Source organism: Ferrimonas sp. SCSIO 43195, assembly GCF_023716685.1.
Taxonomy (GTDB): domain Bacteria; phylum Pseudomonadota; class Gammaproteobacteria; order Enterobacterales; family Shewanellaceae; genus Ferrimonas; species Ferrimonas kyonanensis.
In genome coordinates, this window is record NZ_CP072679.1 from 3955582 (window position 1) to 4070924 (window position 115343).

General features: G+C 59.3%; 107 protein-coding genes, 3 tRNA genes and 1 riboswitch (2 of these 111 only partly in view). Of the genes, 65 read left to right on the top strand and 45 right to left on the bottom strand.

Annotation, left to right across the window (positions count from 1 at the left end):
• Positions 1 to 46, top strand: the 3' end of a protein-coding gene (locus tag J8Z22_RS18200) for a CNNM domain-containing protein (RefSeq protein ID WP_028114557.1). 1013 nt of this gene lie to the left of the window's left edge; only the last 46 of its 1059 coding nucleotides appear in the window; its start codon lies off the left edge, out of view; its stop codon occupies positions 44 to 46.
• Positions 47 to 106: 60 nt separating this feature from the next.
• Here the strand turns inward: J8Z22_RS18200 and ndk are convergent, their stop codons facing one another.
• The 14 genes from ndk to trmJ all read right to left on the bottom strand — a co-directional run bounded on the left by ndk (position 107) and on the right by trmJ (position 10360).
• Positions 107 to 538, bottom strand: coding sequence for a nucleoside-diphosphate kinase (gene ndk, locus J8Z22_RS18205; protein ID WP_028114556.1), 432 nt, complete (start codon positions 536 to 538; stop codon positions 107 to 109).
• A 111-nt stretch (positions 539 to 649) separates the two neighbouring features.
• Positions 650 to 1081 carry a hypothetical protein gene (locus tag J8Z22_RS18210; protein WP_156897117.1) on the bottom strand — a complete coding sequence of 144 codons (432 nt, stop codon included), beginning with the start codon at positions 1079 to 1081 and terminating at the stop codon, positions 650 to 652.
• A gap of 348 nt (positions 1082 to 1429) precedes the next feature.
• On the bottom strand, positions 1430 to 2539 hold the full coding sequence (hypB, locus tag J8Z22_RS18215) for a hydrogenase nickel incorporation protein HypB (RefSeq protein ID WP_252007396.1): 1110 nt from the start codon (positions 2537 to 2539) through the stop codon (positions 1430 to 1432).
• A 2-nt stretch (positions 2540 to 2541) separates the two neighbouring features.
• Positions 2542 to 2883, bottom strand: coding sequence for a hydrogenase maturation nickel metallochaperone HypA (hypA, locus tag J8Z22_RS18220; protein ID WP_028114554.1), 342 nt, complete (start codon positions 2881 to 2883; stop codon positions 2542 to 2544).
• Positions 2884 to 3091: 208 nt separating this feature from the next.
• Positions 3092 to 3292, bottom strand: coding sequence for a Fe-S cluster assembly protein IscX (gene iscX / locus J8Z22_RS18225; RefSeq protein WP_028114553.1), 201 nt, complete (start codon positions 3290 to 3292; stop codon positions 3092 to 3094).
• A gap of 29 nt (positions 3293 to 3321) precedes the next feature.
• Positions 3322 to 3660, bottom strand: coding sequence for an ISC system 2Fe-2S type ferredoxin (fdx, locus tag J8Z22_RS18230; protein ID WP_028114552.1), 339 nt, complete (start codon positions 3658 to 3660; stop codon positions 3322 to 3324).
• An 8-nt stretch (positions 3661 to 3668) separates the two neighbouring features.
• Positions 3669 to 5519, bottom strand: a complete 1851-nt coding sequence (gene hscA, locus J8Z22_RS18235; RefSeq protein ID WP_252007398.1) for a Fe-S protein assembly chaperone HscA — start codon at positions 5517 to 5519, stop codon at positions 3669 to 3671.
• An 18-nt stretch (positions 5520 to 5537) separates the two neighbouring features.
• Positions 5538 to 6053 (bottom strand): co-chaperone HscB, encoded by a 516-nt coding sequence (gene hscB, locus J8Z22_RS18240; protein ID WP_028114550.1) that lies wholly within the window; start codon positions 6051 to 6053, stop codon positions 5538 to 5540.
• A 63-nt stretch (positions 6054 to 6116) separates the two neighbouring features.
• Positions 6117 to 6440: an iron-sulfur cluster assembly protein IscA gene (gene iscA / locus J8Z22_RS18245; RefSeq protein ID WP_028114549.1), complete on the bottom strand. Its 324-nt coding sequence runs from the start codon at positions 6438 to 6440 to the stop codon at positions 6117 to 6119.
• A 14-nt stretch (positions 6441 to 6454) separates the two neighbouring features.
• Entirely contained in the window at positions 6455 to 6838 is a 384-nt protein-coding gene (gene iscU, locus J8Z22_RS18250; RefSeq protein WP_028114548.1) for a Fe-S cluster assembly scaffold IscU, read from the bottom strand.
• Between the two features lie 63 nt (positions 6839 to 6901).
• A complete protein-coding gene (locus J8Z22_RS18255; protein ID WP_028114547.1) occupies positions 6902 to 8116 on the bottom strand; it encodes an IscS subfamily cysteine desulfurase in 1215 nt (404 codons plus the stop codon).
• Between the two features lie 76 nt (positions 8117 to 8192).
• Positions 8193 to 8651 carry a Fe-S cluster assembly transcriptional regulator IscR gene (iscR, locus tag J8Z22_RS18260; RefSeq protein WP_028114546.1) on the bottom strand — a complete coding sequence of 153 codons (459 nt, stop codon included), beginning with the start codon at positions 8649 to 8651 and terminating at the stop codon, positions 8193 to 8195.
• 153 nt (positions 8652 to 8804) lie between these two features.
• Positions 8805 to 9620, bottom strand: coding sequence for a serine O-acetyltransferase (gene cysE / locus J8Z22_RS18265; protein ID WP_028114545.1), 816 nt, complete (start codon positions 9618 to 9620; stop codon positions 8805 to 8807).
• 8 nt (positions 9621 to 9628) lie between these two features.
• Positions 9629 to 10360: a tRNA (cytosine(32)/uridine(32)-2'-O)-methyltransferase TrmJ gene (gene trmJ, locus J8Z22_RS18270; protein WP_252007399.1), complete on the bottom strand. Its 732-nt coding sequence runs from the start codon at positions 10358 to 10360 to the stop codon at positions 9629 to 9631.
• Positions 10361 to 10519: 159 nt separating this feature from the next.
• On the opposite strand from trmJ, the gene suhB reads away from it, so the two are divergent.
• The 4 genes from suhB (at position 10520) to arsJ (ending at position 14233) form a co-directional block, all read left to right on the top strand.
• Positions 10520 to 11323, top strand: a complete 804-nt coding sequence (gene suhB / locus J8Z22_RS18275) for an inositol-1-monophosphatase (RefSeq protein ID WP_028114543.1) — start codon at positions 10520 to 10522, stop codon at positions 11321 to 11323.
• 342 nt (positions 11324 to 11665) lie between these two features.
• Positions 11666 to 12010 carry a metalloregulator ArsR/SmtB family transcription factor gene (locus J8Z22_RS18280; RefSeq protein ID WP_084144549.1) on the top strand — a complete coding sequence of 115 codons (345 nt, stop codon included), beginning with the start codon at positions 11666 to 11668 and terminating at the stop codon, positions 12008 to 12010.
• A 16-nt stretch (positions 12011 to 12026) separates the two neighbouring features.
• Entirely contained in the window at positions 12027 to 13031 is a 1005-nt protein-coding gene (locus tag J8Z22_RS18285; RefSeq protein WP_252007400.1) for an ArsJ-associated glyceraldehyde-3-phosphate dehydrogenase, read from the top strand.
• Positions 13031 to 14233, top strand: a complete 1203-nt coding sequence (arsJ, locus tag J8Z22_RS18290) for an organoarsenical effux MFS transporter ArsJ (RefSeq protein WP_028114540.1) — start codon at positions 13031 to 13033, stop codon at positions 14231 to 14233. Before J8Z22_RS18285 ends, arsJ begins: the two co-directional genes overlap by 1 nt.
• Before the next feature lie 11 nt (positions 14234 to 14244).
• On the opposite strand, the gene J8Z22_RS18295 is transcribed toward arsJ, so the two are convergent.
• Positions 14245 to 15015, bottom strand: a complete 771-nt coding sequence (locus J8Z22_RS18295) for a hypothetical protein (protein ID WP_252007401.1) — start codon at positions 15013 to 15015, stop codon at positions 14245 to 14247.
• A gap of 169 nt (positions 15016 to 15184) precedes the next feature.
• On the opposite strand from J8Z22_RS18295, the gene J8Z22_RS18300 reads away from it, so the two are divergent.
• Positions 15185 to 15595, top strand: coding sequence for a phosphate-starvation-inducible protein PsiE (locus J8Z22_RS18300; RefSeq protein WP_028114538.1), 411 nt, complete (start codon positions 15185 to 15187; stop codon positions 15593 to 15595).
• A gap of 45 nt (positions 15596 to 15640) precedes the next feature.
• On the opposite strand, the gene J8Z22_RS18305 is transcribed toward J8Z22_RS18300, so the two are convergent.
• Positions 15641 to 15883: a YecH family metal-binding protein gene (locus tag J8Z22_RS18305; protein WP_028114537.1), complete on the bottom strand. Its 243-nt coding sequence runs from the start codon at positions 15881 to 15883 to the stop codon at positions 15641 to 15643.
• Positions 15884 to 15993: 110 nt separating this feature from the next.
• Here J8Z22_RS18305 and J8Z22_RS18310 point away from each other — a divergent pair, with 110 nt between their 5' ends.
• The 5 genes from J8Z22_RS18310 (at position 15994) to rluA (ending at position 21218) form a co-directional block, all read left to right on the top strand.
• Positions 15994 to 17673, top strand: a complete 1680-nt coding sequence (locus J8Z22_RS18310) for a sensor histidine kinase (protein WP_028114536.1) — start codon at positions 15994 to 15996, stop codon at positions 17671 to 17673.
• Positions 17666 to 18379: a two-component system response regulator BtsR gene (gene btsR / locus J8Z22_RS18315; RefSeq protein ID WP_028114535.1), complete on the top strand. Its 714-nt coding sequence runs from the start codon at positions 17666 to 17668 to the stop codon at positions 18377 to 18379. The genes J8Z22_RS18310 and btsR overlap by 8 nt, the downstream gene beginning before the upstream one ends.
• A gap of 90 nt (positions 18380 to 18469) precedes the next feature.
• Positions 18470 to 18763 carry an integration host factor subunit alpha gene (locus J8Z22_RS18320; protein ID WP_028114534.1) on the top strand — a complete coding sequence of 98 codons (294 nt, stop codon included), beginning with the start codon at positions 18470 to 18472 and terminating at the stop codon, positions 18761 to 18763.
• Positions 18764 to 18959: 196 nt separating this feature from the next.
• Positions 18960 to 20408, top strand: a complete 1449-nt coding sequence (locus J8Z22_RS18325) for a carbon starvation protein A (protein WP_252007402.1) — start codon at positions 18960 to 18962, stop codon at positions 20406 to 20408.
• Positions 20409 to 20558: 150 nt separating this feature from the next.
• On the top strand, positions 20559 to 21218 hold the full coding sequence (gene rluA, locus J8Z22_RS18330) for a bifunctional tRNA pseudouridine(32) synthase/23S rRNA pseudouridine(746) synthase RluA (protein WP_252007403.1): 660 nt from the start codon (positions 20559 to 20561) through the stop codon (positions 21216 to 21218).
• Positions 21219 to 21220: 2 nt separating this feature from the next.
• Here the strand turns inward: rluA and asnA are convergent, their stop codons facing one another.
• On the bottom strand, positions 21221 to 22198 hold the full coding sequence (asnA, locus tag J8Z22_RS18335; RefSeq protein ID WP_028114531.1) for an aspartate--ammonia ligase: 978 nt from the start codon (positions 22196 to 22198) through the stop codon (positions 21221 to 21223).
• A gap of 154 nt (positions 22199 to 22352) precedes the next feature.
• Between asnA and asnC the strand changes: the two genes are divergently transcribed.
• Together asnC and J8Z22_RS22165 are read left to right on the top strand one after the other, a co-directional pair.
• Positions 22353 to 22814 (top strand): transcriptional regulator AsnC, encoded by a 462-nt coding sequence (gene asnC, locus J8Z22_RS18340; RefSeq protein ID WP_028114530.1) that lies wholly within the window; start codon positions 22353 to 22355, stop codon positions 22812 to 22814.
• Positions 22815 to 22990: 176 nt separating this feature from the next.
• Positions 22991 to 26923 (top strand): S8 family serine peptidase, encoded by a 3933-nt coding sequence (locus J8Z22_RS22165; RefSeq protein WP_305881805.1) that lies wholly within the window; start codon positions 22991 to 22993, stop codon positions 26921 to 26923.
• Positions 26924 to 27004: 81 nt separating this feature from the next.
• Here the strand turns inward: J8Z22_RS22165 and lysC are convergent, their stop codons facing one another.
• The gene (gene lysC, locus J8Z22_RS18355; RefSeq protein WP_252007404.1) at positions 27005 to 28375 is read right to left on the bottom strand and encodes a lysine-sensitive aspartokinase 3; all 1371 of its coding nucleotides are present in this window, start codon (positions 28373 to 28375) and stop codon (positions 27005 to 27007) included.
• A gap of 57 nt (positions 28376 to 28432) precedes the next feature.
• Positions 28433 to 28609, bottom strand: a riboswitch (Lysine riboswitch).
• 635 nt (positions 28610 to 29244) lie between these two features.
• Here lysC and arcA point away from each other — a divergent pair.
• Positions 29245 to 29964, top strand: a complete 720-nt coding sequence (arcA, locus tag J8Z22_RS18360) for a two-component system response regulator ArcA (RefSeq protein ID WP_028114527.1) — start codon at positions 29245 to 29247, stop codon at positions 29962 to 29964.
• A gap of 53 nt (positions 29965 to 30017) precedes the next feature.
• Here arcA and J8Z22_RS18365 read toward each other — a convergent pair whose 3' ends face one another.
• Positions 30018 to 30380, bottom strand: coding sequence for an Hpt domain-containing protein (locus J8Z22_RS18365; RefSeq protein ID WP_028114526.1), 363 nt, complete (start codon positions 30378 to 30380; stop codon positions 30018 to 30020).
• A 269-nt stretch (positions 30381 to 30649) separates the two neighbouring features.
• Here J8Z22_RS18365 and J8Z22_RS18370 point away from each other — a divergent pair, with 269 nt between their 5' ends.
• A complete protein-coding gene (locus tag J8Z22_RS18370; RefSeq protein ID WP_252007405.1) occupies positions 30650 to 33862 on the top strand; it encodes an SPOR domain-containing protein in 3213 nt (1070 codons plus the stop codon).
• 274 nt (positions 33863 to 34136) lie between these two features.
• Entirely contained in the window at positions 34137 to 35063 is a 927-nt protein-coding gene (gene folE2 / locus J8Z22_RS18375) for a GTP cyclohydrolase FolE2 (RefSeq protein ID WP_028114524.1), read from the top strand.
• A gap of 62 nt (positions 35064 to 35125) precedes the next feature.
• Here the strand turns inward: folE2 and J8Z22_RS18380 are convergent, their stop codons facing one another.
• Positions 35126 to 36031, bottom strand: a complete 906-nt coding sequence (locus J8Z22_RS18380; protein WP_252007406.1) for a TIGR01212 family radical SAM protein — start codon at positions 36029 to 36031, stop codon at positions 35126 to 35128.
• A gap of 413 nt (positions 36032 to 36444) precedes the next feature.
• Here J8Z22_RS18380 and gltB point away from each other — a divergent pair, with 413 nt between their 5' ends.
• The 6 genes from gltB to J8Z22_RS18410 all read left to right on the top strand — a co-directional run bounded on the left by gltB (position 36445) and on the right by J8Z22_RS18410 (position 45393).
• Positions 36445 to 40896, top strand: coding sequence for a glutamate synthase large subunit (gene gltB, locus J8Z22_RS18385; protein ID WP_028114522.1), 4452 nt, complete (start codon positions 36445 to 36447; stop codon positions 40894 to 40896).
• Between the two features lie 9 nt (positions 40897 to 40905).
• Positions 40906 to 42324 (top strand): FAD-dependent oxidoreductase, encoded by a 1419-nt coding sequence (locus J8Z22_RS18390; RefSeq protein WP_252007407.1) that lies wholly within the window; start codon positions 40906 to 40908, stop codon positions 42322 to 42324.
• A 97-nt stretch (positions 42325 to 42421) separates the two neighbouring features.
• Entirely contained in the window at positions 42422 to 43120 is a 699-nt protein-coding gene (gene mtnN / locus J8Z22_RS18395; protein ID WP_028114520.1) for a 5'-methylthioadenosine/S-adenosylhomocysteine nucleosidase, read from the top strand.
• Positions 43120 to 44082, top strand: coding sequence for a cobalamin biosynthesis protein (locus tag J8Z22_RS18400; RefSeq protein WP_252007409.1), 963 nt, complete (start codon positions 43120 to 43122; stop codon positions 44080 to 44082). The genes mtnN and J8Z22_RS18400 overlap by 1 nt, the downstream gene beginning before the upstream one ends.
• A 138-nt stretch (positions 44083 to 44220) precedes the next feature.
• Entirely contained in the window at positions 44221 to 44850 is a 630-nt protein-coding gene (locus tag J8Z22_RS18405) for a trimeric intracellular cation channel family protein (protein ID WP_028114518.1), read from the top strand.
• 21 nt (positions 44851 to 44871) lie between these two features.
• Positions 44872 to 45393 carry a nuclear transport factor 2 family protein gene (locus J8Z22_RS18410; protein WP_252007411.1) on the top strand — a complete coding sequence of 174 codons (522 nt, stop codon included), beginning with the start codon at positions 44872 to 44874 and terminating at the stop codon, positions 45391 to 45393.
• 1 nt (position 45394) lies between these two features.
• On the opposite strand, the gene J8Z22_RS18415 is transcribed toward J8Z22_RS18410, so the two are convergent.
• Together J8Z22_RS18415 and tyrS are read right to left on the bottom strand one after the other, a co-directional pair.
• A complete protein-coding gene (locus J8Z22_RS18415; RefSeq protein WP_252007413.1) occupies positions 45395 to 45781 on the bottom strand; it encodes a hypothetical protein in 387 nt (128 codons plus the stop codon).
• A gap of 104 nt (positions 45782 to 45885) precedes the next feature.
• Entirely contained in the window at positions 45886 to 47073 is a 1188-nt protein-coding gene (tyrS, locus tag J8Z22_RS18420) for a tyrosine--tRNA ligase (RefSeq protein ID WP_028114515.1), read from the bottom strand.
• A 210-nt stretch (positions 47074 to 47283) separates the two neighbouring features.
• On the opposite strand from tyrS, the gene J8Z22_RS18425 reads away from it, so the two are divergent.
• The 5 genes from J8Z22_RS18425 (at position 47284) to J8Z22_RS18445 (ending at position 53690) form a co-directional block, all read left to right on the top strand.
• The gene (locus J8Z22_RS18425) at positions 47284 to 48543 is read left to right on the top strand and encodes a peptidoglycan DD-metalloendopeptidase family protein (protein ID WP_245595626.1); all 1260 of its coding nucleotides are present in this window, start codon (positions 47284 to 47286) and stop codon (positions 48541 to 48543) included.
• Entirely contained in the window at positions 48540 to 49640 is a 1101-nt protein-coding gene (locus tag J8Z22_RS18430) for an anhydro-N-acetylmuramic acid kinase (RefSeq protein WP_252007423.1), read from the top strand. Before J8Z22_RS18425 ends, J8Z22_RS18430 begins: the two co-directional genes overlap by 4 nt.
• A gap of 43 nt (positions 49641 to 49683) precedes the next feature.
• Positions 49684 to 50082 (top strand): hypothetical protein, encoded by a 399-nt coding sequence (locus J8Z22_RS18435; protein WP_252007425.1) that lies wholly within the window; start codon positions 49684 to 49686, stop codon positions 50080 to 50082.
• A gap of 275 nt (positions 50083 to 50357) precedes the next feature.
• Positions 50358 to 50621, top strand: a complete 264-nt coding sequence (locus J8Z22_RS18440; protein ID WP_028114511.1) for a hypothetical protein — start codon at positions 50358 to 50360, stop codon at positions 50619 to 50621.
• A gap of 15 nt (positions 50622 to 50636) precedes the next feature.
• Positions 50637 to 53690, top strand: a complete 3054-nt coding sequence (locus J8Z22_RS18445; protein ID WP_252007436.1) for an immune inhibitor A domain-containing protein — start codon at positions 50637 to 50639, stop codon at positions 53688 to 53690.
• A 160-nt stretch (positions 53691 to 53850) separates the two neighbouring features.
• On the opposite strand, the gene J8Z22_RS18450 is transcribed toward J8Z22_RS18445, so the two are convergent.
• From J8Z22_RS18450 to J8Z22_RS18465, 4 genes are all read right to left on the bottom strand, one after another.
• On the bottom strand, positions 53851 to 56979 hold the full coding sequence (locus J8Z22_RS18450; protein WP_252007438.1) for an efflux RND transporter permease subunit: 3129 nt from the start codon (positions 56977 to 56979) through the stop codon (positions 53851 to 53853).
• Positions 56976 to 58082, bottom strand: coding sequence for an efflux RND transporter periplasmic adaptor subunit (locus J8Z22_RS18455; RefSeq protein ID WP_252007440.1), 1107 nt, complete (start codon positions 58080 to 58082; stop codon positions 56976 to 56978). Before J8Z22_RS18455 ends, J8Z22_RS18450 begins: the two co-directional genes overlap by 4 nt.
• A 130-nt stretch (positions 58083 to 58212) precedes the next feature.
• Complete coding sequence (gene erpA, locus J8Z22_RS18460; protein WP_028114507.1) at positions 58213 to 58563, bottom strand: iron-sulfur cluster insertion protein ErpA; 351 nt, start codon at positions 58561 to 58563, stop codon at positions 58213 to 58215.
• 54 nt (positions 58564 to 58617) lie between these two features.
• Positions 58618 to 59382: a DUF6776 family protein gene (locus J8Z22_RS18465; protein WP_252007442.1), complete on the bottom strand. Its 765-nt coding sequence runs from the start codon at positions 59380 to 59382 to the stop codon at positions 58618 to 58620.
• 56 nt (positions 59383 to 59438) lie between these two features.
• Between J8Z22_RS18465 and J8Z22_RS18470 the strand changes: the two genes are divergently transcribed.
• Together J8Z22_RS18470 and hemL are read left to right on the top strand one after the other, a co-directional pair.
• Positions 59439 to 61103 (top strand): chloride channel protein, encoded by a 1665-nt coding sequence (locus J8Z22_RS18470; RefSeq protein ID WP_035416289.1) that lies wholly within the window; start codon positions 59439 to 59441, stop codon positions 61101 to 61103.
• Positions 61104 to 61334: 231 nt separating this feature from the next.
• Positions 61335 to 62621 carry a glutamate-1-semialdehyde 2,1-aminomutase gene (gene hemL, locus J8Z22_RS18475; RefSeq protein ID WP_028114504.1) on the top strand — a complete coding sequence of 429 codons (1287 nt, stop codon included), beginning with the start codon at positions 61335 to 61337 and terminating at the stop codon, positions 62619 to 62621.
• A 73-nt stretch (positions 62622 to 62694) separates the two neighbouring features.
• On the opposite strand, the gene dbpA is transcribed toward hemL, so the two are convergent.
• On the bottom strand, positions 62695 to 64074 hold the full coding sequence (gene dbpA / locus J8Z22_RS18480; protein WP_252007444.1) for an ATP-dependent RNA helicase DbpA: 1380 nt from the start codon (positions 64072 to 64074) through the stop codon (positions 62695 to 62697).
• Positions 64075 to 64443: 369 nt separating this feature from the next.
• On the opposite strand from dbpA, the gene pyrB reads away from it, so the two are divergent.
• From pyrB to J8Z22_RS18495, 3 genes are all read left to right on the top strand, one after another.
• Positions 64444 to 65367 (top strand): aspartate carbamoyltransferase, encoded by a 924-nt coding sequence (gene pyrB / locus J8Z22_RS18485; protein ID WP_252007446.1) that lies wholly within the window; start codon positions 64444 to 64446, stop codon positions 65365 to 65367.
• A gap of 2 nt (positions 65368 to 65369) precedes the next feature.
• On the top strand, positions 65370 to 65831 hold the full coding sequence (gene pyrI / locus J8Z22_RS18490) for an aspartate carbamoyltransferase regulatory subunit (protein WP_028114501.1): 462 nt from the start codon (positions 65370 to 65372) through the stop codon (positions 65829 to 65831).
• A gap of 291 nt (positions 65832 to 66122) precedes the next feature.
• Positions 66123 to 66500 carry a hypothetical protein gene (locus tag J8Z22_RS18495; protein ID WP_028114500.1) on the top strand — a complete coding sequence of 126 codons (378 nt, stop codon included), beginning with the start codon at positions 66123 to 66125 and terminating at the stop codon, positions 66498 to 66500.
• A 331-nt stretch (positions 66501 to 66831) separates the two neighbouring features.
• Here J8Z22_RS18495 and J8Z22_RS18500 read toward each other — a convergent pair whose 3' ends face one another.
• The 4 genes from J8Z22_RS18500 to J8Z22_RS18515 all read right to left on the bottom strand — a co-directional run bounded on the left by J8Z22_RS18500 (position 66832) and on the right by J8Z22_RS18515 (position 70817).
• Positions 66832 to 68439: a polysaccharide deacetylase family protein gene (locus tag J8Z22_RS18500; RefSeq protein WP_252007448.1), complete on the bottom strand. Its 1608-nt coding sequence runs from the start codon at positions 68437 to 68439 to the stop codon at positions 66832 to 66834.
• Between the two features lie 178 nt (positions 68440 to 68617).
• Positions 68618 to 69430 carry a DUF2797 domain-containing protein gene (locus J8Z22_RS18505; RefSeq protein ID WP_028114498.1) on the bottom strand — a complete coding sequence of 271 codons (813 nt, stop codon included), beginning with the start codon at positions 69428 to 69430 and terminating at the stop codon, positions 68618 to 68620.
• A 110-nt stretch (positions 69431 to 69540) separates the two neighbouring features.
• Positions 69541 to 69816, bottom strand: coding sequence for a YihD family protein (locus J8Z22_RS18510; RefSeq protein WP_028114497.1), 276 nt, complete (start codon positions 69814 to 69816; stop codon positions 69541 to 69543).
• A 131-nt stretch (positions 69817 to 69947) separates the two neighbouring features.
• Positions 69948 to 70817 (bottom strand): LysR substrate-binding domain-containing protein, encoded by an 870-nt coding sequence (locus J8Z22_RS18515; RefSeq protein WP_252007451.1) that lies wholly within the window; start codon positions 70815 to 70817, stop codon positions 69948 to 69950.
• A 245-nt stretch (positions 70818 to 71062) separates the two neighbouring features.
• On the opposite strand from J8Z22_RS18515, the gene J8Z22_RS18520 reads away from it, so the two are divergent.
• From J8Z22_RS18520 to rsmS, 10 genes are all read left to right on the top strand, one after another.
• A complete protein-coding gene (locus J8Z22_RS18520; RefSeq protein WP_028114495.1) occupies positions 71063 to 72193 on the top strand; it encodes an S-(hydroxymethyl)glutathione dehydrogenase/class III alcohol dehydrogenase in 1131 nt (376 codons plus the stop codon).
• 48 nt (positions 72194 to 72241) lie between these two features.
• Positions 72242 to 73081: an S-formylglutathione hydrolase gene (gene fghA / locus J8Z22_RS18525; RefSeq protein ID WP_252007453.1), complete on the top strand. Its 840-nt coding sequence runs from the start codon at positions 72242 to 72244 to the stop codon at positions 73079 to 73081.
• A 121-nt stretch (positions 73082 to 73202) separates the two neighbouring features.
• A complete protein-coding gene (locus J8Z22_RS18530) occupies positions 73203 to 73607 on the top strand; it encodes a thiol-disulfide oxidoreductase DCC family protein (RefSeq protein ID WP_252007456.1) in 405 nt (134 codons plus the stop codon).
• Positions 73577 to 74329 carry an SDR family NAD(P)-dependent oxidoreductase gene (locus tag J8Z22_RS18535; RefSeq protein WP_252007459.1) on the top strand — a complete coding sequence of 251 codons (753 nt, stop codon included), beginning with the start codon at positions 73577 to 73579 and terminating at the stop codon, positions 74327 to 74329. The genes J8Z22_RS18530 and J8Z22_RS18535 overlap by 31 nt, the downstream gene beginning before the upstream one ends.
• 142 nt (positions 74330 to 74471) lie before the next feature.
• A complete protein-coding gene (locus tag J8Z22_RS18540; protein ID WP_252007461.1) occupies positions 74472 to 75341 on the top strand; it encodes a mannosyl-3-phosphoglycerate phosphatase in 870 nt (289 codons plus the stop codon).
• Complete coding sequence (locus J8Z22_RS18545) at positions 75314 to 76552, top strand: glycosyl transferase (protein ID WP_028114491.1); 1239 nt, start codon at positions 75314 to 75316, stop codon at positions 76550 to 76552. Before J8Z22_RS18540 ends, J8Z22_RS18545 begins: the two co-directional genes overlap by 28 nt.
• A complete protein-coding gene (locus tag J8Z22_RS18550) occupies positions 76539 to 78254 on the top strand; it encodes an alpha-amylase family glycosyl hydrolase (RefSeq protein WP_252007463.1) in 1716 nt (571 codons plus the stop codon). The genes J8Z22_RS18545 and J8Z22_RS18550 overlap by 14 nt, the downstream gene beginning before the upstream one ends.
• 167 nt (positions 78255 to 78421) lie before the next feature.
• Complete coding sequence (locus J8Z22_RS18555) at positions 78422 to 79720, top strand: hypothetical protein (RefSeq protein WP_252007465.1); 1299 nt, start codon at positions 78422 to 78424, stop codon at positions 79718 to 79720.
• Between the two features lie 163 nt (positions 79721 to 79883).
• Positions 79884 to 80270, top strand: a complete 387-nt coding sequence (locus J8Z22_RS18560) for a hypothetical protein (RefSeq protein WP_252007468.1) — start codon at positions 79884 to 79886, stop codon at positions 80268 to 80270.
• A 217-nt stretch (positions 80271 to 80487) separates the two neighbouring features.
• Positions 80488 to 80637: a pleiotropic regulatory protein RsmS gene (gene rsmS, locus J8Z22_RS18565; RefSeq protein ID WP_252007471.1), complete on the top strand. Its 150-nt coding sequence runs from the start codon at positions 80488 to 80490 to the stop codon at positions 80635 to 80637.
• On the opposite strand, the gene mrcB is transcribed toward rsmS, so the two are convergent.
• Both mrcB and hrpB read right to left on the bottom strand, forming a co-directional pair.
• Entirely contained in the window at positions 80634 to 83033 is a 2400-nt protein-coding gene (mrcB, locus tag J8Z22_RS18570; protein WP_252007474.1) for a penicillin-binding protein 1B, read from the bottom strand. The genes rsmS and mrcB overlap by 4 nt on opposite strands.
• A complete protein-coding gene (hrpB, locus tag J8Z22_RS18575; RefSeq protein WP_028114485.1) occupies positions 83034 to 85496 on the bottom strand; it encodes an ATP-dependent helicase HrpB in 2463 nt (820 codons plus the stop codon).
• Positions 85497 to 85631: 135 nt separating this feature from the next.
• On the opposite strand from hrpB, the gene thpR reads away from it, so the two are divergent.
• A complete protein-coding gene (gene thpR, locus J8Z22_RS18580) occupies positions 85632 to 86144 on the top strand; it encodes an RNA 2',3'-cyclic phosphodiesterase (RefSeq protein ID WP_252007477.1) in 513 nt (170 codons plus the stop codon).
• A 136-nt stretch (positions 86145 to 86280) separates the two neighbouring features.
• Positions 86281 to 87156 (top strand): GGDEF domain-containing protein, encoded by an 876-nt coding sequence (locus J8Z22_RS18585; protein WP_028114484.1) that lies wholly within the window; start codon positions 86281 to 86283, stop codon positions 87154 to 87156.
• A 56-nt stretch (positions 87157 to 87212) separates the two neighbouring features.
• Here J8Z22_RS18585 and pepB read toward each other — a convergent pair whose 3' ends face one another.
• A complete protein-coding gene (gene pepB / locus J8Z22_RS18590) occupies positions 87213 to 88484 on the bottom strand; it encodes an aminopeptidase PepB (RefSeq protein ID WP_252007480.1) in 1272 nt (423 codons plus the stop codon).
• Positions 88485 to 88579: 95 nt separating this feature from the next.
• Between pepB and J8Z22_RS18595 the strand changes: the two genes are divergently transcribed.
• The 9 genes from J8Z22_RS18595 (at position 88580) to panD (ending at position 95899) form a co-directional block, all read left to right on the top strand.
• The gene (locus J8Z22_RS18595; protein WP_028114482.1) at positions 88580 to 89224 is read left to right on the top strand and encodes an NAD(P)H-binding protein; all 645 of its coding nucleotides are present in this window, start codon (positions 88580 to 88582) and stop codon (positions 89222 to 89224) included.
• Between the two features lie 25 nt (positions 89225 to 89249).
• On the top strand, positions 89250 to 89960 hold the full coding sequence (sfsA, locus tag J8Z22_RS18600) for a DNA/RNA nuclease SfsA (protein WP_252007483.1): 711 nt from the start codon (positions 89250 to 89252) through the stop codon (positions 89958 to 89960).
• Positions 89961 to 90120: 160 nt separating this feature from the next.
• On the top strand, positions 90121 to 90567 hold the full coding sequence (gene dksA, locus J8Z22_RS18605) for an RNA polymerase-binding protein DksA (protein WP_028114480.1): 447 nt from the start codon (positions 90121 to 90123) through the stop codon (positions 90565 to 90567).
• A 120-nt stretch (positions 90568 to 90687) separates the two neighbouring features.
• Positions 90688 to 91575, top strand: a complete 888-nt coding sequence (gene gluQRS / locus J8Z22_RS18610; RefSeq protein WP_252007485.1) for a tRNA glutamyl-Q(34) synthetase GluQRS — start codon at positions 90688 to 90690, stop codon at positions 91573 to 91575.
• Positions 91576 to 91848: 273 nt separating this feature from the next.
• Positions 91849 to 93084, top strand: a complete 1236-nt coding sequence (pcnB, locus tag J8Z22_RS18615; RefSeq protein WP_252007487.1) for a polynucleotide adenylyltransferase PcnB — start codon at positions 91849 to 91851, stop codon at positions 93082 to 93084.
• Complete coding sequence (gene folK, locus J8Z22_RS18620; RefSeq protein ID WP_252007489.1) at positions 93084 to 93602, top strand: 2-amino-4-hydroxy-6-hydroxymethyldihydropteridine diphosphokinase; 519 nt, start codon at positions 93084 to 93086, stop codon at positions 93600 to 93602. Before pcnB ends, folK begins: the two co-directional genes overlap by 1 nt.
• 78 nt (positions 93603 to 93680) lie before the next feature.
• Positions 93681 to 94475 (top strand): 3-methyl-2-oxobutanoate hydroxymethyltransferase, encoded by a 795-nt coding sequence (gene panB, locus J8Z22_RS18625; protein WP_028114476.1) that lies wholly within the window; start codon positions 93681 to 93683, stop codon positions 94473 to 94475.
• Positions 94476 to 94486: 11 nt separating this feature from the next.
• Positions 94487 to 95338 (top strand): pantoate--beta-alanine ligase, encoded by an 852-nt coding sequence (panC, locus tag J8Z22_RS18630; RefSeq protein WP_028114475.1) that lies wholly within the window; start codon positions 94487 to 94489, stop codon positions 95336 to 95338.
• A gap of 180 nt (positions 95339 to 95518) precedes the next feature.
• On the top strand, positions 95519 to 95899 hold the full coding sequence (panD, locus tag J8Z22_RS18635; RefSeq protein WP_028111008.1) for an aspartate 1-decarboxylase: 381 nt from the start codon (positions 95519 to 95521) through the stop codon (positions 95897 to 95899).
• Positions 95900 to 96209: 310 nt separating this feature from the next.
• On the opposite strand, the gene J8Z22_RS18640 is transcribed toward panD, so the two are convergent.
• The 6 genes from J8Z22_RS18640 to mpl form a co-directional block, all read right to left on the bottom strand.
• Positions 96210 to 96929, bottom strand: coding sequence for a tRNA (guanosine(46)-N(7))-methyltransferase TrmB (locus tag J8Z22_RS18640; RefSeq protein WP_051252890.1), 720 nt, complete (start codon positions 96927 to 96929; stop codon positions 96210 to 96212).
• A gap of 55 nt (positions 96930 to 96984) precedes the next feature.
• Positions 96985 to 97755 (bottom strand): ABC transporter permease, encoded by a 771-nt coding sequence (locus J8Z22_RS18645; protein ID WP_028114474.1) that lies wholly within the window; start codon positions 97753 to 97755, stop codon positions 96985 to 96987.
• Positions 97752 to 98690, bottom strand: a complete 939-nt coding sequence (locus J8Z22_RS18650; protein ID WP_028114473.1) for an ABC transporter ATP-binding protein — start codon at positions 98688 to 98690, stop codon at positions 97752 to 97754. Before J8Z22_RS18650 ends, J8Z22_RS18645 begins: the two co-directional genes overlap by 4 nt.
• A gap of 150 nt (positions 98691 to 98840) precedes the next feature.
• Positions 98841 to 99377 carry a hypoxanthine phosphoribosyltransferase gene (gene hpt, locus J8Z22_RS18655; protein WP_028114472.1) on the bottom strand — a complete coding sequence of 179 codons (537 nt, stop codon included), beginning with the start codon at positions 99375 to 99377 and terminating at the stop codon, positions 98841 to 98843.
• Between the two features lie 17 nt (positions 99378 to 99394).
• Positions 99395 to 100021 (bottom strand): flavin prenyltransferase UbiX, encoded by a 627-nt coding sequence (locus tag J8Z22_RS18660; RefSeq protein ID WP_028114471.1) that lies wholly within the window; start codon positions 100019 to 100021, stop codon positions 99395 to 99397.
• Positions 100018 to 101373 carry a UDP-N-acetylmuramate:L-alanyl-gamma-D-glutamyl-meso-diaminopimelate ligase gene (gene mpl, locus J8Z22_RS18665; protein WP_252007492.1) on the bottom strand — a complete coding sequence of 452 codons (1356 nt, stop codon included), beginning with the start codon at positions 101371 to 101373 and terminating at the stop codon, positions 100018 to 100020. Before mpl ends, J8Z22_RS18660 begins: the two co-directional genes overlap by 4 nt.
• Before the next feature lie 225 nt (positions 101374 to 101598).
• Between mpl and J8Z22_RS18670 the strand changes: the two genes are divergently transcribed.
• The 3 genes from J8Z22_RS18670 (at position 101599) to J8Z22_RS18680 (ending at position 103668) form a co-directional block, all read left to right on the top strand.
• On the top strand, positions 101599 to 102930 hold the full coding sequence (locus tag J8Z22_RS18670; protein ID WP_028114469.1) for a Na+/H+ antiporter NhaC family protein: 1332 nt from the start codon (positions 101599 to 101601) through the stop codon (positions 102928 to 102930).
• A 75-nt stretch (positions 102931 to 103005) separates the two neighbouring features.
• Positions 103006 to 103335 (top strand): hypothetical protein, encoded by a 330-nt coding sequence (locus tag J8Z22_RS18675; protein ID WP_252007493.1) that lies wholly within the window; start codon positions 103006 to 103008, stop codon positions 103333 to 103335.
• A gap of 72 nt (positions 103336 to 103407) precedes the next feature.
• Positions 103408 to 103668: a hypothetical protein gene (locus J8Z22_RS18680; RefSeq protein ID WP_028114467.1), complete on the top strand. Its 261-nt coding sequence runs from the start codon at positions 103408 to 103410 to the stop codon at positions 103666 to 103668.
• A 50-nt stretch (positions 103669 to 103718) separates the two neighbouring features.
• On the opposite strand, the gene J8Z22_RS18685 is transcribed toward J8Z22_RS18680, so the two are convergent.
• Entirely contained in the window at positions 103719 to 105908 is a 2190-nt protein-coding gene (locus J8Z22_RS18685; RefSeq protein ID WP_252007494.1) for a S9 family peptidase, read from the bottom strand.
• Between the two features lie 95 nt (positions 105909 to 106003).
• Positions 106004 to 106303 (bottom strand): polymer-forming cytoskeletal protein, encoded by a 300-nt coding sequence (locus J8Z22_RS18690; protein ID WP_245595625.1) that lies wholly within the window; start codon positions 106301 to 106303, stop codon positions 106004 to 106006.
• A gap of 375 nt (positions 106304 to 106678) precedes the next feature.
• Here J8Z22_RS18690 and J8Z22_RS18695 point away from each other — a divergent pair, with 375 nt between their 5' ends.
• Complete coding sequence (locus tag J8Z22_RS18695) at positions 106679 to 107647, top strand: class 1 fructose-bisphosphatase (protein WP_252007498.1); 969 nt, start codon at positions 106679 to 106681, stop codon at positions 107645 to 107647.
• A gap of 32 nt (positions 107648 to 107679) precedes the next feature.
• Positions 107680 to 108210, top strand: coding sequence for an inorganic diphosphatase (ppa, locus tag J8Z22_RS18700; RefSeq protein ID WP_028114463.1), 531 nt, complete (start codon positions 107680 to 107682; stop codon positions 108208 to 108210).
• Between the two features lie 55 nt (positions 108211 to 108265).
• On the opposite strand, the gene J8Z22_RS18705 is transcribed toward ppa, so the two are convergent.
• Complete coding sequence (locus J8Z22_RS18705) at positions 108266 to 109405, bottom strand: lipopolysaccharide assembly protein LapB (protein ID WP_252007501.1); 1140 nt, start codon at positions 109403 to 109405, stop codon at positions 108266 to 108268.
• 208 nt (positions 109406 to 109613) lie between these two features.
• Here J8Z22_RS18705 and J8Z22_RS18710 point away from each other — a divergent pair, with 208 nt between their 5' ends.
• Entirely contained in the window at positions 109614 to 110753 is a 1140-nt protein-coding gene (locus tag J8Z22_RS18710) for an MFS transporter (protein WP_252010496.1), read from the top strand.
• A 30-nt stretch (positions 110754 to 110783) separates the two neighbouring features.
• The gene (locus J8Z22_RS18715) at positions 110784 to 111605 is read left to right on the top strand and encodes a TIGR03899 family protein (protein ID WP_028114460.1); all 822 of its coding nucleotides are present in this window, start codon (positions 110784 to 110786) and stop codon (positions 111603 to 111605) included.
• Here J8Z22_RS18715 and cobA read toward each other — a convergent pair.
• Positions 111567 to 112370, bottom strand: coding sequence for a uroporphyrinogen-III C-methyltransferase (gene cobA, locus J8Z22_RS18720; RefSeq protein ID WP_252007514.1), 804 nt, complete (start codon positions 112368 to 112370; stop codon positions 111567 to 111569). The two genes, J8Z22_RS18715 and cobA, sit on opposite strands and share 39 nt — an antisense overlap.
• Positions 112371 to 112614: 244 nt before the next feature.
• Here cobA and J8Z22_RS18725 point away from each other — a divergent pair.
• From J8Z22_RS18725 to J8Z22_RS18745, 5 genes are all read left to right on the top strand, one after another.
• Positions 112615 to 112691: transfer RNA gene (locus tag J8Z22_RS18725), tRNA-Pro, on the top strand.
• 109 nt (positions 112692 to 112800) lie between these two features.
• Positions 112801 to 112877 (top strand) — tRNA-Pro (locus J8Z22_RS18730).
• 27 nt (positions 112878 to 112904) lie between these two features.
• Positions 112905 to 112981: transfer RNA gene (locus J8Z22_RS18735), tRNA-Pro, on the top strand.
• Positions 112982 to 113265: 284 nt separating this feature from the next.
• Positions 113266 to 113775, top strand: a complete 510-nt coding sequence (locus tag J8Z22_RS18740) for a GNAT family N-acetyltransferase (RefSeq protein ID WP_252007517.1) — start codon at positions 113266 to 113268, stop codon at positions 113773 to 113775.
• A 140-nt stretch (positions 113776 to 113915) separates the two neighbouring features.
• Positions 113916 to 114464: a hypothetical protein gene (locus J8Z22_RS18745; protein WP_252007520.1), complete on the top strand. Its 549-nt coding sequence runs from the start codon at positions 113916 to 113918 to the stop codon at positions 114462 to 114464.
• Between the two features lie 36 nt (positions 114465 to 114500).
• Here the strand turns inward: J8Z22_RS18745 and J8Z22_RS18750 are convergent, their stop codons facing one another.
• Positions 114501 to 115343, bottom strand: the 3' portion of a protein-coding gene (locus J8Z22_RS18750) for a methyl-accepting chemotaxis protein (protein WP_252007537.1). It continues 1017 nt past the right edge of the window; the window shows 843 of its 1860 coding nt (coding positions 1018-1860); the start codon falls outside the window, past its right edge — the gene reads right to left on this strand; the stop codon is at positions 114501 to 114503.

The following is a 115343-nucleotide window of genomic DNA, read 5'->3' on the forward strand; positions in this document are numbered from 1 at the left end:
GAAGAAGCGCGGCATCGAACTGAGTGACAACGACTCTGAGGAGTAGGGGTCACCGAAACAAAAAAAGCGCCCCGAGGGCGCTTTTTTTTATTCTGCGAGCAACCGCTTAACGGGTGCGTGGGCAGATCTCTTCCTGAGTGAAGAAGTACGCGATTTCACGCTCGGCAGACGCAACCGCGTCGGAGCCGTGAACGGCGTTTTCATCAATGGAATTCGCGAAGTCGCTACGCAGAGTACCGCGAGCCGCTTCGGCAGGGTTGGTGGCACCCATGATTTCACGGTTGGCCAGAACGGCGTTTTCGCCTTCCAGGCACTGAACCATGATAGGACCGGAAGTCATGAACTCAACCAGTGCGCCAAAGAAAGGACGCTCTTTGTGCTCGGCGTAGAAACCCTCGGCCTGCTCCTGGCTCAGGTGAACCATTTTAGAAGCGATGATCTTCAGACCGGCGCTTTCGAAACGGCTGTAGATGGCACCGATCAGGTTTTTGGCAACGGCATCGGGCTTAACGATGGAAAAAGTGCGTTCAATCGCCATTTTTCTCTCCATATTTAGGGTTGTTATATAATTTGGCGCGGATTATATGCTAACCCGCGCCAAAAATCCCGACTTAAATCACACCAAGGCCCAAATTCAGCCTTGCGAAGATCACGTTTTACACAGGTATTTGACCCCGATCCACAGCCGATGGTCATCGCAGCAACGGCGCATGCGAGTGACAAAGCCTAAGCCATTGCCGATCTCCATCGCCTCGTGCAGCGCTTCGGCGGAGTCCTGCTGTTGCTGAGGAATCGCCAGCAGCAAGCGGCCACATTTGGCCAGCAGACGCCAGCTGAATTGAATCTCGCGCGCCATGTCACTGCCAGACTCGGTGGTGGCACCCAGCCACACGACCGCCTGATAATCGACGCTGCGCACCGCCGGTCCGCGCACCAACACCTGTACCGACGGCAGATCGGCGTACTGTTGTTTCAACATGGCGGACTTCATGACGTGATCGGTCAGGATGTCGATCTCACCCGGTTCGCCGACCTGCTGTGCCAGCATGCGAACGAAGACTTCATCACATGGGGAGATCACCAGCACTCGTTCACCTCGTTTGAGTGCCAGCTTGCGTAGAATAAATTTGTATTTCCACTCAGGAAACGCATCATCCGAAACTGCTGGATGAGAAACTAGAGAGGGAGTTTTGCGGACTTCTTGTTGCATTGTTATTTTCCGCCCCGAATTATTGGTTTAGTGTCGCTCGGTTTGACCTTGTTCAGCGATTAGACAACATACTGCTTTAGTGGTTAAAAAAACAACCCCTTTTTGCCGTCATTGTGACATAGCGACCGATTGTTTTCTGAACTGTATTTTTCTCCGAAAAGAGCTGCAGGTGGGGTAAAAATGAGAGAGCCGACCCACTTTCGCGGATCGGCTGCGAGTTTATTTACGCTGTGACTGTAACCAGTCTATCCACTCCGGCACCCCTTCACCTGTGGTAGCCGACACGCAGATCACCTCGATGTCCGGGTTCACTTTACGGGCATTGTCGATGCATAACTGCACATCGAATTTCAGGTGCGGCAGCAGGTCCACCTTGTTCACCAACATCAACGAAGACGCCGCAAACATGTCTGGGTACTTCAGTGGTTTGTCTTCCCCTTCGGTCACCGACAGAATGGCAATCTTGTGGCGCTCGCCCAGATCAAAACCGGCCGGGCACACCAGGTTGCCCACGTTCTCAATGAAGATCAGATCCCCCCCATCCAGCTCTAACCGCTCGCAGGCGCTGGCAATCATGGCCGCATCCAGGTGGCAGCCCTTACCGGTGTTCACCTGAATGGCACGGACCCCGGTTTCACGGATGCGATCGGCGTCATTGGCGGTTTCCTGATCGCCTTCGATGACCACCACCTTGTCGGCAGCCAGGCGGCGACAGGTTTCGGTCAGCAAGGTCGTCTTACCTGAGCCCGGGCTGGACACCAGGTTCACGACCAACTGCTTGTTCATGGCGAACTTGAGGCGGTTCTCCTGGGCAATGGCGTCGTTCTTGCCGAGGATGTCCTGTTCAATCTGTACCATGCGCGACTGGCTCATGCCCGGAGCATGGGCATGGGCCGGGCCCTGACCATAATGGAGGTTGTCGCCTTGGCGCTGAGGCGAAAACTGGGTAGGAGCCGCAGTTGCGGTCGCCACCGGGGCCGGCGTGCTGACCTGTGGCTGTGGCAGTGCATCGGCGCTGACATGGTAGTGGTAATGGTGCACCACATCGCCCTGGTGGTGATAGTGGTGATGTACCTGGGTGATGCGTTCCTGAGCGTCATGGCCGTGGTCATGTGAATGACCGTGACTGTGGCCATGTTGATGGGCATGACCATGGGAATGACCATGCTCGTGATCATGGGAGTGGCCGTGAGAATGACCATGCTCATGAGAATGATCATGGGAATGGCCGTGAGAATGACCATGCTCATGGGGGTGGTCATGATCGTGGTGATGATGGCCCCCTTCAATTTTAACGTTGCCTTCCGCGCATCCGCATACTGTGCACATACTTACTCTACCTCTAAGGATTTGACCCGCATTTGTGTTCCGTCCACCACCTGCAATGAGAAGCCTCCGCATCTCGGGCAGGGGTCACCGCGCTTCTGCAACGGCACCTGAACAGAGCAATCGAAACAATACGCCAACCCGGGAACCGGTTCTATGGTCAGCGCACAGCCCTCGGCCAGGGTGTCCCGAGTAATGACATCAAAACTGAATCGCAGCGACTCCAGCTCCACACCAGCCAGTTCGCCTACTGCCAGGCACACTTCGGTAACCCGTGAAAAATTCTGTTTCTTGGCTTCATTTTCCAGAATCTGAACGATCCCTTCCGCCAGTGACATCTCGTGCATAGTCCGTTTCCATTGTGCCCGCTTCGGGCGGGTGACGCCTAAGGTGATTCTGCCGTTTCCGGCCGGTCTGGCCATCTTACTCAGGAAGGGGGAGTCGAAACTTTGTTCTCTATCATAAAAATTAAAAAAAGGTCATAACCGCTCGCGCCACGGCGTTCAGGCACAAAAAAGCGGAGCCCGTGGCTCCGCTTTTTCTGGCGTCGACGGCTTACTCCGCCTCGTCGATCCAGGCTTGCTGAATCGCTTCCAGAATCTTCTCATTGCAGTGATCCGGGTCATCGCTAAAGCCGTCCAGCTCCAGCACCCACTGACGCAGCTCGGTAAACCTCAGCTGAGTCGGGTCCACATCCGGCCGTGCGTCACACAGCTCGATGGCGATGTCCTGAACGTCGATCCACTTCAATTCCATCAGAGTCACTCCTTGTTCACAGAGACGGATCAGTGATTTTCGCTGACCTGGTTGATGGTATAACGAGGAATGTCGACCACCAAATCCTCGTCTTCCACCTTAGCCTGGCAGGAAAGACGAGATTCCGGCTCCAGCCCCCAGGCTTTATCCAGCATATCGTCTTCCAGCTCGTCGCTCTCCTCCAGTGAATCGAAGCCCTCGCGAACCACGACATGGCAGGTGGTGCAGGCGCAGGACTTCTCACAGGCATGCTCAATCTCGATGCCGTTACGAAGCGCCACGTCCAGAATGGTTTCACCACTCTCGGCCTGGGCTTCCAGCCCCTGGGGGCAATGCTCTTCACTGGGTAGAAAAATAATCTTTGGCATAGTAAACCTTATACGTTATCAACCGATTGCCCCGACAGCGCGCGACGGATCGACAGATCCATGCGGCGGGCAGCAAATTCGGCACTGGCCTTATCCAGGGCATCGATGGCGTCTTTAATCGACTGGCCATCGGTTCCTTCACATAACTGTTGCAACTGTTCCATCCGCGTCTCCAGCGCCTGCTGGTCCGGCTGACGCAGCAACTCGGCACCGTCTGCTGCCAGGGCGGCACTCAGGCTTTCGATAACCCGCTGGGCTTCGATGCGCTGCTCGGTCAGCATCCGCAGTTCGATGTCTTCTTTGGCGTGGGTCATCGACTCGGTCAGCATGCGGGTAATCTCGCCTTCGCTGAGACCAAACGACGGCTTCACCTGAATCGAGGTCTGGACACCGGAGGTTTTCTCCTGCGCCGTCACCGACAACAGGCCATCGGCATCGACCTGGAAGGTCACCCGAATCACCGCCGTGCCCGCCGCCATCGGTGGAATCCCCTGCAGCACAAACCGCGCCAGAGAGCGGCAATCCGCCACCATCTCCCGCTCGCCCTGCACCACGTGAATCGCCATCGCCGACTGACCGTCTTTAAAGGTGGTGAACTCCTGCGCCCGCGCCACAGGAATGGTGGTATTACGGGGAATCACTTTTTCAGTCAGCCCGCCCATGGTCTCCAACCCCAGAGACAGCGGCGCCACGTCCAACAGCAGCATGTCGGAATCGGGCTTATTGCCCACCAGGATGTCGGCCTGAATCGAAGCACCGATGGCCACCACCCGGTCCGGGTCGATGCTGGTCAGTGGCGGACGCTCAAAGAACTCGCCCACCAGATCGCGCACCATCGGCACTCGGGTAGAACCGCCGACCATCACCACCTCCAGCACCTCGTCACGCTCGAGGCCGGCATCACGCAGGCTGCGGCGACACGCCATCAGGGTTCGCTTCACCAACGGCGCAATCAGGTCGTTAAATTGAGTCCGGCTTACCTCACCCTGCCAATCACCCACGGAGGCCGTTACCACCGCGGCATCGGTCAGGGCTTCTTTAACCCGACAGGCCTCGCTTTGCAGCTGTCGACGCAGACTGGCGTCGGCATCGACGATGCCGGCCCGCTCACTCAGGTGGTCCGCCAGCAGGTGGTCGAAATCATCGCCGCCCAGGGCCGAGTCGCCACCGGTGGCCAGCACCTCAAACACGCCCTGGTTCAGCCTGAGAATCGAGATGTCGAAAGTGCCGCCACCGAGGTCATACACCGCGATCACCCCCTCCTGGCCGGAATCCAGGCCATAAGCAATGGCGGCGGCAGTAGGTTCATTCAGCAGTCGGAGTACCTTGATGCCCACCAGTTCGGCGGCGTCCTTGGTGCCCTGACGCTGGGCGTCATCAAAATAAGCCGGTACGGTAATCACCGCCCCCTGCAGGGCACCACCAAGGGTGGCTTCGGCCCGGGCAATCAGCGGCTTGAGCACTTCCGAGGACACCTGAACCGGATTGACGCGGCCGCCACGGGTGACAAACAGCGGCAACTGGTTGTCGGACGCCTCCAACTGGTATGGCAGGCTGGGGTAGCGGCTCTGCACGTCCTCCAGCGACCGCCCCATAAAGCGTTTCACCGACACGATGGTGTTATGAGGATCGGCACTGGCCTGCTCAAACGCCTCGGCCCCCACCTCGACGCCCTCGTCCAGGTAGCGAACCACCGACGGCATACCATGACGCCCGGCGTCGTCGGCCAGGGTTTGGGCTTGGCCGCTGCGCACGGCCGCCACCAGTGAATTGGTGGTCCCTAAATCTATGCCCACCGCCAGCTTGTGTTGGTGGGGAGCGGCCATCTGGCCTGGTTCAGCAATTTGAAGTAACGCCATAAGTTTTGATGTGGAGCGCTAGGCCAACAACCGGTCTTCCAGTTGCGCCAGCTCCTCCTCCAGCTTTTTCATGAATTTTAGTTTCCGCACCGAATCGGCAGCGTCCTGCCATTGCCGAGCCTGCAGTTGATCGATCATCAACTGCATCATGGTACGGGTCTGGCGAGTCAACTCATCAGCAAAATCCATTGCCGCCGCTTCCACATCTGAAGCGGTCTCAATCTCTTCCAGCGATTCCCGCAGCATCATCTGCTGCATCAGGAAGCCGGTGTCCTTAATGGTCTGAGTCTCACCCTGAAGTGCCACGCCATTGAGCGACAGCAGATACTGTGCTCGCGCAACGGGTTGTTTCAGGGTTTGGAAGGCGTCGTTGATTTCGGCGGCCTTTTGCACCGCAAGCAACTTGTCGCGCTCGGAGGCATCGGCAAAATTATCGGGGTGAACGGCGCGCTGCAGCTCTCGATAACGGCCGCTTAAGGCAGTAACGTCCACCTGGAACGCTACCGGAAGGTCGAACAACTCGAAGTAGTTCATCAATATCCCTTATACCCACAAGGCACCGCGGCGATCCCATCGCCAGCGGTGCCCCGATGGATATCAAACAGTAAAGCTCTCTCCGCAGCCACATTCGCCCTGGGCATTGGGGTTATTGAATTTGAAGCCTTCGTTCAGCCCCTCTTTGACGAAGTCCAGTTCGACACCATCGAGGTGAATCAGGCTCTTGGCATCAATAATGACGTTGACGCCCTTATCCTCAAACACTTCGTCATCGGGATTGAGATCATCAACAAACTCAATGACGTAAGCCAGACCGGAGCAACCCGAGGTTTTCAGTCCCAACCTCAGCCCAATACCACGGCCGCGATTGGTCAGAAACTGCTTCACCCGTTCGGCCGCAGCCTCGGTCATAGAGATGGCCATATCGACTCCTGCTACTACTTGTCTTGCTTGCTGTTGTAATCGGCGATGGCCGCTTTAATCGCGTCCTCGGCCAGAATCGAACAGTGGATTTTCACCGGTGGCAACGCCAGCTCTTCAGCGATTTCGGTGTTTTTAATGGCCGCCGCTTCGTCCAGCGTCTTGCCTTTCACCCACTCGGTGATCAGCGAGCTGGAGGCGATGGCACTGCCGCACCCGTAGGTCTTGAACTTGGCGTCTTCGATCACACCTTCGTCATCGATTTTCAGCTGCAGCTTCATTACGTCGCCACACGCCGGGGCACCAACCATGCCGGTTGCCACGCTGGGATCGTTCTTGTCAAAAGCACCAACGTTGCGGGGGTTTTCGTAGTGTTCGATAACCTTTTCACTGTATGCCATGATTACGCTCCAATTTCCAAATCTTGTCGAAGTGGGGCCACCAAGGGGCGACCCTCATTATTATTAATGGGCAGCCCATTCCACCTGGGACAGGTCAACGCCGTCTTTGAACATGTCCCACAGCGGTGACATTTCGCGCAGCTTCTCGATCGCGCCGCGAATCTTGCCGATGGCGTGGTCAATCTCCTCCTCGGTAGTAAAACGACCGATGGAGAAACGGATGGAGCTGTGTGCCAACTCATCACTCATGCCCAAGGCACGCAGCACGTAGCTGGGTTCCAGGCTGGCAGAGGTACAGGCCGAACCAGACGATACCGCCAGGTCGCTGAGCGCCATCATCAGGGATTCACCTTCAACGTAGTTGAAGCTGATGTTGAGGTTGGACACCAGGCGCTGTTCCTGATCGCCGTTGATGTACACCTCTTCGATGTCTTTAATGCCGTCGAGCAGACGGTCACGCAGCGCACGCAAGCGCTCCGATTCGGCGCCCATCTCCTCTTTGGCGATGCGACAGGCTTCACCCAGCCCCACCAATTGATGGGTTGCCAGGGTGCCGGAACGCATACCGCGCTCATGACCACCGCCGTGCATCTGCGCCTCGAGGCGAACCCGCGGCTTACGACGCACATACAGGGCGCCAATGCCCTTAGGGCCGTACATCTTGTGGGCGGAGATGGAGATCAGATCCACCTTCATCGCCTTAACGTCGATGGGCAGCTTACCGGCGCTCTGAGCCGCATCCACGTGCAACAGAATGCCCTTGCTGCGACACAGCTCGCCAATGGCGGCGATGTCATGAATGACGCCAATTTCGTTGTTCACGTGCATGATGGAGACCAGGGTGGTGTCATCACGCATGGCCGCTTCGAATCGCTCCAGCGGAATGATGCCGTTGCTGTCCGGATCCAGATAGGTCACTTCAAACCCTTCGCGCTCCAGCTGACGGCAGGTATCCAGCACCGCTTTGTGCTCGGTTTTGCTGGTGATGATGTGCTTGCCTTTTTTCTGATAAAAGTGGGCAACGCCCTTGATGGCAAGGTTATCGGATTCGGTAGCACCGGAAGTAAATACGATTTCGCGAGGATCGGCATTAAGCAGATCCGCCACCTGGTTACGGGCCACGTCTACCGCTTCTTCGGCCTGCCAGCCAAATTTGTGTGAGCGAGACGCTGGGTTGCCGTACATCCCTTCGGTGGTGAGATACTGAACCATCTTCTCAGCGACACGAGGGTCAACAGGGGTGGTTGCAGAGTAATCAAAATAGATCGGAAGTTTCATTACCTTCTCCGACTTGAGCCGACCAAAACATGGTGCCGGCGGTTAGTTACAACATGGCGAAAATCGCCAAAAACCGTTATTGAGCGTGTGCTTTGGCTTGTTGTTGCTCTTGACGTACGGATACCACCTTTACGTCATGATTTGACATCAAGTCAGCCAGGCTGATGCCATTTAAAAATCCGGCAATGCGGTCGCTGAGGTCGCCCCACAATGAGTGAGTCAGACAACGGGCACCGCTTTGGCAATTGCTCAGGCCATTGCAGCGAGTGGCGTCCACGGACTCATCCACGGCATGCACCACCATGCCAACGGCAATGTCGGCGGCATCCTGACCGAGGAGGTAGCCACCGCCCGGGCCCCGGACACTGCTGACCAGACCATTTTTGCGAAGTTTTGCAAACAGCTGCTCCAGGTACGACAATGAAATACCTTGTCGTTCCGAGATGTCTGCCAATGGCACCGGCCCCTCGGAGGAGTGCAGCGCCACATCTAAAATGGCAGTGACCGCGTAGCGGCCTTTGGATGTTAATCTCATAGCCCGTCCCTTAATTGCAACACCACCACTATACCATATACCCGAGTAATTTACTCAAGTATTATTTTGGTGCAGCTAACCGGGTATTTCGATTAACAAAATGGAATACCCCAGCAGGTAGCTGGGGCATTTAACCTTATTCAGCACTGGGATTCAAATACCTGGATCAAATCTTTCGTGCTCTTTACGGCGACTGTCGGCCGCTTCCTGCTCCGCATCGACGAAGGCAGTCACATTCAACTCGGGCAACTGGCTGATTTCAACACTGCAGCCCTGCTCCTTAAGCGCTTGACATATCTCGCTCATACGGGCGTCGATAAGGTGCATGTGATCGAGCATGGAGCCAATGGCACTGGCCACTGGGTCCGGATTATCAGGCGAAACCGCGTAGGCATCGAAGCCGTATTTTTTTGCCAAATGTGTGCGCCGGTGCTCTTTTTCGCGCTCCGCCTTGCTGATCACGGTACGAGCGGGGATGCCGGTAACGGTGTTGCCCGGCTCCACCGGCTTGACCACCACCGAGTTGGATCCGACGCGAGCGCCTTCGCCGATCTCCAGCGGCCCGAGAATCTTGGCGCCGGCCCCCACCACCACATTGTTGTGCAGCGTCGGGTGACGTTTACCGGCATTCCAACTGGTGCCCCCCAGAGTCACCCCGTGGTACAGGGTCACGTCATCGCCAATCTCGGCAGTTTCACCGATCACCACCCCCATGCCGTGGTCGATGAAAAAGCGACGGCCAATGCGGGCACCCGGGTGAATCTCCACCCCGGTGGCCCAACGGGAAAACGTCGACAACAACCGTGCCGACAACCGCCAGTTACGACACCAGAGCTTATGGGAGATTCGATGCAGCCAGATCGCCTGCATGCCAGGGTAGTTGGTCAGGATCTCAAAGGCACTGTTGGCCGCCGGATCGCGGTGATAGATAGAGGCGATGTCCTCTTTCAGCCGTGCTCGTATTCCCATCTGCTGCATTACTCTTTCTCGGTTGTCTTGCGGGTCTTATCTATAGATGTGAGGATGCCGCGCAGAATATTCAACTCCTGCGCCTCGGGTCGGCATCGATTAAACAAACGCCGGAGTTTGGCCATTACCTGCCCGGGATGATTGGCCTTGATAAAGCCGGTACCACTCAGAGTAGACTCCAGGTGGCGATAGAACCCCTCCAACTGCTCCCCATTCGGATACTCCAGCGGCTCTTGCTGGGGGGCCTCGGCCAGGCTCAGGTGCTTCATTCGAATCTCGTAGCACACCAACTGCACCGCCTGCGCCAGGTTCAGACTGCTGTATTCCGGATTGGCAGGAATGCAGACATGAAAATGACACAGCTGCAACTCTTCATTGGACAGGCCGTGATTTTCCCGGCCAAACACCAATGCCACCGGGCCGGTCTGCGCTTCCACCGCCAACTTCTCCCCCGCCTGACGCGCATCCAGCAACGGCCAATCCAGCCCTCGACGGCGGGCCGAGGTGCCGATCACCAGGCTACAGTCGGCAGTCGCCTGCTCCAGGGTGTCGACAGTGGTCAAGTTTTGCAGCACGTCGGTGGCGCCAGCAGCCAGGGCTACCGATTTGCCATCGGGCTCCACCCGGGGCGCCACCAGCACCAACTGAGACAACCCCATGGTCTTCATGGCCCGCGCAGTCGAGCCGATATTGCCCGGGTGGGAGGTGCCCACCAGAACGATGCGGATATTTTCGAGCATCCGATTGATAACTTAGATAAACAAAACAGACGAATATGCTAACACAGGGGACTGAGCAGCCTTAGAACGAATTCCTGCTTTTATATACATTTCAACTCTGGTAAAATCCGCGCCCCAAACCATACTGGTTTCCGTTCTTTTACATCCAGGGGTATCGATATGCATCCGATGCTAAACATCGCCGTACGCGCAGCGCGTGCCGGCGGCAAGGTCATTGCTCACGCGTTTGCCGAGCAAGACAAGATTGAAGCAGAAATGAAAGGCGACAACGATTTCGTGACCAACGTAGATCGTGACGCAGAAGCAGCCATCATCGCCACCATTCATAAGTCCTACCCACACCACACCGTCATCGGTGAAGAGTGCGGTACGGTTCGTGGTGATCATGATGAGTTTCAATGGATTATCGACCCGCTGGATGGCACCACCAATTTCGTCAAAGGCATTCCGCACTTTGCCGTATCCATCGCCCTGCAGATCAAAGGCCGCATCGAGCATGCCGTGGTCTTCGATCCAATCCGCAATGAGTTGTTCAGCGCCTCCCGTGGCGCCGGTGCCCAGCTAAACGGCTACCGCATTCGCACCACGGCCGCCCGCAGCCTGCGTGGCACCGTGATCGAAACCGGCTTCCCGTTTAAGGCTCGCCAGCACACCGAAAGCTACATGAACATCTTTGCCGACGTCTTTGCCGAAGTCGCCGACCTGCGTCGCGCCGGCTCTGCCGCCCTGGATCTGGCTTACGTCGCCGCCGGTCGTGCCGATGGCTTCTTCGAGATTGGCCTCAAGCCCTGGGACATCGCCGCGGGTGATCTGCTGGTTAAAGAGGCCGGTGGCCTGGTCAGTGACTTCACCGGTGGCCACAGCTACATGAAGAGTGGCAACATCGTTGCCGGCGCTCCTAAGGTCACTGCCGGCCTGCTGAGCGCCATGCGCCCTCACCTGAATGAGGCGCTGAAGCGCTAATACGGGTTCGGAACCAGAAAAATGGGAGCTTCGGCTCCTATTTTTTTACCTTTCTGACGCCAATTGACGACTGCATTTTCACATTTATTGTTTTTTTATTCACTTATATCAGTAACTTATAATAAAAGCTTCCAATTCCAATCTGAGGCATAACCCACAAAGATGAAAATTAACTGCATAGATGAGAACGAATTACATCCACTCGGTATTGTGATTTCGATTCGGCCATGGCAGTAATGGCAGGTCAATGTTCATCTATGACATTTTTATCACAATGTAAGATTCACTATTGCATTATCATTCAACCCAGTTAATATACGCATATCCAGATATGAGGTCCCCGTGAACCCACACCAATTTTTTAAACTGCTGAGCGATGAAACCCGCTTGCGCTGCGTACTGCTTCTTGCCCGCCAGGGTGAGTTGTGCGTTTGTGAGCTGGTTGCCGCGACGGAGGAGAGCCAACCCAAGATCTCCCGCCATTTGGCGACCCTGCGCAGCCATGGGCTGCTGAAAGACCGTCGTCAGGGGCAGTGGGTGTTCTATTCCGTCAGCCAGGATCATCCCGGCTGGCTCAGGAATATCGTTGAGGCACTGGGAAACTCAAACTGTCTGGCCGAAACTTATCAAGCCGACGTACAACGACTTGAACAGATGAGTGAACGACCGGAGCGATGCTGCTCCTAAGCAACATAGAGAGGCGATGATGATCCGAATTGGCATAAACGGGTTTGGCCGCATGGGCCGACTGACACTGCGTACCGCACTGCAACGCCAGATGCCGGTCCAGATAGTGCACGTCAATGATCCGGCTGCCGATGCCGCCACCATGGCACATCTGCTGGAGTTTGACTCGGTGCACGGCCACTGGGACGCCGACATCCAGGCCACGGATCACAGCATCACCGCTCAGGGTCAAACCTTTGGCTACAGCAGCCAGCGCGACATCGACGACGTCGACTGGTCCGGCTGTGATCTGGTGATCGAAGCCAGCGGTAAATTTAAGACTCGGGATCAGCTGGATCGTTATCTGGCCCAAGGAGTGAAGCGGGTGGTGGTTACCGCTCCGGTGAAAGACGCCTCGGTATTGAATGTGGTGGTTGGGGTCAACGACCAACTGTTCGATCCACAGGCGCACCCCATTGTCACCGCCGCCTCCTGCACCACCAACTGCCTGGCACCGGTGGTCAAGGTGATTCATCAGCAATTGGGCATCGAGCGTGGCAGCATCACCACCATCCATGACATCACCAACACCCAATCGATACTGGACCAGCCGCATCAGGATCTGCGCCGGGCCAGAGCCAGCGGCCAGAGCCTGATTCCCACCACGACCGGCTCCGCCAAGGCGATCACGCAAATCTTCCCGGAGCTGACCGGAAAGCTGAATGGCCATGCCATTCGAGTTCCTCTGGCCAATGCCTCCATCACCGACTGTGTGTTTGAAGTGGCCCGGGACACCGACGCCGACGAGGTCAATGCCCTGCTCAAGCAAGCCGCCGACGGCGAACTGGCCGGGGTACTGGGCTTTGAAACCCGGCCACTGGTCTCCGTCGATTACAAGACCGATGCCCGCTCCAGCATCGTCGATGCCCCCTCCACCATGGTGGTCGACAAGCGCATGGTGAAGATCTATGCCTGGTACGACAACGAATGGGGTTACGTCAACCGCACCATCGAGCTGGCGGTTAAAGTAGGCCAGGCCTGATGTCTGCCGCTCTGCGGCAGTACCTGCTGATCACCGCCAACTACTGGGCCTTTACCCTCACCGACGGTGCCCTGAGAATGCTGGTGGTGTTGTACTTCTATCAGTTGGGCTACAGCGGTTTCGCCCTGGCATCGCTGTTTCTGTTCTACGAAATCTTTGGCATCGTCACCAACCTGGCAGGCGGCTACCTGGGCGCCCGCCTGGGGCTGAACCGTACCATGCAAATCGGCATGGTACTTCAGGTCGGCGCCCTGGGCATGCTGGCGCTGCCCGAGCCACAGCTGAGCCTGCTGTGGGTCATGGCGGCTCAGGGCCTGTCGGGTATTGCCAAAGACCTCAACAAGATGAGCGCCAAGAGTGGCGTCAAGATTCTGCTGCCCCAGCAGCAGCAAGGCCGGCTGTACCACTATGTGGCCCTGCTGACCGGTTCAAAAAACGCCCTCAAGGGGGTCGGCTTCTTTTTAGGCGGAATGCTGCTGTCACTATTGGGGTTTCAGCACGCGGTGCTGGCCATGGCCGCGGCACTGCTGCTGGTGATGTGCCTCACTCAGATGGGTCTGACTCAGGAGCTGGGCAAGAGCAACGCCAAACCCAAATTCAGCCAGCTGTTTGCCAACAGCCGCGGCATCAATGTGCTGTCCGCTGCGCGGTTGTTCCTGTTTGGCGCCCGCGACGTCTGGTTTGTCATCGCCCTGCCGGTATTTATGGCGGCGGAGCTGGACTGGAGTCAACGTCAGATAGGCGCCTTTATGGCGGTATGGATCATCGGCTACGGCCTGATTCAGGGGCTGGCTCCGAAGCTCACCGGCCGCCCCAGCGGCGCCCGCGGCCCTTGCCTGAGCTGGTTGGCACCGCTGGCGCTGTCGCCGTTGCTGATCGTCTGGGGTCTGAGTCAACACTGGCCTGTGGCCGAGACCGTGGTCGCCGGACTGCTGCTGTTTGGGGCCCTGTTTGCCATCAACAGCTCGCTGCACTCCTACCTGATTCTGGCCCTGAGCCGTGAAGAGGGCGTGTCTCTGGATGTGGGCTTCTATTACATGGCCAACGCCAGCGGTCGTCTGTTAGGAACCCTGCTGTCCGGCGCCCTGTATCAGTTAGGCGGACTGACGCCTTGCTTGCTGGTATCCAGCCTGATGCTGGCCCTGACCTGGCTCATCAGCCTGATGTTGCCACGCACCCTGCCCGGCGGCCAGCACGCCTGACCGCCGTCGCCTCAGCGACGGCGTTGCCATTTCAGATACAACCACAGGTAGGCGGTGGCGGCGGCGAAAGACACCAGGGTGCCCCAGCCCACCCCCAATGCCGGGTAGCTCACCGACACACTCAATCCGTATACGATCAAACTGCCCACCCCAAACGGGTAGTGCTTGGCCAGCACCATCACTGGGCGATTGCCGTACGCCAACTGCAGCAGCAACATCAATGGGAACAGGGTCACCGGGAACGCCGCCATGACGCCTGCCAGACTCTGAGGCAACCAGTGCGCTAAGGCGGTAATGCAAATGACGATCGCCGCCGCCAGCAACGCCCGGCCCCAGACCATCATCGGTCCCGGCTTGACCGCCACAAACTCCGGTTCGGCCACGTCACGGGTGGCGCGGATCGACAGCAAAGCCACCGCCGTGGCCACCAGGGCACCGGCGGCCCCCAGCGCCGGCAGGCTCTGAGCCAGTAGCGCCAGGGCTACCAAGGCCAGCACCGCCACCCACATCGGCCGCCAACTTTGTGGCTCGCAGCCTCTGGCGGTCAGGGTATACACCAGACAGTAGCCGGTGGTCGCCGCCAGCCCCAACAAGCCGTACAGGGCCGCGTCGGCCGCATAGCCGGCGCCGTGTTCGATGCCATAAAAAAACAACACAATCGCGGTGCCCAACGGGTAACCGGACAGCACCCCGGCCAGCTTAGGGCCGGTGCGTTCGGCGATCCACGCCAACCCCACCACAGCCACCACGGCGGCGATTATTTTTGCTATTAATAACATCATCTTAACGTCTACTTCTTAATGAACGCATGGGCAGGAAAGCCGCTTAGCATAGCAGCATAGAGGATGATGCCAAACCCCAGTTGTGAAACAGATCACATTGATTAGCATGGAGATTTATTTATGGAAGGATACACTGTAGGGAACGCACTTATTCCGGGACCGCCCCACCATGCATCAGCTTTATAAACGCTTCGGCCTGCCCACCATCAGCCTGCTTGAACACGCCATCCTGATGATCATCACCATCGCCACCCTGGTGGCCATCGGTCAGGAGATCGTCACCATGATCGCCAACCGTCATGTGGCCCTGGCGGATCTGCTGCTGCTGTTCATCTACCTGGAAGTCCTGGCCATGGTGGCCGGCTACGCCGCCGAAGGGCAACTGCCGGTACGCATGCCAATCTACATCGCCATCGTCGCCCTGGCTCGCTACCTGATTCTGGACATGAAAGCGATGGACGACTGGCGAGTGCTGACGGTGTCGGCATCGGCGCTGATGCTGGCCGCCACCGTGGTGGTGATTAAGTTTGGCCAGACCTACTTCAGCGGAGAAAACAACGAGTCCCGGGCTCCCAAATAGCAAAAAGGAGGCTAGCGCCTCCTTTTTTTGTTGCTGCAGCCCGCCTTAGTGGCTGCACATGTTGCCGCGATTCAGGGCGTAACCCTCACCTTCGGTGGCGATTTTTTCCATCTTTACAAAGAAAGTCAGAATCTGTTCAATACTCTGATCCGACAGGCGGCAAGTATGAAAACGAGCCTCGGCACCGAACTGACTGACGGCCAGATCTTCAATCTGAGGCAGGGTTAACGGCTTGTCCTGTTCGCCAATAAGGTTGAGAAGTTCGTGTGCGTGGATAGACTCGGTCATGTGGGTTCTCCTAAAACTGAAGATTCATATTATATACACCTTTGGTGAATGAACTTTGATCTACCCCCAATTTCGATGCAATTGAGACAAGCATGATTTCACTGGAAGCGCTGGAACTGATCCTCAACCTGACGCAGCAGATGTCGCTGTATCTGGTGATCGCCTACATCTTCACCAAAACCCCGGTGTTCCGCCCTCTGGTGACCCTGTCCCACCGGCTGCCGCACCGACTGATGCTGTACGTGGTGTTCAGTTGCTTCTGCATTCTCGGCACCTACTTCGGCGAGCAAACCAATGGTGCCATCGCCAACACTCGGGCCATGGGGGCGGTACTGGCCGGGCTGCTCGGTGGACCACTGACCGGCTTCGCCGTGGGCCTGACCGGCGGGCTGCACCGATACAGCCTCGGCGGCTTTACCGACGTGGCCTGCGCCATCTCCACCACCTGTGAGGGCCTGTCTGCCGGACTGGTGCATGCCTACCTGATTCGACGCGGCCGAATGAGCCAACTGTTCCGTCCCGGCCTGGTGGCCATGGTGGCCTTCTGGGCAGAAGTGATGCAGATGCTGATCATCCTGATGGTGGCGCGGCCGTTGCCCGAGGCCTGGGCGCTGGTGAAGATCATCGCCCCACCGATGTTATTGGTGAACACCGTCGGGGCCGCCATGTTCATGAGCATGCTCAGAGATCAGCGCGCCATGGTCGAAAAGATGTCATCGGCCTTCTCCACCAAGGCGCTGAAGATCGCCGAGCGCACCGTCGGCATCCTCAGCCAGGGATTTAACCCCTCCAGCACCAAGCAGGTGGCCCGCATCATCTACGAAGAGACCCAGGTTGGGGCCGTGGCCATCACCGATCGCCACAAGTTGCTGGCCTTCATCGGCATCGGCTCCGATCACCACCTGCCGGACACCCCCATCTCCTCCTCCATTACCGAGGAGGCGATTCGACACAACCAGGTGATGTTTGCCGATGGCCTGGAGCTGAAATACACCTGCTCGTTGTCCCCTAACTGCCCCCTGGGGTCCAGTCTGGTGATTCCGCTGCGGGGAGAAAATGAGGTCATCGGCACCATTAAGCTGTACGAGGCCAAGAATAAGCTGTTTCTCAACATCAACCGCACCCTGGGAGAAGGGATCGCCAAACTGCTGTCCAACCAGATTCTGCACGGCCGCTATCAGCACCAGAGCAACCTGCTGACCCAGGCGGAACTGAAACTGTTGCAGGCCCAGGTCAATCCCCACTTCCTGTTTAACGCCCTCAATACCGTGGCCGCCGTGACCCGCAGCGACGCCAACCGGGCCCGAGAGCTGATTCAGAATCTGGCCACCTTCCTGCGTGGCAACCTCAAACGCGGTACCGGTGAGGTCAGCCTCAGCGACGAATTGCAACACATCGACGCCTACCTGGAGATTGAGCAGGCCCGCTTTGGCGATCGCCTCAGTGTGACCCGTGACATCGACCAGCAGGCCCTGCACCTGAAGCTGCCCACCTTTACTCTGCAGCCGCTGGTGGAAAATGCGGTCAAGCACGGCGTTGCCCACCTGTTTGAGCCGGGCCGAATCCGCCTCAGTGCCCGCATTGACCAGCAGCAGTTGCTGCTGACGGTCGAGGACAACGCCGGCGCCTACCAGCCCAAACCCGAAGGCGATGGCCTGGGCATGAGCCTGGTGGATAAACGCATCAAGGCCCAATATGGCCGCCCCTTTGGCATCAGTGTCGAATGCCAGCCTCAGCAATTCACCAGGGTGACCGTCACCCTGCCAGCCGTGGACGCACTCAATGATTAAGACCCTGTTGATTGACGACGAGCCCCTGGCCCGGGAAGAGCTTGCCAGCCTGCTGGCCCCGTTTGACGACATCGTCATCGCCGCCCAGTGCAGCAACGCCATCGAAGGCATTGCCGCCATTCATAAGCACAAGCCGGACCTGGTGTTTCTGGACATCGCCATGCCACGCATCACCGGCATGGAGATGCTAGCGATGTTGGACCCGGACACTCAGCCCAAGGTGGTGTTCGTCACCGCCTACGACGAGTATGCCGTGAAGGCATTTGAAAATAACGCCTTTGACTACCTGCTCAAACCCATTGAAGTGCCACGACTGGCCACCTGCATCGACCGAATCCGTAAGGCTCACGCCCCCCAGGATCTCAGTGCCATCACCCCTCAGGCGCTGTCTCTGGTGCCCTGTTATTCGGGCAATGTCCTGAAAGTGCTTAAGGTGGATGACGTGGAATATGCCTACTCGGATCTCGGTGGCGTGCACGTGGCCACCGATGCCGAGGTGATCCACACCCAGCTGACCCTCAAGGTGCTGGAAAGCCGAACCCCGCTGCTGCGCTGCCATCGCCAATATCTGATCAACCCCGCCGCCATCGCCGAGATCGAGGTGCAGGATGGCGGTAATGCGGAAATCATCACCCGCGGCGGTCAAACCCTGCCGGTGAGCCGCCGTTACCTGAAAGCACTGAAACAGACCCTGGGATTTTATTAATTGTGATTTATTAAGCACCTTTGCGATCCAGTCACTACACTTATCTTACTTTTACGATGATAAAACTGACTGGCAACTGAGGTGTCTGGTATGTCCCTAACCAAATCCGAGCTGACACAGAATTTGATCACCACGTTAAACCTGTCCACCAACGACGCCAAGAATCTGGTCGACGCCTTTTTCGAAGAGATTCGCCACTCGCTGGAAAACGGGGTAGAAGTGAAACTCAGTGGCTTCGGGGTGTTTCATCTGAGAGACAAAAGTCCGCGTCCGGGCCGTAACCCCAAAACCGGAGAAGAGCACGAAATCTCCGGCCGACGGGTGGTCACCTTCGCCGCCGGTGGCAAACTCAAGGGACGAGTCGCCACCCTCAAACCAGAGTAATCCCCAGGGCCGCTTCCCGGGACGGATCTGGCCCTTGAACTCGATCACAGTTTCATTACAACTCGGCAAAGCCGATTTCCGGTCAGCGGCGATATCGACCGCTTACCTGCTCAGATGACCGCTGACCCAATCCAATCACATTCGAGAAACCCAATTCATTAAAATGGTCCCACACTCATTAGAGGGGATGATTGAGATGACTTGGTTCTTACTTGCAGTAGGCCTGCTATTCGGCGGCTACTTTATCTACGGGGCGTTTGTGGAAAAGGTGTTTGGCATTAACACCGCTCGCAAAACCCCTGCACTGACCCAAACCGACGGCGTCGACTATGTACCGATGTCGGAAAAGAAGGTTTACCTGATTCAACTGCTGAACATCGCCGGTGTCGGCCCGATCTTCGGCCCGATCCTCGGTGCCATGTACGGCCCCGCCGCCATGGTGTGGATCGTCATCGGCTGTGTGTTTGCCGGCGCGGTCCACGACTATTTCTCCGGCATGTTGTCGGTCCGCAACGGTGGTGCCTCGGTGCCCAACCTGGCCGGCCGCTACCTGGGTAAGAACGCCAAGCACTTCATGAACATCTTCGCCATCATTCTGCTGGTGTTGGTGGGTGTGGTGTTCGTATCTGCCCCAGCCGGCCTGATCGTGAAGCTCAGCGGCTGGGACAAGACCATGCTGCTGGCCATCATCTTCGGTTACTACCTGATCGCCACCCTGGTTCCGGTGGACAAGATCATCGGTCGACTCTACCCGCTGTTCGGTGCCCTGCTGGTGTTCATGTCTGTGGGCCTGACCGTGGCACTGATGTTCTCTTCCGAGCACAGCATGCTGCCCGGCGTTACCGCCACCGACATGCTGACCAACCTGAACCCTGCCGACAAGCCGCTGTGGCCTGCGCTGTTCATTACCATCGCCTGTGGCGCCATCTCCGGCTTCCACGCCACTCAGTCACCGCTGATGGCCCGCTGCATGGAAAATGAAAAGAACGGCCGCTTCGTGTTCTACGGTGCCATGATTGGCGAAGGCGTTATCGCCCTGATCTGGTGTGCTCTGGCCCTGTCGTTCTTCAACGGCGTCGAAGGCCTGCAAGCGGCCCTGGCCGACGGCGGTCCATCCAACGTGGTGTTTGAAGCCTCTACCGGTCTGTTGGGTGCCCTGGGTGGCGTGCTGGCTATCCTGGGTGTGGTGGTCCTGCCTATCACCTCCGGCGACACCGCCTTCCGCTCTGCCCGTCTGATTCTGGCCGAGTTCTTCAAGCTGCCTCAGGCACAACTGCCTAAGCGACTGATGATTGCCATTCCTCTGTTCGCCATTGGTGCCATCCTGACTCAGGTGGACTTCGGTGTTATCTGGCGCTACTTCGGCTTTGCCAACCAGACCACTGCGGTGATGATGCTGTGGACCGCGGCCGCCTACCTGGCCCGTGCCGACCGTCTGCACTGGATCTGCACCATTCCGGCCACCTTTATGACCACCGTGGTGATCACCTTTATCCTCAACAACGCCACCCTGGGATTCGGCCTGTCCATGACCGTCTCCACGGCGGCCGGCGTGGTTGCTGCCCTGGTCATTGCCGCCCTGGTGGTCAATGTCATTGGCAAGAAGCCGCTGCCTGCGGACATCGAAACTCTGGAATCCGCGTAATCACCAGCGGATAACCTATCGACATCAGGGCCCTACGGGGCCCTTTTTTGATCCCGCCCCAGTCGCCACTGGCATCCCGGCGCCATCCCCCTTGCCTGACGATGCACAACTGGGTATGGTGAGCGCCCGCAAAGGCAACGAGCACCGACGATGGCTGTACTGGACTACCACCCCCCAACCGATCCCTTCCTTGTCATCCTGCATCAGGATCACGACATTGTGGTGGTCGACAAGCCCAGTGGCCTGCTGTCTGTGCCGGGCCGCGATCCGGCCCACAAAGACAGCGTCTACACCCGGGTGCTGAGCCGCTTCGCCGACGCCCATGTGGTGCATCGACTGGATATGGCCACCTCAGGGGTGATGGTACTGGCGCTGAACAAGGCGGCGGAGCGGGAGCTTAACCGTCAATTTCGCGAGCGAGAGACCGGCAAAACCTATTACGCCCGTGTCTGGGGTCATCCCGATGAGGAGTGCGGTGAAGTGGATCTGCCACTGATCTGTGACTGGCCGAACCGGCCGATGCAGAAGGTGTGTCATGAACAAGGTAAGCCGTCACAGACCCGCTACCGGGTACTGAGTCGCGACCATGACAGCAGCCTGATGGAGCTGACCCCCATTACCGGTCGTTCCCATCAACTGCGGGTGCACATGCTGGCCCTGGGCCACGTGATTGTCGGCGACGGCCTCTATGCCCAAGGCCCGGCCCTGGCGGCGGCGGAGCGACTGCTGCTGCACGCCCACAGCCTGAGCTTTCAGCACCCGGTCACCGGCGCCACCATGACGGTTGAAGCGCCGATGCCCTTTGCCTGAGGTTACAGGTGGCTTGGGCACTCCTGCTGCCAAACCCCACACTGTACCTGGCCGATGTGGCTCAGGCCCAACATGAACATCGTCAGTCGAGACTGACCAATGCCGCCGCCGATGGTTTGTGGCAGCTCACCGCCCAGCAACTGCTGGTGCCAGGGCTGCTGCAGTTGCTGCGACTGGCCGGCCATCTGCATCTGACGGGTCAGCGCCTCGGCATCGACCCGAATCCCCATTGACGACAGCTCAAACGCGTCCTCCAAAATCGGGTTCCATACCAGAATGTCGCCGTTCAGGCCCTGACCAAACTCCGACAGCGTCGACCAGTCGTCGTAGTCCGGCGCCCGGCAATCGTGGGGCTGGCCGTCACCGAGATCACCACCGATCCCCATCAGGAACACCGCGCCGTGTTCACGACAGATTTGCTTCTCACGCTCTTTGGCAGACAGGTCCGGGTAGGCTTCACGCAGTGCCTCGGAATGGATAAAGGTGATGGATTCCGGCAGCGACGCCGGCAGGTCGTAACGCGCCGCAACCGCCTGTTCGGTGGCTTTGAGGGCGGCGTAGATCAACTCGACCCGCCGCTGCAGCCCCACCGCACTGCGCTCATCCGCTGACAACACCTGCTCCCAGTCCCACTGATCCACATACACCGAGTGTTTCGGCCCCAGGGTGTCTTCGTCCGGACGCAGCGCCTTCATCTGCGCCAGTACCCCTTCACCGGCATCGAAGCCAAACCGGCCCAGCATGGCACGCTTCCACTTCGCCAGCGAATGCACCACCTCAAACGAGCGCTCCGGCAATGCCTTAACCCGCACTTGTACCGCCTTTTCATGGCCGGACAGGCCGTCCTGAAGGCCACTGCCCACCTCGGACAGCAGCGGCGCCTGCACCTCCAGCAGATTGAGGCGTTGGCACAGCTCCTGGCTAAAGGTGTCTTTCACAAACCGAATCTGTTGCTGTGCTTCAATAAAACCGCGCTTCATTTGATAATTCCTCAATCCAAAATCGTTCTGGTAGAGGATTTTTCAATAAAACCGACCAACAATTCAATATTCACCAACAAATAAAGCTGATACCATTTTGATTCGACAATTTTATTGCCGATTTCTGGCGAATCATCAATGAGGCGACCATAAAGTGACCGAAGACTACCGAATCGATAATCTGGATAAAACCATCCTCACCGCCCTGCAGGCCGATGCCCGTACCCCCTACGCCGAACTGGCCAAACGCAACGGCGTCAGTCCGGGCACCGTCCATGTGCGCATCGAAAAAATGAAGCAGGCGGGCATCATCACCTCCGCCCAGGTAATGGTCGACCCAAAAAAACTCGGCTACCAGGTATGCTGCTTTATCGGCATCAACCTCAAAACCGCCGGAGACTACCCGGACGTACTGAAGCAGCTTCAAGCCTTGCCGGAAGTGGTTGAGGCCTACTACACCACTGGCCACTACAGCATCTTCACCAAAATTCTCACCCGCAATATCGATGCCCTGCACCATCTGCTGGTTCATCAAATTCAGTCCATCGAGCAAATTCAGTCAACTGAAACGCTGTTATCCCTGCAACAACCGATACATCGCCAGATAAATCCATGAAAGAAAGCATTATTCACCAGCTTTGCCGGGGCGGGAAGATGAATACCCCTCACTCTGCGGTGGCGGTTAAGTTAATGTCGTGTTAAAACGTCGTGACGTCACTGGTACAGTGGCTAGAACAAACTGCAGGAAGCAGTCGCAGTTTGAACAACAGCGTAATTCAGGGATTAAGAATAATGAAAACACGTATCGCCCTAGCGGTGAGCAGCTTGCTGATGGCAAGCCCGGCTCTTACCGCGGCTGACTTGTCAGCCAAAGGCATTCAACTCGAGACTCAAGGTACCCAATATCAGGCCCCCGCAGTGCGTGAATACAACCAGGACACCACTCCCCGGTTCCTGGTGAAACTGCAAGATGCGCCCATCGCAGCCTATCAGGGCGGTGTCAAAGGATTTGCCTCCACTCAGGCAGCCCGCACTGCCGACAACAAACTGAATTTTGCCAGCAGCCAGGTGCAGAGCTACGCCAGCCACCTGAAGCAGCAACGCCAGAGCTTTGCCAACCGTGCCGCCGGCATCGGGGCTAAGGTCGAAACCCAATTTGATACTCTGTTCAACGGCGTCAGCGTTGCCGGTAAAGGCCTGACCAAAGAGCAGCTGCAGGCCTTACCCGGCGTCGCAGCGGTGTATGAACACGCCCTGTATCATGTGCAGATGGACGCCTCTCGTCCTCTGATCCACGTGCCGGAAGCCTGGGAACTGGTGGGTGGCATGGCCGAAGCCGGTAAAGGCATCAAGGTCGCCATCATCGATTCCGGTATCCGTCCCGAGCACCCGATGTTCTCCGGAGAAGGCTTTACTGCCCCTGACAGCGCCACGCTGCCGGACGACGATTACTGTGCCAGCGTCGACGAGAGCTTCTGTAACAACAAGCTGATCGTCGCCCGTTACTCCACGCCAACCTTTGCGGTTGCCCCGGATGAGCACCTGAGCCCGCTGGGTTACGGCGGTCACGGTACCCACGTTGCCGGTACTGCGGTAGGTAACTCCATCATGGCCACCTACAACGGCATTGAGAGCGAAATCTCAGGTGTGGCGCCAGGTGCCTACCTGATGTCCTACAAAGCCCTGTACGCTCCGGCCGACGACATCCATGGCGGCTCCGGCTCCAACATCATGTTGCTGGAAGCACTGGAGATGGCCGTGAAAGACGGCGCCGACGTCATCAACAACTCCTGGGGCGGCAGCGCCGGTGCCGATCCGGCCTTCAGCCCTTACGTTGACGCCTTTACCAACGCCGAAGCCGCTGGCGTGGTGATCGCCACCTCCGCCGGTAACTCCGGTTCTGGTGCCCAAACTGTCGGTTGCCCAGGCTGTATTGAAGCCGGTATTACCGTCGCCAACACCACTCACGGACGCTTCTTCGCCAAACCGGTTGCCATTGGCAGCCTCAGCGATTTGGTGGCCATCGAAGGCACCGGCCAGGCTCGCCTGGAAGATCTGGACGCGGACCTGACCGCGCCTGCCGCCGCCGCCATGGACGTCGACGCCGACAACTTTGAAGGGTGCGCACCGTTCGCCGCCGACAGCTTCAAAGGCAAAATCGCCGTCATCAGCCGTGGCGCGTGCGCCTTTGCCGACAAAGCCACCAACGCCGCCGATGCCGGTGCCACCGGTATGGTGGTCTACAACAACCGAGCCGGTCAGCCCATCACCATGTCCATGGACAGTGGCACCATCCCTTCGGTGATGATTGATCAGGCCGACGGCGCCAAGGTACTGGCCGAGATCACCGCCGCCGGCGAGGCCGGTGTCGATTTGACCATCGGTATGACTACCTCTGCGCTGACCAACATGATGTACGCCGACAACGTGGCTGCCACCTCTTCTCGGGGTCCAAACGGTGATGCCAGCTTCCTGAAGCCGGATCTGGCCGCCCCAGGCACCGACATCCTGTCCGCCTGGTCCAAAGACGACCCAGGCAGCGACGGCGCCACCTTTGCCGCCATCAGTGGCACCTCCATGGCCAGCCCACACGTTGCCGGCGCCGCCGCGCTGATGAAGCAGGCGCACCCGGAATGGTCTGCCATCGACATCAAGACGGCCCTGACCTCCTCCACCGAGGACAGCGGTCTGAAGAAAGAGGACGCCGACACGCCGGCAGATGCCTTTGATGTGGGCGCCGGTCGAATGGAAGTGGCCGATGCCATCTCCGCCACGGTGACCTTCGACAAAGCCTCACTGGTAAGCCCGGCTTGCCTGAAAGAGTGCAGCTTCGAGCTGACCGTCAATGATAAGCGCGATGCCTCTGACACCTCTGAAAAGAGCTACGCCTTCACCGGCATGCTGGAAGGGGCCGACATCAGCTTCGACCAGGACAGCCTGTCTCTGGCCGGTGGCGCCTCTGGCAAAGTGATGATCACCGTCGACAGCATGATGCTGGCCTCGGACGACTGGCACTTTGGTCAGGTTCAGGTCAATGGCGACCAGGCCCACTTGCCGTTGGTGGTGTATGCCAACAGCGCCAGTGGAAACAACATCGCCGTCGCAGCCACCTCCACCACCGTGGACCAGGCCGTAGAAGTGAGCACTCACTACGAGAACCAGGGCTTTGACGCCGATGACTTTGTCACCGTCCGTGCCTCGATCCCGGCTGGCACCAAGATGGTCGCCGGTTCCGCCAAGGTTGACACCAACGAAGCCACTCAAACCGGTTTCGACGTCAACGAAGACAATGGTACCGTTGCCTGGACCGGTCGTCTCAAGGAAAGCAGCGCCGAACTGAATCACACCACTGGCAGCTTTGGCTATGGCCTGAAAGCCAATGGCGTGGCTCCAGGTTGTGATAACGACGGCTGTGATGAAGTGGCCATCAGCCTGAACCTGGCGGCCGTCGGCCTGCCTGGCTTCAAGTACCTGGGCCAGGAGTACACCTCCATCACCATGTCCGACAACGGTATGGCCATTGCCGGCGGTGGTTCCACCAGCGGCACCTGGAACAACCGTGAACTGCCGGACAGCGCTCAGCCTAACAACATCCTGGCGCCATTCTGGACCGACATGGATCTGAACGATGGCACCGTCGGCGACAGCGGTGGCGGTAACATGTACTTCAGCATTGTCGGTGACGGCACCAACGACTGGCTGGTACTGGAGTGGGCCGACGCTCAGGTCTATAACGACAACTCCGGCAACAGCTATACCTTCCAGATCTGGCTGCAGCTGGGTGACACCGAAGGCGTGCACTTCGAGTACGCCAAGGTGGACGCTCTGCCTGCAAACCTGACTGTGGGTATCGAGGACATCTCCGGCTCCAAGGGCGTAACCCTGTACCACAACGGTACTGGTGACGCCGTCGCCGCCGGTGACCTGATTGAAGTATTCGGCAACCCTGCCGGTTCCGTTGACTTCGCCTTTGACCTGATGGTCACCGACCCGGATGCGGCGATGGACGACGCCATTACTGTCGACGAAGACAGCAGCGTTGACTTCAGCGTGACCGACAACGACAGCATCAGCAGCACTAAGGTACTGAATCTGACCGCCAGTGCCGGTGGCCTGGTTCAGGAAGCGATCCACCAGTTCCAGGTGGCCAGCTCCTCTGACCTTAAAGCGACGGTGACTGAACAGCCTGAGAACGGCACGGTCACCATGAAGGAAGACGGCAGCTTCAGCTACGCGCCGAACGCCGACTTTGTCGGTGCCGACAGCTTCAGCTACAGCCTGATGGATGGTGATACTGCTTCTGGCGAAGCGTCAGTAGCCATCACCGTCGAAAACGTTAACGATGCGCCGACCATTACCGCCTCGAATACCGTCAGCGGTGCAGAAGGCTCAGCCTTCAGCGTGGCCCTGTCCGAGTTCGCTACCGACATCGATGGCGATACCCTGACCTGGACCGTCACCCAGACCGGTGGTACCGACGTCGAGTTCACCGTTACCGGCCAGGTGCTGTCCATGACCCTGCCAGCCGATGCCTCCGGCAGCGCGCTGACCTTCGCCATCGCCGCCAGCGATGCTGAAGAGACCACCGACAACGCCCAGTTGACGGTTAACATCACCGACGCTCCTGTAGTGAGCACCGGTGGGTCTTCCGACTCCAGTAGCCTGGGCTTCCTGGCTCTGGCCCTGTCCGGTCTGGCCTTCGCCCGTCGCCGCAAGGCGGCCTAAGGCCCACGCCTGACCTGAAAAAGGGGAGCCTGATGGCTCCCCTTTCTTTTGCCGTGAACCGTCGTGGCGGTTCCGCTTCCCTTATTCCGTCAATAACTGCCGATGCAGACGCTGCACAATACTCTCCGCCTCATCGCCATCCACCAGAAAGCAGAGGTTGTGGGCACTGGCGCCCTGGCAGAACATCCGCACATTGCTGTCTTGCATCGCTTCCAGCACTCGAATGCCAATGCCTGAGGTCTTGGCGATGTGGTTGCCAATCACCGCCACCAACGCCAGATCCTGCTCCACTTCGACCCGGCACAGCGGCGCCAACTCGTCCAGCAACGCCTGCGACACCAACGCCCGGCCGCTGGAATCGGACCCGGTTTGATCCAACGTCAAGGCCACCGATACCTCAGAGGTGGTGATCAAGTCCACCGAGATACGATGACGGGCCAGCACCGCAAACAGCTCGGCCAAGAACCCCTGAGCGTGCAACATATTGAGGCTGTGGGCGGTCAACAGCGTCTGCCGCCTTCTCAGGCTCAATGCTCGAAACACCGGCTGCGAGCCGCACTCAGATCGAATCCAGGTGCCACCTTTCTGTGGCGCATAGGTGCTGCCGACGAACACCTGGCAGCCGCCGCGAACCGCCGGCAGGATGGTTGCCGGGTGGAGGATTTTAGAACCAAAGGTGGCCATCTCCGCCGCCTCATTGAAGCTCAACTCGGCAATGGGATGGGCGTCGGCGACCACCCGCGGATCACAGCTGTAGATGCCATCGACGTCGGTCCAGATCGCCAGCACCCGCGCCCGCAACGATTGCGCCAGCAGCGCCGCGCTGTAGTCGGATCCGCCCCGGCCCAGGGTGGTGACCCGCCCCTGTTGGTCGGCACCGATAAAGCCCTGGGTCACCACCACCTGAGTGGCAAGCTGCGGCAACAGGTGCTGTTCGCACAGGCTTTCCAACTGCGCCAATTGCGGCGACGCCCGGCCAAAATGGTCGTCAGTCCGCATCACCTGGCAGGCATCGAAGTTTACCGCCGCAATGCCACGCTGATTCAACAATTCGGTCAACAACAGGGTCGAGCAGCGCTCCCCCAGCGACAGCAACTGATCCGCCAGCGCCGGCTCACCGTCACCGGCGGCGATGCGACCGCTGAGGCTGGCCATCAACGCCAGCAGGGCATCCAGTTCGGCCGCCACCTGGCTGCGATTTTCAAGCCGGTCCAACATGGCGTATTCAATGGCGGCGATGTCGTGCAGCAGCGCCTGGCGGCGCGCCAGATCAGTCTGGCCTGCCGATAACTCCACCAACCGGTTGGTGACACCGGCGGCGGCGCTGACCACCACCAGCCTGACCTTGGGGTCCGCCTCAATGATGTCGACGCAGCGATTGATGGCCTCAAAGTTGGCCACGGAGGTGCCGCCAAACTTGGCGACCGTAAGAGATGTGTTTTGATTATTCATGACTTCGAACCTTCAATTGCGTTCGAAGAGTCTGGTACGACAACACGCGGGGCGTCAGCGACCAGAAGCTCTCCACCATAGTGTCAGGTGACAGCCATGGGGATTCAGCCCCATTGACCGAGGAGCTGGCGATCGAACGCATCCCTCCTCTCGGCGCAACTCCCCCTGATTCCGGGTCGTTGAGGTTCGATCCTCTCGCCGGAACTGCCTGGGTCGCGCTCCTCTTCTGGCCCCGAGAATCAACCGGTCAGTAAAAAAAATGACCAATCTGATGCATAAGGGGTGCGAATACTAAACCTTAGTGTCGATTTGTTGTCAAACCATTGAGTTTTTTTCGAGCTGTACGGGTTATGAACAGATAGCCCATCAGTATGGACCCAAGTAACCACCGCCCCGCAAATCGGGATGAACCTGAATCCTGTACCAAAACCACGCTTCTGATGCCTGAACCAATCGGGGCCGGAGTGCCAAGGCCGATGTCAGGTCACAGGCTAGAAAAAAGTAAGGGGTTGGTATAAATCTCAGTTATTCCGTTAACAGGGTAAAATTCGTCTATTATTACAGACACCTTTCGGCGAGAAGCTTACAGGTTGAAACAAAAACCACCCGTGAAATTCACAAAATGTGACCCAATCGACAGAAATCGGATTCTGTTAACATTTGCGGCTAACATTTAATCCTTTTTACGGTATTTTTAGGGCTTCTAACGAAACAGTACGAATCCTACTTCGTCCTGGCACCCCCAATGCTAGCGCATCGGGCTTACATACGCCGAAAAGGAATTTGCATAGGCATTATGTCTGGGTTATGGGGCTCTGCCCCTAGTCAGGCGGTTGGTTTGAAATGGCGAGCGCTTTAGGTAGCTGATCATGCAAAATCCACATATCCTTATCGTCGAGGACGAAGCCGTCACTCGAAACACCCTGAAAAGCATCTTTGAAGCTGAAGGGTACCTGGTCTCTGAAGCCGTTGATGGCGACGAGATGCACGATGTTCTCAAGGCTCACAAAGTGAACCTGGTGATCATGGACATCAACCTGCCAGGTAAAAATGGCCTGTTGCTGGCCCGCGAACTTCGCGAAAACAACAACATTGCACTCATGTTCCTCACCGGACGTGACAACGAAGTGGACAAGATCCTGGGCTTGGAAATTGGCGCGGATGATTACATCACCAAACCATTCAACCCTCGTGAACTGACCATTCGTGCCCGTAACCTGTTGAATCGAATTGTCAGCACCAATAAGCAATCCGATGAGAAGCCTCAGGTTGAGCACTATCTGTTTAACGGATGGTCTCTGGAGATCAACAGCCGTTCGCTGGTTAGCCCAAGTGGCGAACCGTTCAAGCTGCCTCGCAGTGAGTTCCGCGCGATGCTGCACTTTGTTGAGAACCCGGGTAAAATTTTGTCCCGTGCCGATTTGCTGATGAAGATGACGGGCCGTGAGCTGAAGCCTCATGACCGGACTGTCGACGTAACCATTCGTCGCATCCGCAAGCACTTCGAAAGCCACCCGGAGACTCCGGAAATCATCGCCACCATTCACGGCGAAGGTTACCGCTTCTGTGGTCAGCTGGACGGTCTGTAAGACGTTCGGCCCACAAAAAAAGCCGCTGATGCGGCTTTTTTTGTGGCTTCGGCTCAGGCCCGAGCGCTGAGGTATGCCTTCAAATTGGCAATGTCTTCCTCAAGATGGCTCTCAATCTCCTGATACCATTGACCGTGCTCAGCCTGCCATTGTGGCTCATCACCACACTGCAACTGTTGCGACAACATCTGAATCCGTTTTAATCCCACCGAGCCAGCCGCACCTTTCAGCTTGTGCGCTTCACTGCATAACAGAGGCTTGTCACTGCACTGCATAGCCGCGGCCATGGTCTGCAGGTACTCCGGTGCCATCTGCTCAAACATCACCACACTTTTAAGCAACGTTGCTGCCCCAATGGCACTGCAATAGGCATCCAGGGTTTGTAGATCCAACGAAGCGGTATTTGCACTCGTCATGCTCAGACTCCATTACTGACTACTATTTTGCCAATGCAGGTTATCACAGGTTATTGGTTTGTTCAGACAAAAATGTCTATTCCTCATGCCAGATGTGGCGAAAAAATGCTATTATCTACGCCCATTTATAGCCAGTCGTTGTGATTTCAATGCGAGTTGTTACCCTAGCCTTATCAGGGTTACTGAGTTGTTGTGTTTTCAGTGCCAATTCATCTGAAATTGTTTTACCTAAACAACAGCTTAAACCTTTCACTCTGAACGCTCAGGGTGTGCAGTTAACGGATCAACTTGCCGTCTATCAGTATCAGCAAAAACTACTGCTGCCGCTGCAGGGACTGGCCACGTCTTTGGGCATCGACGTTCAGGTCGATCCCCATGCCTTAATCGCATCCGGTTGGATTCAGGGAGAAAATGCCAACCTGATGCTGGACCTGAATAAAGATCAGGCGCGCAGAGGCTTTAATCAAATTGCCGTTGACCCAGCCATGATCTGGGGACGGGACAATGTGGATATTTACCTTGAGCCGCAGTTCATTCAAAAATTGCTGCCAATCAACCTAAACATCCACACTTTGGGTCAAAAGGTGAACGTCAGCGCCAGCGTACCTCTGCCGGCGGTGCAGCAATCCGTGACCCTGAATCAGGTCACCAATGATCCCGAGGATCGCCGCGAGATCACCGCCACCAGCTTCGACCCGATTCACCCCCATGATTACCAGCCCTACAACAAGCCAGTGGTCTACCTGCAGGGAGACGCCGCCATTGCCGGCGAGGACTACCTGACCGAAGACTACCACCTCAACATGCTGGCCACCGGTGACCTGGGCTACCACAGCTATGAATTCAGCTACGACCGCAGCCAGGGCCAGGACGACAACTACCGTCTGCGGTTGTCGCGGGACTATGGCGATCTCGACGAACGCCTGCCGTTCCAGTTGGGTGGCTATCAGGTGGGAGACGTCAGCTACTACGGCGACAACCTGGTCAACGGCCGCATCGAGGGCCAGGGGGTGGTGTTCGGCAACCAGAGCGACATCAACTCCGACCGTTTCGGCCGTACCGTTATCGAAGGCAACGCCCCGGCGGGCTGGAAGGTGCACCTGTACCGCAACGGCGCCCTGGTGCGCATCGCCAGTGCCAGCGACGACAACCGCTACCGTTTCCGGGATATTCCGGTGGTGGAAGGCTCCAACCTGTTCGAGATCCACCTGTTTGGCCCCAACGGCGAATACATGGTGCGCCGCAAAACCGTTCAAAGCGGTGGCCTGAGACTGGGTCAGGGGCAGCTGGGCTACTCCGGCTTCTACATCGACCAGACCAGCAACCTGTTTACCCACAAAGATCAGGATGAACTGGCGGACCTGGACCTGCGCCGGGCCTACAGCGGCCGGGCCCAGTACGGCTTGACGGATCAGATCACCATCGGCGCCAGCTACAGTCAGCAAACGGTGCAGAACTGGGGCCGACTGGAAGATCGCACCTACTATGGCGCCGACGTCACCGCCTACTGGTGGGACAGCACCTGGTTTGTGGAGGTCTCCTCGCAACAGGACGCCGGTAACGCCTTCTCACTTGGCTGGCAGAAACTGATCGGTACCGACCACAGCCTGCGCATCACCCATGAGAATTACCAGGATTACCAGTCCAGCCGTACCGACGATCTGCTGCCGGGCCTGTTCGACGACAACGGCAAAACCTCCAGCACCCGGGCCGAGATCGAAGGCAGCTTCCATCAGGCCGGCGGTTGGCAGTATCAGTTGGGCGCGGCCTACCGCACTCTGGACAACGGTGACGACTCCACCCTGCTGGACTCGCGGTTGTCAACTCAGTTGGGCAACGTCGCCCTGACCAACTACCTGGCCTACGACACCTCCTTCAAAGACAGCAGTCAGCGAATGCTGGGGCGGCTGATGTTTGACACCCCGATGCTGGACTGGAACGTCTCTGGCTACATGGACTACCAAACCGGCGAGGGGATCGGCGATCTCACCACCCTGCTGCGTTGGCGCCCGTGGCGTGGGGTCAACAACCAGACCGAGCTGTTCTACCGGGATCCCCTCGACAGCAAGAGCCGCTTTGGGCTGGGTCATCAGGTCTCCCTGACTTATGACTGGTTCACCCTTGGCCTTCGAGGCAATGTGGATACCCGTGGCGACTGGCAGGTCAGTGCCACCAGCGCCATCGCCCTCAACTATCAAGACTCCCGCATGCGCGGCAGCGACTACCGGCCACAACTGGCCGACATCAATGTGCGCCTGTTTGTCGACAGCAACAACAACGGTCGCTTCGACGCCAGCGATCAGCCGATTCGCGGCGTCACCCTGCTGACCTCCCCCAGCGTCCCGCACCAGGCCAGTAATGATACCGGTGAAGTGCGCCTGACCCAGGTGGCCTCCAACACCCTGTACCGCATCGCCCTGGGTCCGGAAACCCTGCCGGAGCAGATGGTGCTGCGGGACGGCCCGGTGGAAGTGATGCCCATGACCGGTAAGCACGTCACCGTGGATCTGCCCCTGGTGGCGCTGACAGACATCAAAGGACAGGTGGTCAAAGACCACGATGGCCAGCCTCTGGCCGGCGTTCATATGGTCCTCAAGGATCTGCACCAACAGCCGCTGGCCAACCTGACCACCGGCCCACAAGGCGAGTTTCAGTTCAACGCCATGAAGCCCGGCTACTACCTGTTGCAGCCGGACGTCGGCCAGTTGGGAAGCCTCGGCGCCCTGGCGGAAGAGCCGGTGTTCCCGGTCGCCATCTCCGGCAAGAAGATCCGTTTTCAGCAGCAGGATCTGCGCATCAAGTATCAGGAGCAGCCAGCGGTGGTGGACGTCACCAGTCAGGTGGCCGCCCCTCAAGCAACCCCGACCCGAAAACTCGACAGCCTGCCGGCTCTGGAGCAAGGGGTGATGCGGATGGAGTCTCAGGATTACACCATCCAACTGGCCGCCAACCGCAACAAGTTTGATTTGAATGCGCTGCGAGCCCGTTACCCGGACCAGTCCCTGGAGCAAGTTACGGTATTGCGCGACGGCCGCCCCATGCACCTGCTGATCGCCGGCCAGTTCCCCAGCCAACGCTCGGCCCAATATGGCCTGCGTGACGTGCCCAAGGAGTTTGCCAATGACCTGCCTCTGGTGAAGCCGGTAGGCGGTCTTCAGTACCAGCACCGGGCCTATCTGGAGTGGGACAAAAAGCGTAAACCGCAACCGGACCGCGGCGATGATCGCAACTCTGACTGGCTCAGTCAGCAAAATCCGGCCCACTTTACCTGGCAACTGGCCGCCACCAAGGACAAGGCCAATGCCGAAAAAGTCATTGCTCACTTGAAATTGGGCACCGACGCCCACATTCATCTGCACAAGGGATGGTATCAGGTGCTGTGGGGCAGCTTTGCCGACAAACCACAGGCCCAACGGGCGTTAGGCGCATTGCCAAAGGCCCCACAAAACCCATGGTTGCGCAGCGTCGCCTCGGTGCGATAGATTCTGTTCCTTCCTGATTAGAGCCCGGCGGTCGCCGGGCGCTAATGGCGCCTGTGGGCGCATCGTTCCATAACCGGTATCAATGACGGTGGCTTTATAAGCAAACGTCATGGCCCTGCTCGTCACCCAGTGTCGTCTTCGCCGCACAATACCGCATTTTCGTTTGCCGTAATCGAGTTTGACGGCAAAGTTTTTGACGGCGAAATCGCCGCCACATGTTACAATCGCTGCCCTTAAGCAGTTAAGGGTTAGATAATTGACGGAGTCTGTGTCCATGGCGACAACAATGCCCGATGTTGCTAGCAGTGCCAAAGCCCAGATCGGGGGAACTCTGGACTGGGTCGGAATGAGCAACATTGAATTACCACTGACAGTGACAGCCGATGACGGTCAGTCACGGGCGGTAACCGCAAAGGTAGAAGCCTTTGTGAACCTTCCCAATCCCCAGGCCAAGGGGATTCACATGTCGCGCCTGTATCTGGCACTGGATCAGCTGTCCCTGAACGGCGAGCTGAACCTGGCCAGCATGAAAGCCTTGCTGGATAACTTTATCTCCAGCCACGAGGCCCTGTCAGACCGCGCTCGAATTAAGATCAGTTTCGATTACCACCTGCGTCGCCCTTCATTGCTGTCTGACAACAGCGGTTGGCGTGCGTACCCGGTGACTCTGGTCGGCAGCCTCAACCAGGGCGCGTTGACCCTGGAGATGAATGTGGATGTGTCCTACTCCTCCACCTGCCCCTGCTCCGCCGCGCTGGCACGGCAGCTGATCCAAGAGTCGTTCAACCGTGACTTCGGGGATAAGCAGAGCCTGTCCGCCGAGGAGATTCACCAGTGGCTGGGCACCACCCAGGGTGTGGTGGCGACGCCGCACAGCCAACGCAGCGTTGCCGAGGTCTGGGTAAAACTGGACAACGAACTGACCGAGTTGCCCATCGTGAAACTGGTCGACCGCATCGAATCGGCCCTGGCCACCCCGGTCCAGGCTGCCGTGAAGCGAGAAGACGAGCAGGAGTTTGCCCGTCTCAACGGACAGAACCTGATGTTCGTCGAAGACGCCGCCCGTCGTTTGAAGATGGCGCTGAACGATACCAGTGACTTCTTCGATTTCTGGTTGCGAGTCAACCACCTGGAAAGTCTGCACGCCCACGATGCGGTGTCGGTGACTTGCAAAGGGGTCGAAAACGGCTACCAGCCGTAACGGCGCACGCGCATTAAAAAGGCCGGGCAAATGCCCGGCCTTTTTTGTGTATTGGCATCGGATTACGCCAACGCCGACCCCTGGCCACCATCGCGCTTCAGGCGTTCGATGATGCCATTCAGCGCCAGCCACTTGTCGCCACACCACGAAGGTGCAATCAACTCGGGCGGTTTGGCGTAGGCACTGACCCGATGAAACACCACCTCTTTCGGGGTGCGTCGAATCATCGCGGCGGCGGTATCCATGTAGGTGTCGGCGTCCATCAGCGACAGCCGCCCAGCCTGGTATTGCTTAGCCATGATGCTGTTCTGCACCACATGCAGCGGGTGCAGCTTGATGCCGTCCACCCCAAGGGCCAATACCTGGTCCAGGGTCTCGAACGCCTGCTCCGGCCCTTCACCAGGCAACCCCATGATCAGATGGGTGCACACTTTCAATCCCAGATTGCGAGCCCGCAGCACCGTATCCCGGTACTCGGCAAAGCCATGGCCACGGTTGATCCGTTTCAGAGTTTCATCATTGGCCGACTGCAGCCCCAGCTCCAGCCAGACTTCCATTCCCTGCTGTTGGTACTCCAGCAACAGCGACAGCACCTCGTCGGGTACGCAGTCCGGTCGGGTTCCCACACACAGGCCGATGATGTCGGAGACGTTCACCGCCTCCTGATAGCGCTGCTTAAGCACTCGGTACTCGTCGTAGGTGGAGGTGTAAGCCTGAAAATAGGCCATGTAGCGCTTCTCCACTCCCCGGTGCAGTTTGCCCTGCGCCAACTGCTCCGCCACGCTTTTATGACTGCCAAATTCGCGACTGAACGAAGAGACATTACAAAAGGTGCAGCCCCCTCGCCCCAGAGAGCCATCCCGGTTCGGGCAGGTAAAGCTGGCATCGATAGTCAGTTTGTGGATCTTCTGACCGTATCGGGCCTTCATGTAGTTGCCCAACGTATGAACGTATTGGTCCAGTCCCATGCGGACTCCCGGTGACGAAAAAACGCGCCATTTTACTGGAGTCGCCGCCGCCGAGGTGAGAACTGGATCACAGCCCGATTCATTATTCCGAATGATTATTCACTTATAAGTGAACGAGCTTTCGGGCCGGGATCACAAAACACGCTAAAAAATGCAGTAGTTAAAACCGAACCACTCTGTTAGAGAACCGACAATCACCCCAAGCTCACACTAATTCGATTAACAAAACAGAATGTTTCACATTTCAGAACAAAATATGCAGTCGATACAGGTTGTGAATGATTCCATTCTCGAGCAACTTAGACCGTGATGGGGCCGATTGACCTTTGCACTAACCCTAGGTACTTTGAGTAGTTCGCCTGCATAATTATGTGAAGTACGCAAAGAAGTTTGCACGAAGCGGAGGAGAGGGAATGTCGTTGTACCAGCCGAATTTTGAGCGCGAAAATTGTGGCTTCGGGCTCATCGCCCATATGGATGGCGAGCCCAGCCACCGCATTGTCCGTACGGCCATTCAGGCCCTGGACCGGCTTAAGCACCGGGGTGCCGTTGGCGCCGACGGCAAAACCGGGGACGGATGCGGCCTGTTAATGAAGAAGCCGGATGGTTTCTTCCGCCACCTGGCCGAGGAGCAGGGTTGGCGCTTATCCAATAAGTATGCCGTGGGCATGCTGATGATGAGCAAGGATCCGGTCCGCACCCAACACAGCCGTGCCATCATCGAGCAGGAACTGGCCAGGGAGACCCTGTCGGTCCTCGGCTGGCGAGACGTTCCGGTGAATGAATCCGTGCTTGGCAGCATTGCCGCTGGCACCGTGCCCGCCTTCCAGCAGATCTTCATCAATGCCCCGGCCGGCTGGCGCTCACGGGATCTGGAGCGGCGCCTGTACATGGCCCGCCGCCGCATCGAAAAGCAGCTCAGTGACGACCCCGATTTTTACATCGCCAGCCTCTCTGGCCAGGTGGTGGTCTACAAGGGACTGATGTTGCCGGTGGATCTGCCCAACGTCTTCCCGGATCTGGCGGATCTGCGCATGCAGAGTGCCATCTGTCTGTTCCACCAGCGCTTCTCTACCAATACCCAACCCCGTTGGCAGCTGGCTCAGCCGTTCCGCTTCCTGGCCCACAACGGCGAGATCAACACCATCGCCGGTAACCGCCAATGGGCCCGCGCTCGCGCCTATAAATTCTCGTCGCCGTTGCTGCCGGATCTTCACGATGCGGCGCCGTTTGTCAACGAAACCGGCTCCGACTCCTCCAGCCTCGACAACATGTTGGAGGTGCTGCTGGCTGGCGGCATGGACATCAAGCGCGCCATGCGGCTGCTGATCCCGCCAGCGTGGCAGTCCAACCCGGAGATGGACGACGAGTTGAAGGCGTTTTATGACTTCAACTCCATGCACATGGAGCCCTGGGACGGCCCCGCCGGCGTGGTGCTGACCAACGGCCGCCATGCCGCCTGCGCCGTCGACCGCAACGGCCTGCGTCCGTCTCGTTATGTGATCACCAAGGACCGAATTCTGACTCTGGCCTCGGAAGTGGGGATCTGGGACTACCAGCCCGACGAAGTGGTGGAAAAGGGCCGGGTAGGCCCGGGCGAGCTGCTGGTGCTGGACACCTTCAGCGGCAGCCTGATGCGTTCGTTTGAGATCGATCAGGACCTGAAGCAACGCCATCCCTATGGCGAGTGGATGAAAGTGAACTCCAAGCGACTGATCCCGCCAGAGAAGCTGGGGGCCGACGCCCTTGGCTGCGGCGATCTGTCCGCCCAACAGCTGAGCCAGTATCAGAAGCAGTTCAACCTCTCCCGCGAGGAGCTGCAACAGATTCTGTGGCCGCTGGCCGCCGGTGCTCAGGAAGCCATCGGCTCCATGGGGGATGACACCCCAATTGCGGTGCTGTCCCAGCAGGCACGCCACATCTGCGACTACTTCCGCCAGCAGTTTGCCCAGGTGACCAACCCGGCCATCGATCCGTTGCGGGAAAAGCACGTCATGAGCCTGGCCACCTGCATCGGCAAAGAGCAGAACCTGTTCAATGAAACCACCGGCCACGCCAACCGGGTGATGTTCGACTCACCGGTGCTGCTGTACTCCGACTTCTCTCAGTTGATGGCATTGGATAACGACCACTACCGGTCGGTCACCCTGGATCTCAACTACCCCCAGGAAGAGGGCTTGAAAACCGCCATCTGCCGCCTGTGTACCGAAGCGGAAACCGCCGCCCGGGACGGTGCCACCATGGTGGTGCTGAGTGACCGTAATCTGCAGCCACACACCCTGCCGGTGCCCGCCGCCATGGCCGTGGGTGCCATTCAGAAGCGGTTGGTAGACACCAACCTGCGCTGCGACACCAACATCCTGGTGGAAACCGGCTCGGCCCGCGATCCGCATCACTTTGCGGTGCTGCTGGGCTTTGGCGCTACCGCCATCTACCCCTACCTGGCCTACGAGTCCATCGATGCGCTGGCTCGCCAGCAAGGCGACACCAGTGAGCTGCGGCAGTTGTTGCTGGGCTATCGCGCCGGCATAAACAAAGGCCTGCAGAAGATTCTCTCCAAGATGGGGATCAGCACCATCGCCAGCTACCGCTGCAGCCGCCTGTTTGAAGCGGTCGGCCTGAGCGACGAGCTGGTTGATCTGTGTTTCCACGGCGTCACCAGCCGCATTCAGGGCGCCGACTTCGCCGACATCGAAGCGGATCAGCTGACCCTGCACCGGTCCGCCTTTAAGCTGCGCCAGCCGCTGCCTCATGGCGGGCTGCTCAAGTACGTCCACGGCGGTGAGTACCACTGTTTCAACCCGGACGTAGTCCAGGCACTGCAGCAAGCCGTCAACAGCGGTAAACAGTCCGATTACGACCGCTATTGCCAGTTGGTGGACACCCGCCCGGTGGCCACCCTGAGGGATCTGCTGACCCTGAACCCACCGGAAACCGGCGTCGACCTGACTCGGGTCGAAGGGGCTGAGCAGCTGTACTGGCGCTTCGACACCGCCGCCATGAGCATCGGCGCCCTGGCTCCGGAAGCCCATGAGGCGTTGGCAATTGCCATGAATCGCCTCGGCGGCCACTCCAACTCCGGAGAGGGCGGTGAAGACCCCCGCCGTTTCAACAGCCCGGGCAACTCCCGCATCAAGCAGGTCGCGTCGGGTCGCTTCGGCGTCACCGCCGCCTACCTGATGAGCGCCGACGTCATTCAGATCAAAGTGGCCCAGGGAGCCAAGCCCGGTGAAGGGGGCCAACTGCCCGGCAATAAGGTCAGCACCGAAATCGCCACCCTGCGCTACTCCCGTCCCGGCGTCACCCTGATCTCGCCGCCGCCGCACCACGACATCTATTCCATCGAGGATCTGGCTCAGCTGATTTTCGATCTGAAGCAGATCAACCCGGCGGCCCGCATCTCGGTCAAACTGGTGTCGGAGCCCGGCATCGGCACCATCGCCTGCGGCGTGGCCAAGGCCAATGCCGACATGATCACCGTCTCCGGCTACGACGGCGGCACCGGCGCCAGCCCCCTGACCTCCATCCATTACGCCGGCAGCCCGTGGGAACTGGGTCTGGCCGAGGTGCAGCAGGCACTGGTCAACAACGGCCTGCGCCACAAGGTGCGCCTGCAAGTGGATGGCGGCCTGAAAACCGGCCTGGATGTGGTCAAGGCGGCATTGCTGGGCGCCGAAAGCTTCGGCTTCGGCACCGCGCCGATGGTAGCCTTGGGTTGCAAGTATCTGCGTATTTGCCACCTCAATAACTGCGCCACCGGGGTCGCCACCCAGCGCCAGGATCTGCGCGACAACCATTACAACGGCACCCCGGAGAAAGTGATCAACTTCTTCCAGTTTGTCGCCGAAGACCTGCGGGCCCACATGGCGGCGCTAGGCGTCACCGAGTTTAACCAGCTGATTGGCCGCACCGACTTGCTGACCCAGTTGCCCGGTGAAAGCGACCGTCAGGGCCGACTGGACCTGACGCCGGTACTGGCCTCCGCCCCGGCGGGCGACCATACCGCTCTGTTCTGCACCGAGCGTAACTTGCCGGACGATAAGGGGCTGAAGAACCAGCAACTGCTGGGACTGGCCAAGCAATCGGTGGACAACAAACTGGCCGCCAGCTGGCAGCTGGACGTTCAGAACACCGATCGCAGTGTCGGTGCCTCTCTGGCGGGTTACATCGCCGCCAAATGGGGCAATCAGGGGCTGCAAGGTGCGCCACTGGACATCCGTCTTTCCGGTTCCGCCGGTCAGAGTTTTGGCGTCTGGAACGTCGCCGGCATGAACATGACCCTGTCCGGCGATGCCAATGACTACGTCGGCAAAGGCATGACCGGCGGCCAGCTGGTGATCACGCCCCCGCCCGGCGTGGCCTACCGCAGTCACAAGTCGGCCATCATCGGCAATACCTGCCTGTACGGTGCCACCGGCGGCAAACTGTTCGCCGCCGGTACCGCCGGCGAGCGCTTTGCGGTGCGTAACTCCGGCGCCGTGGCGGTCATCGAAGGCTGTGGCGACAACGGCTGTGAATACATGACCGGCGGCGTGGTCATGGTACTGGGTCGCACCGGGGTCAACTTCGGTGCCGGCATGACCGGCGGCTTCGCCTACATCTTCGATCAACGCAATGCCCTCGAGCGTCGCCTCAATACCGAACTGGTGGAATCCCTGCCCGTGGTTGAGCCCATGGTGCAGTTGCACCTGAAACGACTGCTGGAGGAGCACCTGGACACCACCGGTTCCGAGCGGGCCCGGGAGATCCTCGAGGACTTCACCAATTGGTTGCCGAAGTTCCGCATCGTCAAACCCAAAGCCAGCCAACTCGGTGAGTTGATGGCGTTGGAGCAGAGTCAGCAACTTCAGGTCAAGGCCAGCTAAGGAGAGAAAATGAGCAACGTATTTCAATTTCTTGAGGTAGAGCGCCACGACCCACAGAAGCGGGAGCTGGACAGCCGTACTCAGGAGTTCGTCGAGATCTACCGTCCGTTCGAGGACACCCAGGCGGCGGAGCAGGCGGATCGCTGCCTGGACTGTGGCAACCCCTATTGTGAATGGAAATGTCCGGTCCATAACTACATTCCCGACTGGCTGAAACTGGTGAAGCAGGGCCGCATTCTCGAGGCGGCGGAGTTGTCGCATCAGACCAACACCCTGCCGGAGATGTGTGGCCGGGTGTGCCCACAGGACCGACTCTGTGAAGGCGCCTGCACCCTCAACGACGAGTTTGGCGCCGTCACCATTGGTAATGTTGAGAAGTACATCGCCGACACCGCCATCGCCATGGGCTGGCGCCCGGACCTCAGCAACGTCGAGGTTCGGCCGGAAAAAGTGGCCATCATCGGTGCCGGTCCGGCGGGGCTGGGCTGTGCCGATGTGCTGGCTCGCAATGGCATTCGAGCCACGGTGTTTGATCGCCAGCCAGAGATCGGCGGTCTGCTGACCTTTGGCATCCCCAACTTCAAGCTGGAGAAATCCGTGGTGCGCCAGCGGCGTGCCCTGCTGGAAGGGATGGGTATCGAGTTTCGTCTCGGCGTCAATGTCGGCACCGACCTGCCGTTTCAACAACTGTTGGACGAGTACGATGCGGTATTCCTCGGCATGGGCACCTATACCCCGATGAAAGCCAACCTCAGTGGTGAAGACGCCAGCGGCGTGTACCAGGCGCTGCCCTACCTGATCGCCAATACCAGCCAGGTTGAAGACTACCCATGCGAACACGACTACGTGGATCTGCACGGCAAGAAGGTGGTGGTTCTGGGCGGCGGTGACACCGCCATGGACTGCGTTCGTACCGCAGTGCGTCAAGGGGCCAGCAGCGTAAGCTGTGCCTATCGCCGCGACGAAGCCAACATGCCCGGCTCTCGCCGTGAGGTAACCAATGCCCGCGAAGAGGGAGTGGAGTTCCTGTTCAATCGAATGCCCCTGGCCATCGAAACCAACGAACAGGGCCAGGTCACCGGTGTCCGCTGCTGCCACACCGAACTGGGTGAACCCGACGAGCAGGGGCGTCGCCGACCGCAACCGGTGCCGGACTCCGAACACCTGCTGGCGGCCGATGCAGTGCTGATCGCCTTTGGCTTCCAGCCCAGTCCGGCGCCCTGGTTCGGCGAGTTTGGCATCATGACCGATGACTGGGGCCGGGTCCGCGCCCCAGGTCAAGGCAAGTACGCCTTCCAGACCAGTCACCCCAAGGTGTTTGCCGGCGGTGACATGGTTCGCGGTTCCGACCTGGTGGTCACCGCCATCGACGAAGGCCGCCACGGTGCCACCGGCATCCTCGACATGCTGGATGACAGCAGCCAGTAAGCCAAGACAACGCCCTGCCCAGCAGGGCGTTTTTTTGCATCCTCGACGCTTGTGGTAAACTGCCCGCCACACTCCCCTAGAGCCTAGATTGCCCACCATGAAAATTGGAATTATCGGCGCCATGGAGCAGGAAGTTGCCCTGCTGCGTAGCCAGATTCAGGACCTGCAGGTCACCACCCTCGCCAACATCGAATTCTACTCTGGCACCCTCAACGGCGCCGACGTGGTTGTTACCCGCTCCGGCATCGGCAAGGTCACCGCCGCCATCGCCACCACCTTGCTGATCGAGCGCTTCGCACCGGATGCCATCATCAACACCGGTTCCGCCGGCGGCTTTGCCCAAGAGCTGGCCATCGGCGATGTGGTGATCTCCAGTGAAGTGCGCTATCACGATGTCGACGTCACCGCCTTTGGCTATGAGATCGGCCAGCTGCCAAGCCAGCCAGCCGCCTTCCTGCCGGATGCCCGGCTGGTGGATGTGGCCAAGGCCAGCATTGTTCGCGTCGGCGAAGTGCAGGCGATCGAAGGCCTGATCTGCACCGGCGACAGCTTTATCGCCGACCCGCAGCGCACCGCCGTGATGCTGTCCCACTTCCCGGCCATGGCCGCCTGTGAAATGGAAGCCGGCGCCATCGCCCAGACCTGTCACCAGTTTGCCATGCCCTTCGTGGTCATTCGGGCCATCTCCGACAACGCCAACGACGATTCTGCCGTGGACTTTGACAGCTTCATCGTCAAGGCCGGTGAGCACTCCGCCAAGGTGGTGATGGCGATGCTGGATCAGCTGACCCACTGATGGAACACGCGCTGGGGCCCTTTTATCACTGGCTAATGCCACCGCTGATTGTGGCGGCGGCGCTACTGATAAACCGACTGCTGCCCGGCCACTGGCTGCTGGCCCCCCGGCTGCATCAGGTGGCCGACGCTCTGGCGGCCAAGGTCAACCGACCGCAACGCGCGCCCTCCCAACAGCGCCTGGCCGGGGGCATCGCCACTGCGTTGATGGTGCTGCCGCCGGTGACGCTGCTGGCGGCCGCCATGAGCCTGGCCGCCTACCCGGGGGCACTGCAGTGTCTGCTGATCGCCTTGTGTCTGCCCGGCGACCAGCAACGTCAGCAGCATCGGCAACTGGTGGCCGAGCTGCACGGGGGCCTGAAACAGCGAGCCCGACAAACGCTGGCACCGTTTACCGTTCGTCAAACCGACTCACTCAGTGAGGTTGGCCTGTGTAAGGCCAGCATCGAGAGCCGTCTGACCCAGGAAGCCGGCACCACCTTTAGCTGGTTATTGTATTTCCCTTTACTGGGGTTCGAAGCAGCCCTGGCGGTGTGGCTACTCAGCCAACTGGCTCGACACTGGCTGCCCTGGCGGCCCCACTATCGGAATTTCGGCCTCGTCAGCCATACCCTGGCATCGGTGCTGGCGATCCCGGTCAATGCCCTGCTGGCCTTAACCCTGAGCCTCTACGGCAACACCCTCAGCTGCTGGAAAGCCCTTACCTGTGCCCGTACCCCGTTGCTGCAATCACGGCATTGGCTCACCACCGCCATGGCCTATCACCTTAACGTTCAACTCGGCGGCCCGATGCTGATCGACAACCAACGGCTGGAGCAGCCTCGAGTCGGCCCCGCTCACCCCCCGACCACCGCCACCATTGTTCAGGCCGATCGATTGATCCAGTTTGCCCGCTGGCTGTGGGTGGCCTTGCTGGTGCTGTCCACCAGTGCCATCGCCATGATCCAGGCCGGCGCCTGGTAACCCATTCGGCCCGGCCTGGCATTTGCGCTCGAGCTGAGCCCGCATTTGGTATTACAATAGCGCCGGTCTGATCTGGCACTGCTGCCAGGTGACGCCTTCGATTTGTGTCAGCACTCATTTATGGAATAGATCACCACAGTGACCGAGTTTGTCTACTACGCCGATATGTTCGGCACCGCCGTGTTTGCCATCTCCGGCGCACTGGCCGCCGGCCGACTGCGAATGGACCCGTTTGGCGTTACCGTGCTGGCCGCCGTGACCGCCATTGGCGGTGGCACCATTCGCGACACCATTCTAGGGGCCCAGCCGGTGTTCTGGATCACCGACACCACCTACATCTGGGTGGTGCTGCTCACGGCACTGCTGGTGATGTTGCTGGTACGCTGTCCCCGCCGCCTGTCGGGAAAATGGTTTCAGCTCGCGGACGCCTTCGGACTGGCTCTGTTTACCGTCATTGGCGCTCAGAAAGCCCTGGCCTACGGCGCCTCGCCGTTAATTGCGGTGATGATGGGAGTCATGACCGGCGTGGTCGGAGGCATGATTCGCGATGTGCTGTGCCGGGAGATCCCGCTGGTATTGCGCAAAGAGATTTACGCCACCGCTTCCATTGTGGGTGGGATTTTGTATACCATCAGCCTTGAGTATCAGGTCGCTCAGGTTCCGGCGATGATCATCGCCATGGTGGGTGCTTTGGCCATTCGCGTCTCCGCCATCTACTGGCGCCTGTCTCTGCCCGCTTTTGAACTCAACGGCGACCGTCACGACTAATGCACACACCGGGGGAAAGAGATGCTGAGATTTGGAATCATGGTACTGGCGCTGATCAGTGCACCACTGTGGGCCGCCGGCGCCGACATCGTTCCAGATCAAGATCCGGTCACCCCCGAAGCTAAAATCGAGATTCCAGCACCGATTCTGCTGGCACAGGACTACATTAAGGCCCTGACCCACCGCGATTACAATAAACTGTCACGTTTCTACAGCCGGGAAACCAAGTTTAACGATCGCACCGCCAGCAAAACCATCACTGGCGGCAGTGACATCCTGACGTTTCTGCGCCGCATCCACGTCTATACCCTGGATTACAGTTTTGAACCGGACCACGTGTTCCACTCCGGCGATCTGGTGGTGATGATCGGCACCTATCGCTACAAATCCAGGGGGGATCTGTTCGGCAAACCCGGTCAGACCATCGAACTGACCATTCCCGGTGTCACCACCCTGGATCTGGACATGGAGGAGAAGGAGATCAAGAGCCACGTCGATCTGCTGGATTACGATACCATGCGTGATCAGCTGGCCAACCAGTAACCTAGCCGCGCCGGCTCAACCACAGCCCGAGTCCCACACCCAGCAGTTGCGCCAACAGCGCCGAGGGTTGAGACCAGATCCAGGCGGCCAGGTGCCAATGGGTGCCCACCCAGGCGGGCAGAATCAGGTACGACAAGCTGGCGGCGCCGAGCAACAGCCACAGGGCCCCCTCCTGTGTGCCTAACCGAACACTGAGCCACGCCAGAACCAACCACACCGGCAGATACACCAGCGCCGCATCCAGGGTCACCGACAGCGCGTACACGCCGGTGGCCGGCAGCCACTGGCTGACATCCTGAGTCAGCATCAGCAAGGGCAAGGTCAGTGCCATCGCCACCACCCCCAATACCCAGCCTGTCAGCATGGTTTGCCAGGGCCTTGTTGTCATGGTTACTCCTCCCTGACTCAGTTATACCCCAGCCAGGAGCCGGGGTCTTGCGTCGCCATAAAAAAAGCCGCCCGTAGGCGGCTTGATGCAGCGTTCCGCCTGAATTACTTCAGGGTGATGCGAGCAAATTTGCGCTTACCCACCTGGTACACTGCGGTGCCAGTAGCCGGCACCCATTTGGTATCATCCAGCTTATCGCCGTCGATCTTCACCGCGCCCTGACGGATCATACGCAGAGCGTCACTGGTGGATCCCACCAGGTTCGCTTCCTTAAGCAGGTTGGCAATGGCCATACCGGCATCGAAGCTCAACTCCGGCATCTCATCGGGAATGGCGTTTTTCTGGAAACGCTGAATGAAGTCCTGATGAGCCGCCTCTGCTGCCGCCTCATCATGGAAGCGGGCGATGATCTCCTTGGCAAGGGTGATCTTGATGTCACGCGGGTTGGCGCCATTGGCCATGTCGCTCTTGAACTGCTCAATCTCTTCCAGTGGGCGGAAAGACAGCAACTCGTAGTAGTTCCACATCAGTTCGTCGGAGATGGACATGATCTTACCAAACATCTCGTTGGCCGGATCCGACACACCGATGTAGTTGTGGGCCGACTTGGACATCTTCTTGACCCCGTCCAGGCCCACCAGCAATGGCATGGTGATCACAGTCTGAGGACGCTGTCCCTCCTCTTTCTGCAACTCACGGCCCATCAGCAGGTTGAACTTCTGATCGGTTCCGCCCAGCTCCACATCCGCTTCCAGAGCCACCGAGTCCCAGCCCTGCAACAGCGGGTACATGAATTCGTGAATGGCGATGGCCTGACCGCTGCCGTAGCGCTTCTTAAAGTCATCGCGCTCCAGCATTCGAGCCACGGTCTGCTTGGACGCCAGACGCAGCATGCCCGCCGAACCCAGCTCATTCAGCCAGCTGGAGTTAAACTCGATGCGGGTCTTGGCCGGATCCAGAATCTTGAACACCTGCTCCTTATAGGTTTCGGCGTTGGCCAGCACCTGCTCTTTGGTCAGCGGTGGTCGGGTGGTGTTCTTGCCGGAAGGATCGCCCACCATGCCGGTAAAATCACCGATCAGGAAGATCACCTCGTGGCCCAGCTCCTGGAACTGGCGCAGCTTATTGAGAATCACGGTGTGACCAAGATGGATATCCGGAGCGGTGGGATCGGCACCCAGCTTCACCTTCAGGGGCTGCCCTGTTTTCAGTTTTTCAATCAGGTCCTGTTCTACCAGGATCTCCTCGGTTCCACGGCGAATCTCCGCCAGTGCCCGTTCCAACTCAGTCATCAAGCCCACTCCGAAGGTGTTACAACATACAATAAAGGCAGTCATGTTACTGGTTAGGCAGAACAAAGGAAAGAGTGTAGACTAACCCGTCCGGTTGGAATCTGCGCCTTTGGCATTCAGGTCCTCTCGTTTTACTATGACAGACAGATGAATAGAACAAACACACGCCAACAACCGAGCAAATTTGGGCCGTTGATTTCTGTGCTCAGGGTGCTACCTACCCCACATAAAATCGGCCTGTTTGCCCTCTCGTTGCTGACTCTGCTGCTGCTGTCGCTGCCTTCGGCCAGTGATCTGGCGGCGGAGTTCATTGAGCCTCTGCCCGTCAACCAGCGACTGCCTCTGGCGCTGGAGATTCAGTCGGCTCAGGCCCAGCCGCTGCAGCCCGGGCTCAACTGGCAATCGTTTACGGTGCAATCCGGAGACAGCCTGGCGCTGCTGTTTAATCGCGCCGGCCTCAGCCCTCAGCAACTGTACCGCATTACCCAGCTGCCCATCGCCGGCAAACGTCTGCCCAAGGTGATGCCCGGCCAGGTGATCGAGCTGGGGCGGGACAATCAGGGGGAGTTGAAGCACCTGCGCTACGCCATGGACAACAAGCAGACCCTGCAGGTTGAACAGCAATCCGAGGGACTGACCGAGTGGGTGGAAACCAAAGAGGTGGAACTGCGCACCGCCTACGCCAGTGCCACCATCGAGTCCAACTTCTGGAACGCCGCCGTCGGCGCCGGCATGAGCCCGAATCAGATCATGAGCCTGGCCGGCATTTTTGGCTGGGACATCGACTTTGCCCTGGACATCCGCGCCGGTGACCGCTTCAGCGTGCTCTATGAGCAGGAGTTCATCGACGGCCACTTCGCCGCCGACGGCAAGATCGTCGCCGCCGAATTCACCAACCAGGGGGACACCTTCCGCGCGGTCCGCCACAGCGACGGCAACTTCTATTCCGACAAGGGCAAGGCGATGCGCAAAGCCTTCCTGCGGGCCCCGGTTCAGTTCAACTACGTCAGCTCCAACTTCAACCCCCGTCGCCTGCACCCGGTCACCAAGCGGGTTCGGCCCCATAATGGCACCGACTACGTGGCGCCGGTGGGCACCCCCATCATGGCCGCCGGCGACGGTAAGGTGATCAAGTCCGCCTACAACAACCTCAACGGCAACTACGTATTCATTCAACATGGCGGCAAATACGTCACCAAGTACCTGCACCTGAAAAAACGCAAAGTCAAACAAGGACAGCGGGTTCGTCAGGGGCAGACCATTGGCCTGTTGGGATCCACCGGCCGGGTGACCGGTGCTCACCTGCACTATGAATTCCTGGTCAATGGCGTCCATCGCAACCCGCGCCGGGTCAAACTGCCGGAGGCCGCCGACATCGCCAAGAAAGACCGGGCCGCATTCCTTGCCTATGCTAAAGAACAGTTGCACACTCTGGCACACCGCCAGCAGATCATGGTAGCGATGCAATGACGCGATACATAGGCTTAATGTCCGGCACCAGCATGGACGGCATCGATGCCGTACTGGTGGAATTTGATGGTCAGCACCCCACGCTGGTGGCCAGTCACAGCCACGAGTACGATCCACACCTGCTGGAGCAACTGCACCGGCTGTGCAGCACCGGCAACGACGAGATTAACCGCCTGGGCCACGTCGATCGCCAGGTGGGCAAAGCTTTTGCCGACGCCACCAATGCCCTGCTGGCCAAGTCTGGCATCGACGCCGACAGCGTTCGCGCCATCGGCAGCCACGGCCAGACCATTCGCCACATGCCGGACGGCCCCCATGGCTTCAGCCTGCAGATCGGTGACCCCAACACCCTGGCCGTCGACACCGGCATCGACGTGATTGCGGATTTCCGCCGCAAAGACGTGGCCCTGGGTGGCCAGGGCGCGCCGCTGGTCCCCGCCTTCCATCAAGCGATGTTCGGTGGCGCTCGCCCCCGCATCATCGCCAACATCGGCGGCATCGCCAACATCACCTGGTTGCCGGGCAATGCCGATCAGGTGCTGGGCTATGACACCGGCCCGGGCAATACCCTGATGGACGCCTGGGTGCGACAGCACAATCAGCAACCCTTTGACCAGGACGGTCAACTGGCCGCCGCCGGCACCATCAGCACCGAGCTGTTGAAACGACTGCTGAGCCACCCCTATTTCAGCCAACCGGCCCCCAAGAGCACCGGCCGCGAGCTGTTTAACCAGGCCTGGCTCAACTATCAGCTGGAACCCTTTATGAACGCCCACGCCGCAGACGTGCAGGCAACCTTGCTGGCCTTCACCGTTGAAACGCTGGCGGCGGAGATTGCCCAACTGAGCCAGGACGCCGACGTGTATCTGTGTGGTGGTGGCGCCTTTAACCGTCACCTGGTGAAGCAATTGTCCCGGGCCCTGCCTCAGCACCGCATCGACACCACCGACGCCCTGGGGGTGCCGCCACAGTGGGTAGAAGGGATGGCCTTTGCCTGGTTGGCGCATTGTCACCTGGAGGGGATCCCCGGCAACCTGCCCGCCGTCACCGGCGCCAGCCGCACCACTGTGCTCGGCACCCTGACGCCAGCCAAATAGGCTACACTCAGCATCATCCTGTCTGATACGGTCCGGAGTGCCCATGCTGCGCTGTCCCCCTCTGCTGAACCTGTGCCTGTGCGCCGGCGTATCGCTGTCACTCGGTGGCTGTGGTACCCTGCTGCACCCGGAGCGCCAGGGCCAGAGCAATGGCCAGCTGGATCCGGCCATCGTGCTGTTGGATGCACTGGGGCTGGTGCTGTTCGTCATTCCGGGCATTGTCGCCTTCGGTATCGATTTCCACAACGGCACCATCTACCTTCCCGCAGGCTCAGACAACGTGCGTCATTTCCAGCCGGATGCCCTCTCTGAGGCCCAATTGGATGCCCTGCTCAGCGACCAACTGGGGCAGCCAATATCGCTGCAGGATCCGGCGCTGGTGCGCTTGCCTCAGACCAACCTGCAGCAGCTTCGGCAACAGGTGCACCGCTACCCCAGATAGCACTGGATGTCGGCACCGGCACGTCGATACTCCCACCAGTGCTTGCAACCTCTCTTTTGTCATTGAATTTATTGAGGTTGTTATGAACTTGATCAACAATCATTCACTCAACCAATTGAAATACAACATTTTAAGTTTCGCTAAACTGTGAAATAATTGTTAATTCTGGCAAATAATCATAAGAATCGGGCAAGGCCTGATCGGCCGGCCACCGCAGGATCATCATTCCCGGCCCGCCTTTTGGATCACAACCAACTAATGTATGGGCTCATTTTATGAAATTGCACTGGATTGCCCTGGCGGTCGTGCTCGCCGGCTGCGCCGCCGACCCCCAGCCAACGACCAGGCCGTTAAAGCCACCGCCTGAGTGTCGACAGGGGAGCGCCCCGATTATCGACAAGCAGAAGCTGATCGCCCTGCTGACCGAGACCGGCAAGATCACCGAGCAGATGACGCCGGAACAGATCGACGCCGCCGTGGCCAGCTACATTAGAGATAAAAACAATCGCTGTGGACAGCCCGTTCAACCTAAGACGTAATTACAGGGACAGTTAATGAAAAACATCACCTTCATCGGCGCCGCCTTGCTGACGTCCGGCATACTGCCGGCCGCCATCGCCGCGCCGGTTCAGCCTCACCTCTCGGATCCCGGGGTCATCAACCACGAGCGCATCGAGTATTGGCTGAAGAAGCGGGGCGAACTGCAGGTCGATGCGGACCGAGCCACCATCGAGCAACGGCTGCAACGCTTTACCCGAAAGGCCTTTACCCCACCGCAACGGTTCGATGGCCTGCAACTGCGCTCCCGTGCCCACAGCACCGATCGCCAAGGGCTGCAGGTACGGGCGATGGCCCTGCCAGGCTACGCCGACGCCCAGACCAAAACCGTCAAGGTACTGGGGATCCTGATCGATTTTCCCGATCTGAAGCACGACAACAACCGCCTTCAGCCCGGCGACAGCGGCATGTACTACCCCAGCTACCCGGTCAGCCATTACCAGAACCTGCTGTTCTCAGCCAACGGTTTCAGTGGCCCCGATGGCCAGACTCTGCAATCCGGACGCCAGTTCTACAGCGAAGAGTCCGGCAACAGCTTCACCTTCGATGGCCAGGTATTCGGCTGGCTGACCGCCGACCACAACGCCGCCCACTACGGCGGCAACGCCGGCGCTCAGGACAACGATCAGGCCGCACCGGATCTGGTGCTGGAAGCGGTCACCAAGCTGGTGGCCTCCGGTCAGGTCAACCTGGCCGATTTCGACCAAGAGGATCAATACGACCTCGATAACGACGGCAACCTCAACGAGCCGGATGGCATCATCGACCACATCATGCTGTTCCATTCCAGCATCGGCGAAGAGGCCGGAGGCGGGGTCCTCGGCGCCGACGCCATCTGGTCGCACCGGTTCTTTGTGTTCGACAGCAACTCCCAACCGGTGGCCATTCCCAACAGCGACTACAAGGTCTATGGCTACACGGTTCAACCCATCGACGCCGCGGCCGGCGTCTGTACCCATGAATTTGGCCACGATCTGGGGCTGCCGGACGAATACGATACCGGCTACTCCAGCCACGGTTCACCGGTAGGCAGCTGGTCGCTGATGTCCGGTGGCAGTTGGACCGGTTCGCCGGCAGGCAGCGAGCCTTCCTCCATGAGCGCCTATGCCCGGGATTACCTGCAGACCACCTATGGTGGCCGCTGGATCGACGCCACCGAGATAGACCTGGCCGATCTAAACAACACGGCGCAGAGCCACGAGCTGGTCAGCGCCATTAACCACGATGCCGTCAACCAGCTGAAGATCACCCTGCCGCCGACGCCGGAAGCGTTTTACCCTCCCTACAGCGGCAGCTATCAGTACTACTCCGGCAGCGGCAACCAGCTGGCCAACAGCGCTCAATGGCAACTGACGTTGCCCGCTGGCAACGACATTCGCTGGTCAATGAAGGCGCACTGGGCCATCGAAACCGACTACGATTACCTGCAGTTACGGGTCAACGGCACGCCGATCAGCGCCAGCCACAGTAAAACCGGCAACCCCTATTACGCCAACCTCGGTCCCTTCTATACCGGCAACTCCACCGCCATCGCTGGCGCCGAGGGCGATCTGGGCTGGGTGACCCTGGAAGCGGATCTCGGTGATTACGCTGGCCAGACTGTCACCCTGAGCCTGCACTACATCACCGACGCCGCCGTGACCGAATACGGTTTTGTCGCCGACGACATTGAGGTCAGTGCCAATGGCACGCCGTTGTTCAGTGCCGGAGCCGAGCAGGCCAATGAGCTGACCCTCAACGGCTTTATCCGTACCGACGACACCAAACCCGGTGCCGATCGCGGCTATTTCGTGCAGCTGCGCCAATTCAGCGGCAACGATCGCGGCCTGGCCCGGACCCGCTACAACCCTGGCGTGCTGATGTGGCACTACAATGCCGGATACAGCGACAACAACGTCGGCACCCACCCGGGTTACGGCTTTGCCGGTGTGGTCGATGCCGATCAGGTGCTGATCCCCAATGCCGGCAGCGCCACCCAGATCCAGGACGCCACCTTCAGCATCTACACCCAGAAAAACAACAGCAATGACAGTCACCTGGATGCCATTTCCCGCTTCGATGACAGCCTCGACTACAGCGCGCCCGAACAGCCGCAATCCGGTCTGGTGCTGCCGAAACTGGGCCTGGTGATGACGGTCACCGAGCAGGCGGCGGATGCCTCAACCGCCACCGTGACCCTGCAGCGCATCGACGATGGCCTGTACCTGAAGCCGGTGACCCAGAGCAGTGATCAGTTAACCGTGACCCTCAATGCCGACGCCGGCAACGCCAGCGGCAACGTCAGCTATCGCTGGGATCTGGGAGATGGCTCAGCCATCAAGACCGGTCAATCCATCAGCCATACCTATGCCGAAGGCGGCAGCTACACCGTCACCCTCACCGCCACCGACGACAGCGGTGCCTCGGTTTCCGATACCTTGTCGGTGACCGTAACCACGCCTATCAGCGGTGAGGTCGACAGCAACGTTAATGGTGCCAGCGTCAGCCTCAGTGCCGATCTCAGTGGCGGCGTTGCCCCGTTCAGCTACCGCTGGGATCTGGGTAACGGCAGCAGCAGCACCGAGGCCTCGCCTCAGATCACCTACGCCAACAGCGGCGATTACACCGTGGTGCTGACCGCCACCGACGCCCTGGGCACGGTGTTCCAGCAGCAACAACAGATCACCGTGGTGGTACCACTGGCGATCGCCCTGCAGGCCAGCAGTGACGATTTGCAGGTCAGCCTCAGTGCCGACATTCGCGGCGGTGCCACCGAGCACACCCTGGCCTGGAGCATGGGTGACGACACCGGGTATACCCAGAGCAACGTCACTCACAGCTACGCCGAGGCCGGCACCTACACCGTCACCCTGACGGTCACCGACGCCCTGGGACAGGTGGCCACTCAGTCCACCTCGGTCACGGTCACTGCCCCGAGCAGTGGCGGCAGTGGCGGCGGCAGTACACCGGATCCGGAGCCGCCGGTATCCAGCGGCGGGGGTGGGGGCGGTAGCCTGGGGTGGTTCACCCTGCTGCTGCTGCCATTGATGGGCCGACGCCTGCGTCGCTAATCGGCCGCCGTGTTCAAATAGCCTCCGTTGCGGAGGCTTTTTTGTGCCCATAACCAAAACTGCGGCAACGCCGGCACGCCGCCGTTCACGGACTCCCCACGGGGAGAGGCATAAAAAAAGGCAGCCAAGGCTGCCTTTTTTAAGGATCACAATCCTAGCCTCAGGTCGATGCGGCCTGCGCCATCAAACGCTGCTCCTGAGCCATCAGGCGCCGCTCCTGACGCCGAGCACGGATCGCCAGCAGCGACGGAGTCAGTACCAGAGTCAGCACGGTGGCAAACGCCAGCCCGCCGGCCACCGCCGTCGCCAACTGCGACCACCACTGAGTGGACGGCCCTCCCACCTCGATGTAACGATTGATCAGATCGATGTTGGTCTCTAGCACCATCGGCATCAAGCCTAAGATGGTGGTGATGGTGGTCAGCATCACCGGTCGCAGTCGCTGGGCGCCGGTACGCAGAATCGCATCCCGGTACCTCAGCCCCTGGGCCCGAAGCACATTAAAGGTGTCGATGAGCACGATGTTATTGTTGACCACAATCCCCGCCAGCGAGATCACACCGATGCCGGACATGACTATGCCAAAGGGCTTACCGGTAACCAACAGGCCCAGCAACACCCCCATGGTGGACAGCAGCACCGCCGTCAGGATCAAAAACGCCTGATAGAAGCTGTTGAACTGGGTCACCAGAATGATGGCCATCACGAACAGGGCGATGATGAAGGCGTTGACCAAAAAGCCCTGGGACTCCTGTTGCTCTTCGTTTTCGCCGGTAAAGCGGTAGCTGACCCGGTTGTCGGTCAGCAGCGGCGCCAGGGTTTGCTGCAGCTCTGGCAGGGCCTCGGTCAGCAGCACCCCGGGGGCCATGTCCGCCTTGATGGTCATCACCCGATGGCCGTCGATGCGGCGAATGGAGTCCACCTTCGGCGCCGCCACCCGCTCGACGAAATTGCTCACCGGCACCTGGCCGTACTGGGTCTTTACCCGCAAACTGTCGAGCCTGAGGATGTGACGCTTGTCCTCGGGGAAGCGCACGCGAATGTCCAGTTCGTCATCGGCATCGTCGGGGCGGTACTCGCCAATCTTCAGGCCGGAGGTCACAAACTGCACCGTGTTGCCCAGCAGGGTGGCATCGGCACCGAAGCGGGCGGCATCGTCGCGATCCACCTTCAGCTGCCACTCGATCCCCGGCTTGGAGCCGGTGTCTTCGATGTTGATGAAGCGGCCATCCTGCTCCAGGGTCCGGCGCACGGTCCGTACCGCCTCATTGAGGGCCGAAGGAATCTTGGAAGACAGCTCCAGTTGCAGCGCCTTGCCGGTGGGCGGGCCATTCTCGTCTTTGCGCAGCTCATACTCGATGCCCGCCAGCGGTGCGAGCCGCTGGTGAACCTCTTCGATCACCTCATCCGCCGGAACCCGCTGATCCCAATCCAGCAGATTCAGGCGAATGTAGCCGGCCCGGTCTTCGCCACCGGTGCGGCTGTAGAGGGTCTCCAGGCTGTCCATTCCCAGCAGCCGCTGCTCCACGTCGCGCATGATCTCGTCCTTCTCGTCGATGGACAGATCGCCATAGGCGCGCACATACAGATTCAGTCCCGGCGGCTCCACATCGGGGAAAAACTCCACCCCGGCGCCAAATTTCACATAACTGCCAACAATGGTGGCCAGCACCAGCAGCACCGCCAACAACACCTTCCACGGATGGCTGATGGCCACCGCCAAGGTGCGAATGTAGGTACCGGTAAAGCCGGACAACGAGGTCAGCTCCCCCTCTTCGGCCAGACGCTGATTCTCCCTCTGGGTCGGCGTCATTGGCAGCGGCTTGCCAAACAGGCTGCCCATGGCCGGTACAAACACCAGCGCCATCACCAGCGAGGCGGTCAGGGTAGCGATCAGGGTCATCGGCAGGTACTTCATGAACTCGCCCATGATGCCCGGCCAGAACAGCAGCGGCGCAAACGCCGCCAGGGTGGTGGCCGTGGAAGCGATGATCGGCCAGGCCATGCGCTGCGCCGCCTCCAGATAGGCGGCGCGCCGGTCGGCGCCGTCGGTCATGCGCCGGTCGGCGTACTCGGTCACCACGATGGCGCCGTCCACCAGCATCCCCACCGCCATGATCAGCGCGAACAGCACCACCATGTTGACTGTCAGCCCAAACACCGCCAGCACCAATAGACCGGTCAGGAAGGAACCTGGAATCGCCAGCCCCACCAGGCCGGCGCTGCGCATTCCCAGGGCGGCAATGATAACGATGACCACCAGTAGAATGGCCGAGGCGACGTTGTTTTGCAGATCCGACAGCATCTGCTCCACCTCTTCGGAGCGATCGCCGGTAAAGGTCACCTGCAACGAGTCCGGCCACTGCTCACTGGCCTTGGCCATCACCGCCTTGACCTTGGCCACGGTGGCGATGATGTTTTCCCCGGGGCGCTTTTTGACCTCCAGCGAGATCGCCTTGTTGCCATCCAGGCGAGCGTAGGAGTTGGGATCTTTGAAGGCGCGGCGCACCGTGGCCACGTCGCCAAAGGTGATCACCTGCTCTCCCTGCACCTTGATGGGCATCTCCATCACATCCTTGATGGTTTCAAACACCGACGGCACCTTAACCGCAAAGCGGCCGCGGCCGGTGTCCATGGTGCCGGCGGGCACCAGGCGGTTGTTGCGCGACAGCAGGTTGAAGATGTCGTTCTGGTCGAGCTGATAACTCTCCATCAACAGCGGATCCACCAGGATCTCGACGATGTCATCGCGATCGCCTCCGATCTCCACCTCCAGCACCTCGGGAAACGACTCCAGCTTGTCCCGCAGCGCCTTGGCGATCTGCACCAGGGTTCGCTCCGGAATCGGTCCGGACAGGGTTACCGTCAGCACCGGATTTTCCTCGGCCATGGTCACTTCGTGCACTTCGGGCTCTTCGGTGTCGGACGGCAACTTGGCCTTGGCCAGGGTCACTCGGTCGCGCACGTCCGCCAACGCCTGTTTCGGATTCAACCCGGCCTCGAACTCCAGCACAATGGAGGCATGACCCTCGGAGGCGGTGGAGCGCATCTCGTCCACGCCCTCGATGGAGCGCAGTTCGGTCTCCATCGGCCGCACCAGCATTCGCTCGGCGTCTTCCGGCGAGATGCCGTCGTGCACAATGGAGATGTAGATAATGGGGATGGTGATGTCCGGTTCCGATTCCTTGGGGATCTGCACATAGGTGACCGCCCCGGCCAGCAGCAGCATCACAAACACCATCAGCACCGGTCGTACCCGGCTCAGCAGTCCAGCCAGCAGGGTACTCATGCGCCGTCTCCCTGGTCGTACACCACCTCAACCGGGTCGCCATCGCGAACAAAGCCCTGGCCCTGAGTGATGATCTCCACCTGCTTGCCAACGCCACCGGTCCACACCCCTTCGGCATCGGCCATCACCACCTCAATGGGGATGAACTTGACCAGGCCGTCTTCGACCGACTTGACCCCCAGGTTGCCGGCCTCGTCCAGCGCCAGCAGCGCCGGACTCACCTTGATGGCGTAATGGCTGTCCAGCGGCAACGACAGCTCGGCACTCTTACCGGCCCACAGGCTGCCATCGGCGTTGTCGAATGCCACCTCGATGTCGAAGGTGTTGGTGCCGCCATGGGACACGGTGGCGATGTAGCGCACCGTGCCCTGGGCGGTTCTGCCATCGACAAAACGGGCGCGGGCCGCCTGACCCAGGCTCAACTGGGCGATGTCACTTTCGGTGACATTGGCTTTGACCACCAGGGGGTCGAGGTCCGCCAGCTCACCCACAGGGTCGCCGACGCCGACGTAATCCCCCTGTTCCACCATGCGCTGGTGGAACACGCCACTAAACGGCGCCCGAATCTGGGTATGATCCAACGCCAGCTGCAGCCGCTTCAGCTCTGCCCGGGCCAGCTCCAGCGCACTGAGATTCTGCGCCAGTTGAGACTTGCCTTGCAGGCCCTGGTTAGCCAACTTGCTGGCCGCCTGGTAATCGAGCTCCCGCTGCGCCAATACCGCCTCGGCACTCTGCAGTTGCTCCGGCAGATCCCGAGCATCCAGTTCGATCAACAGCTGGCCCTGGCTCACCTTGGCACCGCGCTTGGCGTGCACTTTCAACACCCGACCGCCGATCTCCGCCGCAATTCGGGTCATGCGATCCGGCTCAGTACGGCCGTATAGCTGCACCTCGCGAGTGACTTCGGACGAGGTGATGCGTTTCACCGTCACTCGGGTCACTGGTACCTCGCTGGTGGCGGTATCCTCGGTGAGCGGCGCTTCTTCGGCAGCATTGCCGAATTGGCCGGAGGCCACCCACAGAACCAATAACACGCTGATGGTGCTGGCGATAACATAGGGGTGACGGTACCAGCGACGGGCTGGCGGGGTAATCTTGTTCACGAGTGAGTAACTCCTTTTACGTCGACGTTACAAGGTTACGTGAAAGCCGCGGTCGGAAAAAGGGAGCTCACATCCTCTGAAACAAAAAAGGCACCTCAAAGGTGCCTTTTTGCATTATGGCGATCGTGATTCAGATGGAGAACGACGCGCCGCAGCCACAGGTGGTGGTGGCATTAGGGTTGTTGACGAAGAAACGACTGCCTTCCAGCCCTTCGGTGTAATCCACCATACCGCCAACCAGATACTGCAGGCTCATGGCGTCGACGATCAGGGTCACGCCCTCTTTGTCGATGGTGGTATCTCCGTCATTCACCTTCTCATCGAAGGTAAAACCGTACTGAAAACCGCTGCATCCACCGCCGGTAACATAGACCCGCAATTTCAGATTAGGATTCTCTTCCTCCTCCAACAGCCCTTTCACCTTAATGGCGGCGGCATCGGAGAATTGGATCGGCATTGCTTGTTCTGCTGCAGCTGTCATGCGTACCTCTAAAACGTCTGTCTGCGCGGATTATCTAATACCCGACTGTTAGGTTCAAGTTTTGTCCGTTACCGATGTCGGCGATCCCTCATCGCTGGCCGGCTGGGTCAGCACCGCAAACTCGTACACCTGCTCGGTGGAGGCCGCCTTCTGGCCCCCACCGGCGGCGGTTTTTACCTTCACCGTCAGCCGTTCAGGAACGAAGTGCTCAGGCAGATCAAAGCTGCCTTCCAGTTCTTGAAAGTAACGGAACGAGAATTTCAGCTGTGACCGTTCCACCCCAAGACGCTCCAGGTTGAGCGTGGTCGGACTGCCATCCTGGCTGCCGGTCAGCAACATCGAGGCCTGACCTTTGGCAAACCGCTTACGCTTCTTCTGCTGGGTCAGCACCAACTTGTAGCGGAAGTGACCGGGACTGTGACTGTTCTCCACCGCCACTTCATGAATCACCACCCCGTCGGCATTTTGCTCCGGCGCCATGATGTTGCGATAAAAGGTCAGTTCGGTTTCCGCCTGGGCCAGTTGCTGACGCAACTGCGCCATCATGGCGACGGTATCAGCCTGGGAGCGACGTTCGGTTTCCAGCTCGATCTCCAATGCCGCGTGAGACTCGGTCAACACCCGAATCCGCTCCTTTTGCAGTCGCTCCGCCACCTGGGCGTTTTCCTGCTGCTGTTGCAAGGTCAACCGCTGCGGCCAGGACAGCAGGTAGCCAGCGGCCACCGCCACCAGCAGGATCGCCACCAAAACCAAGCCTCTGGGATTAAATTGGCGCTCAAACTGTTTGAGACCGTGCCAACGATGTTTCCAATTCTGCATAGTGAAACAAACTTTTTGTTGTTAGACTTTAGTCACTTGAAATCGCTTTCAATATTATGTTCCGGAACAGCAACCTAACGCTCTCTCAGGCAAAGCTCAGCATCCACCTGTGCCTGCTTGGCCTGCTTGTGGGCCTGGCAGCGGGTGTGCTGCTGCTGCTGTTTCGGGTCGTCATCGATTTAGGCCAGGGCTTCATCCTCGACAGCCCGGACGATTTTAGCGGCCTGCCGCCGCAATGGCGAGCGCTTCTGCCCATCGCCGGTGCGGCAGGGATCGCAATTATCGCCGCGGTTACCGCCAGCAAATACCGCCGTCTGGGGATCGCCTACGTCATCCACCGCATTAAACTTCACTACGGCCGCCTGCCGTTAGGCAGCGCCATGAACCAGTTCTTCAGCGCCGTCATCGCCCTGGCCAGCGGCTTCTCCGTTGGCCGTGAAGGCCCGGCGGTGCACCTGGGTGCCACGGTGGCCACCGGCTTTGCCCGTCGCTGGAAACTGCCGGACAACGCCCTGTCGATCCTCGCCTCTTGTGGCATAGCGGCTGGCATCAGCGCCACCTTTAACTCGCCGCTGGCGGCGGTGCTGTTTGTGCTGGAGGTGGTGTTGCGGGAATACCGCATTCACAGCTTCCTACCGATACTGATCGCTTCGGTCACCGGCAGCGTGGTCACTCAGAGCGTGTTTGGTAACACCCACCTCTACGGCCACTTCAGCATGGACGTGATCCCCCTGGCCCAATACCCGCTGCTGCTGGGCACCGGGTTGATCATCGGCTGCGTCGCCGCCGGGTTCAGCCATGGCCTGCTGACCATCACCGAAACCACCAGTCGCTGGCCACTGACCCTGAAGCTGTTGTTGGCCGGAGCCTGCACCGCCGCCATCGGCCTGCAGCTGCCGCAGGCATTGGGCACCGAGCATGCCGCCGTCTCCATCGCCCTCAGTGACAACCCCGGGCTGTGGCTGTTACTGGCGCTGCTTGGGGCCAAGATCCTCGCCACCTGGGTGGCCCTGGGGCTGGGCATTCCCGGCGGCATCATCGGCCCGCTGTACGGCATCGGAGCAGTACTGGGCAGCCTGATTGCCTGGGGCATGACACCGCTGTTTCCCCAGATGCAGGCCTACATTCCGCTGTACGCGGTACTGGGCATGACCGCCATGATGGGCGTCTGCTTGCACGCCCCCATGGCGGCCCTGCTGGCGCTGCTGGAGCTGACTCAGGATGCCAGCATCATCCTGCCCTCACTGCTGGTGACCCTGCCCGCCTATCTGCTGGCCTACAGCGTGTTTGGTTCCCGCTCCATCTTCCTGCGGCAACTGGACGCCATGGGGCTGGACTACCGGGTGTCGCCGACGGAGCTGGGGCTGCAAAAAACCGGCGTCATGGCCATCGCCGACCGCCAATTTGTCATCGGCACCCCCAAACAGACCGATGAACAGCTGCTGCAACTGATGAACGACGCCCACCAACAGCGACTGCTGCTGCGACTGCCTCAAGGCTGTGAGCTGGTGGCCCTGCACGCCAACTACGACGACGATACCCCCCTGACCCGCACCGAGGCCTTTGGCCTGCCGATGACCGCCACCCTGGCGGAGGTTCACAAGTTGCTCAACCGCAACCGTCAGAAAGCGGTGTACATCTATGATGAGCACCCGGAGCACCCGGTGGGCATCATCACCTGGTCCATGCTCAGGCAGGAGATACGGGCACGGCGATTTTAGAATGACTAATGACGCAACTGTGATGGCCGTCCTTGCCAACACAGGTCACAAAATGCCACCCTGCTTCGATCTACCGGGGAACTGTATTCAGGTGGCATTTGTCGATACCATGCACACAGTTTCCAGACGCATTCAGGGGTTCGTCCGGCCAATGCCCGCACGGACTCCGACCGTACACTTAATTACTCATGACCGGGTGTGCCTCGGCCACCCAACCCAGGAAGGATAACGATGAATCGCTCCGAATCCCTGTTCGAACAGGCTCAAAAAACCATCCCAGGTGGTGTGAACTCTCCCGTACGCGCCTTTAAAGGCGTGGGCGGTACTCCGGTATTTATCGAGCGCGCCGACGGCGCCTACCTGTACGACGTCGACGGCAAGCAGTACGTCGATTACGTCGGCTCCTGGGGCCCCATGATTCTGGGCCACAACCACAGCGCCATCCGCGAAGCGGTGGTCAAAGCGGCCGACAACGGCCTGTCTTTCGGTGCTCCGACCGCCTCTGAAGTGGAGATGGCCGAACTGGTGTGTGACATCCTGCCTCACGTTGAGCAGGTGCGCATGGTTAACTCCGGTACCGAAGCCACCATGAGCGCCCTGCGCCTGGCCCGCGGCTTCACCGGCCGTGACAAGTTCATCAAGTTCGAAGGCTGCTACCATGGCCACGCCGACTGCCTGCTGGTGAAAGCCGGTTCCGGCATGCTGACCTTTGGTGAGCCGACCAGCCCGGGCGTTCCGGCGGATTTCGCCAAGCACACCCTGACCGCCACCTACAACGACCTGGAGTCGGTGAAGGCGCTGTTTGAGTCCAACCCGGGCCAGATCTCCTCCATCATTCTGGAGCCGGTTGCCGGTAACATGAACTGCATCCCACCGGTGGAAGGCTTTCTGGAAGGTCTGCGCGCCCTGTGTGACGAGCACGGTGCCCTGCTGATCATCGATGAAGTCATGACCGGTTTCCGCGTCTCCCTGACCGGTGCTCACGGCCATTACGGCGTCAAGCCTGATCTGCTGTGCCTGGGTAAGGTGATCGGTGGTGGCATGCCTGTCGGTGCCTTCGGCGGCCGCGCCGACGTAATGCAGTACCTGGCCCCGGCGGGTCCGGTGTACCAGGCCGGCACCCTGTCCGGTAACCCCATCGCCATGGCAGCCGGTATGGCGCAACTGAACTTGCTGCGCGAGCCTGGCATCTACGACGCCCTGGCCGCCAAGACCGAAAAACTGGCGCTGGGCCTGAAAGCCGCCGCCGACAAAGCCGGTGTGCCGATGAGCGTCAACTACGTTGGCGCCATGTTCGGCGTGTTCTTCACCACCGAAGAGAAAGTGACCCGCTACCAGCAGGTGACCCAGTGCAACATGGAGCAGTTCAATGCCTTCTTCCACGGCATGTTGGAAGAAGGGGTGAACCTGGCCCCGTCCGCCTATGAAGCCGGTTTCCTGTCCCTGGCTCACAGCGATGCCGACATCGATGCCACCATCGCCGCCGCCGAGCGGGTGCTGGCCAAGATTGCCGCCTAAGCCGCGACCACAGAAACAAAAAGGGCAGCCGAGGCTGCCCTTTTTTGTTGCCGTTACTCGGCGCGATCATGACTCAGCGGTGCATGCGCACAATCAGGTTGCGGCCCTTGATCTTATCACCCTGCAGCACCTGCAGCGCTTCTTTGGCCCACTGGCGCTCGATGGCCACGTAAGAGAGCCGATCGGCAATCTCAATCTTGCCCACCGCCTTGCCCGGGATCCGCTTTTTGGCGGTCAATGCCCCAAGAATGTCACCGGCACGCAGCTTACTCTTGCGACCGGCACCGATGGACAGGGTCACCATTGGCGGCACCAGATCGATGCGGGCCGGTACGCTGAGCTTAGAGAACGGCAGGCGTGGGATAGGCTGGCCCTGCAACGCTTCGATCTCCTCCACCCGATGCAGTTCACCACCGGCGGCCAGGCTGATGGCACGGCCCTTGGTGCCCGCGCGGCCGGTACGGCCGATGCGGTGCACGTGCACTTCACTCTCGAAGGCGATGTCGTAGTTGACCACCAGAGACAGATCCTTGATGTCCAAGCCGCGGGCCGCCACGTCGGTCGCCACCAGCACCGATACGCTCTTACTGGCAAAGCGCACCAGAGTCTGATCCCGCTCGCGCTGATCCCGGTCGCCGTGCAGCGCCACCACATACACGCCGGCGTCTTCCAGCACCTCGGCCACTTGCTGACAGGCGCGGCGGGTGTTACAGAACACCACGGTCGACTCCGGTTGGTACTGAGCCAGCACCGCCAGCAGCGCGTCGTCTTTCTGGGCCGGGTTCAGCTCCACCAACCGCTGCTCGATCTTGTCCTGGGCTTCGCTGCCTTCGACGGTCACCATCAGTGGATCGCGCTGAACCCGGTGAGTCATGGCATCGATCTGCTCCGGGTAGGTGGCGGAGAACAGCAGGGTCTGGCGTCGCTGCGGCAACAACTCTAGGATGGCGTCGATGTCGGCTTCGAATCCCATGTCCAGCATCCGATCGGCCTCATCAAACACCAGGGTGTTCAGCGGCTTAAGCCGAATGCGCCCGCTTTTCATATGCTTAAGAATTCGGCCCGGGGTACCGACGATAACGTGGGCTCCGTGGTCCAGCGAGCCCATCTGCGGCCCCATGGGCACACCGCCGCTGAGGGTCAGTACCTTCACATTGGCAATGGCCCGCGCCAGGCGACGAATCTCTTTGGTGACCTGATCCGCCAGTTCGCGGGTGGGGCACAGCACCATCGCCTGGGTGCCCTGAACCGACAGATCCAGTTTATTCAGCAGCCCCAGGCCAAAGGCCACGGTCTTGCCACTGCCGGTTTTGGCCTTGGCCACCACATCCTGGCCCGCCAGAATGGCCGGCAGGGACTGCGACTGAATTGGCGTCATTTCGCTAAAGCCCAGTTGCGACAAGTTATCCAGGCAGGCGCCGGACAGAGGCAGAGAAGAGAAAGCGGTGGACATATCGGTACTCCATGGTCTTCAGTGGCAAACGGCCACGAACGCTGCCATGGGGTGAACCGATGGCAAAAGGGCGGCGACTATAGCACCCTTTGGCCACAGAGTGTACTGCCAGCATCGCCACCTCGCCCTTGCCAGCACCCGCGGTGGTGTCGATTCGATGGCTCGGCGCGGCTCGGATCGAACAACCCGGCTCAGGGCCACAAGCGCACGGTGGCTGACGCCAGCAGACTGAACCCCATTACCGTCCATTAAACCGGCGTTTTTTACCCACCGCCTGTAGGCGAACCGGCGCCATAATGCTACAATTTCGTTCCGGCTGTGTCTGGCCCGCAGACACATTCGGTGAATGCCGAAACCTAGGGATTCAGCATGACAAACCCTCTGTATAATAAGAACATCGTCTCAATTGCGGATCTGTCCCGCAGTGAGCTGGAACTGATCGTTTCCACTGCTCAATCCATTAAAACCACCCCCAGACCGCAACTGCTGGCCGGCAAAGTGATCGCCAGTTGCTTCTTCGAAGCCTCCACTCGCACCCGGCTGTCGTTTGAAACCGCGGTGCAGCGCCTTGGCGGCTCGGTCATCGGCTTTGACTCCGGCGGCAATACCTCGCTGGCGCAAAAAGGCGAAACCCTGGCCGACTCGGTGAAAGTCATCTCCTCCTACAGTGATGCCTTCTTCATGCGCCATCCGCAGGAGGGCGCGGCGCGACTGGCCAGTGAGTACTCCAGTGTGCCAGTGATCAATGGCGGCGACGGCGCCAACCAGCACCCGACCCAGACCCTGTTGGATCTGTTTAGCATCTACGAAACTCAAGGGTCGCTGCAGGGGCTGAAGGTCGCCTTCGTCGGTGACCTGAAGTACGGCCGCACCGTTCACTCCCTGGCCCAGGCGCTGTCGCTGTTTGACTGCGAGTTCTTCTTTGTCGCCCCGGAGCCGTTGCGCATGCCGGATTACCTGTGCGAAGAACTCAGTGATGCCGGCATACGTTTCACCCATGTGGACGATCTGGAGCAGGTGTTACCGCAATTGGACGTGCTGTACATGACCCGAGTGCAGAAAGAGCGCTTCGATCCCACCGAATACCAGCACATGAAATCCAAGTACGTGCTGTCGGCGGGTATGCTGGGTGGTGTCAAAGACAACCTGAAAATTCTGCACCCGCTGCCACGGATCGATGAGATCACCACCGACGTCGACGCCACCCCCTACGCCTACTATTTCCAGCAGGCTGAAAACGGTGTCTATGCCCGCCAGGCACTGCTGGCCCTGGTTTTGTCTGAGGAGTTGTAATCATGGCGAAAAACAAACTGAAAGTAGAAGCCATTGAGCGCGGCACCGTCATCGACCACATCCCCGCCGGCATGGGCGTGCGCATTCTCAAGTTCTTTCAACTGACCGACAAGAACGAACGCATCACCGTCGGCCTGAACCTGCGCAGTGGCGATGAGGCCAAGAAGGACCTCATCAAGGTGGAGAACACCGTGTTCACCGTCGAACAGGCCAACCAGTTGGCGCTGTTTGCCAGCGAGGCCACCATCAATGAGATTCGTAACTTTGAGGTGGTCAACAAGTACCTGGTGCAACTGCCCGAGTCCATCGATGGCGTCTTGCGCTGCCCCAACAGCAACTGCATCACCCATCATGAGCCTGCCACCACCCGGTTCTACGTGCGGCAGAAGCCCAGACAGACGGATCTCAAATGCCACTTCTGTGAAAAGAGCTTCCATACCTCGCTGTTCAGTGAACTGAACTGATGCCCAGCGGTTACGTCACCGGCGATGGTGATGTAACCGCTTTTATGCCAGTTAATCGCCAGCCTGTTTACCCCGCATACCCGATCCGCTCATTGTGTAATTTTCCCTGACCGGGCAGCGAAAACCCCGCCGCCGGGATCCCGGCAGCGATCGGGGCCGATCAATTGCATGTCGTCATTGGAATTTTGCCCCAATCTGGGCTAGAGTAGCGCCGCTGAAACCGCGGCCTACGCCGCCCATTGCTGTCCACATCCGGCAGCGCCCCTTCTGCTGTAGACGAGAGAGACAGAGATGAACATTACCGCCGTTGCCGAATTCCCGAAACCGGAAGTCAAGCGTCACCACAAACCTCGCCACCTGAAAAAGCTGGCCATCGGTGAGTTCGCTTCCACCTGCGTTCACATCCGTTTCGACGGCGACATTGCCCTGTTCGAAAAGCTGGACGAAGCCGTATTTAACGCCGCCAATGACACCGTGGGCACCTTCCTGGCCTACTTCAATAACCAGTATCATGTGGCCATCCACTTCTTTACTGCCGAAGCCAACATCGAAGAGCAGGCCGCTCGCATCGCCGCGCTGATCGAAGCCACCCTGGGCAGCCAGCCTGAGCTGACCATCTTTGCCGGTGACGAGAACTACGGCGACTGGGATGCCACCTTCCAGAACTAAGGCCTTCGGTCTCGAAAAAAGCCGCCCTATGGCGGCTTTTTTTGTGGCTGGAAATGATGGCCATTGATGGCGGCAACCTGGCAGCCGCACTCAAAAAGAAGCCGCCAGGCGGCGGCTATAAAGCAGGATGGTATTGACGCTAACGATTCATTGGCCTCCTCTTGACGGTTCAGGGCATCACGGCATTCAGCATTGCCGCGCCCCCTGCAGTTCTGAGACTGGATAAAATAAACGGACAAATTCCCTCCTCCTTAAGATTGAGTTCTCAACTCAGCCGACACCGTCGGCTCCGGCTACTGCATGCTTATCGAACCCTCTGCGCGGGCCTTCCCTAAATCGGTGGAGTGGCGGCGTTGGGCAGCCGCGACATCCGTTTCTCGGGCCTGGCTTTCAGCCTCGACGGACAAAATCCCTCGATCATCGCCCTGAACGCCACGTCACTGCAGTTGGCGTCCACCCCCATGCGTTTGACATCAAAGGGGTCGATGCGGCCCTCGTTGGTGCCTCCGTGACAGGAGACACACCCCCGGAATCCCAACGCCTTTACCTGTGCCATCACCGCATCGTTAATGTCAGACGCTTTGCCAAACGGATAGGCAAACAGCACGTCTGATGCCCCCAGGTGATGCTCCAGCTCCCGTTTGCTGGCCTGCAATTCGGCCACCACCTTTGAGAACGATGCCTGTGCACAATTAAGGTGAGTCTGGGTGTGAGCACCGATGGTAAATCCTCGCTGCTGCATGCTAGTCAGTTGGGCCCAGGTCATGGTCGGCAAGCCGCGCCCCAGAGCATCCAGATCATGTTGAAACGGTTGGTTGCTGCCGATCATGGCGGTACTGACGAAAAACGTCGCCGGAATGCCGTGTCGCTCCAGCACCGGCACCGCATTATCGTGATTGTCCAGATAACCATCATCGAAGCTGATCGCCAGCAGAGGTTTGGCCGCATCCTTGGGAATGTTGCCGGCCATCAGGCTGGGCAGAGACACCGGGGTACAGTGACGGGCCACCATGGCCATTTGATGCTCAAACTGCTCGATACCCACAGTCAAACTGTCCCTCAGATCGTCGTTGACCCGGTGATACGCCAGCACCACCACTCGTTGGCAGCCTCGAAAACCGGCAAGGCCACGCCATAACGGTCGCCAGATATGGCTGTACCCTTGAAAAAACAGCGACTTCATTCGAGTACGCAACCCACTCTGAAGAGAGACCCAGCGCCGCTGTCGCTGCAGTTGCCGACGCTGCTGCAAACTGGGCACCGTCTTACGCCGGGGCAGAGGTTCCTGGGGATGACGCACCATCTCTTCGCAACTGATCATCCCCACGGCGCCGCACAGCATCTGAGTCAGGCACTCCTCCAACTGAATCTGGGCCCCGCGCTCACTGCTGTAGGCGGACAGCGCCAACTCCGTCTGCAGCAGAATCGACGCGGGTCGGTGGTCAGGTTCCAGTCGCTGCACGTGGATGGTCACGCTCGGCTTTTGCTCCCACAGGGCCCAGAACAGCGCATCCCGCCCTTCATCAAAGGCTGCACCCAACTGAATCGCCAGCGTGCCCCAGTGCGGCACTTGGTGCAGAGCCGGCCGTAACGACAGATCGCCGTAAGCCAGCCCGAGATCCGCCTGATACTGCTCCACCAGCACTCTGATCCTCAGTGAGTTAATGTCGTCCACCACCTTAAATTGAACCCGCGGGTGATGACGAAGCCGGCCCGGATCGTACCGGTTGAGGGTATCCGCCAACGGTGAGGGCGAGTTCAAAGGCCAGCGGCATTGTGACCAGTGCGGTGTCGGCCGACGCCACTGTGAGGCCCAAACGGCGGTGGCTGGCTGTCTCAACACCAGCAGCTGCAGCTTGGGGTACTGCTCCAACAACTGCACCAGTGTCTTGCACAGACAGAAGTCCAGTTCAGAGGTAAACACCACCAGTTTGTCCATCACCACCTCGGCACAATCAGAAAACCATGCTCAGACTAATCAAACCCCGTGCCAACTAGTAAGTCATTGAAATAGTTATCTTGGTTCTACGCGGTGGCGGCCTCATTGCAAAATGACAGGCAGAATGAAAAACGCCGGCCCTCATGGACCGGCGTGTTGTGGGTTTCGAGTCCCGAGATCAGCGACTGACGCGGACCTCGTAGCCGGTGAACTTACGAATGTTGATCACACCGGTATCGAAGATCAGATACTGGCCCTTTATGCCCAACAGAATGCCGGACACCAACGGGGTCTTGTCGAAGTTGTGGGATGCCACCTTTACCGGAAACTGCTTCACCGGGTAATCGATGGCGACGATGGATTCGTCCAGAATCTCATAGGCATCGTCACCGAACTCAGCGCGAATGGCCGCCAGTTTCTCCTCAATCTTCGGCAGCAAACAGTGCGCCTGGGCCTTGAGGTCCAGATCGTCGTTATTGCCTTTGAGCATCGCCCGCCAGTTGGTCTTGTCGTTGATGAACGCCCCCAACGCCACCTCCACCAATCCGGAGATGTATCGGCTGCGCACTCGAATGATCGGCAACCCCTGAGTGGCACCCTGATCGATCCAGCGTGTCGGCAATTGCGTGTGTCGAGTGATGCCCACCTTCAGGCCCGAGGTGTTAGACAGGTAGACGTAGTGAGGCACCATGCACTGGGCTTCGCCCCACTCCGGCTCCCGACAGGTGCCAGCGGCAAAATGACAGGTCTCCGGCTTCATGATGCACATGTCACACCGGGCCAGCTTTTTCATACAGGGAAAACAATGCCCTTGAGAATAACTCTTGTTGGTCTTGCGGCCACAGGCATCGCAGAAGATGTTGCCGGTGTGCTCCAGGGTCAGCGACTGGCCAATAACGTCATTTAACGGCAGGGCTTCCTCGCCCACCAACAGGGTGTAGTCGACGTCGCCCGCCAACTGGCTGCGCATCTTTTTCAGGGTTCCTTGCATGCTTGGTTTCTTCTGTCACGGTCGATGGGGCCAGTGTAACAACTCCCACGGTCAGCCCAAACAAAAACGGCCGCTCGAAAGCAGCCGTCTTCATTGATAGCGGGTTAAGCTTATTCGTCGTCGATGCCGCGAGCCTTTAGGATCGCCCCTTTCCAGTCAAAATCCTCGACGTAATCTTTCTTGATGCCGGGGATCATGGTGTCCTTGCTGGTTTCGCCCATCTTCAGCTGATAGATCAGCATGTCGTCGGTCAACTCCGACAGGGGGCCGTCAAAACCGGCTTGATCGGCCACTTTTTGCAGCATCTGCACCAGATTCAGTTCCTGATCTTTCTGCCACACCGGCTCCAGCAATTCCAGCAGTTCTTCAATTCGATGGCACGCCATGGGGTCTCCCTCCGTTCCCGTTTTCAGGCATCATATCCTGCCAAACTGTGATCTCAAGCGCTTTTTGCACTGACAAAATTCATCCGAGCCTGAATCCTGACCATGGCAGCCGAACCGCCCTGTTTGAGACCTCAACTCAGGTGCTCGGCCAGGTGATCCACCAGCAACCGCACTTTAGGCGACAGGTGACGGTTTTGGGGGTACAAGGCCCAGATACCGTCATCCTGCTCATTAAAATGATCCAGCACCGACACCAACTCACCGCGATCCAGGTAGCGCTGAACGTAGTAACCCGGCAGTTGCACCAGCCCCAATCCCTTGCAGGCGGCGTCGGTCAACGCCTGGCCACTGTTGCACCTCAGGCTGCCCCTGACCCGAATGCTTCTGGGCTTACCCGACTCCTGAAAGCGCCAGAATTCCAGCGTGCCCACCAGGCAGTTGTGGCGCTCCAGCTCCGACAGCGAATGAGGCACCCCGTGCGCTTGCAGATACTCGGGGGCGGCGCACACATACTGGGTGCGACTGCTCAGGCGTTTGGCCATCATGCTGGAGTCTTCCAGCCGTCCCAGGCGTACTGCCAGATCGAAGCCCTCCTCCACCAAATCGATTTTCTGATTGGTAAGATGCAGTTGTACTTCCAGCTCCGGATACTTTAGGGCGAAATCGTTCACCAGCGGTGCAATGGTGCGCTCGCCATAGGTCACCGGCGCCGTAATTCGCAACCGGCCCCGGGGCGAGCTTTGCAGGTTGCTGATGGCCCGCTCCGCCTCTTCGAGGCCGTCCATTACCTGACGACAGTGACGGTAATACACCCGCCCGACGTCGGTCAGAGACACCTTGCGAGTCGTACGGTAGAACAGCTTGGCCGCCAGCCTGGCCTCCAGCGCGGTGATCTGCCGGCTGACCTGAGCGGTAGAGATCCCCAGACGTTTGCCGGCGGCGGTAAAACTCTCGGTCTCTGATACCGCCACAAATTCACTGACCCCATTCCAATCAGACATCGCCCCCCCTTTTGCTTCATTAACGGCTCATCAGTGCCCTACACACAACTTCTCTGCCTCACCCTCGTGCAGGAGGCTAATCTTACCTGACAAATCAGGTCAGCCTGACGCTCAATTATTACCACCAGGTAAAAGTAATTTACCTTAGTGGCCGATTATCAACAATTCAGAAGCAAATATACTACTCAGCATCGAAACGGCGCCAACCGGCGTCCCCAATACAATGATGACAACAGGAAACGTTAATGACTGCACAAATCATTAAATCCAAGGCCGCCGTCGCCTGGGCCGTTGGTGAACCCCTCTCCATGGAAACCGTTGACGTGATGCCGCCGCAAAAAGGCGAAGTGCGGGTCAAGATGATTGCCACCGGTGTCTGCCATACCGATGCCTTTACTCTGTCCGGTGACGATCCTGAGGGAATCTTCCCCTGCATTCTGGGCCACGAAGGCGGCGGCATTGTCGAGTCTGTCGGCGAAGGCGTCACCAGCGTCAAAGTCGGGGATCATGTGATTCCACTGTACACCCCGGAATGTGGTGAGTGTAAGTTCTGCAAGTCCGGCAAGACCAACCTGTGCCAGAAGATCCGCGAAACCCAGGGTAAGGGGCTGATGCCCGACGGCACCACCCGCTTCTCCAAAGACGGTCAACCCATCTACCACTACATGGGCACCTCCACCTTCTCCGAATACACCGTCCTGCCGGAGATCTCCCTGGCCAAGGTTAACCCCCAAGCGCCACTGGAGGAGGTGTGCTTGCTGGGCTGCGGTGTCACCACTGGCATGGGCGCGGTCATGAACACCGCCAAGGTAGAAGAAGGCGCCACCGTGGCCATCTTTGGTCTGGGCGGCATCGGCCTGTCTGCCATCATCGGTGCCACCATGGCCAAAGCCAGTCGCATCATCGCCATCGACATCAATGAGAGCAAATTCGAACTGGCCCGCAAACTGGGTGCCACCGATTGCATCAATCCGCAGCAGTACGACAAACCGATTCAAGAGGTGATCGTCGAGCTCACCGATGGCGGCGTTGACTACTCCTTTGAGTGCATCGGCAACGTCAACGTGATGCGCAGCGCCCTGGAGTGCTGCCACAAGGGTTGGGGTGAGTCGGTGGTCATCGGTGTTGCCGGTGCCGGTCAGGAGATCTCGACCCGGCCGTTCCAACTGGTAACCGGCCGGGTGTGGCGCGGATCCGCCTTTGGTGGCGTCAAGGGGCGCTCCGAACTGCCCGAGTACGTAGAACGTTACCTCAATGGCGAGTTCAAGCTGGATGATTTCATCACCCACACCATGGGACTGGACGAGGTCAACACCGCCTTTGATCTGATGCACCAGGGCAAGAGCATTCGCACCGTAATCCATTTCGACAAGTAATCCACCGCATCCCGGCCCCTGGCCGGGATTCTGCCACAGGATCCCCAGATGACTTTAGAAAACGTCAGCATCAACAAGAGCTTTGGCGGTTGGCACAAGCAATACAGCCACCACTCCGACAGCCTCAACTGTTCGATGCGATTCGCCATCTTTCTGCCACCGGGCGCCAGCAACGATCAGCGAGTTCCAGTGCTGTATTGGCTGTCCGGCCTGACCTGCAGCGACGAGAATTTCATGCACAAAGCCGGAGCGCAGCGTCTGGCCGCCGAACTGGGAATCGCCATTGTCGCCCCGGATACCAGCCCTCGCGGCGACAAGGTGCCCGACGATGAAAGCTATGATCTCGGCCAGGGCGCCGGGTTCTATGTCAACGCCACCCAAGCCCCTTGGCACCGCCACTACCGCATGTACGACTACCTGGTTGAGGAGTTGCCGGCCCTGATTGAAGCCACCTTTCCGGTCAACGAACGCCGTGCCATCGCCGGCCACTCCATGGGCGGCCATGGCGCACTGATGATTGGCTTGCGTAATCCCGACCGCTACCGCTCCATGTCGGCGTTCAGTCCCATCAGTAACCCCAGCCTCTGCCCCTGGGGGCAGAAAGCCTTTGGCGCCTACCTGGGCAGTGACAGCGCCGCCTGGCACCAGTACGACGCCAGCCTGCTGATGCGCGACGCCGTCAATGGCCCGCCGGCACTGGTGGATCAGGGCAGCAGCGATCCTTACCTGACCGAGCAACTGCAACCGCAGGCGCTGCAAGCCGCCGCCAAGGCCAGCGGCTACCCGCTGCAACTGAATCTGCGCGAAGGCTACGACCACAGCTATTACTTCATCGCCAGCTTCATCGATCAGCACCTGAAGTTTCACGCCAGCCACCTGCAAGGCTGACGCTGCCGAACCACCTGGCACCACCGAGGCCCTCAGGCCGAGGTGGTGGCCATTGGTCTCAGTGCGATCCCAATCCGCCACCTGTACGTACTGGTTGCATCACCCTGATGTGGAAGCCAGCATGACCTTTACTCTGTTTATCGACGATCGCTGTCCCCTGTGCAGCCATGAAGTCAGCCTGCTGCGCCAGCGCGATCCCCTCGGACGGCTGCGGTTTGTGTCCATCTACGACGACCAGTGGCACTCGGAATTTCCCCAGGTCGACCCGGCGCGCTGCCTGCAGGTGCTGCATGCGGTCAACGAACGTGGTCAGGTGGTCACCGGTCTGGATGTCACCGTCGGCGCCTGGCAGCGAGTGGGGCGCGGCCATCTGGTCGGCTGGCTGCGCTGGCCACTGATACGGCCGCTGGCCGACTGGGGTTACCTGCGCTTTGCCCGACATCGACACCGGGTCTCTGCCTGGCTGATGGGTGCGCCCCGTTGCAACGGCGATCAATGTTCGCTGCCACCGAAGTCGCGCCCATGACCCTGCATCTGATCATTGGCGCTGGCGGCGGCATCGGCCAGGCGTTGACCAACCACAGCCTGGCGCAGTCGTCGCAACGAGTGGTGGCCGTCAGTCGTCAGGTCGACTCCGGGTTAAAGCCGGTGTCCCACCCCAGATTAACCCGCCTGCAGTGCGACAACAGCGCCGCTGCCATTGCCGGGGTTATGGAAACATTGATGCCACAACGGCATCAACTCACCAGGGTCACCCTGTGCAATGGCCGCTTGCACCACCGCGACTTCTCCCCGGAAAAGCGCATCGAGCAGTTGAATGACACCGCCCTGACCAGCCTGTACCTCAGCAATGCCGTGGTGCCGGCACTGTGGCTGTCCCAATTACTGCCGCTGCTGCAGCGCAGCCGCCACTGCGTCATTACCGTACTTAGCGCCCGGGTCGGCAGCATCGGCGATAATCGCCTCGGGGGCTGGTACGGCTACCGAGCCAGCAAAGCAGCCCTGAATCAACTGCTGCAAACCGCGGCGGTGGAAGCCAGCCGCCGCGCCAAAGGGGTCAAGCTGGTGGCTTATCACCCCGGTACCGTCGACACCGCGCTGTCGCGACCATTTCAATCGCGGTTGCCACCGGGTCAACTGCTCAGCCCACAGCAGGCAGCGCACCAGCTTTTTCGGGTCACCGAGACGCTTGAGGCCGACGGCCAGCTCAGCTACCTGGACTGGCGCGGAGAGGCCATTCCCTGGTAACCCCGTAGCGCGCCGCTTCGGCAACGGCAACCCCGGTTCTGATTACCATTTCAAAACTGATGCTTATTTGACCAGGTGCCATCTCGACATGAATGCTTACTCATAAATGGGTAGTTTTTAGTCAGGAGTCCGCATGCAGGGAATGCCATCGACATCCGCAATTACGCACCGTGTCGCGCCGCCGTTGGTGGTGGTCACCGATCTCGACGGCACCCTGCTGGATCATCATCACTACCACTTTCGGGCCGCCTTGCCGGCCCTGTCCCGCCTGGCGGCACTGGCGATTCCGGTGATTCTCAATACCAGCAAGACGCAGGCGGAAGTGGCCCAGTTGCGCCGCCAATTGGATAACCACTGCCCCTACGTGGTCGAGAACGGCGGCGCCCTGCTCTGGCCCGAGGGCAACGATGTGCGAATACAACGACTGGGCCGCCCGCGACAGGCGATCCTGGAGATATTGCAGCGCCTGCACAGCCCTCTCGGGCTGTCGCTGCAGGGCTTTGCCAACTGGGACGTCGACCAGTTGTGTCAGCACACCGGTCTGACGCCCCAAGCCGCAGCCCAGGCGCTGGATCGTCACTACTCCGAACCCCTGCTGTGGCCACACGACGACGCCACCCTGGCCCGGCTGCGCCAACTGTTGGCCCCCCACCAGCTGCAGGCATTGAAGGGCGGGCGTTTCCTGCACATTCAAGGCCACCACGATAAGAGCGATGCCCTGGCGCCGCTACGGCAATACTATCAGCGGCTGTGGGGCTGCCCGCCGGTGATCGTCGCCCTTGGCGACGGCGGCAACGATCGGCGCATGCTGGAGCTGGCAGACTGGGCGGTGGTGATTCGAACCCCTGACCGAGCCCCACTGCATCTGTCACCGCGCCGAGGCCGCACCACCCTGCTGCCCACCGGAATCGGCCCCGAGGGTTGGAACCAGGCCATACAGCGTATTCTCAATCACTACCGTTCCTCAGACTTAGGGAGAAGCACATGGGCGACTTTCACCAAAACGGGGTGATCACCACCCTGCACAACCTGACCCGCCGGCCCATCGACGAATTGGAACGGGAGTTGAGCAGCTTTGCCCGCTCCCGCCCCATGAGCCTGGTATTGCCGTCGCTGTACAGCGAGCTGCAGGGGCCAGCCCTGGACAACATCGTGGCCGAGTTGTGCCAGGTGCCCTATCTGCAGGAGATCGTCATCGGCCTGGATCGCGCCGATCGGGACCAATACCGCCACGCCCTGGAGTTCTTTGGCCGCCTGCCTCAACAACACCGAGTGCTGTGGAACGACGGTCCACGCCTGAGCGCCATCGACGCCATGCTTCGAGAGCAGGGATTGGCGCCGACGGAACTCGGCAAAGGCCGCAACGTCTGGTACTGCCTGGGCTATGTGCTGGCCCGTGGTAACAGCGAGGCGGTGGCGATGCACGACTGCGACATCCTCACCTACGATCGCAGCCTGCTGGCCCGGTTGATCTACCCGGTGGCCAACCCCACCTTCAACTACGAGTTCTGCAAGGGCTACTACGCCCGAGTGGCCGCAGCCAAACTCAACGGTCGAGTGACTCGATTGCTGGTCACGCCACTGTTAAGATCCCTGAAAAAGATCTACGGCAACCTGGAATACCTCGAGTACCTGGACAGCTTCCGCTACTCCCTGGCCGGTGAGTTTTCATTCCGCATCGATGTCATCAACGACCTGCGCATTCCCAGCGACTGGGGACTGGAGATCGGCGTGCTGTCCGAGGTCAAACGCAACTACGCCAGCAACCGCCTGTGCCAGGTCGACATCGCCGATTGCTACGACCACAAACATCAGCAGTTGTCCAAGGACAACGACGACGGCGGCCTGTCGAAGATGTCCATCGACATCGCCAAGGCCATTTTCCGCAAGCTGGCCACCAATGGGGTGGTGTTCTCGTCGGAGACCTTCCGCTCCATTAAGGCCACCTACTACCGCATCGCCCTGGATTTCATCGAAACCTATCGCAACGACGCCGCCATCAATGGCTTGGCGTTTGACGTTCACAGCGAAGAGGAATCGGTGGAGTTGTTTGCCGAGAACGTACTCAAAGCGGGCCTGCACTTCCTCGACAACCCCATGGAGACACCGTTCATTCCCAGTTGGAGCCGGGTTCGCAGTGCGGTGCCGGACATCTTTGAACAGCTGATCGATGCCGTGGAAGCGGATCACCGTGAGATGGTTCGCCAGTATGACCGCGCTTAACGCCCGGCTGTGCGACCACCTGCGCCGACTCTACCCCGAGGGCGACCATTCGGCGCTGGCCAGCGAGTTGATCCAGGCCATGGGCGGACCACAGCCCCTCAGTAACATCACTGCGCCGCTGTGGGACCAACGGGACGCGGTGCTGATCAGCTACGGCGACAGCATTCTGACGCCGGGGCAAACGCCCCTGGCCAGCCTCAGTCGCTTTATCCGCCGTCACCTGCAACACCGATTTACCACCCTGCACCTGCTGCCCTATTTTCCTTACAGCTCCGACGACGGCTTTGCGGTGATGGACTACCGTCAGGTTAACCCCAGCCTCGGCGACTGGAGTGACGTAGCCACCCTGGCCCGGCAGATGACCCTGATGACGGATCTGGTGCTCAACCACTGCTCCAGTCGCAGCCGCTGGTTCGAGCAGTTCAAGGCTGGCCAAGCGCCGGGCAGAGACTACTTTGTCACCGCCGATCCCGGCGAGGATCTCAGCCAGGTGGTGCGACCGCGCACCTCGCCGCTGCTGCGAGCGGTGCAGACGCCACAAGGGCAGCGCCATGTCTGGTGTACTTTCAGCCCGGATCAGGTTGATCTCAATTTCGCCAATCCGGCGCTGTTGATTGAGATGGTGAAAATACTCAGGTACTACCTGGACCAGGGCAGCCGCTGGATTCGACTGGATGCGGTGGCCTTTTTGTGGAAACAGCCCGGCAGCGACTGTCTCAACCTGCCTCAGACCCATGAGATCATTCGGCTGCTGCGCACCCTGGTGGAGGCCCTGGCCCCCGACACCGTGCTGATCACCGAAACCAACATTCCCAACCGCGACAACCTGAGCTATTTTGGCAACGGCAACGAAGCCCACCTGATCTACAACTTTACCCTGCCGCCACTGGTGTTGCATGCGCTGCTCAGCGGCAGCAGTACCGCGCTGCGTCGCTGGCAGATGAGCATGCCGCCCACCCGGGAAGGCACCGCCTACCTCAATTTCCTGGCTTCCCACGATGGCATCGGCCTGCGTCCGGTCGAGGGACTGCTCAGTGACCGCGATATCGATGCCATGGCCAACCGCATGCAGGCCTTTGGCGGCAAAATCTCCTGGCGTAGCCTGTCGGGCCAGCAACCACGTCCCTATGAGATCAACATCAGCCTGTTTGACGCCTGCCGGGGCACCCTACTGCAGCAAGACCAGTGGCAGATGGCGCGGTTCCTGTGCGCCCACACCCTGATGCTGGGGCTGGAGGGGATTCCGGCCCTGTATCTGCACTCGTTGCTGGCTACCGAAAATGACCAGCAGAAACTGGCCAATACCGGCAATAACCGCGCCATCAACCGTCACAACTGGTCGACCGTCGAGTTAGAAGCCGCCCTCATCGACCCTTCCAGTCCGCGACGTCAGGCCCTGGAGCAGTTGTCGCAGCGGCTGAAACTGCGGCAACAACAGCCCGCCTTCCACCCCAATGCCACTCAGTTCACCCTGCATCTGGGCGAATCTCTGTTTGGCTTCTGGCGCCAGAGTCGGGATCGTCGGCAGAGCATTTTTGCCGTTCACAACCTCAGCCATCAGCCTCAGTCCCTGTGCCTGGCGGATCTGAACCTCATCGAACCCGATTGCTGGCGCGACCTGATCGGCAATCAAACCCTTGAGCGCACCGATGCCAGCCTGACCCTGGCCCCCTATCAGTGCCTGTGGCTGACAAATCAATAAAACGCTCGTTCACTTTTTACTATTGCTTAAAATGCTGGTACAACGAGGCTGCAGCCAGGAATCACCGCGTCGCTGCTCATCAACCGTTACACTCGCTCACAACAGCATTACGGTTTTTCGACGCCAAAAACGGTACCCTCGGCGCCAACATTGCCAGAGGACGCTCCATGTACCGCACCACACTCTTTGCCCTGACTCTTGTCACCAGCGCTGGCTGGGCCAGCGACCGTGCCCAGTCGCCCTCCGACAGCCCGGACGGAGGCGGTGCCGTCCATGATACCTCCGGCAGCGGCGCCCGCCCCGAAGGCCAAAGTCGCAACGCGGTGGTGCCCTTCGTATTCTCCTCCTCCAGCATGGGCTTTACCGGTGCCGCCGCCGGCAGTTTTCAGGGACTGTTGCAGCCTCAGTCACAGATCGTCGGGGTCGGCGCCTACTCCGACAACGACAGCTACGTGGCCTTTCTCGGCATCTATAACCTGACCTTCAGCGACAGCAGCCGCTGGTTTGTGGATCTGGAAACCATCAACGCCACTTTTAAGGAGTCCCAGGTCTACGTCGACGGCGCCCCCGGGTTCGACGGCGGCGCCGGTGGCCACGGATCCGATGAGAACAATTTTGTCCTCGGCCAGGAAGATCAGCAGCGCTACGCCGCCAGCTTTCGCTACGTGCTGCCCTTCGGCGCCGGGGAAAGCCGCCCGTTTCGGCTGCGTCAGGCCTTTGGCCCGGAGCCGATGCTGCCCGTCGATCAACAGCTGGATGGCGAGTCGCCACAGCCCCTGTCCAGCATCACCATCAAGCCATTCTATGAATCGCGGCAGATCGCCGATGGCGATGAGGAACAAACCGGCGGCATCGCCCTCAGGCTCGACATGGACGCCCGCAACTACGTGCCCTCCCCCAGCCGCGGCTATCGGTTCGAGCTTGATCTGCAGCGGGATTGGGGCGATGACGACCGCAGCAGCTACACCAGTTGGCAGGCCCAGTACGCCCACTACCTCAACCTGGGCAGCAACAGCTGGAGTCAACAACAGACCCTGTCGCTGACCGCGTATCTGGCCGACGTCCCCAGCTGGGACAGTGGCAGCGAAGGCAATGAGCACCGCCCGCCCTGGTTTGCCCAATCCAAGCTGGGAGGCTGGGATCGGCTGCGAGGCTACCAGTCGGATCGCTTCCACGACCGCAGCGCCATCTACTACGGGGCGGAATACCGCAGCGTTCCCACCTGGCAGCCGCAAGGCAGCATCCCCTTCATTGACCGCTACTATTTTCCCTGGTGGCAGTTCGCCGCCTACGTCGGTGTCGGCCGGGTGCACGATCAATTCGACCTGTCGACCCTGCACCAGGACATGAACTGGAGCGCCGGCTTCGGCATCCGTTTCTGGGTCGAAAACGTGCTGGCAAGGCTGGACATCGCCTATGGCGAGGAGGGCAATCAGGTGCGGGTGGTGGTCAATCAGCCCTTCTAAAATCAAAGAAGCCGGCCATCACTCTCGATGGCAACAGCACCGATGGCGGTGATTGCCGCCATCGGCAAAAACCAAATACGAAATTCGAACAAAATTTGCGCGGCGCAACTCAGGAGGGTTATTCTGGCCAACCACTGTTAAGAATCTGAATGGAATCAGACCTATGTACCTCTTTATCTATGTGGTTCTCCTGGTTGGCCTCGGCCTAGGCAACAAGGCGCTGCAGTCGCTGTCCGGCCACTATGGCCTGATGGATTTTGTCACCGATCTGCCACTGATTGTGTTTACCTACTTCGGCCTCATTGCCCTCTGGGGCCGTGCCAGGCAAGGCCGTTACCTGACCGCCAACTTCTGGAAAGGCTACTTTTTTGCCATCCTGCTGAGCATCGTAATCCTGCCGTTTGTGCAACCGGAGCTACAGCAAATCATGGCAGAGGCCGGTTCGCTGCAGATGCTGGTAGCCTATGGAGTCATGTCGGCCGTCATGCTGCCCTATTACTGGGGGCTGTATCGCTACGCCTTCCGCTCACCGCAATTGTGGCGGGACTGACCGCGGCGGCGACAGCCACAGTTGCCGCGCACCAACAAAACACGACACCGCCAAAACCGAATGGTCGTTGACCCTGCAGTTTCCGTTTTACCTGCAACTGGATCTGCAGTATCCGGTGCCCATTCGCTGATCCTGGCGTCGAATCGCCGGCGACGGGCTACACCCGCTGCCGCCAACGTCGTACACTGTGGCCTCCTGTTACCACTGTGAGGCCACCATGTCATTGGAACACGCCCCCGACGAAGTCAAACTGGCGGTGGATCTGATCTACCTGCTGGAATCCAACGAAGTGGACCCGGCCACGGCGCTAAAAGCCCTGGCCATCGTCCAAAACGATCTGCAAGCCAAACTGGCCAGCGACGACTAGAAGCCGAACACCCGCTCCAACCAGTTTTTCTCCCGGCTGCCACCGGCACAGCCCGAGGGGTTCGGCCAGCTTTTGACATCGGCAGGCAGGCGAACCGCGCCCGTGCAATCCGAGGCCACCGCCAATCCCTGGCCATTGAAATAACCCTGGACGGTGCCATCGGGGGGCGTCAGCACCAGAGACAAGGGATCGCGCTGTTGCAGGTAGCGCCGGTACAGGGGCAACGCCGCACTGGAACCGTACAGGTTGGCGGCACTGTTGTCGTCCCGCCCGACCCAGGTGATCACCACGTCACGATCATCGAAGCCGGCAAACCAGGCGTCGCGACCGTTGGAGGTGGTGCCGGTCTTACCGGCCAGGGTCACGTCCGGATAGGTCTGCTTCAGGCGCCGACCGGTGCCCCGCTCCACCACTTGAGTCAGCAGGTAGTTGGTCAGGTAACTGGCCTGGGGCGACAGCGCATGAGTCACCTTCTCCTTGTGCTCCGCCAGAGGCTGATTGTCCTCATCCAATACCGCTTTGACGCTGTACAACTGCCGATAACGACCGCCATCGGCCAGGGTCTGGTACAACTGGGCCAATTGCAGCGGGCTGGCCTCCATCGACCCCAGCAACATCGACGGTCGGGGCTGCAACGGCAATGGCCAACCGGCCTGCTGCAGGGTGTCGTTGACCGCATCCAGGCCCACTGCCATCCCCAGGTTCACCGTCGGCACGTTATAGGAGCGCACCAGGCCGTCCGCCAGTGACACCTCACCCCGGTATTGCTTGTCGTCATTCTTTGGCGCCCAGACGCTGCCGCCGCTGCTCTTGAGCTTGATGGGCTGATCCTTGATACGGCTGGCGAGATGGTAGTGCTGGGGATCCGCCAACGCGGTCAGATACACAAAGGGTTTGACCAAGGAGCCGATGGGGCGAATGGCATCGGAGGCTCGGTTAAAGCCTTTGAAGTCGGGGTCCTTGTCCCCCACCATCGCCAGAATCCCAGCCTGGTAGCGATCCACCACCACCATGGCGGCCTGCAGCTTGGGATCGTTACGATCCTGGCTCAGGCGAGCCATCCCCTTCTCCACCGCCTGTTCGGCGGAGCGCTGCGCCAGCGGATCCAAGGTGGTGTATACCTTGAGGCCCGAACGCTTCAGGGTCTGTGGTCCATAGCGGGTGGCCAGCTCCTGACGCACCTGCTGCATAAACGCCGGCAACCGATGCCGCTGCCTGGATTTAGGATCCCGGACTCCAACGTCCTGAGACGCCGCCTGCTGGTACTGATCTTTGCCGATCATTCCCTGTTCCAGCATCAACCTCAGCACCAGATCCCGTCGTTTCAGGGTCCGCTGTGGATAACGCCAGGGATTGTAGTAGGAAGGCCCCTTGATGATCGCCACCAGGGTAGCCTGCTGGGCGATGGTCAGCTCTTCGATGGGCCGATGGAAATAGAAACGGGCGGCCAGGCCGACGCCGTGCACGCCGATGCTGCCATCCTGGCCCATGTACACCTCATTGAGGTAGGCCTCGAGAATGGTGTCCTTGTCGTAGCGGTAATCGATGATCAGCGCCATCAACGCCTCGCGGACTTTACGCCACAGGGTGCGGTCCCGGGTCAGGAAGAAATTTTTCGCCAACTGCTGAGTCAGGGTGCTGCCGCCCTGAACCGTGCGCCCGGCCTTGATGTTCACCAGCAGCGCGCGAGCGATGGCCAGCGGCGCCACCCCATGATGGTGATAGAAATCCTGATCTTCGGTGCGCAGCAACGCATCCACCAGGCTTTCGGGTATCCGCTCCCGGGGCACAAACAGCCGGTCTTCCCGATCCCCGGCAACGATGCGATCCATCAGCAAGGCTTCCAGGTGCACGAAGCCCAGATCCCGACCGTCGCTGGATCGCTGCAGTCGAGTCACCCGGTTATCGGAAAAGGTGATGAACACCCGCTGCGCCGGCTCATAGCCACTGGGGCCGTCGTAAGCCCGCTTGTACAGCTCTACCTTATGACTGGCAACGGCAAACTCGCCTTCGCGACGGGGGGTGCCGGTATTGCGGTACCCCAGCAGCGCCAACTCCTGCTTCAACTGAGCATGGGTGATGGGGGCACCGGGGTAGATGGCCATGGGCCGGGCAAAGATCTGCGCCGGCAGGTGCCAACGCTGACCTTCAAACTTTTCGGCAATGATCTGATCCAGGTAGACGCAGTAGGCGGCGGTGATGCCCCCAAGCAGCACCAGTGACAACAAGGCCAGCAGCCCCAGTCGCTTGCCCCAACTGCGCCCCTGAGCACGGCGCCCTGGCGTGCGCCGGCGCTTGGCCGACGTCGCTTTGGGTTTTGAGGTCGATTTCGCCGGCCGCTTTCGGGCCGGGGTACGGGCGGGACGCTTGCCGCCGTTGCTGGGTTGCTTGGCCATCTACTGCTGCTGCATCCTTTTCTTGGTTAATCGGGTGGCCTGAGTCTGGGCCGGATCGTCTGGCCACAGATGGCGGGGGTATCGGCCCTTCATCTCCTTCTTGACCTCATTCCAGGATCCCTTCCAGAAAGCGGCCAAATCTTCGGTGACCTGTAACGGCCGCCGAGCCGGCGACAGCAACTCCAGGGTAACCGCCAAGCGGCCATTGGCCAGCATCGGTGTGCTGGCCTCACCGTACATCTCCTGTACTCGAACCGACAGTTTCACACCGTCATCGTGGTACTCCAGCTTGATCTTGCTGCCGGTTGGCACCTGCCAATGGGTCGGCAACAGGGCATCCAACTGCTGCTGCTGGCTCCAGTCCAGTTGATTGCGGACAATGCTGCCCAGATCCAGCGTCTTGAGTTGCGAGCGCTTTTTCAATCCGCTCAGATAGGGCGCCAGCCACTGTTCCAGGGAAGCCAGCAGCGTCTCATCGTCCAGGTTCGGCCAGGCCATCTCCGGCAATGTCTGCCGAGCCAGGCGAAGGCGCAGGCGCCATTGTTGCAGCGACTCGGTCCATGGCAAGCAGGCCAACCCCTGTTGTCGAACCACCTCAATCAGCGCCTGAACGTAATCCTGCTCACTGATGTCGGTCAGTGGCTGAGTCTTGATCACCAGCGCGCCCAGGCACAGCTGCTTCTCCGCCACCAGTTCACCGCTTTTGGCGTCCAGATGCTGACGACGCTGCCAGCTCAACAGATGCGGTAACTGCTGCTCCAACTCGGTCAGCTCCACCTCGGCCGCCAGGTGCACCAGAGCATCCCCCTGGCCCTGACGCTCGGACAACTGCGCCGCCACCAGCAATTGCCGCCGCCCCTGCCAGGGATCGTCCTGAGGCAGCGCCGCACCGCTGCCGCCGCTGAGCTGATAACGACCACCGTTGCCCCGAGGCTGACCAATACGATCCGGGTAGGCCAGTGCCAACAGCAGGCCGCAATAGCCACTGCTGGCCACTCGACTGCCACAACCAAGTTGGCGTCGCCATTTGTCTCGCTGAGACTTGGCCGCGGCGGACAGCTTGCCGATGCGCAGCTCGATGTCGACTCCGGGTTGACGGCCGCGAAGGGGATCCCCCTCCTCCAGCAGCGCCGCCAGTTCACAGGCCAGCGCCTGCAGACCGTCAATGCCCAGATCACCGGATTTGATCAGCATATGGCCCAAACGAGGATCGCTGCCCAGGCCATGCACCCGCCGGCCCATGGCGGTGAGACGATGCTGCTCGTCCACCAACTCCAGCTGCTGCAACAGAGTCCAGGCCCGGGTCATGGCCGCCGCCGGAGGGGGAGTCAGCCACAGCAACTCCTCGGCCTGCCGGCAGCCCCAGGCGGCCAATTCCAGCGCCAAAGTGGTCAGATCCGCCTGGCTTATCTCCGGCGCGTCGGCGTCCGCCAGCCCATGCTGCATCGACTCACTCCACATTCGCACGCCATGGCCAGCCATCAGTCGGCCGGCACGGCCACTGCGCTGCGCTGCCGAAGACTGGCTGATGCGGGCGGTCTCCAACCGGCTGATACCCGATTTGAGGTTGTAACGGGCCACACGCTGCCAACCGGCATCCACCACCACCGAAATCCCCTCGATGGTCAGGCTGGATTCGGCGATGTTGGTGGCCAGCACCACCTTTCGGCGCCCATTAGCCGGTGGCTGAATCGCCCGGTCCTGTTGCTGCGGTGACAGCTGGCCGTACAAGGGACACAGGTCTACCTCCTCACCCACCCGCTCCTGCAGCAGGGTGTGGGCCCGGCGGATCTCGCCTTGTCCGGGTAGAAACACCAGCAAGTTACCGGCTCGCTGGCTGAGCTGGCGCTGCACCTGATTGACGGTGTCCGTTAACCACTGGTGTCCCTGAGGCACTGGCTGGTACTCCAGGGTCACCGGAAAGCTGCGCCCTTCACTGGCCACCAGACGGGCGTCCGGCAAACAGCGTTGGAACGGTTGCCCCTCCAGGGTCGCCGACATCAGCATCAGCGTCAGGTCCTCACGCAACCCCCCCTGCACCTCCAGCGCCAGGGCCAGCGCCAGATCCGTTGCCAGGTGGCGCTCATGAACCTCATCGAACAGCACCAACGCCACCCCATCCAGTTCAGGATCGCTCTGAATCTGCCTAGTCAGCACCCCTTCGGTGACGATCTCCAGTCGAGTAGCGGCACTGACCCGAGTCTCGCCCCGTACCCGTAGGCCGACCGTCTGCCCCACGGACTCCCCCAACTGGGCGGCGAGGTAGCGGGCAATGGCCCGGGCGGCGATACGCCGCGGCTCCAGCAGAATAATCCGACCGTCGATCTCCGGCCAGTTCAGCATCGCCAGCGGCAACGCGGTGGATTTACCCGCCCCGGTCGGGGCCTGAAGGATAATCTGATTGCCGCCGGCTAGCGCCTGGCGAAGGGGAACATAGACCTGTTCAATGGGCAGTGTGGACAAGGGGCAACGGCATCCTGACGGTGACAAAGGGATCAGTGTACCGCCGTGCCGCCAGCAGGCCAATAGTCCGACCGGGTCGCAATCGGCTTCGCAGGGGAATATACTGAAAATGGTATTCTTTTCTACGAGTGCGACATGGCTGAACGGCTGTTTTTTGCCATTCCGGTTGGCATCAGTCACCAGATGGCACTGATCAAACATCAAACCCATCTCGGCAACCTCGGTCGAGTGGTGCCCTCGACCCAGTTTCACCTGACGCTGGCGTTTCTGGGGCCGGTGACCCAGACCCAGAAACAGGAGTTGCTGCAACGCTGGCAGGACCTGCCGGTGCCCGAACTGCACCTGAGCCTGGATCGCTACCTGCATTTCGAGCGGGCCGGCGTGGTGTGTCTGGGCTGCGGCGATACCCCCATCGCCCTCAGCAGGCTGGCCCAACGGCTACGACGGGACGCCGCCCAGCACGGGCTGCACGCCCACCGGGCACCGTTTCGCCCCCACGTGACCCTGTATCGCAATGTGCACGGGGCCATTGAACTGCCCCAACCGGAGCCGCTGTCCCTGCCGTTGAATGAGGTGCAACTGGTTCGCTCCTACCGCGACATGGGCAAACTGGTGTACAGCCCGCTGATGCGCTGGCGCAACGCCTGAGGACTCCGCCGGGTCACACTCTAGCCATCGAGAAAACTCCTTTCGCAACTCCTGTGAAGCACCTAACAGAATCAGAGAGTTAAATTCCAGATCATGGTTCCATCACCGGCAGTAATGCTGATAAAGGGGCCAAGGGATGGACGCACTTTTTTTCTGGATCGGAAACCTGATGGTGGTGGCAGGCATTGCCCTGCTTGCCGCGGCCACAGTTAAGGTTACCGCACTGCTCAGGCGCTTGCCGAACCGAGCTCTGCAGTACCACTGGCAGGGGTTGCGAGTACTGATCCTGCTGTTTATCTGCGGATACGCCGGCTACAGCCTGCTGCACTGGGACACCTATGTGGACGGCTCCAGCATGATCGTGCCGACGATCTTTCTTGGCGGCGCCCTGTTTGTCCTGTGGGTGTGCACCCTGTCTCTGCGCACCACCAAAGTGGTGCAAACCGTTTACCATCTGCAGAAAGAGGCGATCACCGACCCCTTGATGAAGATCTTCAACCGCCGTTATCTGGATCGGCGCTTGCAAGAAGAGGTGCTGATCTGCCGGACCGGCAATCGCCCCCTGACCCTGATGATGCTGGACATCGATCACTTCAAACTGGTCAACGATCGCTACGGCCACCCGGTGGGAGACGAAGTACTCAAAGCGTTGGGGCAGTTACTGATGCGCCACACCCGTCATGCCGACGTGGTGGCCCGTTATGGCGGCGAAGAGGTGGTGGTGCTGTTGCCCAACACCTGCGGCAACGAAGCCCATGCCCTGGCACGGCGACTGCACAAAGAGGTGGCACAGCTGTCCATCGCGTTACCGGAACTCAATCAACAGCCCCGACCACCACTGACCTTCTCGGTCTGCATCGGTGTGGCCGGCTGCAACGCCAGTAATGCCGATGCCAGTCAACTGCTGGCCGCCGCCGACATGGCCCTGTACCAGGCCAAGCAAAATGGCCGCAACCGGGTCGAGTGCTGTCCGGATCTGCGCCTGGCCGCCAACGCCACCCATACCGGTTAGGCTGGCAAAAAAACGCCCCGCACTGGGCGAGGCGTTGTTGCTGTTGTCACTGCGGCTTATTTCAACAACTGCGCCAGGGTCAGCATGCCAACGGCGGTCGCCCCTTCAGACCACATGCCGTTGCTGCTGTCGGCGTAACACGCCGCCAGATCGAAGTGCAGCCAGCCATTTTCCGGCTCTCCGGCAAACCGGCTTAAGAAGCCCGCTGCGTTGGACGCACCACCGGTACCACCGCCTTTCTGGGCCCGGCTGTTGGCGGTATCGGCAAACGCCGACGGGCACTTCGACTGGTGGAATTTGGCCAGCGGCAGGCGCCACAACCCTTCATCCACTTGCGCCGCCGCCGCCAGGGCGTCATTGCAGGCACCGTCATGCAGACCGAACAGGCCGTTGTAGTCATCCCCCAGTGCCACCATCACCGCACCGGTGAGAGTCGCCGCATTGATGATCCGCTTGGCCCCGGCCTCGTTGGCGGCCAGCAGGCCGTCGGCCAGTACCAGGCGACCTTCGGCGTCGGTGTTGACGATCTCCACACTGGTGCCGTTCTTGTAGGTGAGGATGTCACCCAGCTTGTAGGCATGGCCGGAGATCAGGTTCTCGGCGCAGCACAGGAACAGCTTCACTCGCTTATCCAGGCCGTTGGCAATCGCCAGGTGCAGGGCCGAGGCAACGGTGGCGGCCCCACCCATGTCGCACTTCATCGCCACCATGGAGGCGCTGGGCTTAATGCTGTAGCCACCGGAATCGAAGGTGATGCCCTTGCCGACCAACGCCACCTCAACCGGCGCATCGGCATCGCCGCTGGGGTTGTAATCCAGCTCCAGCATCACCGGTGGTCGCTCTGAACCCCGGCCTACGCCGTGGATGCCGACCCACCCTGCCGCCAGCAAGGCTTCGCCAACCCATTGCTTAGAACTGACTTTGTCCGGGGCCAGTTCGGTCAATTTCTCCGCCACCCGATCCGCCAGCACTTCCGGGCTCAGATCTTCCGGTGTCATGTTGACCAGCTCCCGCAGCCAGGTAGCGGACTGCCACTGACGGGCCAGCTGGGCATCTTCATTGAGCCACTGAATCTCCGCATCCAGCTTGGCGGTCTGGAAGCCACCGCCAAATTGCCACTGCAGTGCAGCGGTCCAAAGGTCGCCACAGAGACGAACCGATCGAATTCCCTGTGAGCTCAACTTACGGGCCGCGGCCTGCACCTGGCGGCCATGATCGCCGTCGCTCAGGTGGATGGAGGCGGTGTCACCGTCAAAGGAAACGCTGGCGTCTCCCCAGTGAGCCGCGGCGCTGTCGTGAGTCAGAACCACTTTCATAACCTTGCTCATGCTGTATTCCCTTTCATTTTGTTATTCAACGCAGTGTATCATTGCAGCTTCTCGGGCGTCACCATCGCCCGCCTTGGTCACATAAGGAGATTGTCATGACCCAGACTGCCATCGTCATTGGCGCCACCGGAGTAGTGGGTCGCGCCGTGGTGAATCAACTGGCGGCCACTCCGGCCGTCGACCGCATCGTCACCCTGACCCGGCGGCCGGTACCCCATGACAGCGACAAGGTGGTCAACCAGGTGGTGGACTTTGAGCAACTGGACCGCTATCAAGCATGGTTTGAGGGGCAATGGCTGTTTTCCTGCCTTGGCACCACGCTCAAGCAGGCTGGCAGCCTTGATGCCCAGCGCAGAGTCGATCTGGACTACCAGTACCAGGCGGCACAACTGGCCGCCGCCAACGGTGTCAGCCACTACCTGCTGGTGTCCTCCAGCGGCGCCAACCCCAATTCAGGTAACGCCTACCTGAAAATGAAGGGGCAACTGGAGCAACGCGTTCAGGCATTACCCTTTAACCGCATCAGCGTGTTTCAACCCAGCCTGCTGCTGGGCGAGCGAAGCGACTTCCGCCTCGCCGAGCGACTGGGCGCCGCCGTGATGCCGATCCTGTGCCTGCTGCCGGGTCTGAGGCGATATCGGCCCATTCGCGGTAGCCAGGTGGCCGCCAAAATGGTTGCCGTGAGCCAGCAACCCGGCCATCCACTGCAAACCTACCGCCTCGACCAACTGTTCGATTGATTGTGAATCCACATAGGGACCCCAGATGAAATACCCTCAGCCGCTGCAATCCGCCACCCTGATCAAGCGCTACAAACGCTTCCTGGCGGACGTCAGCCTCGACAACGGGGATGTGATGACCCTGCATTGCGCCAACACTGGCGCCATGACCGGCTGCGCCGAACCCGGCGACACCGTCTGGTACTCCACCTCTGACAACCCCAAACGCAAATACCCCTGCAGCTGGGAATTGACCCAGACCCAGGATGGCCACTTTATCGGCATCAATACCGCCACCGCCAACACCCTGGCCGCCGAGGCCATCGAACAAGGGCTATTGGCAACCCTTGGCGGTTACGACCGCATTCAGCGGGAGGTTCGTTATGGCGAAGAAAACAGTCGCATCGATTTGCTCCTCAGTGGCAACCACCTGCCTCTGTGCTACGTAGAAGTAAAAAGCTGCACCCTGTTGCAGCAACAGCAAGGGTATTTTCCCGACACGGTTACCGTTCGGGGTCAAAAGCACCTGCGAGAATTGATGCAGATGATAGACCAAGGTCACAGAGCGGTGCTGCTGTTTATGGTGCAACATAGCGGTATTGACTCAGTCTCCCCGGCGGATCACATCGATCCCGCCTACGCGGCGTTATGCCGGCAAGCCATGGATAAGGGCGTGGAAATCCTCGCCGTCGGGACCGAGATCTCGCCACAAGGAATAACTGTGATGGGCTCAGTGCCCGTGAAAGCCACGGTTTGAGTATTGCTTGTCAGCAGCTCATATTGGTGATATACGGGTAGAGAGGAACGGCTATAGAATGAAATTTCGGGTGGCGATTGCGTAAGCGAATGCTATCTGCTATAGATACCGCCACTTTTCGAGGACCGCCTCGCGCTTGGACATAACAGGAGACGCGTGTATGCCGGAGGGCAAAGCGAAAAAGATCGGTGTACTAGCCTATGCCAACGTAGAACCTTACCGTGAAGAAGCCGGTGAGGAGTATATGAATGACAAGCAGCAGGAGCACTTCAAGAAGATTCTTGAAGGTTGGCGCACCATGCTGCGAGAAGAGGTAGACCGCACGTTAAACCATATGCAAGACGAAGCTGCCAACTTCCCTGATCCGGTAGACCGCGCTGCCCAGGAAGAGGAATTCAGCCTTGAACTTCGCACCCGGGACCGTGAGCGTAAGCTGATCAAGAAGATCGAGAAGACGCTGGTAAAGATCGAAGAGGATGACTTCGGTTTCTGCGACTCCTGTGGCATTGAAATCGGCATTCGACGCCTGGAAGCCCGGCCAACGGCTGACCTGTGCATCGACTGCAAGACACTGGCCGAAATCAAAGAGAAACAGATGGCTGGTTAGCATCGACCATAACGGGAGCTGCGGCTCCCGTTTTCAATTCCATACCAATGGGATTAGTGTGGCTGGCATTGGGCCGTCTTCATTAATCCCATTGGTATTTTTGTTTGTGCACTCGACACCATGACTGATTATATCGGGCGTTTTGCCCCCTCCCCTTCCGGGCCATTGCATTTTGGCTCACTGGTGGCCGCCCTTGGCAGCTGGCTGCGCGCCCGCAGTCAACGGGGCCAATGGCTACTGCGCGTCGAAGACATCGATCCCCCCCGTGAAGTGGCCGGCGCCGCCGCCGACATCCTGCGCACCCTCGAGGGCTTTGGCCTGCACTGGGATGGCCCAGTGCTGTACCAGAGTCACCGCCACGATGCCTATGACCACACCCTGGACTGGCTTCGCCACAACCAGCTGGCGTATTACTGTGATTGCACCCGCAAACGGATACGAAGCCTGGGCGGCCATTACGACGGTCACTGCCGGCAACGCCAGCTCGACGGCCTCGATTGCGCCACCCGGTTTAGAAACCTAGACCCAATCAATCAGTTTGACGATCGGCTGCTGGGCAGCATCGACACCGATCCGGCCTTCGCCGCTGAAGACTTCATCATTCACCGCCGTGACGGTCTGTACGCCTATCAGTTGGCGGTGGTGGTGGACGACGCGTTTCAAGGCATCACCGAGGTGGTGCGCGGCAACGATCTGCTCGACACCACGGTACGCCAGCTCAGTCTGTTCCGAGCCTTGGGCCTGAGCGCCCCGGCCTACCTGCACCTGCCCCTGGCGGTACAGTCCGACGGCAACAAGCTGTCCAAGCAAAACCACGCCCCGGCCATAGACCCCGGCCAACCCGGTACCACCCTGAGCCGGGCGCTGGCGTTTTTGGGCCTGCCGGTGCCCGCCATGCTGTTCGGCGCCCCGGTTGACCAGCAACTGCAATGGGCCACCGATGCCTTCGCCCTGGCGTCGTTACCGCGGCAACGTCAGATTGAAATTGGCCCCGAAACCACTAAATAGGCCGGCTTAACGCTCACCAACCGGGCTTAAATTGGACTAAGCCCCCTTATGGCTTATCATTTCAGCAGTGATGCGGTATTATTGCGCGCCGCACACACTCTCTTTTTTACAGCCTTAATCCAGTCGAGGTGTACCATTCTTAAGCGTCTGACAAAACTGGCGAAAAAACTTGTTAATCGGGAACAAGCGGTCCAGTTAGAACCCGAGCTCCAGGTTTACCCCCGCAAATCCCACGGGGTGTCCCGCTCAGACATCAGTGAAAATGCGCTCAAAGTGTTATACCGACTGCATAAAGCCGGCTATGAGGCCTACCTGGTGGGCGGCGGTGTCCGGGACCTGCTGCTGCGCCATCAACCTAAAGACTTTGACGTGGCCACCAACGCCACCCCGGAGCAGGTTCGTCGCCTGTTCCGCAACTGTCGGTTAGTGGGTCGCCGCTTCCGGCTGGCGCATATTCTGTTTGGCCGTGACGTCATCGAGGTCGCCACCCTGAGGGGCCACCACGAAGAAGAGAGCAAGCACGCCAAGAAGGATGACAGCGGCCGCCTGCTGCGTGACAACGTCTACGGCAGCATCGATGAAGACGCCGAACGGCGCGACTTCACCGTCAACGGCCTCTACTACGACATCAGTGACTTCTCCATCCGCGACTACTTCGGCGGCATGGACGACCTGGAAGCCCGGCGTCTGCGCCTGATTGGCGATCCCAGCAAGCGCTACAGCGAAGACCCGGTTCGAATGCTGCGGGCGGTGCGATTTGCCACCAAACTCGACTTCGATCTGGATCCCAGCGTCGCCAAGCCAATCCACAAGATGGCGCCACTGCTGAGCGACATTCCGGCGGCACGACTGTTTGAAGAGACTCTGAAGCTGTTTATGTCCGGCAAGGGGCTGGATAACTTCCGCATGATGCGGGAGTACGGCCTGTTTGCGCCGATGTTCCCCATGCAGGACAGCCTGCTCAACAAGGAAGGCGGCCACCAGGTTGAAACCCTGATCGAAGCGGTACTCAAAAACACCGACCAGCGGGTGAACGCCGACAAACCGGTCACCCCGGCGTTCCTGTACGCCGCCATGCTGTGGTACCCGCTGCAAAAACTGATGGCGGAGCGCACCAGCCGTGGCGTCTCCGAATACGACGCCATGATGGGCGCCTGCTCTGAGGTGGTTAGCCAACAAAGCAAGACCATCTCCATGCCTCGGCGTTTCTCCACTCCGGCTCAGGAGATCTGGCAACTGCAGATTCGCCTGGACAAGCGAGCCGGGGCTCGAGCGTTCCGCATCTTCGAGCACCCCCGTTTCCGCGCTGCCTACGACTTCCTGGTATTGCGTGGCGAGGCAGAAGGGGGCGAAGTGGCCGAACTGGCACGCTGGTGGACCCAGTTTGTCGACGCCGATGACCAGGGACGCCGCCTGATGGTGCGCAACCTGGGTTCAGGCTCAGGCCAACGTCGACGCCGTCGACCCCGCAAACGCAAACCGGCGGCCGCCAAGTCCAGCGACAGCTAATGGCCAACCGTTGCCACATCGCCCTGGGCAGCAACCTGGGGCCAAGCGTCGATCACCTGCACGCCGCCATCCGTGCCATTGATGGTCTGGACCACACTCAGGTGATCGCCAGCTCCTCGCTGTACACCAGCCCACCGATGGCGGGCATGAAACAGCCGGATTACACCAATGCGGTGATCGCCATCGACACCGGCTTGGATGCCCTTGAGCTGCTGGACGCCCTGCAGGAGATCGAGCGAGCTCAAGGCCGGGAGCGACACCTGCGCTGGGGCGCCCGTACCCTGGATCTCGACATCATCAGCTACGGTCGCCAGTGTCTGAATCTGCCCCGGCTGACGGTGCCCCATTACGGCGTGGCCGAACGGGCCTTTGTGTTACTGCCCCTGTTTGAGATTGCCCCCCACTACCAGTTTGCCGACGGCCGTCAGCTCACCAGCCTGCTGGCCGCCTGCCCGCCGCAATCACTGACGCAGATGCCAGACTCAAAACCCGATTTCAGTGGCGCAAGCCAGGCTTAAGGTGCAACCCATTTGCAACTGGGCCGCCATTAGAATATAAACTCCGATCCAACTACGTGTCTTAATTGAGCCGTTCACATGAAAGCAATCACCACCGCAACCCTCAAAAAGTGGAAGCAAGAGGGTAAGAAATTCGCTTCCCTAACCGCCTACGACGCCAGTTTCGCGTCCACCTTCGAAGCCGCCGGCGTACCGGTAATGCTGGTCGGTGACAGCCTGGGCATGGTACTTCAGGGCAACAGCGACACCCTGCCGGTGACCGTCGAGCAGATCGCCTACCACACCCGCTGCGTTCGCGCCGGGGCCCAGAAGGCGTTGGTGATCGCCGACATGCCGTTCATGAGTTACGCCACCCGAGAGCAGGCGTTTGCCAGTGCCGCCACCCTGATGCAGGCCGGTGCTCAGATGGTGAAACTGGAAGGCGGCGACTGGCTGCTGGATACGGTAAAAGGCCTGACCGAACGCGGCATCCCGGTGTGTGCCCACCTGGGACTCACCCCACAATCGGTGCACCAATTTGGTGGCTTTAAGGTTCAGGGCCGCGACAACAAGGCGGCACAGCAGATGCTGGAACAAGCCCAGAGAATGGAGCAAGCCGGTGCCAGTCTGCTGGTTCTGGAGTGCATCCCCAGCCAACTGGCGCGTCACATCACCGAACACCTGAGCATTCCGGTGATCGGCATCGGAGCCGGCCCGGATACCGATGCCCAGATCCTGGTGATGCACGATGTCCTGGGAATCACCAGTGGCTACATTCCCAAGTTCTCCAAAAACTACATCAATGACCACGGCACCATCCAGGCCGCCGCCGCCGCCTTCGTTCAGGAAGTGGCCGACGGCAGCTTCCCTGGCCCAGAGCACGGATTTGAATAAGAGAGCCTAAGATGCAAACCATCAGTGACATCCATCGCCTGCATCAATGCCTGAAACAGTGGCGTCAGAATGGCGACAGCATTGCCTTTGTGCCTACCATGGGCAACCTTCACGACGGCCACCTGCTGCTGGTTAAAGAAGCCAAGCAACGAGCCGACCGAGTCGTCGTCAGCATCTTCGTCAACCCGATGCAGTTCGGCGCCGGCGAGGACCTGGATAATTACCCACGCACCCTGGAGCAGGATCAGCAATCGCTGGTGGAGCTGGGGGCGGACCTGCTGTTCACGCCAACGCCACAATTGCTCTACCCCCAGGGACTGGACAACCAGACCTACGTCGAGGTGCCCGGCATCTCCATGCTGTACTGCGGCGAGAGTCGCCCCGGCCATTTCCGCGGCGTTGCCACCGTGGTGTGCAAGCTGTTTAACCTGGTGCAACCGGATGTGGCCATCTTCGGCAATAAGGACTACCAGCAACTGGCGATCATTCGGGCCATGGTGCGGGATCTCAATATGCCCGTAGACGTCATGGGCATCGATACCGTTCGCAACCCGGACGGTCTGGCCCTGAGTTCTCGCAACGGCTACCTTACCGACAGTGAGCGCTTACTCGCGCCAGAGCTCAAGCAAACTCTGGACTGGGTCGCCGAACAACTGCAACAGGGCGGCGACGCTCGGACTCTGGAGCAGCAGGCCGGTGACCGCCTTAACGATCATGGTTTCAGCACAGATTATATTCATATCTGCCACGCCGACACCCTCAATAAAGCCACCGCCGATGACCGCCAACTGGTGGTGCTGGCCGCCGCCAAACTCGGCAGCACTCGGCTGATCGATAACCTGCGGGTAGATCTGACGGCCTGATTTGGCTATAGTGCTTTGGTTAAAATGCTGTGACATTGTCATCACAACAGAATGCATTGAAGGATAAGATCTTTACCGATTCTTCTTCAAGGCGACCATAACGCTGACAAAATGAAATGCGGCCCAAACAGGCCGGACCGTGATAGCACGGTCTTTTCCAGAAGTAATAGGAATATCTAGATGCAACGAATCATGTTGAAGGGGAAACTGCACCAGGCTCGCGTGACCCACGCCGAACTGGAGTATGAAGGCTCCTGCGCCATTGATCAGGATCTGTTGGACGCCGCAGGCATTCTCGAATACGAGAAGATTGAGATCTACAACATCGATAACGGTGAGCGCTTCAGCACCTACGCCATCAGTGGCGAGCGCGGCTCCAAGATCATCTCCGTTAACGGCGCCGCCGCCCATAAGGCCAAACCTCAGGATCGCGTGATCATCTGTGCTTACGTGGTCATGGACGACGAGGAAGCCAAGGCTCACAAGCCTCAGCTGGTGTACCTGAATCAGGACAACGACATCAAAGGCACCGCCAACGTCATTCCGACCCAGGCAGCCTGAACCCTGTCTCGCCGCTCGTCGGCACCAGGGCTAAGATGTTAAAAACGCGTCGCTTTTGCGGCGCTTTTTTGTACCTGACGCCTACAGCGTTGCCATCACCAGCAGTGCGCCCTCACTGGCAATCACCACTCCCATGCCCACACTAATGACCAACCATTTCTGCTGTAACCTGCTCATTGCGCTCTCCGTTTCGGATCGAACTGAATACACTGCTACATACTGCGAAACTTGTGCCAACACATTGCTCTATTAAAATCATAGACTTAAAAATAGAAGTTGCCATGAGCCTGCGCAAGGTTGGTCAAATTCACTAACTGTTGGTTAATGGCGGCAGCGACAGGCCCGCCTGCCAGGGCAGGGTAAATCCGCTGAGATCGGCCTGCAACTGATACAGGGGCTGACCGCTCAGGCGGTACTTGCGCTCAAACGGCGTCAGGTCATCGCCGCTGGGCGACAACGGCGCCAACTGTGAGGGCACACCGGCCAAGGTCAGGGCGCGGGCGAACTCCTGCAGATACACCGGCCAGTTGGATCGCATCTCCAGTTGCCCTCCCAACATCAGCAGATAGGGGAACGCCGCCGCGCCGTGCCAACGCCGCTTCAGGTGCGAGGATTTCGGCCACGGATTGGGGTACAACAGGTAGTGATGACTCAACTGCCAACCATCGGCCACCGCCAACCGCCACAGATCGTTGAGATCGACCCGGGCCAGCAGATAGTTGTCCGCCTGCTGGCGATAGTTTTCATGCTTGTCCAGCCGGTGCGCCGACTTGTCCATGCCAATGAGCACCGCCTCCGGATGACGCCGGGCCAGGTTGGCACTGCTCTCGCCGACGCCACAGCAGGAATCGAAGATCAGCGGCCGACCATCGGCCTCGATCCACTGCTTGAGTCGGTAAAACGTCTCCAGGGTGGCATCGTGAAACGGCTTGTTGAACGGCGTCGCCAGGTGCTTGAGCACCGTATCATCCAGGCGTTGATGCAGGCCCTGTTGGTTGGATTCGATGGCGCGGGAGTTGGCAATGGTCATAGTCGGCTCAGACAGAAAGGGGAGCCCCAGGCCCCCCGGTTCAACAAAAGAAAGGCTAGTGGCGCAGGCCGGTGCCTTTATGAATCAAATAGTAGGCCAGGGAGAAAAATCCGCTGATGAACACCAGAATCACCGCAAAGGCGGCACCAAGACCGATGTCACTGGCCCCCAGGAACCCGTAACGGAAGGCGTTGATCATATAAACAATGGGATTCAGTTTAGACACGCCCTGCCAGAACTCCGGCAGCAGGCTCATGGAGTAAAATACCCCCCCCAGGTAGGTCAACGGCGTCAGCACAAAGGTCGGAATGATGCTGATGTCATCGAAGCTGTTGGCAAAGATGGCATTGAGCAGTCCCGCCAGAGAGAACAACATCGACGACAGCACCACCACCGAGATCACCACCAGCGGGTGTTGAATCTGCAGATCCACAAACAGCATCGCCACCACGGTCACGATCACTCCGACGCACAGGCCTCTGGCCATGCCGCCGCCGACATAGCCGAGAATGATCAACACATTGGGCACCGGCGCCACCAGCAACTCCTCAATATTGCGCTGAAACTTGGCGCTGTAAAAGGAGCTGGCCACATTGGAGTAGGAGTTGGTGATCACCGCCATCATGATCAGCCCGGGCATGATGAACTCCATGTAACTGAAGCCGCCCATCTGGCCGATCCGCGATCCCACCAGGTTACCGAAAATTAAAAAATACAGGGTCATGGTGATGGCTGGTGGCACCAGAGTCTGAATCCAGATTCGGGCAAACCGGTTCACTTCTTTGCGCAGCAGACTGCTGAAGGCAATGGTATAGGGGTGACTCACGCCTGTTCCTCCTTACGGCCATTTTCCACCAGGGAGACAAACAACTCCTCCAGCCGGTTGGCCTTATTTCTCATGGACAGCACCTGCACGCCGCGCTCACTGAGCTGGGCAAACACCGCATTGAGGCTGTCCTTCTTCTCGACGTCCACCTCCAGGGTGTGGTCATCCAGACGACGGTGAACAAACCCGGATAACGCCAACTCCGGGCTACCGGGCTTCAAATCCAGAATAAACGTCTCGACGCTGAGCTTGGACAACAACTGCTTCATGGAGGTGCACTCCACCAGTTCGCCCTTGTCGATGATGCCGATGTTGCGACACAGCATCTCTGCCTCTTCCAGATAATGGGTGGTGAGAATGATGGTCACCCCCTGCTGGTTGATGCGGCGCAGAAACTCCCACATGGAGCGGCGAATCTCGATGTCGACCCCGGCGGTGGGCTCATCCAGGATCAGCAGTTTCGGTTCATGCATCAGCGCCCGGGCGATCATCAGTCGTCGTTTCATGCCACCAGACAGGGTCCGGGCCGGAGCGTCACGTTTATCCCACAACTCCAGTTGCGACAGGTACACCTGGGCACGCTCGGCCGCCACCGCTCGCGGCACGCCATAGTAGCCGGCCTGATTCATCACAATCTGGTGCACCGTCTCAAACTGATTGAAATTGAACTCCTGGGGCACCAGGCCGATCTGACGCTTGGCAGCCTCCAGCTCCCGGCTCAGCGGATGACCAAACACACTGACCTCACCCGCACTCTTGTTCACCAGCGAACTGATGATGCCAATGGTGGTGGACTTACCGGCGCCATTGGGGCCGAGCAGGGCAAAGAAATCCCCGGCTTCCACGGTCAGGTTGATGCCCTTGAGGGCTTCCACTCCGCCGGCGTAGGTTTTGCGCAGCTCGGTGATCTGCAACGCGCTCTGTGGCTGGGTCATGCTGGTCTCCAAAAAAACGTAGCCCGCTATTATAAACCCCTTAGGTCTGGATAAACATGGAAAAATGACCCGCCGGAGCGTGGGGATACCGGCCGGCCGGCGGCCACAAAAAAAGCGCCCTGAAGGCGCTTTTCTGAAACAGGGTGCGAGTTATTCGCCGTCGCTGGGCACCACCTTGGCGATGTAGGGCAATTGGCGGTAGGACTCGGCGTAATCGAGGCCGTACCCCACCACGAACTCATCGGGAATCGCCACACCGATGTATTTAACATCCACCTCCACCACTCGGCGGGTGGGCTTATCCAGGAACGAGGCGATGGCCAGTGACGCCGGCTCACGGGAATTCAGCAGCGCCAGCACCTTGGACAGGGTACGGCCGGTATCAATGATGTCTTCCACCAGCAGCACATGGCGGCCTTTGATGGACTGAGCCAGATCCATGACGATCTTCACGTCGCCGCTGGACTCGGTGCTGCTTCCGTAGGAGGAAGCAGTCATGAAGTCCATCTGCACGTTACCATCGAGACGGCGCACCAGATCGGACATCACGATAACAGAACCTTTGAGCAACCCCACCACCAGCAGCGAATCGACGCCGGCGTAATCACGGTTGATCTGCTCGGCCATGGTATCCAGGGCCTGGTTAATCTCCTGTTCGGAGATCATCACTTCAAGGGTATGCTTCATGGTTATACTCAATTATTTTAATGTGTAGGGTTACCGTAGCCCCAGCGGGGCAACAGTTGATGTTCTATGTTCAGGTGGTCCAGTATTCTGGCCACCATAAAATCCACCAAATCGTCGATGGACCGGGGCTGATTATAGAACCCCGGCGCCGCCGGCATGATGGTGGCACCCACCTGACTGAGCTTTAACATATGCTCCAGGTGAATGGCGTGAAACGGTGTCTCTCTGGGCACCAACAACAGCTGTCCCCGCTCCTTGAGTACCACGTCCGCCGCCCGCTCGATCAGATTGTTGCTCATTCCGGTCGCCACGGCGGCCAGAGTGCCGGTCGAACAGGGACAGATGATCATCTGCCTCGGTGCTGCCGAGCCCGAAGCCACCGGAGAAAACCACTCCTCCTTGCCAAACACCTGCAACTGGGCCTCATCGACACCAAAATGCTGGCGCAGTTTATCGGCACAGGCCTTGGGATTGGCGGGCAACAGGAAATCCTGCTCCTCGGCAAACACCACCCGCGCCGCCGATGACACCATCAGAAACACGGTTCGGCCGGATTTTAGCAGACACTCCAGCAAGCGCAGCCCATAGGGCGCCCCGGAGGCACCGGTAAAAGCCAAAGTGATAGCTTGATCACAGTTTGTCATTTTGCAGCCTCCAGTGCATCCAGCAAACGGCCATGTATCCCACCGAAGCCGCCATTGCTCATCACCACGATGGTGTCGCCAGCCCGAGCTTGGGCAACCACCGACGTCACCAGTTCATCCAGGGTCGCCGCCACGCTGACGGGCACCGGAGCTGTAGCCATCGCTGCCGCCAGATCCCAGCTCAGCGTCGCGGGTTGATACACAAAGGCAGCATCGGCATCTGCCAGAGAGGCCGCCAGCGTATGCTGATGAACCCCGGCTTTCATGGTGTTGGAACGCGGCTCCAGCACCGCCAGTACCCGTCCTTGTTGCTTACGGGCCTGCAGCGCCTTCAGCGACGTGGCGATGGCGGTGGGGTGGTGAGCGAAATCATCGAACAGCTGAATGCCCCCGGCCTCTCCTCTCAGCTCCATGCGCCGCTTAGGGCCGGCGAAACGACTGAGGGAGTCAATGCCATCGAACGGGCGCACCCCCACGTGCCGGGCCGCCGCCAGGGCCGCCAGGGCATTGCTGATGTTGTGGTCGCCAATCAACGACCAGCGCACCGTTCCTTGGACCTCGCCATCGAGACACACCTCAAAGGCGCTGCCATCGTCACAGAGTTTCCTGGCTGACCAGCCCCCCTCACCCAACAACACCTGTTCGCTCCAGCAGCCTTTGGCAATCACCTCTGCCAGATACGGTTCGGACTCGGGCCAGATCACCTGACCGCTGCCCGGCACCGTGCGCAGCAGGTGATGAAATTGCTTCTGAATGTCGGCAATGGAATCGAAAATATCGGCGTGATCGAACTCCAGGTTGTTCATCACCAGCGTCCGGGGATGGTAGTGAACAAACTTGGAGCGCTTGTCGAAGAAGGCGGTGTCGTACTCATCCGCCTCCACCACAAAAAACGGCGTCTCGCCGAGGCGGGCCGACACCCCAAACTCGCGGGGTACGCCACCGATAAGAAAACCGGGAGCCAACCCGTTGTCCTGCAGCAGCCAGGCCAGCATAGAGGCGGTGGTGGTCTTACCATGGGTTCCGGCTACCGCCAGTACCCAGCGCTGATCCAAGACCTGCTCGGCCAGAAACTGTGGACCACTGGTGTAACGCAGCCCCTTGTCCAGCACCGCTTCGACACAGGGGTTGCCCCGGCTCATGGCATTGCCGATCACCACCAAATCCGGAGCCGGCTCGAGCTGCGCCGGGTCAAAACCCTCAATCAAGGCGATGCCCTGCTGTTCCAGCTGGGTGCTCATCGGAGGAAAAACATTGGCGTCGCTGCCGGTGACGGTGTGGCCCAGGCTGCGGGCCAGCAGGGCGATGCCGCCCATGAAGGTGCCACAGATACCAAGAATATGAACGTGCATCACGGATTCCATAATCAAAACTGCCGCCAGTGTACCAACCCGTCACCGTCAGCCGCAAAACAATCAGTTATGGCAACCAAGATGGAAAAACATCGAAACGTCTAGACGTCTAAATTGACATGACCGAACGGATGGGACACAATGCCGCCATAGACCGCTCGACATGAGGTTGAGCCAGCACCGCACACCAGGATGGCCGTGGGTAACAAGAGTAGTAAAAAAACAATGAGTCAGACCGAAACCCTAACCAACCCTGAGATCCGCTCCCGCTCCGCCGTGGCGCTGCTGCCACTGCTGCTGTTCCTGGCCACCTTTGTCGGTGCCGGTGTCTACCACCAGAGCCAGGGCACCGAGTTTGCCTTCTATCAATTGTCACCGGTGATCGCCATCCTGCCAGCAATCGTGTTGGCGCTTGCCCTGGCACGCCAGGCCCTGGATAAGAGCCTCAATCAATTCATTGCCGGTATTGGTGACAGCAACATCATCGCCATGTGCCTGATCTACTTACTGGCAGGCGCCTTTGCCGCCGTCGCTAAGGCCACCGGCGGCGTGGATGCCACCGTGGCGCTGGGACTGACCCTGATCCCCGCCTCGCTGCTGCTGCCCGGCTTCTTCCTGATCGCCGGCTTCATTGCCACCTCCATGGGCACCTCCATGGGCACCATCGGCGCCCTGGCCCCGGTGGCCTATGGCATCTGTCAGCAGACGGGCATCGACCCGGCGCTGATGGCCGGCGCGGTGATCTCCGGCGCCATGTTTGGCGATAACCTGTCGATCATCTCTGACACCACCATCGCCGCCACTCGCACCCAGGGCTGCGAGATGAAAGACAAGTTCCGGGAAAACATCCGCATCTCGGCCCCGGCCGCCGTGCTGACCTTTATCCTGTTTGTGGTCGTCGGTTCGGGCCAGAGTGCGGTGGAAGCTCAGTCGTTCGATCTGATTAAGGTGCTGCCCTACCTCACCATTCTGGTACTGGCGGTCGCCGGCGTGAACGTGTTTCTGGTACTGCCGGCAGGCATTCTGCTGGCCGGTGTCAGCGCCATCGCCGGCGGCGACTACGCACCGATGCAGTTGGGTAAAGACATCTACGCCGGTTTCACCAGCATGCAAGAGATCTTCCTGCTGTCGATGCTGGTGGGTGGCCTGGCGGCGCTGATGAAGCATCAGGGCGGCCTCAACTGGCTGGCAGACAACGCTGCGGCGCTGATCGCCCGCTTTTCGAAAAAAGCCCAATCGCCGCGCGCCGCCGAGTTGGGGATGGCCGGCATCGTCTCTGCCACCAACCTGTGCACCGCCAACAACACGGTTTCCATCATCATCACCGGTTCGGTAGCCAAGGACCTGGCTCAGCGCCACGGCGTCAAAAAGCGCCGCGCCGCCTCGATGCTGGACATCTTCTCCTGCATCAACCAGGGTCTGATCCCCTGGGGTGCCCAGGCACTGCTGGCCGGCGCCACCTTTAAGCTCTCCCCCCTGGTGGTGGTCAGCCACGCCTGGTACTGCATGGTGCTGGCGGCGGTAGCCATTGTCATGGTGAGCCTTCGCAAGGCATAATCAAAGCCATTAATCCCGTTGACGAAAACCAGAGCCCCGGGCTCTGGTTTTTGCGTTACCTTAGTGGAGAGTCCTGTGACCCCTTCAAACCATGGCCTGAAGCACTTTGCCATCGCCGCCGCCATCTACCTGGTCAGCTTTTTTGTGGCCTTTGCCCCCTACGCCTTTATTCAGGATCCCGAGCAGGTGGCGAAGATGATGGGCGGAGCCGGAGGCTGGGCCCTGATCGCCGCCACCCTGTTTGCCATGGTGGCCTTCGTCATGAACCTGCTGGGCGTCTGGACCAGCCTTAAGGCCCTGCGCCAGGGCCCCAGCAGCAAGGCCACTTTTGGTCTACTGCTGAATCTGTTGCCTGTGGTGGTGATCCTGTCACTGTTGTACAGCTACCGAGCCATGATGTTTTGATCGGGATCACACTGATCTTGAGCGACTAACCCTATAATTGCATTAATAATGCATCTTTAAGGTTTGACGCCCATGGACACCTTCACCCTGGTCTTTCTGTACGGCTTCATCGGCATGATGTCGCTGCTGGCGCCGTACCTGCTACTGGTGTTCCTGTTCGCCGGCCATTGGTGGACCCCCTTTATCGGCATCGGCCTGTTTGTCAGCATTCTGACTTTTCTGCCTCCACCGGTGGCACTGGTATCCTGCCACCTGGCCGTGGCCGGACTGGTGCTGACCCTGGCAGTCAAGCTGTGGCGCCGCTACCGGCCTACGGGACCGACGCCAGGTTAACAGCATAAAAAAACCCACCGAATCAGGTGGGTTTTTTATTGTGCCTGGGATTACAGCCGCCGTTTCAAGAAGTCCTCGATGGTGGCCATCAGGTGCAGTTGCACCGACTTGCCGCGCATGGAGTGCTTGGAGCCGGGGTAATCTTTGGACTCATACAGTTTGCCCGCATCCTGCAGGCTCTTATACAGTTTGGTGCTGTTCTGGTACAACACGTTGTCATCGGCCATGCCGTGATACACAAACAGTTGCCCTTTCAACTGGTCCACATAGGGAAAGACCGACGACAGACGATAGCCCTCGGCGTTGCTGGCCGGATGGGCCAGGTAACGCTCGGTGTAGTGGGTGTCATACAGGCTCCAATCGGTCACCGGCGCGCCGGAAACTCCGGCGGCAAACGAGTCCGGCGCGGTAAACAGGCTCATCAGGGTCATGTAGCCGCCGTAACTGTGGCCATAGATGCCAATGCGGTCAGGATCGACCCACGACAGGCTCTTGAGGTACTGTGCCCCCACCACCTGATCGGCCACCTCGACCTGACCCAGACGCCGGTAGATCTCGCTCTCAAACGCCAATCCGCGAGCGGCCGAACCCCGGTTGTCCAATTGAAAGACGGCAAATCCCTGCTGCACCAGGTACTGAGTAAAGTAATCGTGACGACTCCAGCTGTCCCGAACCGTCTGGGCATGAGGGCCGCCATAGACTCGCACCACCACCGGGTAGCGTTGATCTGGGCGAGTCTTCGGCTTGAACAGCCGGTAGTACAGCGTCATGCCGTTGTCGGCCTTGAGGGTGCCGTACTCGGGTTGGGTCCAATCGCTCCAGTAGCGCACCAGAGGGTGATCGCCTTCAATGGCATTTTCGGCAATCCAACTGATGGTTTTGCCATCGGCCTGATGCAAGCTCAGCTGCGGCGGTTGCCGGGTGGAGGAGAAATGATCCAGGTACACCGAGCCGTCGTCGCTGAATACCGGCTGGTGGAATCCAGCCCTCTGGCTTAGACGCTGCACCTCACCGCCTTTCAGAGGGACGCGATACAGGTGCCGCTGCAGCGGCGTATCACGACGGCCACTGAAATAGACCCAGCCACCGGCTTCGTCGATGGCTTCCACCGCATCCACCGCCCAGTCACCCTCGGTCAGTTGCCGCACCAGGTTGCCCTGATCGTCCATCAGGTACAGGTGACGGAAACCGCTGCGCTCCGAACTCCAGATAAACCCGGGCTGGGAGTGCAGGAAATGCAGATCATCACTGAGGTTAATCCAGCTGCGGCTGGTCTCGGTCAGCAACAACGAACGGCGCTGGTCGGCCTTACGCCACTGCCACAGCTGCAGGGTCTGCTGATCGCGGCTTTGCCATTGCCAGGTGACCGCACTGCCGTCGGCATTCCAATTCACCCGGGGCAGGTAGCCGCCGTTGTCTCTGGCCCCTGGCAACCACTGAATGGCGCCACCATCCAGGCTGACTACCCCAATCCGAACACTGGCATTGTCCTTACCGGCATAGGGGTATCGCTGCTCCGTCAGCTTGATGCCATCGGCAAAAATCTCGTTGCGAATCACCTGCTCCACCGGAGACTCATCCACCTGCAGGAAGGCGATGGCGGTTTCGTCCGGCGACCACCAATAACCGCTCATGCGGTCCATCTCTTCCTGGGCCACAAACTCGGACATGCCGTTTTTCAGCGCCCCTTTGCCGTCCAGTGTCAGCAACTGCTCCTGGCCGGTGCGCAGATCGATCACCACCAGGTTCTGCTGGCGAATGAACGACACGTAGTTGCCCTTGGGGGAAAAACGGGCGTCGGTTTCAAACGCCTCGGTCCGGGTCAGTTGTTGTGGCTTACCGCTCGCCAGTCGATACAACCAGATGTCGCCGCCAATGGGAAACAGCAGCGCCTTGCCCTGGGTATCCCACTGATATTCCAATAGTCCTTTGCCATAGATACGCTGACGCTCGCGTCGGGCCTTTTCCTCTTCCGACAGCTCACCCTCTTCAAACAGGGTCGAATCCACCAGCCGAGTGCGTTGGCCACTGCTCAACTGGTACTGCCAAAGATCGTAGCGCTCCAGGTCGTCTTCACGAGGCGCCAGCCAGGTGACTCGCTGGCCATCCGGAGACAGTGCGGGTTTAGAAGGTTGAGAGCCCGCCAGTGAGGGTTCACTGACAATACGGGACAGGGTCAGCGGCTCGGCGCTGAGCCACGCCGAGCAACACAGTAGCCCGGTGAACAGAATCCGTCTCATTGTTATTATTCCTGATATGACAATGAGAGGGATTGTCGCTAAAGCGGAACAAAATCACAAACCCGCCCTCAGAGGAGCGGGCCGGGACTCAAGCCTTAACTGGCTTTGGAGCAGGCAATCTCCAGCTCTGGCTGCTTGTTCTCCAGCAGCTTTGGCTTGTCTTTCACTCGGGAACCGATGAACTGACCGCCATTAAAGATCTCGATCTTATCGGTGACAATTTCACCCTCGACGGTACCGCTGGCGGCAATGGTCAGGCGCTGACACTCCAGGTTACCGGTAATCTTGCCTTCAACCTGAACCTGTTCGGCGGTAACCTGGCCCTCGATGATGCCGGCACTTTCGACCACGATCAGGCCGGTGGCGGTCAATTCGCCGATAATATGGCCATCCACCACACAATCGCCTTCAACATGAAGACTGCCTTCCAGACGCGTTGATTGCGCAAAATAGGTTAAACCTGCGCGACTCTTTTTCGTTTTACCAAACACGGTTAATCACCCTCAATATCTATGCGAATACCAACGTTCGCGGCGCTAGCATTAACTCACAAACGAGATCCTCAGCCAGTGAGATCTCTTCCCATAGGCGACTCGTTATAATCAAAACTGTTGCCCATCACAAGCGAATAAAATTCACTCGGTGGTATCCCCCGACGCCACCCCGGGGCCGGTTTTGCCATTATCCCTTCGTAGCACTGCAAAAGAGCGGATTTTTCGCTATCATTGGCGGATAATTTACCCTGCCAATCATTCAGATAGGACCCCTGCATGCAGCGCCTTCGCGAAACGCTTAGCCTACAAGGCTTACCCTCAGAGTTACAACAATTGATCCTGACCCTGGCCGACTGTGGCGTGGAGATCAGCCAACTGGTTCGAGGCGGCGCCCTGGCGGGCGTGCTGGGGGTAGCCGACAGCGAGAACGTTCAGGGTGAGACTCAGAAGAAACTGGACATCATTGCCAACGATCTGATCAAGGACAAACTCGGTGCCAACCCGCTGGTGAAGGGCATTGCCTCCGAAGAGGAAACCGACGTGGTTGCCGCCAACGCCGATGGTCAATACCTGGTGTGCTTCGATCCACTGGACGGCTCCTCCAACATCGACATCAACTCCCTGGTCGGCACCATCTTTTCGGTGCTGCCTGCCCCTCAGGGCGAAGTCAATGAAGCGGCCTTCATGCAGCCGGGTACCAACCAGCCGTGCGCCTGCTACATCCTCTATGGCCCGGCCACGGTGATGGCACTGACCACCGGCAAGGGCACCCAGATGTACAGCCTGGATCCCGCCAGCAATGAGTTCGTCCTGGTGGACGAACAGGTCACCGTACCGGCCCAGACCGGCGAATTTGCCATCAACATGTCCAATCAACGTTTCTGGCAGGCACCGATGCAGGACTACATCGCCGACCTGATCAGCGGCAAAGAGGGCCCTCGGGGTCGCAACTTCAACATGCGCTGGATCGCCGCCATGGTGGGCGACGTGCACCGAGTGCTGAGCCGGGGCGGCCTGTTTACCTACCCACAGGACACCAAGAACCCGGACAAACCTTTCAAACTTCGTCTGATGTATGAAGCCAACCCAATGAGCTTCCTGGTGGAGCAGGCCGGCGGCAAAGCGTCCACCGGTTACGAGCGCATCATGGCCATCGAGCCAGAACAGATTCACCAGCGGGTCGCGGTGATTCTCGGCTCCGCCGACGAAGTGGACACCTGCCTTGGCTACCACAGCAAAGGCTGATTTTTAGTAAAACGGCTGTTTAAGGAAAAATTATGAGCCTGAATAACGTACCTGCGGGTAACTCTCTTCCGGATGACATCTACGTAATCATCGAGATTCCGGCAAATCATGACCCCATCAAGTACGAGGTCGACAAGGACAGCGGTGCGCTGTTTGTTGACCGTTTTATGAAATCACCGATGTTCTACCCGGCCAACTACGGCTACGTTAATCATACCCTCAGCCTCGACGGTGACCCGGTTGACGTGCTGGTTCCGACCCCTTACCCGCTGGCACCGGGCTCGGTGATCCGCTGCCGTCCGGTCGGGGTACTGAACATGACCGATGAGTCGGGCGAAGATGCCAAGATCATCGCCGTGCCCCACAGCAAGCTGACTCAGGAATACGACCACATTCAGGACATCGATGATGTGCCTGCCCTGCTGAAAGCCCAGATCACCCAGTTCTTTGAACGTTACAAAGAGCTGGAACCCAACAAATGGGTCAAGGTAGAAGGCTGGGCCGATGCGGCTGCGGCCCGTGAGGAGATTCTCTCCTCCGCCAAGCGCTATCAGGACCAGTAATACCCAGCATCAACAACAAGGGGGGCCAACGGCCCCCCTTTTTTATCGGCTTGCCCTAATAGTGCCGCAGCGCCCGCAGTTTCAATTGGTAACGCTGCCTTTCATCCACAGGGGCAAGACGGACAGCCGCCTGCAGTGCATCCTCACTGTGGTTCAGCTGCCCCAGTTGGAAATAGGCCCTGGAAAGCCCGAAATGGAACTCGTGATGATAATCCGCGAGTTTCACCGCTTTGCGGTATTGGCTCAGGGCCTTGGAAAAGTCGCCGCGCTGATACGCCAGCTCGGCCATGTCGTAGTAGTAAAATGGGTTATTCAGTCGTGCCAGCTCAATCTTTTTATGCACCTGGGCCCATTCGGTAAGACGCCCCTGACTGGCCAGCAACAGCGCCAGATTGTGCAAGGCATGGCTGTCGTCACCGGCCAGGGTGGCGGCGTACTGGTACACCTGCTCGGCCTGGGACTCCAATCCCTGACGACGATAAAGCACTCCGAGGGCATTCCAGCCGGCACTCAGATCCGGGTCCTGCTGCAGCGCCCGCTTCAGATAATGGTGGGCCAGATCCGGCGTTCCGTCGATCATCGCCTCGGCAGCCAGGTTATTGTAAAAGCGGGCGATCATCTCCGATTCGCTGATGCGTTCGGTGTGATAGCCGCGAATCTGATAGGTGGGCAAAAAATCGATGGTGGTCGATATCGAGCCGCTGATGTCCCAGGCACTGGTGCCAATCTTCGGGGTCAGCCGAATGTTGATATGGTCATTGAGCAGCACCACTCCGCCCTGTCGGTCCCACACCGGTGGCGATTTCACCATCTGGTACTCCACCCCCAGCCCCAACTCCCTGGCCAGGGCCGCGGTCATCACCACCAGAGACATGCAGTTGCCGGCCCGACGGGCGTAGGTCTCTCTGGCCACCAGGGTGGCACTGTTGTCGTACTCGAAGCCGTGCTTCAGGCTTACCAGATCCGCCAGCATTCGAATTCGCACCGAGGCACTGTTGCCATGGCGGGAGGCTCGGCTAACGAAGGCCTTCATCTCAGAATCTAATTGAAACAGCTGTTCAGGCCTGACCGCCTCGGCTACCGGAGCAAAATGCTCATTGGCGAACGCTGGCACAGGCACGGTCTGCGACGGTGAATGAGCACAGGCCGTCAACAGTAATAACAGGGTGGGAACAACGTGTTTTAAACAGCGCATACTCCAAGCCTAGCCGCTGAGCGAAAAGTGTCCAGCCCGGATTGCGGCCAGCTTGTGTCATATCAATGACGCGAAGATGACACTTTAATGACCGCGACAGGCTGGTTTTATTTGTTCAATGGCCATCAAGTCCCTAGGATGGTGCCTCTGCCCACTAACCCCATCAGGATCCCCCTTGAATCTGTCCCGCCCTCAGCTGTTGCTGGTAATGACCTTTGTCATGTCGCTGGTGTTTGCCGTCTGGCAGGTACTGCTGAATAATTTTGTGGTGGAAGCGGCCGCGTTCACCGGCAAAGAGATTGGCATGCTGCAATCCCTGCGGGAGGTTCCCGGATTTCTGGCCTTTACCTCCATCCTGGTACTGCTGGTGATCAAAGAGCAACGCTTTGCCCTGGTGGCGCTGCTGCTGATGTGCGTCGGCGTCGCCGCCACCGGCTGGTTCCCATCGGTGCTGGGGCTGTACTGCACCACGGTGTTGATGTCCATCGGCTTTCATTACTACGAGACCTGCAATCAATCACTGACGCTGCAGTGGCTGCCTAAGCACCAGACCGCCCAGTTCCTGGGGCAAGCCCTGTCGGTGAAAGCCGCCGGCGCCCTGCTGGGTTACGGCAGCATCTGGCTGCTGATGACGGCCCTGAACTGGCCCTACGCCTGGGTCTACAGCGCCGTCGGCGGTCTTGGTGCGGTGATGGTGCTCGGCGCTTGGTGGGCCTTTCCCCAGTTTCAACAGCACCACCAGCAGCAGCGCAAACTGATTCTGCGACGCCGCTACAGTCTCTATTACCTGCTGACGTTCCTCTCCGGCGCCCGGCGGCAGATCTTCATGGTGTTCGCCGCCTTTATGATGGTGGAGAAATTTGGCTACAGCGTCAGCGAAATCACCGCGCTATTTCTGATTAACTACTTGTTCAATCTAATGTTTGCCAAGAAAATCGGCAGCTGGATTGGCCAAATTGGCGAGCGGCGCACCCTGATCATCGAGTACCTGGGGTTGATTGCGGTGTTTGTCAGCTACGCGGCGGTAGAGCATCCGACGTTGGCCGCCGGCCTGTACGTCATTGACCACCTGTTTTTCGCCCTGGCCATCGCCGTAAAAACCTATTTTCAAAAGATTGCCGACCCGGACGAAATCGCCGCCACCGCAGGAATCAGCTTTACCATCAATCACATCGCCGCAGTGGTCATTCCGGCAGTTTTGGGACTGGTGTGGCTACACTCCCCGGCTCTGGTGTTTTATATTGGGGCAGGCATCGCGCTGTGCTCATTGCTGGCGGCGATGAGTCTGCCGGCGCTCCCGGCACCGGGCAACGAAACCCGCTGGGGTGCCCTGTTTCCATCGCGGTAACGGGATGCCCCATCAACAGTGTGAAGGATTATGACTGACAAGCTTATGAGCATGCCCTCCGGGCGCACCGACAGCAGCCGTACGGCCCGTCAGCAAGTGGTGTCTCTGGCCCGTCGCATCGGCCTCAATGGCGACAGCGACACCGCCAAAAGTCTGGCCCTGCGAACCGAAAAACGGCTGCAAGATTGGCACGAACAACGACAGGCGAACTTGGAAAATGTGCTGCGGCAAGCGATTCCGCTGGCGGGAAGTACCGTCAGCAACAAGGAGTTGGATCCGGACTGGCAGTTCCAGTTTTGCCAAATGGCGGAGCAGATTCACAACGACAAGATGCAGAAGTTGTGGGCCCAGATCCTGGCCACCGAACTGAGTCTGCCCGGCAGTTTCAGCTTGCGAACCCTGGATACCCTCAAAAGCATGACTCAGCGGGAAGCGATGCAGTTTGCCCGTACCGTCAGCCTATCGACGCAGATCGGCCAGGATCCCAGCCGCAAGGTGATCACCGGCTACCGCCGCGAGGCCGGGTTTGGTGGTTTCAGCTCCGCCAAGCAGGAAGGCCTGAACCTGTCCGGGCAAGGGTTGCCTTACAGTGCCATTTTGACCCTCAGGGACTTGGGGCTGCTGTTTGCCACCGAACTGGAAACCGGCCCCCTGGCCGCCAAGCAAACGCTGCTGCTGCGATGCCAGGGGCACAACATGCGCTTTACCCCCAAAAGTGGGCGCCTGCGCCTGCGGTATTACCGCTTCACTCAGGTGGGCGATGAACTGGGCCAGTTGATCACCGATGCCGCCAACGAAGAGTATTGCCAGGCGCTAACCAAACTGCTGCTCGACGACTTCGTCACTGCCTGACGGCGGCACAAACCAATGCAAGTCGTCTGACAGAGCCACCACCTCGCCAATCACCAGTGCCGCCGGTGTCTGCACCTCTGGCTGCGTTACCATCTGCGCCAATTGTGCCAGGGTGCCGGTAAGCACCTGTTGTTGCGGCTGGCTGGCCCGACTGACAATGGCCACCGGGGTCGTCGGACTGCGACCTCCGCGCATCAGGCCTTCGGCAATGGCCTCGGCCCGCTTAATGCCCATGTACACCACCAGAGTGTGGTTCTCCATGGCCAGTTCGGGCCAGTTATTGATCTCTTCACCGCCCTTACCATGACCGGTAACGAAGGTCACCCCTCGGGACAGAGTGCGATGGGTCAGTGGCATGGCCGCATAGGCCGAACAGGCGGACGCCGCCGTCACTCCGGGCACCACGTAGTAATCGATGCCCGCCTGTTTCAGCGCCTGCATCTCTTCACCCCCACGGCCAAACATCAGCGGATCGCCTCCCTTCAGCCTGACCACAGCCCGATCTCCACGGGCCTTGGCCACCAACAAGCGGTTGATCTCGTCCTGGGTCATGCTGTGTCGACCACAGCGCTTCCCCACCGCAATGCACTCGGCCTGAGGATTGATCAGATCCAGAATCGGTTGACTCACCAGAGCATCGAACAGCACCACGTCCGCCTGCTGCAGTGCCTGCAACGCCTTAACCGTCAATAACCCGGGATCCCCGGGACCGGCTCCGACAATGGCAACCGGGCCACTGCCACCGGGCAAAGTTACTAAGCTCACCATAGACTCCCTGATCCGTTTCGCACCAGCTTAGGGGAGCCACTAATAACCAACAAGAATCAAATTGGAACTTTTAATAACCTTATTGCATATCAGGACACAAAGGCCAGCACAACGGTCTGTAAAATCGCCACTTAGCACGATTTCAGTAAACATCACTTGCACCGCCGGGGAAAATCGCTATCATAGGCCGCCGTTGAGTTCGGTAGCCAATTTGGTTAAGGTCAACGAATTGAAATATTGTCGGTGATTAGCGCAGCCTGGTAGCGCATCTGGTTTGGGACCAGAGGGTCAGAGGTTCGAATCCTCTATCACCGACCACTTTCAATTTTGTCGGTGATTAGCGCAGCCTTGGTGGCGCATCCCGGTCTTGGAATCAGCGGACCAGAGAGCCCCTCTGGAACACAGCCTGACCCAAGTAAAATACTGTCGGTGATTAGCGCAGCCTGGTAGCGCATCTGGTTTGGGACCAGAGGGTCAGAGGTTCGAATCCTCTATCACCGACCAAATTCCTTCTACGGAAGACAAAGACATCGGTGATTAGCGCAGCCTGGTAGCGCATCTGGTTTGGGACCAGAGGGTCAGAGGTTCGAATCCTCTATCACCGACCACATTCAGAACAAGCCCTGGTCGCATGACCGGGGCTTGTTCGTTTCTACAGCACAACGGTGTTGTGCGGGTCAGAGGCCTGGGCGGCCCCGTTGAATCCTCTATCACCGACCACTTTCAGAACAAGCCTGGTCGCATGACCGGGGCTGGTTCGTTTCTACAGCACAACGCTGTTGTGCGGGTCAGAGGCCTGGGCGGGAGATCCCATTGCCCTCGCCGCTCAGCGCTTGCGCACCTAACACCAATATCCGATGATGTCTGCCTGCAACTTCTCCAGGACATCGGCATGACCGTATTGATCGACACCGAGCGACTGCAGATGCGCCACTTTACCCTGGCGGATCTGGAAGCCGTATACGCCTTTTCCAGCCATGAAGAGGTGACTCGCTATACTGGCGATGCCGGCATGGTCCGCAGTCGCGACGACGCTCGAAGAATCATTGAAGAGGTCTGGTTAGCGGAATACCAACGTTATGGCTATGCCCGCTACGCTCTGGTGCACAAAGGCGACAACCGGGTCATTGGCTTTTGTGGCATGAAGTATGAAACTCACATCGGGGCCACCGACATCGGCTATCGAATGCTGCCTCAATACTGGGGACAGGGCCTGGCCAAAGAAGCGGTTGCTGCCTTACTGCCTTACGCCCGAGACGTGCTGGGACTGAAGCGCATCGTTGGCGACGTGGTCGATGTCAATCTGGCCTCGGCGCGGCTGCTGCAACGCGCGGGCTTTAAGCAGATTGATCAGTTCGAAGATCAAGGCTTTACCCTGCTGCGATTTGAACTCAACCTCTGATCGGGGAGGGCAGCACATCCTTCCCCGACTTGCGCAGCTTTACTAAGTGAGCTCAGCAAAGAAACAGTGCATAACCCACTGTTTAACTGTCTCATTTTTTATAGAATATGGGCTAACTTGCCCTTAGAAGCCTACCGACGATGCCGACTAACCCAAACAACCGTGACCTGTTTGACCCCTTAACCAAGCTGGTGACCCAACTGGCCTGGCTGCTGGGCAGCCTGAGCCTGATCTTCGCCATTTTAGCCACGCTGTTTGTCCACACGCGTTTTCGCCACCTGGATGGCATCGAGGGGGCGATCATCAAGACCACCCAGGCCTTTGGTCAATTGGGACAGTCGGAGCTATTGACTCAAATCTTGATGCTGCCACTGGTGCTGCTGGAGTGGATAATTGACACTCCTAATGGCTGGATGATCGCCGCTGGCGTAGTTCTGGCGGTGGTGTTGTCCTTTGTCATCAGTGCCATCCCTCAGTGGTGGCAATCCCTGCTGCGACTGGTGATTATCACCCTGATCTACGGCTGGGTAGCACTGGCGGTGTTTGCTTTGGCCAGCACCTACATTGTCGACCCCAAAGCCGTGCTGGAGATGATTCGAGCCCTCTGGTATGTGGTGATGTTCTTGGTAGGGCTGCCCATCGCCTTAAAGGTTCTGGGCGTCACCTACCTAATCACGGAATCCTCATAAAACTCCAGGCAAGCCGGATGGAGTAACAGGCTGGCGTCAGGCTTTGAACTTCGCCAGTAACGCCCCTAGCTCGGCCGCCGTACCGTTTAAGCTGGCGGCGGTGGTTGCCACCGATTCCGACTGGCCGGACAGCAGCAGCGCGTCTTCGCGAATGCCGGCGGTACTCTGACTCACTTCGGCGGTGGCCGCCCGCTGCTCTTCGGCGGCAGCGGCAATCTGCTCAGACATCGACAAAATCTGCTCGATGGCTGAGGTGATGCTGGAGAGACTGTCGGTCACCGCGGTGGTCTTTTCCACACTCATCTCGGCCATCTGCTGCCCCTGATTCATGGCGCTCACCGCTCTGTGAGTATTGGCCTGCAGAGTTTCGATCATCTGTTGTATCTCCTCGGCCGAGCCCTGGGTCTTTTGTGACAACACCCGAACCTCATCGGCCACCACCGCAAAGCCCCGGCCCTGGTCACCGGCACGGGCCGCTTCAATGGCGGCATTCAATGCCAGCAAGTTAGTCTGCTCGGCAATGGTCTGGATGGTTGCCAGAATCTTGTTGATCTCCTGAGCATTGCCATCGAGCTGAGTGATGATCACCGCCGCCTCTTCCACCTGCCCCGCCAAGCTGCGAATGGTGTCGTTGGACTCACTCAGCACCACCTGCCCGCCATCGCAGGACTGACTGGCATGCTGAGCCGCCTCGGCAGTACTGGCGGCGTGATTCGCGACCTCATGGGCGGTCATGGCCATCTCTTCGACGGCGGTGGCCACCTGATCCACTTTCCCCTGCTGGCGATCAATCGCCTCGCTCTGTTGCACCACCACGTTACGGTTACTCTGTGACTGAGCATCCATGGATTGAGCCACGCCGCGAACCTGAACGATCAT

Excerpts from the sequence above, each read along its gene's own strand:
- J8Z22_RS22165 (WP_305881805.1), top strand. The coding sequence starts at position 22,991 with ATGAAAACACGTATCGCCCTAGCGGTGAGCAGCTTGCTGATGGCAAGC.
- arcA (WP_028114527.1), top strand. The coding sequence starts at position 29,245 with ATGCAAAATCCACATATCCTTATCGTCGAGGACGAAGCCGTCACTCGA.
- dbpA (WP_252007444.1), bottom strand. The coding sequence starts at position 64,074 with ATGTCCACCGCTTTCTCTTCTCTGCCTCTGTCCGGCGCCTGCCTGGAT.
- J8Z22_RS18585 (WP_028114484.1), top strand. The coding sequence starts at position 86,281 with ATGGACGCACTTTTTTTCTGGATCGGAAACCTGATGGTGGTGGCAGGC.
- rsmS (WP_252007471.1), top strand. The coding sequence starts at position 80,488 with ATGTCATTGGAACACGCCCCCGACGAAGTCAAACTGGCGGTGGATCTG.
- J8Z22_RS18510 (WP_028114497.1), bottom strand. The coding sequence starts at position 69,816 with ATGGCGTGCCATCGAATTGAAGAACTGCTGGAATTGCTGGAGCCGGTG.
- J8Z22_RS18595 (WP_028114482.1), top strand. The coding sequence starts at position 88,580 with ATGACCCAGACTGCCATCGTCATTGGCGCCACCGGAGTAGTGGGTCGC.
- hpt (WP_028114472.1), bottom strand. The coding sequence starts at position 99,377 with ATGAAGCATACCCTTGAAGTGATGATCTCCGAACAGGAGATTAACCAG.
- J8Z22_RS18695 (WP_252007498.1), top strand. The coding sequence starts at position 106,679 with ATGCAGCGCCTTCGCGAAACGCTTAGCCTACAAGGCTTACCCTCAGAG.
- J8Z22_RS18320 (WP_028114534.1), top strand. The coding sequence starts at position 18,470 with ATGTCCCTAACCAAATCCGAGCTGACACAGAATTTGATCACCACGTTA.
- J8Z22_RS18550 (WP_252007463.1), top strand. The coding sequence starts at position 76,539 with ATGACCGCGCTTAACGCCCGGCTGTGCGACCACCTGCGCCGACTCTAC.
- J8Z22_RS18285 (WP_252007400.1), top strand. The coding sequence starts at position 12,027 with ATGATGATCCGAATTGGCATAAACGGGTTTGGCCGCATGGGCCGACTG.
- hypA (WP_028114554.1), bottom strand. The coding sequence starts at position 2,883 with ATGCACGAGATGTCACTGGCGGAAGGGATCGTTCAGATTCTGGAAAAT.
- J8Z22_RS18305 (WP_028114537.1), bottom strand. The coding sequence starts at position 15,883 with ATGACCGAGTCTATCCACGCACACGAACTTCTCAACCTTATTGGCGAA.
- J8Z22_RS18710 (WP_252010496.1), top strand. The coding sequence starts at position 109,614 with ATGACCTTTGTCATGTCGCTGGTGTTTGCCGTCTGGCAGGTACTGCTG.
- J8Z22_RS18530 (WP_252007456.1), top strand. The coding sequence starts at position 73,203 with ATGACCTTTACTCTGTTTATCGACGATCGCTGTCCCCTGTGCAGCCAT.
- dksA (WP_028114480.1), top strand. The coding sequence starts at position 90,121 with ATGCCGGAGGGCAAAGCGAAAAAGATCGGTGTACTAGCCTATGCCAAC.
- J8Z22_RS18650 (WP_028114473.1), bottom strand. The coding sequence starts at position 98,690 with ATGACCCAGCCACAGAGCGCGTTGCAGATCACCGAGCTGCGCAAAACC.
- J8Z22_RS18365 (WP_028114526.1), bottom strand. The coding sequence starts at position 30,380 with ATGACGAGTGCAAATACCGCTTCGTTGGATCTACAAACCCTGGATGCC.
- J8Z22_RS18680 (WP_028114467.1), top strand. The coding sequence starts at position 103,408 with ATGGACACCTTCACCCTGGTCTTTCTGTACGGCTTCATCGGCATGATG.
- J8Z22_RS18745 (WP_252007520.1), top strand. The coding sequence starts at position 113,916 with ATGCCGACTAACCCAAACAACCGTGACCTGTTTGACCCCTTAACCAAG.
- iscU (WP_028114548.1), bottom strand. The coding sequence starts at position 6,838 with ATGGCATACAGTGAAAAGGTTATCGAACACTACGAAAACCCCCGCAAC.
- ndk (WP_028114556.1), bottom strand. The coding sequence starts at position 538 with ATGGCGATTGAACGCACTTTTTCCATCGTTAAGCCCGATGCCGTTGCC.
- cysE (WP_028114545.1), bottom strand. The coding sequence starts at position 9,620 with ATGGGAATACGAGCACGGCTGAAAGAGGACATCGCCTCTATCTATCAC.
- erpA (WP_028114507.1), bottom strand. The coding sequence starts at position 58,563 with ATGACAGCTGCAGCAGAACAAGCAATGCCGATCCAATTCTCCGATGCC.
- J8Z22_RS18435 (WP_252007425.1), top strand. The coding sequence starts at position 49,684 with ATGCTGCGCTGTCCCCCTCTGCTGAACCTGTGCCTGTGCGCCGGCGTA.
- pepB (WP_252007480.1), bottom strand. The coding sequence starts at position 88,484 with ATGAGCAAGGTTATGAAAGTGGTTCTGACTCACGACAGCGCCGCGGCT.
- gluQRS (WP_252007485.1), top strand. The coding sequence starts at position 90,688 with ATGACTGATTATATCGGGCGTTTTGCCCCCTCCCCTTCCGGGCCATTG.
- J8Z22_RS18560 (WP_252007468.1), top strand. The coding sequence starts at position 79,884 with ATGTACCTCTTTATCTATGTGGTTCTCCTGGTTGGCCTCGGCCTAGGC.
- J8Z22_RS18505 (WP_028114498.1), bottom strand. The coding sequence starts at position 69,430 with ATGCAAGGAACCCTGAAAAAGATGCGCAGCCAGTTGGCGGGCGACGTC.
- J8Z22_RS18640 (WP_051252890.1), bottom strand. The coding sequence starts at position 96,929 with ATGACCATTGCCAACTCCCGCGCCATCGAATCCAACCAACAGGGCCTG.
- iscA (WP_028114549.1), bottom strand. The coding sequence starts at position 6,440 with ATGGCCATCTCTATGACCGAGGCTGCGGCCGAACGGGTGAAGCAGTTT.
- ppa (WP_028114463.1), top strand. The coding sequence starts at position 107,680 with ATGAGCCTGAATAACGTACCTGCGGGTAACTCTCTTCCGGATGACATC.
- mtnN (WP_028114520.1), top strand. The coding sequence starts at position 42,422 with ATGAAAATTGGAATTATCGGCGCCATGGAGCAGGAAGTTGCCCTGCTG.
- iscX (WP_028114553.1), bottom strand. The coding sequence starts at position 3,292 with ATGGAATTGAAGTGGATCGACGTTCAGGACATCGCCATCGAGCTGTGT.
- J8Z22_RS18445 (WP_252007436.1), top strand. The coding sequence starts at position 50,637 with ATGAAAAACATCACCTTCATCGGCGCCGCCTTGCTGACGTCCGGCATA.
- J8Z22_RS18440 (WP_028114511.1), top strand. The coding sequence starts at position 50,358 with ATGAAATTGCACTGGATTGCCCTGGCGGTCGTGCTCGCCGGCTGCGCC.
- hscA (WP_252007398.1), bottom strand. The coding sequence starts at position 5,519 with ATGGCGTTACTTCAAATTGCTGAACCAGGCCAGATGGCCGCTCCCCAC.
- fghA (WP_252007453.1), top strand. The coding sequence starts at position 72,242 with ATGACTTTAGAAAACGTCAGCATCAACAAGAGCTTTGGCGGTTGGCAC.
- hemL (WP_028114504.1), top strand. The coding sequence starts at position 61,335 with ATGAATCGCTCCGAATCCCTGTTCGAACAGGCTCAAAAAACCATCCCA.
- J8Z22_RS18415 (WP_252007413.1), bottom strand. The coding sequence starts at position 45,781 with ATGACAACAAGGCCCTGGCAAACCATGCTGACAGGCTGGGTATTGGGG.
- J8Z22_RS18380 (WP_252007406.1), bottom strand. The coding sequence starts at position 36,031 with ATGGGACTGGACCAATACGTTCATACGTTGGGCAACTACATGAAGGCC.
- trmJ (WP_252007399.1), bottom strand. The coding sequence starts at position 10,360 with ATGCTCGAAAATATCCGCATCGTTCTGGTGGGCACCTCCCACCCGGGC.
- J8Z22_RS18390 (WP_252007407.1), top strand. The coding sequence starts at position 40,906 with ATGAGCAACGTATTTCAATTTCTTGAGGTAGAGCGCCACGACCCACAG.
- J8Z22_RS18410 (WP_252007411.1), top strand. The coding sequence starts at position 44,872 with ATGCTGAGATTTGGAATCATGGTACTGGCGCTGATCAGTGCACCACTG.
- J8Z22_RS18470 (WP_035416289.1), top strand. The coding sequence starts at position 59,439 with ATGTTCCGGAACAGCAACCTAACGCTCTCTCAGGCAAAGCTCAGCATC.
- hscB (WP_028114550.1), bottom strand. The coding sequence starts at position 6,053 with ATGAACTACTTCGAGTTGTTCGACCTTCCGGTAGCGTTCCAGGTGGAC.
- gltB (WP_028114522.1), top strand. The coding sequence starts at position 36,445 with ATGTCGTTGTACCAGCCGAATTTTGAGCGCGAAAATTGTGGCTTCGGG.
- J8Z22_RS18325 (WP_252007402.1), top strand. The coding sequence starts at position 18,960 with ATGACTTGGTTCTTACTTGCAGTAGGCCTGCTATTCGGCGGCTACTTT.
- panC (WP_028114475.1), top strand. The coding sequence starts at position 94,487 with ATGCAAACCATCAGTGACATCCATCGCCTGCATCAATGCCTGAAACAG.
- J8Z22_RS18670 (WP_028114469.1), top strand. The coding sequence starts at position 101,599 with ATGAGTCAGACCGAAACCCTAACCAACCCTGAGATCCGCTCCCGCTCC.
- J8Z22_RS18255 (WP_028114547.1), bottom strand. The coding sequence starts at position 8,116 with ATGAAACTTCCGATCTATTTTGATTACTCTGCAACCACCCCTGTTGAC.
- arsJ (WP_028114540.1), top strand. The coding sequence starts at position 13,031 with ATGTCTGCCGCTCTGCGGCAGTACCTGCTGATCACCGCCAACTACTGG.
- J8Z22_RS18545 (WP_028114491.1), top strand. The coding sequence starts at position 75,314 with ATGGGCGACTTTCACCAAAACGGGGTGATCACCACCCTGCACAACCTG.
- J8Z22_RS18520 (WP_028114495.1), top strand. The coding sequence starts at position 71,063 with ATGACTGCACAAATCATTAAATCCAAGGCCGCCGTCGCCTGGGCCGTT.
- J8Z22_RS18300 (WP_028114538.1), top strand. The coding sequence starts at position 15,185 with ATGCATCAGCTTTATAAACGCTTCGGCCTGCCCACCATCAGCCTGCTT.
- J8Z22_RS18500 (WP_252007448.1), bottom strand. The coding sequence starts at position 68,439 with ATGGACAAACTGGTGGTGTTTACCTCTGAACTGGACTTCTGTCTGTGC.
- J8Z22_RS18540 (WP_252007461.1), top strand. The coding sequence starts at position 74,472 with ATGCCATCGACATCCGCAATTACGCACCGTGTCGCGCCGCCGTTGGTG.
- J8Z22_RS18740 (WP_252007517.1), top strand. The coding sequence starts at position 113,266 with ATGACCGTATTGATCGACACCGAGCGACTGCAGATGCGCCACTTTACC.
- J8Z22_RS18705 (WP_252007501.1), bottom strand. The coding sequence starts at position 109,405 with ATGCGCTGTTTAAAACACGTTGTTCCCACCCTGTTATTACTGTTGACG.
- pyrB (WP_252007446.1), top strand. The coding sequence starts at position 64,444 with ATGACAAACCCTCTGTATAATAAGAACATCGTCTCAATTGCGGATCTG.
- folK (WP_252007489.1), top strand. The coding sequence starts at position 93,084 with ATGGCCAACCGTTGCCACATCGCCCTGGGCAGCAACCTGGGGCCAAGC.
- J8Z22_RS18515 (WP_252007451.1), bottom strand. The coding sequence starts at position 70,817 with ATGTCTGATTGGAATGGGGTCAGTGAATTTGTGGCGGTATCAGAGACC.
- pyrI (WP_028114501.1), top strand. The coding sequence starts at position 65,370 with ATGGCGAAAAACAAACTGAAAGTAGAAGCCATTGAGCGCGGCACCGTC.
- asnA (WP_028114531.1), bottom strand. The coding sequence starts at position 22,198 with ATGAAGCGCGGTTTTATTGAAGCACAGCAACAGATTCGGTTTGTGAAA.
- suhB (WP_028114543.1), top strand. The coding sequence starts at position 10,520 with ATGCATCCGATGCTAAACATCGCCGTACGCGCAGCGCGTGCCGGCGGC.
- J8Z22_RS18535 (WP_252007459.1), top strand. The coding sequence starts at position 73,577 with ATGTTCGCTGCCACCGAAGTCGCGCCCATGACCCTGCATCTGATCATT.
- J8Z22_RS18715 (WP_028114460.1), top strand. The coding sequence starts at position 110,784 with ATGACTGACAAGCTTATGAGCATGCCCTCCGGGCGCACCGACAGCAGC.
- J8Z22_RS18660 (WP_028114471.1), bottom strand. The coding sequence starts at position 100,021 with ATGACAAACTGTGATCAAGCTATCACTTTGGCTTTTACCGGTGCCTCC.
- J8Z22_RS18400 (WP_252007409.1), top strand. The coding sequence starts at position 43,120 with ATGGAACACGCGCTGGGGCCCTTTTATCACTGGCTAATGCCACCGCTG.
- J8Z22_RS18495 (WP_028114500.1), top strand. The coding sequence starts at position 66,123 with ATGAACATTACCGCCGTTGCCGAATTCCCGAAACCGGAAGTCAAGCGT.
- mpl (WP_252007492.1), bottom strand. The coding sequence starts at position 101,373 with ATGCACGTTCATATTCTTGGTATCTGTGGCACCTTCATGGGCGGCATC.
- fdx (WP_028114552.1), bottom strand. The coding sequence starts at position 3,660 with ATGCCAAAGATTATTTTTCTACCCAGTGAAGAGCATTGCCCCCAGGGG.
- panD (WP_028111008.1), top strand. The coding sequence starts at position 95,519 with ATGCAACGAATCATGTTGAAGGGGAAACTGCACCAGGCTCGCGTGACC.
- thpR (WP_252007477.1), top strand. The coding sequence starts at position 85,632 with ATGGCTGAACGGCTGTTTTTTGCCATTCCGGTTGGCATCAGTCACCAG.
- iscR (WP_028114546.1), bottom strand. The coding sequence starts at position 8,651 with ATGAGATTAACATCCAAAGGCCGCTACGCGGTCACTGCCATTTTAGAT.
- hypB (WP_252007396.1), bottom strand. The coding sequence starts at position 2,539 with ATGTGCACAGTATGCGGATGCGCGGAAGGCAACGTTAAAATTGAAGGG.
- J8Z22_RS18450 (WP_252007438.1), bottom strand. The coding sequence starts at position 56,979 with ATGAGTACCCTGCTGGCTGGACTGCTGAGCCGGGTACGACCGGTGCTG.
- J8Z22_RS18555 (WP_252007465.1), top strand. The coding sequence starts at position 78,422 with ATGTACCGCACCACACTCTTTGCCCTGACTCTTGTCACCAGCGCTGGC.
- mrcB (WP_252007474.1), bottom strand. The coding sequence starts at position 83,033 with ATGGCCAAGCAACCCAGCAACGGCGGCAAGCGTCCCGCCCGTACCCCG.
- lysC (WP_252007404.1), bottom strand. The coding sequence starts at position 28,375 with ATGAATAATCAAAACACATCTCTTACGGTCGCCAAGTTTGGCGGCACC.
- rluA (WP_252007403.1), top strand. The coding sequence starts at position 20,559 with ATGGCTGTACTGGACTACCACCCCCCAACCGATCCCTTCCTTGTCATC.
- J8Z22_RS18430 (WP_252007423.1), top strand. The coding sequence starts at position 48,540 with ATGACGCGATACATAGGCTTAATGTCCGGCACCAGCATGGACGGCATC.
- panB (WP_028114476.1), top strand. The coding sequence starts at position 93,681 with ATGAAAGCAATCACCACCGCAACCCTCAAAAAGTGGAAGCAAGAGGGT.
- sfsA (WP_252007483.1), top strand. The coding sequence starts at position 89,250 with ATGAAATACCCTCAGCCGCTGCAATCCGCCACCCTGATCAAGCGCTAC.
- J8Z22_RS18465 (WP_252007442.1), bottom strand. The coding sequence starts at position 59,382 with ATGCAGAATTGGAAACATCGTTGGCACGGTCTCAAACAGTTTGAGCGC.
- tyrS (WP_028114515.1), bottom strand. The coding sequence starts at position 47,073 with ATGACTGAGTTGGAACGGGCACTGGCGGAGATTCGCCGTGGAACCGAG.
- J8Z22_RS18295 (WP_252007401.1), bottom strand. The coding sequence starts at position 15,015 with ATGATGTTATTAATAGCAAAAATAATCGCCGCCGTGGTGGCTGTGGTG.
- J8Z22_RS18685 (WP_252007494.1), bottom strand. The coding sequence starts at position 105,908 with ATGAGACGGATTCTGTTCACCGGGCTACTGTGTTGCTCGGCGTGGCTC.
- folE2 (WP_028114524.1), top strand. The coding sequence starts at position 34,137 with ATGGCGACAACAATGCCCGATGTTGCTAGCAGTGCCAAAGCCCAGATC.
- btsR (WP_028114535.1), top strand. The coding sequence starts at position 17,666 with ATGATTAAGACCCTGTTGATTGACGACGAGCCCCTGGCCCGGGAAGAG.